This is a genomic window from Kribbella sp. NPDC056345 (genome assembly GCF_042262745.1).
In the GTDB taxonomy this organism is placed as follows: domain Bacteria; phylum Actinomycetota; class Actinomycetes; order Propionibacteriales; family Kribbellaceae; genus Kribbella.
Map to the genome: position 1 here is coordinate 168,060 of NZ_JBHJQQ010000010.1, position 93,113 is coordinate 261,172.

Annotated in this window: 87 protein-coding genes (1 of these 87 only partly in view); 49 read left to right on the top strand and 38 right to left on the bottom strand. The window is 68.4% G+C overall.

All coding sequences use genetic code 11. The annotated features are described in order from the left end of the window. Positions 1-837: the 5' portion of a LacI family DNA-binding transcriptional regulator gene (locus ACFCV3_RS31405; RefSeq protein ID WP_376035981.1), read on the bottom strand. The gene continues 171 nt to the left of window position 1, outside the view; the window shows 837 of its 1,008 coding nt (coding positions 1-837); the start codon lies at positions 835-837; its stop codon lies off the left edge, out of view. A gap of 122 nt (positions 838-959) precedes the next feature. On the opposite strand from ACFCV3_RS31405, the gene ACFCV3_RS31410 reads away from it, so the two are divergent. Next, the gene (locus ACFCV3_RS31410) at positions 960-1,961 is read left to right on the top strand and encodes a substrate-binding domain-containing protein (RefSeq protein ID WP_376035984.1); all 1,002 of its coding nucleotides are present in this window, start codon (positions 960-962) and stop codon (positions 1,959-1,961) included. Positions 1,962-2,021: 60 nt separating this feature from the next. Here ACFCV3_RS31410 and ACFCV3_RS31415 read toward each other — a convergent pair whose 3' ends face one another. Then, positions 2,022-2,375: a pentapeptide repeat-containing protein gene (locus ACFCV3_RS31415; protein ID WP_376035987.1), complete on the bottom strand. Its 354-nt coding sequence runs from the start codon at positions 2,373-2,375 to the stop codon at positions 2,022-2,024. Positions 2,376-2,513: 138 nt separating this feature from the next. Here ACFCV3_RS31415 and ACFCV3_RS31420 point away from each other — a divergent pair, with 138 nt between their 5' ends. The 3 genes from ACFCV3_RS31420 to ACFCV3_RS31430 are packed head-to-tail and all read left to right on the top strand — an operon-like array spanning position 2,514 to position 5,487. Beyond that, positions 2,514-3,404: an ABC transporter permease gene (locus ACFCV3_RS31420; protein WP_376035989.1), complete on the top strand. Its 891-nt coding sequence runs from the start codon at positions 2,514-2,516 to the stop codon at positions 3,402-3,404. Further along, positions 3,401-4,189, top strand: coding sequence for an ATP-binding cassette domain-containing protein (locus ACFCV3_RS31425; RefSeq protein WP_376035992.1), 789 nt, complete (start codon positions 3,401-3,403; stop codon positions 4,187-4,189). The genes ACFCV3_RS31420 and ACFCV3_RS31425 overlap by 4 nt, the downstream gene beginning before the upstream one ends. Beyond that, entirely contained in the window at positions 4,186-5,487 is a 1,302-nt protein-coding gene (locus tag ACFCV3_RS31430) for a glycoside hydrolase family 32 protein (RefSeq protein WP_376035995.1), read from the top strand. Before ACFCV3_RS31425 ends, ACFCV3_RS31430 begins: the two co-directional genes overlap by 4 nt. Here ACFCV3_RS31430 and ybaK read toward each other — a convergent pair. Together ybaK and ACFCV3_RS31440 are read right to left on the bottom strand one after the other, a co-directional pair. Further along, complete coding sequence (gene ybaK / locus ACFCV3_RS31435; RefSeq protein WP_376035998.1) at positions 5,474-5,962, bottom strand: Cys-tRNA(Pro) deacylase; 489 nt, start codon at positions 5,960-5,962, stop codon at positions 5,474-5,476. The genes ACFCV3_RS31430 and ybaK overlap by 14 nt on opposite strands. A gap of 99 nt (positions 5,963-6,061) precedes the next feature. Beyond that, positions 6,062-6,727: a helix-turn-helix transcriptional regulator gene (locus ACFCV3_RS31440; RefSeq protein WP_376036000.1), complete on the bottom strand. Its 666-nt coding sequence runs from the start codon at positions 6,725-6,727 to the stop codon at positions 6,062-6,064. A gap of 75 nt (positions 6,728-6,802) precedes the next feature. On the opposite strand from ACFCV3_RS31440, the gene folE reads away from it, so the two are divergent. Further along, positions 6,803-7,414: a GTP cyclohydrolase I FolE gene (gene folE / locus ACFCV3_RS31445; protein ID WP_376036003.1), complete on the top strand. Its 612-nt coding sequence runs from the start codon at positions 6,803-6,805 to the stop codon at positions 7,412-7,414. A gap of 27 nt (positions 7,415-7,441) precedes the next feature. On the opposite strand, the gene ACFCV3_RS31450 is transcribed toward folE, so the two are convergent. Next, complete coding sequence (locus ACFCV3_RS31450; RefSeq protein ID WP_376036006.1) at positions 7,442-7,753, bottom strand: hypothetical protein; 312 nt, start codon at positions 7,751-7,753, stop codon at positions 7,442-7,444. A gap of 208 nt (positions 7,754-7,961) precedes the next feature. On the opposite strand from ACFCV3_RS31450, the gene ACFCV3_RS31455 reads away from it, so the two are divergent. From ACFCV3_RS31455 to ACFCV3_RS31500, 10 genes are all read left to right on the top strand, one after another. Next, positions 7,962-9,368 carry a 3' terminal RNA ribose 2'-O-methyltransferase Hen1 gene (locus ACFCV3_RS31455; protein WP_376036008.1) on the top strand — a complete coding sequence of 469 codons (1,407 nt, stop codon included), beginning with the start codon at positions 7,962-7,964 and terminating at the stop codon, positions 9,366-9,368. After that, positions 9,365-11,884, top strand: coding sequence for a polynucleotide kinase-phosphatase (locus ACFCV3_RS31460; protein ID WP_376036011.1), 2,520 nt, complete (start codon positions 9,365-9,367; stop codon positions 11,882-11,884). Before ACFCV3_RS31455 ends, ACFCV3_RS31460 begins: the two co-directional genes overlap by 4 nt. Positions 11,885-12,642: 758 nt before the next feature. After that, positions 12,643-14,481: a glycoside hydrolase family 127 protein gene (locus ACFCV3_RS31465; protein WP_376036012.1), complete on the top strand. Its 1,839-nt coding sequence runs from the start codon at positions 12,643-12,645 to the stop codon at positions 14,479-14,481. Continuing rightward, positions 14,478-16,172: an ABC transporter substrate-binding protein gene (locus tag ACFCV3_RS31470; RefSeq protein ID WP_376036015.1), complete on the top strand. Its 1,695-nt coding sequence runs from the start codon at positions 14,478-14,480 to the stop codon at positions 16,170-16,172. Before ACFCV3_RS31465 ends, ACFCV3_RS31470 begins: the two co-directional genes overlap by 4 nt. A 6-nt stretch (positions 16,173-16,178) precedes the next feature. Next, positions 16,179-17,138 (top strand): ABC transporter permease, encoded by a 960-nt coding sequence (locus ACFCV3_RS31475; protein WP_376036017.1) that lies wholly within the window; start codon positions 16,179-16,181, stop codon positions 17,136-17,138. After that, positions 17,135-18,118 (top strand): ABC transporter permease, encoded by a 984-nt coding sequence (locus ACFCV3_RS31480; protein WP_376036019.1) that lies wholly within the window; start codon positions 17,135-17,137, stop codon positions 18,116-18,118. The genes ACFCV3_RS31475 and ACFCV3_RS31480 overlap by 4 nt, the downstream gene beginning before the upstream one ends. Continuing rightward, positions 18,115-18,918, top strand: coding sequence for an ABC transporter ATP-binding protein (locus ACFCV3_RS31485; protein WP_376036022.1), 804 nt, complete (start codon positions 18,115-18,117; stop codon positions 18,916-18,918). The genes ACFCV3_RS31480 and ACFCV3_RS31485 overlap by 4 nt, the downstream gene beginning before the upstream one ends. Beyond that, entirely contained in the window at positions 18,915-19,736 is an 822-nt protein-coding gene (locus ACFCV3_RS31490; protein ID WP_376036025.1) for an ATP-binding cassette domain-containing protein, read from the top strand. The genes ACFCV3_RS31485 and ACFCV3_RS31490 overlap by 4 nt, the downstream gene beginning before the upstream one ends. Next, the gene (locus tag ACFCV3_RS31495; RefSeq protein ID WP_376036027.1) at positions 19,733-21,010 is read left to right on the top strand and encodes an alpha/beta fold hydrolase; all 1,278 of its coding nucleotides are present in this window, start codon (positions 19,733-19,735) and stop codon (positions 21,008-21,010) included. The genes ACFCV3_RS31490 and ACFCV3_RS31495 overlap by 4 nt, the downstream gene beginning before the upstream one ends. 44 nt (positions 21,011-21,054) lie before the next feature. Continuing rightward, positions 21,055-21,759 (top strand): GntR family transcriptional regulator, encoded by a 705-nt coding sequence (locus tag ACFCV3_RS31500; RefSeq protein WP_376036030.1) that lies wholly within the window; start codon positions 21,055-21,057, stop codon positions 21,757-21,759. A gap of 1 nt (position 21,760) precedes the next feature. Here the strand turns inward: ACFCV3_RS31500 and ACFCV3_RS31505 are convergent, their stop codons facing one another. After that, positions 21,761-22,741 (bottom strand): carbohydrate kinase family protein, encoded by a 981-nt coding sequence (locus ACFCV3_RS31505; protein ID WP_376036032.1) that lies wholly within the window; start codon positions 22,739-22,741, stop codon positions 21,761-21,763. A gap of 91 nt (positions 22,742-22,832) precedes the next feature. Here ACFCV3_RS31505 and ACFCV3_RS31510 point away from each other — a divergent pair, with 91 nt between their 5' ends. From ACFCV3_RS31510 to ACFCV3_RS31530, 5 genes are read left to right on the top strand one after another with little or no spacing between them, the layout of a single operon-like run. Continuing rightward, entirely contained in the window at positions 22,833-23,468 is a 636-nt protein-coding gene (locus ACFCV3_RS31510) for an O-methyltransferase (RefSeq protein WP_376036034.1), read from the top strand. Beyond that, on the top strand, positions 23,465-24,106 hold the full coding sequence (locus ACFCV3_RS31515; RefSeq protein WP_376036037.1) for an ATP-binding cassette domain-containing protein: 642 nt from the start codon (positions 23,465-23,467) through the stop codon (positions 24,104-24,106). Before ACFCV3_RS31510 ends, ACFCV3_RS31515 begins: the two co-directional genes overlap by 4 nt. Beyond that, entirely contained in the window at positions 24,103-25,704 is a 1,602-nt protein-coding gene (locus tag ACFCV3_RS31520) for a DUF6297 family protein (protein WP_376036039.1), read from the top strand. The genes ACFCV3_RS31515 and ACFCV3_RS31520 overlap by 4 nt, the downstream gene beginning before the upstream one ends. Before the next feature lie 51 nt (positions 25,705-25,755). Then, positions 25,756-26,106, top strand: coding sequence for a PadR family transcriptional regulator (locus tag ACFCV3_RS31525; RefSeq protein ID WP_376036042.1), 351 nt, complete (start codon positions 25,756-25,758; stop codon positions 26,104-26,106). After that, entirely contained in the window at positions 26,103-26,657 is a 555-nt protein-coding gene (locus tag ACFCV3_RS31530) for a hypothetical protein (RefSeq protein WP_376036044.1), read from the top strand. The genes ACFCV3_RS31525 and ACFCV3_RS31530 overlap by 4 nt, the downstream gene beginning before the upstream one ends. Here the strand turns inward: ACFCV3_RS31530 and ACFCV3_RS31535 are convergent. The 4 genes from ACFCV3_RS31535 to glnA form a co-directional block, all read right to left on the bottom strand. Further along, positions 26,646-27,686, bottom strand: a complete 1,041-nt coding sequence (locus ACFCV3_RS31535; RefSeq protein WP_376036047.1) for an LLM class flavin-dependent oxidoreductase — start codon at positions 27,684-27,686, stop codon at positions 26,646-26,648. The genes ACFCV3_RS31530 and ACFCV3_RS31535 overlap by 12 nt on opposite strands. Positions 27,687-27,746: 60 nt before the next feature. Continuing rightward, positions 27,747-27,995 carry a hypothetical protein gene (locus tag ACFCV3_RS31540; RefSeq protein ID WP_376036049.1) on the bottom strand — a complete coding sequence of 83 codons (249 nt, stop codon included), beginning with the start codon at positions 27,993-27,995 and terminating at the stop codon, positions 27,747-27,749. 36 nt (positions 27,996-28,031) lie between these two features. Then, the gene (locus ACFCV3_RS31545; RefSeq protein WP_376036051.1) at positions 28,032-28,421 is read right to left on the bottom strand and encodes a cytidine deaminase; all 390 of its coding nucleotides are present in this window, start codon (positions 28,419-28,421) and stop codon (positions 28,032-28,034) included. Positions 28,422-28,818: 397 nt separating this feature from the next. Continuing rightward, a complete protein-coding gene (gene glnA, locus ACFCV3_RS31550) occupies positions 28,819-30,243 on the bottom strand; it encodes a type I glutamate--ammonia ligase (protein WP_376036053.1) in 1,425 nt (474 codons plus the stop codon). 191 nt (positions 30,244-30,434) lie between these two features. Between glnA and ACFCV3_RS31555 the strand changes: the two genes are divergently transcribed. Beyond that, positions 30,435-30,893, top strand: a complete 459-nt coding sequence (locus ACFCV3_RS31555; RefSeq protein ID WP_376036055.1) for an RDD family protein — start codon at positions 30,435-30,437, stop codon at positions 30,891-30,893. 59 nt (positions 30,894-30,952) lie between these two features. After that, complete coding sequence (locus ACFCV3_RS31560; RefSeq protein ID WP_376036057.1) at positions 30,953-31,486, top strand: hypothetical protein; 534 nt, start codon at positions 30,953-30,955, stop codon at positions 31,484-31,486. Here the strand turns inward: ACFCV3_RS31560 and ACFCV3_RS31565 are convergent. The 4 genes from ACFCV3_RS31565 to lipA form a co-directional block, all read right to left on the bottom strand. Continuing rightward, positions 31,483-32,208, bottom strand: coding sequence for a hypothetical protein (locus ACFCV3_RS31565; protein ID WP_376036058.1), 726 nt, complete (start codon positions 32,206-32,208; stop codon positions 31,483-31,485). The two genes, ACFCV3_RS31560 and ACFCV3_RS31565, sit on opposite strands and share 4 nt — an antisense overlap. A gap of 60 nt (positions 32,209-32,268) precedes the next feature. Then, a complete protein-coding gene (locus tag ACFCV3_RS31570) occupies positions 32,269-33,549 on the bottom strand; it encodes a class I SAM-dependent methyltransferase (RefSeq protein WP_376036060.1) in 1,281 nt (426 codons plus the stop codon). Positions 33,550-33,732: 183 nt separating this feature from the next. After that, positions 33,733-34,428 carry a DUF4191 domain-containing protein gene (locus ACFCV3_RS31575; RefSeq protein ID WP_376036062.1) on the bottom strand — a complete coding sequence of 232 codons (696 nt, stop codon included), beginning with the start codon at positions 34,426-34,428 and terminating at the stop codon, positions 33,733-33,735. 17 nt (positions 34,429-34,445) lie between these two features. Then, on the bottom strand, positions 34,446-35,384 hold the full coding sequence (lipA, locus tag ACFCV3_RS31580; protein WP_376036065.1) for a lipoyl synthase: 939 nt from the start codon (positions 35,382-35,384) through the stop codon (positions 34,446-34,448). A gap of 56 nt (positions 35,385-35,440) precedes the next feature. Between lipA and ACFCV3_RS31585 the strand changes: the two genes are divergently transcribed. Next, entirely contained in the window at positions 35,441-36,784 is a 1,344-nt protein-coding gene (locus ACFCV3_RS31585; RefSeq protein WP_376036068.1) for a sensor histidine kinase, read from the top strand. Continuing rightward, positions 36,781-37,443, top strand: coding sequence for a response regulator (locus tag ACFCV3_RS31590; RefSeq protein ID WP_376036070.1), 663 nt, complete (start codon positions 36,781-36,783; stop codon positions 37,441-37,443). The genes ACFCV3_RS31585 and ACFCV3_RS31590 overlap by 4 nt, the downstream gene beginning before the upstream one ends. Here the strand turns inward: ACFCV3_RS31590 and ACFCV3_RS31595 are convergent. Continuing rightward, positions 37,398-38,549, bottom strand: coding sequence for a low temperature requirement protein A (locus tag ACFCV3_RS31595; RefSeq protein WP_376036072.1), 1,152 nt, complete (start codon positions 38,547-38,549; stop codon positions 37,398-37,400). The genes ACFCV3_RS31590 and ACFCV3_RS31595 overlap by 46 nt on opposite strands. A gap of 118 nt (positions 38,550-38,667) precedes the next feature. Between ACFCV3_RS31595 and ACFCV3_RS31600 the strand changes: the two genes are divergently transcribed. Further along, positions 38,668-39,408 (top strand): SDR family oxidoreductase, encoded by a 741-nt coding sequence (locus tag ACFCV3_RS31600; protein ID WP_376036075.1) that lies wholly within the window; start codon positions 38,668-38,670, stop codon positions 39,406-39,408. Further along, positions 39,405-39,599: a hypothetical protein gene (locus ACFCV3_RS31605; RefSeq protein WP_376036078.1), complete on the top strand. Its 195-nt coding sequence runs from the start codon at positions 39,405-39,407 to the stop codon at positions 39,597-39,599. Before ACFCV3_RS31600 ends, ACFCV3_RS31605 begins: the two co-directional genes overlap by 4 nt. Before the next feature lie 37 nt (positions 39,600-39,636). Here ACFCV3_RS31605 and ACFCV3_RS31610 read toward each other — a convergent pair whose 3' ends face one another. Beyond that, positions 39,637-40,518, bottom strand: a complete 882-nt coding sequence (locus ACFCV3_RS31610; RefSeq protein ID WP_376036080.1) for an RNA polymerase sigma-70 factor — start codon at positions 40,516-40,518, stop codon at positions 39,637-39,639. A gap of 206 nt (positions 40,519-40,724) precedes the next feature. Here ACFCV3_RS31610 and ACFCV3_RS31615 point away from each other — a divergent pair, with 206 nt between their 5' ends. The 3 genes from ACFCV3_RS31615 (at position 40,725) to ACFCV3_RS31625 (ending at position 43,847) form a co-directional block, all read left to right on the top strand. Beyond that, positions 40,725-41,606 carry an ABC transporter ATP-binding protein gene (locus ACFCV3_RS31615; RefSeq protein WP_376036083.1) on the top strand — a complete coding sequence of 294 codons (882 nt, stop codon included), beginning with the start codon at positions 40,725-40,727 and terminating at the stop codon, positions 41,604-41,606. Then, complete coding sequence (locus ACFCV3_RS31620) at positions 41,603-42,775, top strand: ABC transporter permease (protein ID WP_376036085.1); 1,173 nt, start codon at positions 41,603-41,605, stop codon at positions 42,773-42,775. The genes ACFCV3_RS31615 and ACFCV3_RS31620 overlap by 4 nt, the downstream gene beginning before the upstream one ends. A gap of 109 nt (positions 42,776-42,884) precedes the next feature. Next, the gene (locus ACFCV3_RS31625; RefSeq protein WP_376036087.1) at positions 42,885-43,847 is read left to right on the top strand and encodes a LysR family transcriptional regulator; all 963 of its coding nucleotides are present in this window, start codon (positions 42,885-42,887) and stop codon (positions 43,845-43,847) included. A 33-nt stretch (positions 43,848-43,880) separates the two neighbouring features. Here the strand turns inward: ACFCV3_RS31625 and ACFCV3_RS31630 are convergent, their stop codons facing one another. Beyond that, positions 43,881-45,647, bottom strand: coding sequence for a hypothetical protein (locus ACFCV3_RS31630; protein ID WP_376036090.1), 1,767 nt, complete (start codon positions 45,645-45,647; stop codon positions 43,881-43,883). A gap of 143 nt (positions 45,648-45,790) precedes the next feature. Between ACFCV3_RS31630 and ACFCV3_RS31635 the strand changes: the two genes are divergently transcribed. Continuing rightward, positions 45,791-46,270 carry a DUF2975 domain-containing protein gene (locus tag ACFCV3_RS31635; RefSeq protein ID WP_376036092.1) on the top strand — a complete coding sequence of 160 codons (480 nt, stop codon included), beginning with the start codon at positions 45,791-45,793 and terminating at the stop codon, positions 46,268-46,270. Next, positions 46,270-46,491, top strand: a complete 222-nt coding sequence (locus tag ACFCV3_RS31640; RefSeq protein WP_376036095.1) for a helix-turn-helix domain-containing protein — start codon at positions 46,270-46,272, stop codon at positions 46,489-46,491. The genes ACFCV3_RS31635 and ACFCV3_RS31640 overlap by 1 nt, the downstream gene beginning before the upstream one ends. A gap of 174 nt (positions 46,492-46,665) precedes the next feature. Here ACFCV3_RS31640 and lipB read toward each other — a convergent pair whose 3' ends face one another. After that, positions 46,666-47,382, bottom strand: a complete 717-nt coding sequence (lipB, locus tag ACFCV3_RS31645) for a lipoyl(octanoyl) transferase LipB (RefSeq protein WP_376036098.1) — start codon at positions 47,380-47,382, stop codon at positions 46,666-46,668. Between the two features lie 72 nt (positions 47,383-47,454). On the opposite strand from lipB, the gene ACFCV3_RS31650 reads away from it, so the two are divergent. Next, on the top strand, positions 47,455-49,536 hold the full coding sequence (locus ACFCV3_RS31650) for a protein kinase (RefSeq protein WP_376036101.1): 2,082 nt from the start codon (positions 47,455-47,457) through the stop codon (positions 49,534-49,536). A gap of 539 nt (positions 49,537-50,075) precedes the next feature. On the opposite strand, the gene ACFCV3_RS31655 is transcribed toward ACFCV3_RS31650, so the two are convergent. The 3 genes from ACFCV3_RS31655 to lpdA form a co-directional block, all read right to left on the bottom strand. Continuing rightward, positions 50,076-50,966, bottom strand: a complete 891-nt coding sequence (locus ACFCV3_RS31655) for a TIGR01777 family oxidoreductase (protein WP_376036103.1) — start codon at positions 50,964-50,966, stop codon at positions 50,076-50,078. Positions 50,967-51,081: 115 nt separating this feature from the next. Then, on the bottom strand, positions 51,082-53,025 hold the full coding sequence (gene sucB / locus ACFCV3_RS31660; RefSeq protein WP_376036106.1) for a 2-oxoglutarate dehydrogenase, E2 component, dihydrolipoamide succinyltransferase: 1,944 nt from the start codon (positions 53,023-53,025) through the stop codon (positions 51,082-51,084). 139 nt (positions 53,026-53,164) lie between these two features. Further along, positions 53,165-54,556, bottom strand: coding sequence for a dihydrolipoyl dehydrogenase (gene lpdA / locus ACFCV3_RS31665; protein ID WP_376036109.1), 1,392 nt, complete (start codon positions 54,554-54,556; stop codon positions 53,165-53,167). Between the two features lie 161 nt (positions 54,557-54,717). Here lpdA and ACFCV3_RS31670 point away from each other — a divergent pair, with 161 nt between their 5' ends. Continuing rightward, the gene (locus ACFCV3_RS31670; RefSeq protein WP_376036112.1) at positions 54,718-55,035 is read left to right on the top strand and encodes a hypothetical protein; all 318 of its coding nucleotides are present in this window, start codon (positions 54,718-54,720) and stop codon (positions 55,033-55,035) included. Here ACFCV3_RS31670 and ACFCV3_RS31675 read toward each other — a convergent pair. Continuing rightward, a complete protein-coding gene (locus ACFCV3_RS31675; RefSeq protein WP_376036114.1) occupies positions 55,032-55,802 on the bottom strand; it encodes a carbon-nitrogen hydrolase family protein in 771 nt (256 codons plus the stop codon). The genes ACFCV3_RS31670 and ACFCV3_RS31675 overlap by 4 nt on opposite strands. Before the next feature lie 29 nt (positions 55,803-55,831). Between ACFCV3_RS31675 and ACFCV3_RS31680 the strand changes: the two genes are divergently transcribed. Beyond that, positions 55,832-56,470, top strand: a complete 639-nt coding sequence (locus ACFCV3_RS31680; RefSeq protein WP_376036117.1) for a GntR family transcriptional regulator — start codon at positions 55,832-55,834, stop codon at positions 56,468-56,470. On the opposite strand, the gene ACFCV3_RS31685 is transcribed toward ACFCV3_RS31680, so the two are convergent. Further along, positions 56,457-57,758 carry an MFS transporter gene (locus ACFCV3_RS31685; RefSeq protein WP_376036120.1) on the bottom strand — a complete coding sequence of 434 codons (1,302 nt, stop codon included), beginning with the start codon at positions 57,756-57,758 and terminating at the stop codon, positions 56,457-56,459. The genes ACFCV3_RS31680 and ACFCV3_RS31685 overlap by 14 nt on opposite strands. Before the next feature lie 94 nt (positions 57,759-57,852). Here ACFCV3_RS31685 and ACFCV3_RS31690 point away from each other — a divergent pair, with 94 nt between their 5' ends. Further along, a complete protein-coding gene (locus ACFCV3_RS31690; RefSeq protein ID WP_376036123.1) occupies positions 57,853-58,536 on the top strand; it encodes a DUF2848 domain-containing protein in 684 nt (227 codons plus the stop codon). Then, positions 58,533-58,859 (top strand): cupin domain-containing protein, encoded by a 327-nt coding sequence (locus ACFCV3_RS31695; RefSeq protein ID WP_376036125.1) that lies wholly within the window; start codon positions 58,533-58,535, stop codon positions 58,857-58,859. Before ACFCV3_RS31690 ends, ACFCV3_RS31695 begins: the two co-directional genes overlap by 4 nt. On the opposite strand, the gene ACFCV3_RS31700 is transcribed toward ACFCV3_RS31695, so the two are convergent. Further along, the gene (locus ACFCV3_RS31700) at positions 58,848-60,341 is read right to left on the bottom strand and encodes a leucyl aminopeptidase (RefSeq protein WP_376036128.1); all 1,494 of its coding nucleotides are present in this window, start codon (positions 60,339-60,341) and stop codon (positions 58,848-58,850) included. The two genes, ACFCV3_RS31695 and ACFCV3_RS31700, sit on opposite strands and share 12 nt — an antisense overlap. Positions 60,342-60,438: 97 nt before the next feature. Between ACFCV3_RS31700 and gcvT the strand changes: the two genes are divergently transcribed. The 9 genes from gcvT (at position 60,439) to ACFCV3_RS31745 (ending at position 76,802) form a co-directional block, all read left to right on the top strand. Continuing rightward, positions 60,439-61,545, top strand: a complete 1,107-nt coding sequence (gene gcvT / locus ACFCV3_RS31705) for a glycine cleavage system aminomethyltransferase GcvT (RefSeq protein WP_376036130.1) — start codon at positions 60,439-60,441, stop codon at positions 61,543-61,545. Between the two features lie 102 nt (positions 61,546-61,647). Continuing rightward, positions 61,648-64,506, top strand: a complete 2,859-nt coding sequence (locus ACFCV3_RS31710; protein ID WP_376036133.1) for a BTAD domain-containing putative transcriptional regulator — start codon at positions 61,648-61,650, stop codon at positions 64,504-64,506. A 29-nt stretch (positions 64,507-64,535) separates the two neighbouring features. Then, positions 64,536-67,397: a BTAD domain-containing putative transcriptional regulator gene (locus ACFCV3_RS31715; RefSeq protein WP_376036136.1), complete on the top strand. Its 2,862-nt coding sequence runs from the start codon at positions 64,536-64,538 to the stop codon at positions 67,395-67,397. 351 nt (positions 67,398-67,748) lie between these two features. Next, a complete protein-coding gene (locus ACFCV3_RS31720) occupies positions 67,749-68,756 on the top strand; it encodes an ABC transporter permease (RefSeq protein ID WP_376036137.1) in 1,008 nt (335 codons plus the stop codon). Between the two features lie 40 nt (positions 68,757-68,796). Then, positions 68,797-70,548 (top strand): ABC transporter substrate-binding protein, encoded by a 1,752-nt coding sequence (locus tag ACFCV3_RS31725; protein WP_376036140.1) that lies wholly within the window; start codon positions 68,797-68,799, stop codon positions 70,546-70,548. Positions 70,549-70,647: 99 nt separating this feature from the next. Then, positions 70,648-71,640, top strand: a complete 993-nt coding sequence (locus tag ACFCV3_RS31730; protein WP_376036143.1) for an ABC transporter permease — start codon at positions 70,648-70,650, stop codon at positions 71,638-71,640. Between the two features lie 122 nt (positions 71,641-71,762). Then, positions 71,763-72,800 carry an ABC transporter ATP-binding protein gene (locus tag ACFCV3_RS31735; RefSeq protein WP_376036200.1) on the top strand — a complete coding sequence of 346 codons (1,038 nt, stop codon included), beginning with the start codon at positions 71,763-71,765 and terminating at the stop codon, positions 72,798-72,800. Positions 72,801-72,820: 20 nt separating this feature from the next. Beyond that, a complete protein-coding gene (locus ACFCV3_RS31740) occupies positions 72,821-73,879 on the top strand; it encodes an ABC transporter ATP-binding protein (protein WP_376036146.1) in 1,059 nt (352 codons plus the stop codon). 79 nt (positions 73,880-73,958) lie between these two features. Then, on the top strand, positions 73,959-76,802 hold the full coding sequence (locus tag ACFCV3_RS31745) for a BTAD domain-containing putative transcriptional regulator (RefSeq protein WP_376036148.1): 2,844 nt from the start codon (positions 73,959-73,961) through the stop codon (positions 76,800-76,802). A 69-nt stretch (positions 76,803-76,871) separates the two neighbouring features. On the opposite strand, the gene ACFCV3_RS31750 is transcribed toward ACFCV3_RS31745, so the two are convergent. From ACFCV3_RS31750 to ACFCV3_RS31810, 13 genes are all read right to left on the bottom strand, one after another. Next, positions 76,872-78,179, bottom strand: coding sequence for a sugar ABC transporter permease (locus tag ACFCV3_RS31750; RefSeq protein ID WP_376036151.1), 1,308 nt, complete (start codon positions 78,177-78,179; stop codon positions 76,872-76,874). Further along, positions 78,176-78,991, bottom strand: coding sequence for an ATP-binding cassette domain-containing protein (locus ACFCV3_RS31755; RefSeq protein ID WP_202874929.1), 816 nt, complete (start codon positions 78,989-78,991; stop codon positions 78,176-78,178). The genes ACFCV3_RS31750 and ACFCV3_RS31755 overlap by 4 nt, the downstream gene beginning before the upstream one ends. Positions 78,992-79,128: 137 nt before the next feature. Beyond that, complete coding sequence (locus tag ACFCV3_RS31760; RefSeq protein ID WP_376036154.1) at positions 79,129-80,202, bottom strand: substrate-binding domain-containing protein; 1,074 nt, start codon at positions 80,200-80,202, stop codon at positions 79,129-79,131. Positions 80,203-80,316: 114 nt separating this feature from the next. Then, positions 80,317-81,501 carry an ROK family protein gene (locus ACFCV3_RS31765; RefSeq protein WP_376036157.1) on the bottom strand — a complete coding sequence of 395 codons (1,185 nt, stop codon included), beginning with the start codon at positions 81,499-81,501 and terminating at the stop codon, positions 80,317-80,319. A 106-nt stretch (positions 81,502-81,607) separates the two neighbouring features. Continuing rightward, positions 81,608-82,384 carry an adenosylcobinamide-GDP ribazoletransferase gene (cobS, locus tag ACFCV3_RS31770; protein WP_376036160.1) on the bottom strand — a complete coding sequence of 259 codons (777 nt, stop codon included), beginning with the start codon at positions 82,382-82,384 and terminating at the stop codon, positions 81,608-81,610. After that, positions 82,381-82,908: a bifunctional adenosylcobinamide kinase/adenosylcobinamide-phosphate guanylyltransferase gene (locus ACFCV3_RS31775; protein ID WP_376036162.1), complete on the bottom strand. Its 528-nt coding sequence runs from the start codon at positions 82,906-82,908 to the stop codon at positions 82,381-82,383. Before ACFCV3_RS31775 ends, cobS begins: the two co-directional genes overlap by 4 nt. Further along, complete coding sequence (locus tag ACFCV3_RS31780) at positions 82,901-83,710, bottom strand: ECF transporter S component (RefSeq protein ID WP_376036164.1); 810 nt, start codon at positions 83,708-83,710, stop codon at positions 82,901-82,903. The genes ACFCV3_RS31775 and ACFCV3_RS31780 overlap by 8 nt, the downstream gene beginning before the upstream one ends. Further along, positions 83,707-85,317 (bottom strand): ABC transporter ATP-binding protein, encoded by a 1,611-nt coding sequence (locus ACFCV3_RS31785; RefSeq protein ID WP_376036167.1) that lies wholly within the window; start codon positions 85,315-85,317, stop codon positions 83,707-83,709. Before ACFCV3_RS31785 ends, ACFCV3_RS31780 begins: the two co-directional genes overlap by 4 nt. Then, complete coding sequence (locus ACFCV3_RS31790) at positions 85,314-86,402, bottom strand: energy-coupling factor transporter transmembrane component T (protein WP_376036170.1); 1,089 nt, start codon at positions 86,400-86,402, stop codon at positions 85,314-85,316. Before ACFCV3_RS31790 ends, ACFCV3_RS31785 begins: the two co-directional genes overlap by 4 nt. After that, positions 86,402-87,097 (bottom strand): SCO2322 family protein, encoded by a 696-nt coding sequence (locus ACFCV3_RS31795; RefSeq protein ID WP_376036173.1) that lies wholly within the window; start codon positions 87,095-87,097, stop codon positions 86,402-86,404. Before ACFCV3_RS31795 ends, ACFCV3_RS31790 begins: the two co-directional genes overlap by 1 nt. 16 nt (positions 87,098-87,113) lie before the next feature. Beyond that, on the bottom strand, positions 87,114-87,323 hold the full coding sequence (locus ACFCV3_RS31800) for a hypothetical protein (protein WP_376036176.1): 210 nt from the start codon (positions 87,321-87,323) through the stop codon (positions 87,114-87,116). Further along, positions 87,320-88,330 (bottom strand): aldo/keto reductase family protein, encoded by a 1,011-nt coding sequence (locus ACFCV3_RS31805; protein ID WP_376036178.1) that lies wholly within the window; start codon positions 88,328-88,330, stop codon positions 87,320-87,322. Before ACFCV3_RS31805 ends, ACFCV3_RS31800 begins: the two co-directional genes overlap by 4 nt. A gap of 17 nt (positions 88,331-88,347) precedes the next feature. Then, on the bottom strand, positions 88,348-88,938 hold the full coding sequence (locus tag ACFCV3_RS31810) for a DUF3043 domain-containing protein (protein WP_376036180.1): 591 nt from the start codon (positions 88,936-88,938) through the stop codon (positions 88,348-88,350). A 165-nt stretch (positions 88,939-89,103) separates the two neighbouring features. On the opposite strand from ACFCV3_RS31810, the gene ACFCV3_RS31815 reads away from it, so the two are divergent. The 4 genes from ACFCV3_RS31815 (at position 89,104) to ACFCV3_RS31830 (ending at position 92,617) form a co-directional block, all read left to right on the top strand. Next, positions 89,104-89,916 carry a PspA/IM30 family protein gene (locus ACFCV3_RS31815; protein WP_376036182.1) on the top strand — a complete coding sequence of 271 codons (813 nt, stop codon included), beginning with the start codon at positions 89,104-89,106 and terminating at the stop codon, positions 89,914-89,916. Then, positions 89,913-90,188: a hypothetical protein gene (locus ACFCV3_RS31820; protein WP_376036185.1), complete on the top strand. Its 276-nt coding sequence runs from the start codon at positions 89,913-89,915 to the stop codon at positions 90,186-90,188. Before ACFCV3_RS31815 ends, ACFCV3_RS31820 begins: the two co-directional genes overlap by 4 nt. Before the next feature lie 277 nt (positions 90,189-90,465). Next, complete coding sequence (locus tag ACFCV3_RS31825; RefSeq protein ID WP_376036187.1) at positions 90,466-91,977, top strand: sugar transferase; 1,512 nt, start codon at positions 90,466-90,468, stop codon at positions 91,975-91,977. A 43-nt stretch (positions 91,978-92,020) separates the two neighbouring features. Then, positions 92,021-92,617 carry an RNA polymerase sigma factor gene (locus ACFCV3_RS31830; protein WP_376036189.1) on the top strand — a complete coding sequence of 199 codons (597 nt, stop codon included), beginning with the start codon at positions 92,021-92,023 and terminating at the stop codon, positions 92,615-92,617. A gap of 45 nt (positions 92,618-92,662) precedes the next feature. Here the strand turns inward: ACFCV3_RS31830 and ACFCV3_RS31835 are convergent, their stop codons facing one another. Then, positions 92,663-93,028, bottom strand: coding sequence for a hypothetical protein (locus tag ACFCV3_RS31835; RefSeq protein ID WP_376036191.1), 366 nt, complete (start codon positions 93,026-93,028; stop codon positions 92,663-92,665). Positions 93,029-93,113: the final 85 nt, after the last annotated feature.

Below are 93,113 nucleotides of genomic sequence, written 5' to 3' on the forward strand. Positions count from 1 at the left end.
GGCCCAGGTGAAGTCGTCGAAGGCCGCGAGCGCCATGTCCTTCGGTACGGCGACCTTCGCGGCGTTCAGCGCGGCCAGGGCACCAATCGTCATGCTGTTGTTCGCGGCGAACAGGGCGGTCGGACGATCCTCGAGCTGCAGCAGTTCCCAGGTCGCTCGGCGGCCGCCGTCACTCGACGACGAGCCGACCCGGACCAGTTCGGGATCCGCCGGCAGGTCGGCGCGGTGGTGGGCCTGTTGGTACCCGCGCAAACGCTCGGCGCTGGTCGACAGGCCCGGGATCCCGCTGAGCATGCCGATCCGGGTGTGGCCGAGCGAGATCAGGTGATCGATGATCGCGGTGGTGGCCGCCTCGTTCTCGACGCCGACCTGATCGACCCGCAGCTCCGGGGTGATCCGGTCGACCAGGACGTAGGGCAGGGCGTGGTCGCGCAGCATCGGCAGGGTCAGGTCGCGCCAGCCGTCGGCCGGCGCGATGATCAGGCCTTCGATGCGGTGGGCCAGGAGATTCGCGACCGCCACCGACTCGTGCCGCGCGTCGTCACGAGTGTCGACGATGATCGTGTTCAGTCCGGCCCGGGTCGCCTCGCGGTCGATCCCCTGGATGAGCTCGACCCAGTACGGATTGGTCGCGACCGTGATGGCCAGGCCGATGGTGCGATTCGTGCCTGCGGAGAGGGAGCGCGCGGTCGGCTGGTGCTTGTAGCCGAGCAGGTCCATCGCGTGCTGGACACGCTCGCGGGTCGCGGGCGCCACCAGCCGGGTCCCATTGACGACGTGGGAGACGGTGCTGACCGACACTCCGGCGGTCCGGGCGACCTCGGTCATGGTGACCATCCGTCGTATCGTCGTCGCTCCACGTGCCGTTGCGCAAGGCTTTGCGCAAAGCGGGCAACCAGTGTTCGGGGTGGTCTACCTTCGCGTCTCAGACCGACCCCATCGCTCGGGAGGGCCGACCCGTGAGAAGAACCGTCCCCGTCGTACTGCTGTCCGTCACTCTGCTGGCCACCGCGGCGTGCACGCAGACCAAGTCCGGTAGTGGTGACGGCGGTGAGAGCAGTGGCCCGGTCAAGATCGGGCTCGTCACCAAGACCGACACCAACCCGTACTTCGTGAAACTGCGCGAGTCGGCCAAGGCACACGCCGAGAAGTCGGGTGCGCAACTGATCGCGGTGGCCGGCAAGTTCGACGGCGACAACGAGGGTCAGGTCGCCGCGATCGAGAACCTCGTCCAGCAAGGTGTGAAGGGCATCCTGATCACGCCGAGCAACTCCACCGGCATCCTCGGAGCGCTGAAACAGGCCAAGGAGAAGGGCGTTCTGGTGATCGCCCTGGACACCGAGACCGATCCGAAGGACGCCGTCGACGCGACCTACGCGACGAACAACGTGACCGCGGGTGAGCTGGAAGGCAAGTACATCAAGGCGACCCTCGGGTCCACCCCGCCGCGGCTGCTGATGATGGACGGTACGCCGGGAGGCACGGTCGACGAGCAGCGGCACCGCGGGTTCCTGCAGGGCATGGGCCTGAAGGACGGTGACCCTGCGATCATCGGCGCCGCCCCGACCAACGGCGATCAGAACAAAGCCCAGGCCGCCATGGAGAACCTCCTCCAGCGCGACGCCACAGTGAACGCCGTCTACACCCTGAACGAGCCAGCAGCCCGAGGCGCCGTAGCCGCCCTCACCGCCAAGGGCCTGGCCGGCAAGGTCGCCGTCGGCTCGATCGACGGCGGCTGCCAAGGCGTGGCCGACGTGAAGGCCGGCAAGTACCTGGCCACCGTCATGCAGTTCCCGAAGAAGATGGCCGAACAAGGCGTCGACGCAGTAGTCACCTTCGCCAAGGACGGCACAAAGCCCACCGGCTTCCAGGACACCGGCGCCCAACTCATCACCGACAAACCCCTCCCAGGCCTGGAAAGCAAAGACACCACCTGGGGCACCCAGAACTGCTGGGGCTGACAGATGAGCGACAACCATTCGGACCGCCCACCCACCCCCGAAGACCCCACCCAGGGGAGTTCAGCCCAGGGAGGTTCCGCCCAGGGAGATTCCGCGCAGGGAAGTTCCGGCCAGGGAGATTCCGCGCAGGGAAGTTCCGGCCAGGGAGGTTCCGCGCAGGGAAGTTCCGGCCAGGGAGGTACTGGCCAGGGGAATTCCGCCCAGGGAGACTCCGGCCAGGGGAGTCCTTCCGAGGGGAGTTCCGTCTCGGGAGGTTCCGGCCAGGGGAGTCCTTCCGAGGGGAGTTCCGTCTCGGGAGATTCCGGCCAGGGGAGTTCGGCCCCGGGAGGTCCCGCCCAGGGGAGTCCCGCCCAGGGAGGGGCCTTCGCTGGGACTTCCACCTCCGCCCCGGGGGAGCGGGCTCAGGACTCCCATCCATCTGTTCAGGCCGCAGTGGGGGGTAGGCGCAGGGCAGGGTCGGCCGCGTCGTCGCCGAGCGTGTTGGGAGGACGAGCCGCTGAGGCTTTCCTGCACAACCCTGCCCTCGGACCACTCGCTGCGTTGATTCTGGCGATGGTTGTGTTCTCGGTGACGACTTCGACCTTCCTCACGGTCGACAACTTGAGCCTGGTGGTGCAGCAGTCGTTGGTGGTGGCGACGTTGGCGTTGGGGCAGACGTTGATTGTGCTGACCGGTGGGATCGACCTGGCGAATGCGGCGGTCATGGTGCTGGGGACGATGGTGCTGGCGCGGTTGGTGACCGAGGGCAGTGGCTCGGTGGTGGCGCTGGTGGCTGGGTTTGTGGTTTGCGGGGTGCTCGGGGCGATCTCGGGTGGGTTGGTCACGATGCTCAACCTGCCGCCGTTCATCGTGACGCTCGGCATGCTGACCGTCGTGCTCGCCGTCGGTCGCCTGTACTCCGAAGGCAACTCGTACCCGGTCACCGACAACCTGCTCGGTGTCCTCGGTGAGGGTGGTTACCTGTTCGGGCAGATCAAGGTGACGCACGGGATGACCCTGGCCGTGGTGATGTTCGCGGTCACCTGGTACGCGCTCACCCGGACCGCCTGGGGTCGCCATGTGTATGCCCTGGGCAACGATCCGGAGGCCGCCCGGCTGACCGGTATCCACGTCGGCCGGACCCGGTTCAGCGTCTACCTGGTGGCCGGCGTGATCTACGCCTTCGCCGCCTGGCAGGCCCTCGGCCGGATCCCGAACGCGGACCCGAACGCCTTCCAGACCGGCAACCTGGACAGCATCACCGCGGTCGTCATCGGCGGCACCAGCCTGTTCGGTGGGCGCGGCAGCGTGATGGGCACGGTGGTCGGCGCCCTGATCGTCGCGGTCCTGCGCAGCGGTCTGACCCAGGCCGGGATCGACAGCCTCTACCAGGATGTCGCGACCGGTGTCCTGGTGATCGCCGCGGTCGCCTTCGACCAGGTCGTCCGGAGGAGGTCACGATGACGGCTCTGCAAGCACGCGGTTTGGTGAAGCGCTACGGCCGGGTGACCGCGATCGACGGTGCCGACTTCGACCTGTACGCCGGTGAGGTGCTGGCCGTCGTCGGCGACAACGGTGCCGGCAAGTCCAGCCTGATCAAGGCCCTGTCCGGCGCACTCATCCCCGACGAGGGCACGATCCTCCTCGACGGTGCGGAGACGCACTTCCACTCGCCACTCGACGCTCGGCACGCCGGGATCGAGACCGTCCATCAAACGCTGGCCCTGGCGCCCGCGATGGACATCGCCACGAACCTCTTCCTCGGCCGTGAAGTACGCCGTACCGGGCCGTTGGGCAGTGTGTTCCGGCTGCTCGACCGGAGTGCGATGCGGGAACAGGCTCAGCAGCAACTCGATGCCTTGGGCATCGAAACCGTCCAGCACATCGGCCAGTTGGTCGAGACGCTGTCGGGCGGCCAGCGGCAGGCGGTCGCCGTCGCCCGGGCGGCGATGTTCGGCAGCAAGATGGTGATCATGGACGAGCCGACGGCCGCGCTCGGCGTGAAGGAGTCGCGGCAGGTCCTCGACCTGATCCGGCGGATCCGTGACCGCGGGCTGCCGGTGGTGCTGATCAGCCATGACATGCCGCAGGTGTTCGAGATCGCCGACCGGATCCACGTCCACCGCCTCGGTCGCCGCACCGCCGTCGTACGCCCGGCGGATGCGTCGATGAGCCAAGTGGTCTCCCTGATGACCGGAGCCCTGCGCCCCGGCGACCCGGACGCCCCGCCCAACCTGGTTGATTCATGAGCTATCAAGAGGACAACCGCGGGCAGTTCCATTTCAGCCCGCGGCGGGGGTGGATGAACGATCCGAATGCGCCGCTGTTCTATCGCGGTGTGTATCACCTCTACTTCCAGCACGCGCCGAATTCGTTGCAGTGGGACACGATGCACTGGGGACACGCGACCAGTACCGATCTCGTGCACTGGCAGCAGCAGCCGATCGCGCTCGATCCCACGATCCACCCGGGTGATCTGTGGTCCGGCGGTGGAGTCGTTGACTGCGGCAACGATAGTGGGCTGAAGACCGGCGACCACGACCCGATCCTCGTGTACTCCGGGACGCGGGGTGTGACCGTCTTCTACAGCCTGGACGGCGGCTACACGTTCGAGCCGTACGACGGTGGCCGGAAGGTCGTCGTACCGGACGGGGACAGTCGCGACCCGAAGGTGTTCTGGGATCCCGTCTCGCGGCGGTGGGGAATGGTCGTCTGGTCCGATGCCGGTGGCAACGGAGTGGACTTCTTCAGCTCGACCGATCTGCTGAACTGGACCTTCGCGTCGCGGTTCCAGGCCGAGTGGTTGTTCGAGTGCCCGAACATGATCCGGATGCCGCTCGATGGCAACTACCACTGGGTGCTGCACGCTGCCAGTGGCGAGTACTACGTCGGCGACTGGGACGGTACGGCGTTCCACAGCGACTGGACTGTTCCGCAGAAGATCAACCAGACCGCGACCTTCGCCGGCGCCGGGTACTACGCGGCCCTGAACTTCGAGAACCTGGAAGGCGATCGGGTCGTCTCGATCGCCTGGCAGGGGGAGAACCACGGCTCGGTCTGGACGGGGAACGCATCGTTCCCGGTGGACCTCAAGCTACGCCGGACAACTGACGGCATCCGCGTGGTCAGCACCCCGGTCCCGGAGATCGAGCTGCTGCGCGAGAACACCCGGACCTGGAAGGACCTGAGTCTCGATGCGAATGCCGCGCGGCAGTTGCTGTCCGAGGTATGGGTGAACACCTATGAGCTCGAGGCAACGGTCGACATTCGGGACGCGCAGCGGTTCGGCTTCCGGTTACCCCGTGAGATCGCGTACGACGCTCGCGCGGGTCAGCTGAACGGCGTACCGATGTCGCCGCAGGACGGCAAGGTCAAGGTCCGGCTGCTCGTCGACCGTGGTCAACTCGATGTCTTCGGCAACGATGGGGACGTCTACCAGAGCTACAACCTGAACTCCGGCAGCCCCGAACTGTTCACCGAGGGCCGGCTCACGCTCGACTCGCTGACGATCCACGAGCTGGCCTCGATCTGGGTCAGCGCGCGATAGCCGCCGTCCGAGCGTTCGTGATGGCGATCAGGTCGGCGGGGGAGAGGCCGATGTCGAGCCCGCGCCGGCCACCCGACACGTACACGGTGGCGTGGGCGGTCGCCGTACTGTCCACGACCGTCGGCAACGGCCGCTTCTGACCGATCGGGCTGATCCCACCGACGACGTAACCGGTGGTGCGTTCGGCGGCGACCGGGTCGGCCATCACCGCCTTCTTCCCGCCGGCAGCCGCCGCGATCGACTTCAGATCAAGCTGCTTGTCCACCGGCACCACGCCGACCGTCAGTTTGCCGTCGACCTCGACCAGCAGGGTCTTGAACACCTGCTCAGGCTCCAGCCCCAGCGCCTCGGCCGCCTCAAGCCCGTACGACTTCGCCGCCGGATCATGCTCGTACGCATGCGTGCTGAACTCGATCTTGGCCTTCGTCAACGCCACCGTCGCCGGCGTCCCCGCCGCCCGCTTCCCCTTACCCACCCCCCGACCCTATCCCCGCCGACCCCATTTGACTGGCTAGGCACCGTGGCTGGGGGTTAAGCACCGTGGTTGACGGTGTAGAACCCCCAATTTGAGTGCCTAGCCAGCGAAATTGGGGTCGGTGGGGGTGGCGACCAGGCGGACGCAGCAGTGGTTGGGGGTGGGGGTCAGGCGGGGTTCCAGGGGGGTGTTGGTGGTTTGCGTCAGGCCGGTCAGGAGGTTGAGGTTCATGTGGCAGACGAGTTGGGTGTGGGCGGTGGCCAGGCGGCGGAAGGGGCAGTTGGCCAGGGCTATGTCGTCGCCGTCGGGGTGAGGTTCGAAGCCGTTGCGTTCGAGGATCTCGAGGAGGGGCTGACCGGGTTCGCCCAGTGACTTGCCGTACTCGCGGGCCAGGTGGTCGAGGGCGGCTCGGGGGGAGGTGCCGGTGGCTTCGGCGTGCTCGATGGCGGCGGCGAGCAGTTGGCCGGCGACGGCGTACTGGCGTTCGGGGAGGCTGATCTCGATCTCGGTGTCGGAGCGGTGGTACAGCTTGGCGGGGCGGCCGGCGCCGGGGCCGGTCCGGCCGGTACGGCGCTCGAAGCAGGAGGCGAGCAGGCCCTCGTCGGTGAGGCGGTCGAGGTGGAAGGCCGCGGTGGTGCGCGGGATGCCGAGCGCGGCGGCCGCGTCGTCGCGGCTGACCGGGGCGGTCTGGGCGACGACGTACTCGTAGAGGCGGCGCCGGGTGGGCTCCTCGAGTACCGCGACGGCCTTCCAGTGGTTGTCCACGGGATGATTCTATCGACAACATCGGTTGGTAAAACAGTATGATGTCTCTTCGTTGAACTCTCAGGGAGTGTGCAGATGGCGATCTCCGCCGATCTTGAAGCCGTGCCCCTCCATATTGTGGCGAGTCGGGCCGACATCGACCTGCCCGCCGCCGAGCGTGCGGTGGCCGACCTGCTGAAGGCGCTCGGCCGTGACCCGCACAGCTCGCACCTGGCCGACACCCCGCGCCGGGTGGCGAACGCGTACGCCGAGATGCTGACACCGCGCGAGTTCGCGCTGACGACCTTCCCGAACGACGAAGGCTACGACGAGCTCGTGCTCGCCAAGGCCATCCCGGTGCAGTCGCTGTGTGAGCACCACCTGCTGCCGTTCCAGGGAGTCGCGCACGTCGGGTACCTGCCGGGCGACCGGATCCTCGGGCTGTCCAAGCTGGCCCGGGTGGTCGAGCTGTTCGCGCGCGATCTTCAGGTGCAGGAGCGGCTGACCAAGCAGGTCGCCGACTGGCTCCAGGACCATCTGGCACCGCAGGGTGTCGGGGTCGTGATCGAGGCCGAGCACCAGTGCATGTCGCTGCGTGGAGTGCGCGCGGTCGGTTCGCGGACCGTCACCTCGGCACTGCACGGCGTCCTGCGGGACAAGCCGAGCTCCCGGCAGGAGTTCTTCGCGCTGACCGGCCTCACCCCGTAGTCCGGCGGCCAGCCGAAGCCCTTCAGGTCAGGCGGAGACCGCCTTGTGAGTGTGCCGCCCGGTGGCGAGGATGTGCGCCACCTCGCCGGGCAGCAGGTCGGTGCCGGGAACCGGCTCCATCTCGGAGACGTCCAGCCAGCGCACGACGGTCGCGCCGCAGTGGCCGTGGACGGCGAGGATGGAGTCGAGATCCGGCCAGACGGCCGTGGACGGGTTGGCGCCGTGCCAGCGCAGCGCCACCGAACCGTCGGTGAAGACACAGCCTTCGGCGACGATGCCGGTCCCGGAGACCCCGCTGATGTCGGAATAGCGCAGGAGTTCGAAGGTCTGGGGTTTCATTGGTCCTTTCCCCGTGAGTGGTGGGCGCTCGCCACAAACCGGGGACAGATACCGAGTGTCAGCGGGGAAGAACGATCTGTAGCGACTCTGTTCTGCCAAACAAGCTAGAACCAAAACCCCCGACACGCCAGAGATCAGCAGGCGTGTCTCAAGCTCCGATCGATAAAAGAACAAGGGCTTGAACGCCCCACCATGATCGAATGGCGCAGTGCTCCTGACGCTGACCACCGACCTGACCGGATTCGACCTTCCCGCGAGCGACTTCGGGTTCCTGTTGCACAAGAACCCCGGACGACCGCAGCGGACCGATATCACCGGTGGGACAGCCCATGTCTTCTACCCGGAGGCCACCGACGAGCGCTGTACGGCGGCCGTGCTGCTCGAGATCGACCCGATCGCCCTGGTGCGGGCCGGCCGGGGGAAATCGTCCGAGGGATTCACCCTCGGCCAGTACGTGAACGACCGCCCGTACGCCGCCTCCAGCCTGCTCGCGGTCGCGCTCAGCAAGTTCTTCCGGACCGCGATGATCGGCCGCTGTGATGCCCGTCCCGAGCTCGCAGCCGCCTCGATCCCGCTGGAGATCCACGTGCCGGCGCTGCCGTGCCGTGGTGGGACCGAGCTCGCCGAGCGGATGTTCGCTCCACTCGGCTGGACGGTCGACGCGCGCCCGGTGCCGCTCGACCCAGAGATCCCGGCGTGGGGTGATTCCCGGTACGTCGATCTGCGGCTGACCGGCGTGGTCAGGCTGGCCGATGCACTCAATCACTTGTATGTGATGCTCCCGGTGCTGGATGACGCGAAGCACTATTGGGTCGGCTCCGACGAGGTCGACAAGCTGGTCCGGGCGGGCGCCGGATGGCTGGGCACGCACCCGGAGAAGGACCTGATCTCGCACCGCTACCTCGCGCACCGCCGCTACCTGTCCGATGACGCGCTGGAGCGGCTGGCCGAGGCCGACGGTGTCGAGCTGGCCGACGAGGCGCCCGAGGCCGAGGGACCCGTGTCGCTGGCGGTCGAGCGCCGTACGACGGTTGCCGCCGTACTGCGTGAGCTCGGTGCGCGGCGGATCGTGGATGTCGGGTGTGGTGAGGGCGCGCTCGTGGGGGAGCTGCTGAAGGACCCGATGATCGGCGAACTGATCGGGACCGATGTCTCGGCGCGCGCGTTGATCTCGGCGAAGCGGCGGCTGCACTACGACGACCTGCCCGACCGGCAGCGGGATCGGCTGCGGTTCCTGCAGTCCTCGGTGACGTACTCCGACGAGCGGCTGGCAGGTCTGGATGCGGCCGTGCTGATGGAGGTCATCGAGCACGTCGACCCACCGCGCCTGCCTGCGTTGTCGCACTCGGTCTTCAAGGCCGCGCGTCCGGCCGCGGTCGTCGTGACCACCCCGAACAGTGAGTACAACGTGCGCTTCGAATCCCTGCCGGCGGGCGAGTTCCGGCACCCGGACCACCGGTTCGAGTGGACGCGGTCCGAGTTCCAGACCTGGGCCGGTGAAGTGGCCGGTCGCTACGGCTATGCGGTCGAGTTCCGCCCGGTCGGTCCAGAGGACCCCGAGGTCGGTCCGCCGACACAGCTCGCACTCTTCCGCCGTACCGAGGTGGCCGCATGATCGACGTACCGGCACTTTCTCTGATTGTCCTGGTCGGCGTGAGCGGGTCAGGCAAGTCCACGTTTGCGCGGAAGCACTTCAAGGCGACCGAGGTGATCTCGAGCGACTTCTGTCGTGGGCTGGTCTCGGATGACGAGAACGATCAGGCGGCGACCAAGGACGCGTTCGAGGTGCTGCATTTCATTGCAGGTAAGCGACTTGCGGCCGGTCGGCTGACCGTCATCGACGCGACCAACGTGCAGCCGGAGGCGCGGCGGGAGCTTGTCGCGCTGGCTCGGGAGTACGACGTACTGCCGGTGGCGATCGTGCTCGACCCGCCGGAGCGGGTGGCGGTGGAGCGCAACGAGCAGCGTCCTGACCGGCAGTTCGGTGCGCAGGTCGTGACTCGGCAGCTTGGTCAGCTGAAGCGCGGGCTGCGGAGTCTCAAGCGCGAGGGCTTCCGGAAGGTCCACGTGCTCAGCAGTGTCGAGGAGATCGATGCCGTCAGCATCGAACGGACCCGGCTCTTCAACGACCTGACCGACCAGACTGGCCCGTTCGACATCATCGGCGACATCCACGGCTGCCGGCCGGAGCTCGAGCAGCTGCTGACTGACCTCGGCTACACGCTGACCCGAGATGCCCTGGGGCGCCCGGTGGATGCCGTGCATCCGACGCGGCGCGCGGTGTTCGTCGGCGACCTGGTCGACCGTGGTCCGGACAGCCCCGGCGTACTGCGGCTCGTCATGGGCATGGTTGCGCAGGGCAACGCCTACTGTGTGCCCGGGAACCACGAGGACAAGCTGCTGCGTGCTCTGCAAGGCCGCAACGTGAAGGTCAGCCACGGTCTGGAGACGACGCTGGCCCAGCTCGAAGACGAGTCGGCCGAGTTCCGGGCCGAGGTCGCGACGTTCATCGACGGGCTGATCTCGCACTACGTCTTCGACGGCGGCAAGCTGGTCGTGTCGCACGCCGGCCTGGTCGAGCGGATGCACGGTCGCGCCTCGGGCCGGGTCCGTTCCTTCTGCCTGTACGGCGAGACGACGGGGGAGACCGATGAGTTCGGTCTGCCGGTGCGGTATCCGTGGGCGAACGAGTACCGCGGTCGCGCGACGGTCGTTTATGGGCACACGCCGACCCCGGAGCCGGAGTGGATCAACAACACGATCTGCCTGGACACCGGGTGTGTGTTCGGTGGGTCGCTGACCGCGCTGCGATATCCGGAGCGCGAGCTGGTCCAGGTGCAGGCGGCCAAGGAGTACTACGCGCCGGCGAAACCGTTGCATGTGGCATCGGCTCCGGATCGCGAGCCCGACGTGCTGGAGCTGACCGATGTCACCGGGCGGCGCGTGATCGAAACGTCGTCGCACGGCCGGGTGAGCGTCCGTGCCGAGCAGGCTGGGGCGGCGCTGGAGGTGATGAGCCGGTTCGCGATCGATCCGCGGTTCCTGCTCTACCTGCCGCCGACGATGAGCCCGGTCGCGACCTCTCCGCTGCCGGGTCTGCTCGAGCACCCGCTGCAGGCGTTCGAGACTTATCGCGGGCAAGGCGTCACCGAGTTGGTGTGCGAGGAGAAGCACATGGGCTCGCGCGCGGTCGTCCTGCTGACGCGGGATGACGACGTGGCGTTCAAGCGGTTCGGGCTGGCCGGCCGCGGCGCGATCCACACGCGCACCGGCCGCTCGTTCTTCGACCCTTCGCTGACCGATGAGCTGCTGGCACGCTTGCGTGCTGTCGCTGTCGAGGCCGGGCTGTTCGAGGAGCTCGACACGTCCTGGCTGCTGCTCGATGCGGAGCTGCTGCCGTGGAGCGCGAAGGCCGAGGACCTGCTTCGCAACCAGTACGCCGCAGTCGGTGCCGCCGCCCGTACGTCGTTGCCCGCAGCAACCGCCGCGCTCTCGTCGGCGGTGGCTGCCGGTCTGGATGTCGGCGAACTGCTCGCCACGATGGAGCAGCGCGCGGTCAACGCGGCTCGTTTCACCGAAGCGTATCGGCGGTACTGCTGGCCGACCGCGGGGCTCGACGGCGTTCGGCTCGCCCCGTTCCAGGTGCTGGCCACGGAGGGAACGACGTACCAGGAACGACCGCATGCTTGGCACCTGGGGATCGCGGATCGGATGGTTGCTGCAGGCCCCGAGGTGGTCACGCCGACCCGACGGCTGTTTGTCGGCGCGGATGACTGGGCCGAGGGTGTGGCGTGGTGGGAGGAGCTGACCGGGGCGGGCGGTGAGGGCATGGTCGTGAAACCGGCCGCCAACCTCGTCCGGACCGCGAAGGGTCTCGCGCAGCCGGGCCTGAAGGTCCGTGGCCCGGAGTACCTGCGCCTGATCTACGGCCCCGACTACACCGAGCCCGCCAACTTCGCCCGCCTCCGCGACCGCAACCTCGGCCACAAACGCTCACTCGCCCTTCGCGAATACGCCCTCGGCATCGAGTCCCTCGAACGCGCCGCCCGCGGCGAGCCCCTCTGGCGAATCCACGAGTGCGTCTTCGCCGTACTGGCCTTGGAGTCGGAGCCCGTCGACCCGCGGTTGTGATGGTGGTCGTATCGCTCGGATGCGGCCGACAACGTACGGCAGTGGTTGCTCGCCGCTGCGGCCGATTTACAGAGGGAGTGTGGCCGGGGTCGACTATGGCTGACCTGGATGGCGAGGTCGGCAACCGAGGTGAACGTTGCCTGGGGCTGACGGGCTGTGGTCGCTGCCGGAAGTGAGGACGCCAGCCAGCTGACCCGCCGCGGTGGTGAACGATCCGACTCCGCCGGTCCCCATTTGCTGGGTCAACCCACCAGATGCGGTACGGCGGGGTCCGGGAGCACGGGAGCACGAGGTGCCGGCGGATGCGGTGGCTGGGCGGCCCGGGGTGTCGCTAACGACACGTAGTAGTGCGGGCTGGGGATGGCGTGCGGGTGGGCGGCCGCCTGAGGTCGGTGGGTCGGGTGGACTACTACGTGTTCTTGGCGACGCACTTCCTCGACAAGTAACCAAAGCCCGGCAACCCCAGGCAAGGTGTAGCCGCTCGCAGCCAGCGCCATCCACCTCAGCCACCGCGGCTGCGCTCTGGCCTGCGGCGATCTGGGGAGGATCCACCTCCCGAATACGTCCGTCATCCACCCCAAACCGGTTTGGGGAGGATCGGTTGTCACGTGGGTGAGGGCCGGGGAGTCCTACCACCCGATTCGGTGGGGTAGCGCTCCCCGGCGCCGCCGTGCAGGCACCGCCAACCCGGTGATGGGTAGGGAAAGGCTTTACGGAATCGCTTGGCAAGGTGTGACATTGCACCTAAGGTTTGTGCAATGTCACACCGTACTGAGCTGAGCGTGGAACTGACCGGTGGTCTGCTGTCTGCGTGGCAGCGGCGGAACCGGGAGGCGACGATCCCGCATGCGATCCGGGAGTTGCGGGCCGCCGGGAACCTCGACAACCTGCGCCGGCTCGCCGATCCGGCCGTCGGCCCGTATCGCGGCCGGTATCCGTTTCTCGACACGGATCTGTACAAGACGCTCGAAGGTCTCGCGTATGAGGTCGATCGGGCGTTGGGGGCGCGTGAGTTCTACGACGAGGTTGTCGGGCTGCTGCAGGAGGCCCAGGCGGACGACGGGTACCTGAACTCGTACTTCCAGGATCCGGACCAGCCGAAGCAGCCGTGGTCGGACCTGGCCTGGGGGCATGAGCTCTACAACCTGGGGCACCTCGTCCAGGCGGCGGTCGCGGCGAAGCGGCAGCTGGGGGACGATCGGCTGCTGATTGTCGCCCGCAGGTTCGCGGACCTCGTGGTCGAGAAGTTCGGCCCGCAGGGTGAGCCGGGGATCGACGGGCATCCCGAGGTCGAGATGGCGCTGGTCGAGCTTTATCGTGAAACCGGTGAGCTCGCCTACCTGACCCAGGCCGAGCTGTTCGTCGAGCGCCGCGGCCGCGGGAACCTCGTGCGAACGATCTTCCCGGGTGAGTACTTCCAGGACCACGTGCCGTTCCGGGAGCTGCCGTCGGTGATCGGGCACGCCGTCCGGATGGCCTATCTCGCGGCCGGAGCGACGGACGTTCACCTGGAGACCGGCGATCCGACGCTGCTGGCGGCGTTGGAACGACTGTGGGACGACATGGTCGCGACCAAGCTGTACCTGACCGGCGGGCTGGGGAGCCGGCACTCCGACGAGGCGATCGGTGACCGGTACGAGTTGCCGTCCGAACGCGCGTACGCCGAGACGTGTGCGGCGATCGCGCTCATGCAGTGGGCCTGGCGAATGTTCCTCGCGACGGGCAAGGCGTCGTACCTGGATGTCTACGAGACGGTCCTCTACAACGCTTACGCCGTTGGGCTTTCGGCAGATGGTACGGCGTTCTTCTACGACAACCCGTTGCAGCGGCGGCCGGATCACGAGCAGCGGTCCGGGGCGGAGAGCGGTGGTGAACCGCTGCGGCGCGCATGGTTCGGCTGCCCGTGCTGCCCGCCCAACATCATCCGCTGGATGTCGGAGCTGCAGGACCACCTCGCGACAGCTGGCGCGAACACCCTGACCATCGGTCTGTACGCGGACGCGCGGATCAGCACCGGGGAATTCACGGTCGCGGTTAGCACCGACTACCCGTGGGACGGCGAGATCGCGGTCACCGTGGTGGACGCGCCGGCCGCGGAGCAGACGCTCGTGCTCCGGATCCCGGCGTGGGCGCAGGACGCTCGGCTCGACGGCGAACCGGTGACACCGGGCTGGGCGACAGTCCGACGATCCTTCAAGCCCGGTGACAGCATCAGCATCTCGTTGCCGATGGCACCGAGAGCGCATGGATCACACCCGTACCTGGACGCAACCCGTGGAGCGATCGCGGTCGCGCGAGGTCCGCTCGTCTATTGCGTCGAGCAACAAGATTCCGAAACCCCGGTCGACGATCTGCTCCTGTCGGTCAGCGCGGTCCAGGCCGCGCCCGCCCGGCGGCAGGGCGACCACGTCGTACTGGATCTGACTGCGGCGGTCGCACCGGCTCCGCCGCGGGAGCTCTATCCCGTGCTGACCGGGCGGGCCGAGGAGTCCGTCGGCAGTCCGGTGCCGGTGACGTTCGTTCCGTACTTCCTGTGGGGCAACCGTGAGGCGTTGGCCATGCGCGTGTGGCTGCGAAGCGAAGGAGAAGGCAGATGAAGAGAACTTCCATGCTGGTGGGGATGGTGGCCTCGGCCGCCCTCGCGCTCACCGCGTGTGGTGGCAGTGGGACTGGGGCCAAGGGCGACTCGGCCGGGCCCGGTAGCAAAGCGGCCCAGGGCGGCACGGTGCAGGTGCTCGCGAATGCGGCGTTCTCGCATCTGGACCCGGCTCGCGGTTTCGACGGCGGCGTGAACAACTTCTACCGGTTGATCTATCGGACGCTGACCACTCAGGGCGCCGCACCAGGTGCCGAGGGCACCAAGATCGTTCCGGACCTGGCGACCGACACCGGCAAGGCGTCCGACGGTGGTAAGACCTGGACCTTCACCCTCAAGGACGGACTGTTCTTCGAGACCGGCGCCCCGATCACCAGCGCCGACGTGAAGTGGGGCGTTTCGCGCGCCTGGGATCCCGAGGTCGGCATCGGTTCGCCGTACGCGAAGCAGCTGATCGACGCACCCGCGTCGTACCAGGGACCGTACAAGTCGGGTGACCTGCCGACCATCACGACGCCGGACGCGAAGACGATCGTGTTCAAGCTGAAGAAGCCGTTCGCGGACTTCGGCAGTGTGGTCGCGCAGAACACCTTCACCCCGGTTCCGAAGGGCCAGGGCGCCGGGAACCAGCTGGACGGCAAGCCGATCGCGTCCGGCCCGTACAAGGTGTCCGAGTTCAAGCCGGGGGCCGCGCTGAAGCTTGTCCGCAACGACAAGTGGGACAAGCAGACCGACGCCGTCCGGAGCGCGAACCCGGATGGGTTCCAGTGGACCTTCGGCCTCGACCCCGCCACCATCGACGAGCGGATGATCGCCGGCCAGGGAACAGACGGTGACGCCATCGCCGGGACCGTAACGGCCGCGAGTGTGGCCCGGATCCAGACTCCGCAGCTCAAGCAGCGGACGATGACGGGGATCAACGGCTGTACGACGTACATGGGTCTGAACACCACCAAGAAGCCGTTCGACAACGTCAAGGTCCGGCAGGCGATCAACCTCGCGGTGAACAAGCAGACGGTCCGGGACGCGGTCGGCGGCTCGGCGCTCGCCGATATCGCCACCAGCATCCAGCCGTCGTCGGTGCCCGGCCGGGTCGACTACGACCCCTATCCGAGCCCCGACCACAAGGGTGATGTCGAGGCTGCGCGCAAGCTGCTCACCGAGGCCGGCTTCGCGGCGGGCTTCCCGCTCACGCTCGACATCCGCGCGCAACCGAAGATGCAGGCGATGGCGGTGGCGATCCAGCAGGCGCTCGAACCACTGAAGATCACCGTCAAGATCAACACCATCGACACCGCGACGTACTACGAAGTGATCGGTACGACGTCGCAGCAGCACGACGCGGCGATCACCGGCTGGTGCCCGGACTGGCCGTCCGGCGCGACCTTCCTGCCGCCGCTGTTCGACGGTCGCAACATCACCCCGAAGGGCAACTCGAACCTCGCCCAGCTGAACGACCCGGGCGTGAACGCGAAGATCACCGAGATCTCCGAGCTCACCGACGTACAGGCGGCCAACACGGCGTACGGCGAACTGGACAAGCAGATCATGGCGCTCGCACCGGTCGTCCCGCTGCTCTACGAGAAGGTGCTGATGCTTGTCGGCAGCAACATCGGCGGCGCCTATCTGCACGACGGGTACTCCGGTGGTATCGACCTGGTGTCGGTCGGTCTCCAGAACGCGGGGAAGTAGTAGCCGATGACAACGACCCCGACGTTGCTCGAGGTCGAGGAGGTGGGAACCCCGGTCGCGGCCGGTGGTTCCCCGGCCTCGGCCCGGCGGATCCTCAGGATCGTCACGCGGGACAAGGGTGCACTGGCGTGCGTGCTGTTCCTGGTGATCGTGGTCCTGATGGCGGTGGCCGCGCCGCTGATCACCAAGCTCAGCGGCTGGGGACCGTACGCGTTCGACTCGGCCGCGATCGACTCCTCCCTCGGTGGTGTCCCGCGGGGTGCGCTGGGTGGGATCAGCGGTGAGCACTGGTTCGGCGTCGAGCCGCAGAACGGCCGGGACCTGTTCGCCAGGATCGTGTACGGCGCTCGCGTGTCGATCACGATCTCGTTGTCGGCGACCGTGCTGACCGGGGTGCTCGGCGTCGTACTCGGCATGCTGGCCGGGTTCTACCGCGGCTGGGTCGACCAGGTGATCTCGCGGCTGATGGACTTCCTGATGGCGTTCCCGGCGCTGATCTTCATGATCGCCATCCTGTCGTCGCTGCCGGCCGGGAACCGCCCGGTGCTGCTGGTGGTGGTGATCAGCGCGTTCGGCTGGCCCTACCTTGCCCGGGTGATCCGGGGGCAGACGATGACGCTGGCCGGCCGCGAGTTCGTCGAGGCCGCCCGGGCGTCTGGTGCCAAGGACCTGCAGGTGGTGTTCCGCGAGATCCTGCCGAACCTGCGCGGTTCGATCGTGGTGATGACGACCCTGGCGATCCCCGGCTACATCGGGACCGAGGCCGGGCTCTCCTTCCTCGGCGTCGGCGTCTCGCCGCCGACCGCGTCCTGGGGCCAGATGATCTCGAGTTCGGTGAGCTGGTACTCGGTCGACCCGATGTTCTTCGCGATTCCGGGCGCCTTTCTGTTCCTGACCGTGCTCTCGCTGACCGTTCTCGGCGACAAGATCCGTACCGCGATCGATCAGGGCGAGGCGGCCTCATGACGCGTTATGTCCTCGCGCGGCTGGGCGGGGTCGTGGTGATCCTGCTGGCCGTCTGCCTGTTCACGTATCTGATCTTCTTCAAGCTCTCGCCGGATCCGGCGGTGATGATCTGTGGCAAGACCTGTACGCCGGAACGCATCGACTCGATTCGTTCGGTGCTCGGTCTGAACCAGCCGATCCTCACGCAGTTCGGGGAGTTCCTGCGCGGGATCGTCGCCGGCCGCGACTACGGGTCTGTGCACTGCCCGGCGCCGTGTCTGGGCTACAGCTTCCAGACCAACGAGTCGGTCTGGAGCATGCTGACCAGCCGGCTCCCCGTCAGTATCACGGTCGCCGTCGGCGCCGCCGTACTGTGGTTGCTGGCTGGTGTGATCGGCGGTCTGGTCAGCGCGGTCAAACAAGGCACGTGGTGGGACCGGACGGCGATGGCACTCGCGCTCGGTGGCGTGAGCGTGCCGAACTACGTGCTGGCGCTGGTGCTGCAGTACGTGCTGGTCGTGAAGCTCCAGGTGCTCCCGTTCCCGTCGGCTCCGGCATTCGGTGACGATCCCGTGCTGTGGTTCTCGTCGTACCTGATGCCCTGGGTTGTCCTGGCAGTCGGCTACGCCTGTCTGTACGCGCGGCTGACCCGGAGCAACGTCATCGACACCTTGTCCGAGAACTACTACCGGACCGCGCGGGCGAAGGGATTGGGTGGCGCGCTCATCATGCGGCGGCACGCTTTGCGGCCTGCGTTGACCCCGATCGCCACGATCTTCGGGATGGACTTCGCCGGGCTCCTCGGCGGTGCGCTGATCACCGAGACCGTGTTCGGGCTGAACGGGATCGGCAAGCTGGCCGCCGACTCGATCGCCAAGAACGATCAGCCGGTGATCATGGCGGTGACGCTGCTGGCCGCCTTCTTCGTTGTCATCGGCAACGTTGTGGTCGACCTCGTGTACACGGCCTTGGATCCGCGAGTCAGGGTGGTGCCGGCATGAGCGATGAACTGTTCGTGGTCGAGGACCTGACCGTCACGCTGCCGACCGGCCGCGGTCCGGTCGACGTGGTGAAGAACGTGTCGTTCACCGTCGGCCGCGACGAGACCCTCGGCATCGTCGGCGAGTCCGGGTCGGGCAAGTCGATGACGGCCTTGGCTGTACTCGGGTTGCTGCCCAGAGGAGCCCGTACGTCGGGCAGTGTGCGACTGGACGGGACCGAGCTGCTCGGCCGGTCGGACCGTGAGTTGCGGCCGATCCGCGGGAACGCGATCTCGATGGTGTTCCAGGATCCGCTCTCATCGCTGAACCCGTATTACACCGTGGGGCTGCAGATCGAGGAGATGTACCGGACGCATCGCGGGGGTTCACGGAAGGCGGCCCGGCAGGTGGTGATCGAGGCGCTCGAACAGGTCCGGATCCCCGATGCCGGCCGGCGGATCGACCAGTACCCGCACCAGTTCTCCGGGGGGATGCGGCAACGGGTGATGATCGCGATGGCGTTGTGCTGTTCGCCGTCGCTGCTGATCGCCGATGAGCCGACGACCGCACTGGATGTGACGGTCCAGGCGCAGATCCTGGAGTTGCTGGCCGAGCTGCAGGCGACCACCGGGACCGGGATGATCTTCATCACCCACGACCTGGCGGTGATCAGTTCGATCGCGCAGCGGGTGCTGGTGATGCGGTCCGGTGATCCGGTCGAGTACGGAACCGCCGAGCAGGTGTTCTCCGACCCGCAGCACGACTACACGCGGATGCTGCTGGACGCCGTACCGAGGATCGACGATGAGGTGGCGTCATGACGTTGCTACAGGTGCAGGGAGTGGTCAAGGAGTTCAGCACTCCGGGGGCACTGGGGCGCAGGTCGACGTTCACGGCGGTGGACGATGTGAGTTTCGACGTCGAGCTCGGCGAGACGCTGGCGGTCGTGGGGGAGTCGGGGAGCGGGAAGTCGACGACCGCTCGGATTGCGGCCCGGTTGCTGGAGCCGACCCGGGGGACCGTGCTCTTCGACGGCGAGGACGTGACGCGGGCCCGCGGCAAGGACCTCGCGCGGTTCCGCAACAACGTCCAGGTCGTGTTCCAGGATCCGTTCTCGTCGCTCAACCCGCGGTACACCGTGGAGCGGATCATCACCGCGCCGCTGAGTTACCAGGGCATCAAGCCGGCCGCGGGGTACCGGGCTGCCGCACAGGAGCTGATGGAACGAGTCGGCCTGGACCCGGACCACTGCCAGCGGTACCCGGCTCAGTTCTCGGGCGGCCAGGCGCAGCGGATCGGGATCGCCCGCGCGCTGGCGGTGAACCCGAAGCTGGTGATCTGCGACGAGGCGGTCTCGGCGCTCGACGTGTCGATCCAGGCGCAGGTTCTGGAGCTGCTGATGCGGCTCCAGGCCGAGAGCGGGTTCAGCTATATCTTCATCGCGCACGATCTGGCCGTGGTCCGGCAGATTTGCCACCGGGTGGCCGTGATGAACCAGGGCCGGATCGTCGAGCTCGGTACCCGCGAGCAGGTGTTCGGCGATCCGCAGGACGACTACACGCGGACGCTGCTGGCCGCCGTACCGCGGATCAATCCGGAGTGGGACGCCAAGCGTAGGCAGCGAAAGGTTGCGTCGTGATCAGCTACACGATTCCTGATCTGCACGTCCGTGAACACACGGTCGAGGTCCCGCTGGACTGGTCCGATCCGGGCTCGGAGTCGATCACCGTCTTCGCGCGCGAGCTCGTCGAGCCGGTGCGCAAGGACGAGGACCTGCCGTGCCTGCTGTACCTGCAGGGCGGACCGGGTGGGAAGGGGCCGCGGCCGGTCGGCTCGGTGCCGTGGATCCGGCAGGCTCTGAAGACGTTCCGGGTGATCTTGATGGATCAGCGCGGCACGGGGCGCAGTACGCCGGTCAGCGGCCGGCGGATGGCATCGATGCCGGCCGACCAGGGGGCCGACTATCTGGCGTGCTTCCGGGCCGACTCGATCGTGGCGGACGCCGAGCATCTGCGGAAGACGGTCTTCGGGGATCGCCCGTGGTCGACGCTGGGTCAGAGCTATGGCGGCTTTCTGACCCTGACCTATCTGTCTCAGGCACCCGAAGGGCTGGCCGCCTGCTACGTGACCGGCGGGCTGCCCGGGCTGGAGCCGTCTGCGGCAGAGGTGTACCGGCGGACCTATCCCCGGGTGGCCGCCAAGAACCGCGAGTACTACGCCCGCTTCCCGCATGACGCCGAGCAGATCGGCCGGATCGCGGACCGGCTGGCCACCGACGACGTCCGGTTGGCCGATGGAGACCGGTTGACGGTACGACGGTTCCAGTCGCTCGGCATCGACTTCGGGATGAAGCCGGGGTTCGAGCGGATCCACTGGCTGGTCGACGAGGCCTTCGTGGGCGACGAGTTGTCCGAGACGTTCCTGGAGCAGGTGCGCGGACTGTCGTCGTACCGGACCAACCCGCTGTTCGCGGCGCTGCAGGAGAGCATCTACGGATCCGGGGACGGTGCGACCGGCTGGGCGGCCGAGGCGGAGCGGGCGCGGCATCCGGAATTCGCCGAGGACGCCCGGCCGCTGGTGCTGACCGGCGAGATGATGTACCCCTGGATGTTCGCCGAGATTCGCGGCCTGCGCCCGTACCAGGGGGCGGTCGAGCGGCTGGCGCAGCGGCCACGCTGGCCCGAGCTGTACGACCTCGAGCGGCTGGCGGCGAACGACGTACCAGTTGCTGCCGCGGTGTACTTCGACGACATGTACGTCGATTCCGGGCTGCAACTGGACACCGCGCGGCGGGTCGGCAATGTGCAGGCGTGGGTGACGAACGAGTACGAGCACGACGGCCTCGGCTCCGACCGTGTGTTCGAGCGGCTGACCGAGCTCGTCCGGTCCGTCGGGGGTGGCGTCGCGGGGTGACGACCGTCGTGCAGGACAATGGGCGGCGACCCAAGGAGGTGGAGATGGCTTCCGATTCGATCGGGCCGCTGCCGAGTGTCCGGCGGCTGGACCAGCGGGAGAACCTGCGCGACAGCGTCGCGAACGCGCTGCGGGCAGCCGTCATCTCCGGTGAGCTGGAGCCGGGCGAGGTGTATTCCGCGCCGATGCTCGGGGCCCGCTTCGGGGTCTCCGCGACCCCGGTCCGGGAGGCGATGCTGGACCTCGTCCGGGAGGGCCTGGTCATCTCGCTGCGGAACAAGGGCTTCCGGGTCACCGAGGTGTCCGAGAAGGATCTGGACAATCTGGCGGCGCTGCGGCAGCTGATCGAGCCACCGACGGTGCGCGACGTCGTACCGGTGATTCCGGCCGCGGACTTTCCGGAGCTGCGGCGGCTGGCCGATGACATCGTGGTGGCGGCGGAGGCCGGCGACCTGATCGCCTACATCGAGGCGGACCGGGTCTTCCACGTCACGCTGCTCGCGTACTCCGGCAACCAGAAGCTCGTCGACGTCGTCTCCGACCTGCGGTCCCAGACCCGGTTGCTGGGACTTACCCCGCTCGTCGAGAGCGGACGCCTGGTCGCGTCGGCCGAGGAGCACCACGAGCTGGTCGGGCTGGTCGAGGCGCGTGACGGTGACGGCGCTGAGCAACTGATGCGCCGCCACATCGGGCACGTCCGCGGGCTCTGGGCCCGCTCGCCGGTCTCGCCGGCCTCGCCGGTTGACTGACTCAGCTCTGGCTGAGCGCCTGCTGCGCGGTGTCGGCCGCGTCGGCGCCGTACGCGCTGGACATCCGCTCGAGGAACTTGGCGCGGTTCAGGGTGTACTCCTGGGTGCCGACCGTCTCCAGGACGGTCGTGGCCAGGGTGCAGCCGATCTGCGCGGACACCTCGTGCTCGAGACCGGCCGCGCGACCGGTCAGGTAGCCGGCGCGGAAGGCGTCGCCGCCGCCGGTCGGGTCGACCAGACCCGGTGCCGGGACCGCGGGGACCTTGGTGATGATGCCGCCGGCGTTCTCGATCACCACGCCGTCGCCGCCGTGCGTGGTGACGCGGACTCCCACCTTGCTCAGGATCTCGTCGTGGCTCCAGCCGGTCTTCTGCACCATCAGGCCGGCTTCGTACTCGTTGCTGAACAGGTACGTCGCCCCGTCGATCAGGCGCTGGATGTCCGAGCCGTCCATCCGGGCCAGCTGCTGCGACGGGTCCGCGGCGAGCGCGATCCCGTGCTGGCGGGCCAGCTCGGTGTGCTTGAGCATGCCCTCAGGGTCGTCGGCGCCGACCAGGACCAGGTCGATCCCGCCCGCGGCCGCGTGGATCGCACCCAGGTCGAGTTCGCGGGACTCGGCCATCGCGCCGGTGTAGAAGGAGGCGATCTGGTTCGCGTCCAGGTCCGTCGTACAGGTGAACCGGGCGGTGTGTACGTTCGCACAGACGCGCACGTGGGACACGTCGACACCGGCCTCGGTGAGCGCCGCGCCGTACTCGGCGAAGTCCGCGCCGACCGAGCCCAGGAGCAGCGACGGACACCCGAGCTGGGCCATCCCGTAACAGATGTTCGCCGCGACGCCACCGCGGTGCACCACCAGCTCGTCGACCAGGAACGACAAGGAGACCTTGTGCATCTGCTCCTCGAGGAACTGGTCCTTGAAGCGACCGGGGAACGTCATCAGGATGTCGGTCGCAATCGAACCGGCGACGGCGATCTGCATACGGGGGTGCTCCTCGGGTGGGGTGCTTGTGCGGCTGTTGGACAACCCATAGAGACTACAGCCGACCGTTCTAATACATGGAGGGGTACTTATGGGGTCACAAGTTCAGGTGACGGACGAGCTGCACGACTACATGGTGGCGCACGGCACACCGCTGGACGAGATCGCGACGTCGCTGGTCGAGGAGACCCAGGCGCTCGGCGACGTCTCCGAGATGCTGACGACGGCCGACCAGGCGGGGCTGCTGACCACGCTGACCCGGATCGCGTCGGCCCGGCGGGCGGTCGAGATCGGGACCTTCACGGGTTTCTCCGCGCTGGCGATCGCGCGCGGCCTGCCGGACGACGGCCAGCTGATCTGCCTGGACGCCAGCGAGGAGTGGACCGCGATCGGCCGGAAGTACTGGGACCGGGCCGGGGTGGGCGGCAAGGTCGAGCTGCGGATCGGTGACGGGCACGCGCTCGCGGCCGAGCTGGACGGCTCCTTCGACCTGGCCTTCGTGGACGCCGACAAACCCGGCTACATCGACTACTTCGAGAAGCTGGTCCCGCTGATCCGGCCGAACGGGATCCTGCTGTTCGACAACACGCTGGCCGGCGGCCGCGTGGTGGACGCGGACGGCCCTGCCGACCGCAAGGAGTTCAACGCCCACATCGCGGCCGACCAGCGCGTCGACGTGACGATCCTCGGGATCGGCGACGGGCTGACCCTGGTCCGCAAGAAGTGAGCGCGGCGACGCCGCGGCTGGCGATCGAGGACCTGCAGCACAAGTACGGCGACCGGCCGGTGATCGAGGGGCTCACCTTCACCCTGGACGCCGGCCAGGCGATCGCGCTCGTCGGGCCGAACGGCGCCGGCAAGACCACCGTGCTCAAGTGCATCGTGGGCGCGGCCGAACCGGCGGCAGGCACCATCCTGCTCGACGGTCAGCCGATCGACGAACGCTCCGAGGCCGTCCGCCGCGACGTCGCCACCCTGCTCGACGACCTCGACTTCTTCCCCGACCTGACCGCCGCCGAGCACCTCGACCTGCTGGCCCGCGCCCACGGCAACGCGACCCCCGAGGACCTCGTCGACACGTTGCTGGACGACATCGGGCTGCTGCCGGCCGCCGACCAGTTGCCGGGTTCGCTGTCGTCCGGCCAGCGCCGCCGGCTCGCGCTGGCCACCGCTCTGGTGCGCCCACGGAAGCTGATGGTCCTCGACGAGCCCGAGGCGCGGTTGGACGTCGACGGCGTGCGCTGGTTGTCCGAGCGGCTGATCGAGGAGAAGAAGTCCGGTACGTCGATCCTGTTCGCGAGCCACGATCCTGCCTTGGTCGAGGCGGTCGCGGACTCCGTCGTGACCCTCACGCCGCTGCCATGAGTGAACCAGTTGTGTACGACCCAGCGGACTTCGGTGCGATTCCTACTCCTCGCGCGCTCCGGAAGTGGATGCGGGAGACGCGGCGCAAGCACGCTGATCGTTCGTTCGGGCAGTTGTTCGAAGACGTCTACCTCGTCATCTTCACGCTCGCCATGCTCGGGGCGACCGGCGGTAACGTCGTCAAACACCTGAACGCCGACATGACGACGTGCGACTCCCTGCACTGCCTGCGGTTGTGGGACGTGATCCCGTACATCCTCATCCCGTTGCTGGTGGCAACCACCTTGCGGGTGCTGGTGAGCATCGGTCCGGTATCGGGTTCCCAGGCAACCGGTTTCTGGCTACTCGGTACGCCGGTCAACCGCAGCGCGCTGCTGCGGCCGACGTACTGGAAGGCGATTGCCGGTACGGCGGTGCTCGGCGCCGTGCTGTCGACGGTCGCGTGGGCGGTGCTCGGACCGCCGTTCACCTCGTTGGCCGAGGCATCGATCGTGACGACGGCGCTGATGCTGTGTGCCGCGTGTGTGACGGTGTGGGCGCAGCAGGCGGAACGGCGTACGTGGTGGACGCTGCGAGTTGCCGACCTACTCCTGGTGGTGGCCGCGATCCCGGCCATCTGGCTGGCCGTCCAGCGCTTCAGGGACCCGGCGAACATCCAGTTCGCCAACGTCATCCTGGGCCGTGGCTACGGCGAACGTGTCAGCAGCTTCCCGATCGTGGGTCCGAACTCGGCGCACTGGTCTATGGGTAAGGAGCCGGCGGCGCTCAGCCCCGAGGACGTGCGGCTGCTGGTGGTCGCGTCGGTGGCGCTCGTTGTCGTGGTCGTGCTGGTGGTGCTCACGGCGCGGACGTTGGGCCGGTTGAGTCGGACGAGCGTGATTGCGGGCGGCGAGTTGCTGGCCGGGCTGGCTGGTGCGGCCAGCAGCTTGGACCCGAGCATGCTGGCTGATGTGGTGTCCGGGCGGCACTGGCGGTTGCGGGGGCGGGCGAAGAGCCGGCGGGGTCGGGGGTCTGAGGGCGGCGCGCTGATCCATCGGGAGTTCGTGCGGATCCTGCGGTGGCCGCGGCGGTTGGTGATGGCGTTCGCGTTGCTGGTGGTGCCTTATGCGGTGGCCGGGGCCGGGTTCGATCCGCTGGTTCCGATCGCGGCCGGGTTCGCCGGGTTCGCGGCGATCCGGCCGTTGATGGACGGGTTGCGGTCGGTGTGCCGGTCGAAGGGGCTGGTGCGGGCGCTCGGGTACGACCTGCGCGAACTCCGCGTGCTGATGGCGATCGCGCCGGGGCTCATCACAGTCGTGTGGGCACTGGCGGCGTACCCGATCCTCGGTAGTGGCGCCGCCACGTTCGCAGTCGGCGCGGGCGCGCTCGCGGGTGCGGTCCGGCAGGCGTCGGCGCGACCCCCGTCGTACGCCGGACCGCTGGTCGCCTCGCCGATGGGCGCGATCCCGCCGGGGCTGTTCTCACAGCCGATGCGCGGGTTCGACGTACTGCTGATCTGTCTGGCGCCGGTGCTGCTCGGGCTCAACTCGACGTGGGTACTGGTGATTCCCGGGTTCATCCTGGCCGTGATGTTCTCCCTCCGGCCGAAGACCGACTGACGGGTCCCCCCGGGCTGGCTTGTCTTGGTGTGGACAGGTACCTTGTATCGCATGGTAGCCGAGAAGGTCTTCACCCAGCTGCGGCGCGGGACGCTGGAGTACTGCGTGCTGGCGCTGCTGCAGGGGGAGGAGCGGTACGGGTTCGACCTGGTGAAGGAGCTCGGGGAGATCGACGGGATGGTCACCACGGAGGGCACGATCTACCCACTGCTGGCGCGGTTGCGGCGGGAGGGGCTGGTGGAGACCAGCTGGCGCGAGTCCGAGTCGGGGCCACCGCGGCGGTACTACCGGTCGACGGCCTCGGGAGGTCAGGCGCTCGCCGACTTCACCACGGACTGGGAGCGGTTTCGGACATCGGTCGACGCGATCCTGCGGCGCGGCAACGAGGGGAGACAGAAATGAGCGGGGAACGACTGGTCGCGGCGTACCTGAGTGACCTGGTCCTGGCAGCCGAGCCGCTGCCGGAGGAACGGCGTACCGATCTGATCGTGGACGTCACGTCACACATCGCCGAAGCGCGCGCCGCGGGTGCGACCTCGGACGACGAGATCCGGCAGATGCTCAAGCAGCTGGGCGATCCGCGCGACATCGTCGCCGCCGCGACCGACGGCCTCGTCCTCGTCGAGCGCCCCTCGGCACAGCCGCGGCTGCGTGGGCGCGACATCGGCACGCTCATCCTGCTGCCGGTCGGCGCCTACATCTTCCTCGTCGGCTGGGTGGCCGGGGTGCTCCTGCTCTGGACGTCGGATCGGTGGACGACCCGCGAGAAACTCCTGGGCACGCTGGTCACGCCGTTCGGCTTTGCATCGGCTCAGATGTTCGCGACCGTCGACCTGGGCGACACGCTGCCGAAGCTCGTCGGTATTCCGTTGGCCGTCCTGCTGCTCCTGGCGCCGCTGTTCACCTTCATCGTGCTGGTGAAGAACGGGCGGCCCGGTCGGTCAGCGGAGTAGCGGCAGGAGCTGGTCGCCGATGCGAACGGTCTCCTCGCGGTACGGCGTATCGGACAGGATGAAGTGCGTGACGCCGAGGTCCTGGTACTTCTTCAGCGACTTCGCGACGTCTTCGGCCGAGCCGACGAGCCACGTCGTACCGGCGCCGCCACCGCCGTACTTGCCGGGCGCCGTGTAGAGGTTGTCGTCGAGCACGTCACCGCGCGCCGCGAGGTCGATCAGCCGCTGCTGGCCAACCGCCTTGAACCAGCGATGGTCACGGTCGCCCGCGTTCTCCGCCATCGTCGCCACCTTCGCCTCGGCGTCCGCCCACGCCTGCTCGGTCGTGTCGCGGACGAGCGTGGTGATCCGCAGCCCGAACTCGAGCGGCTTGTGCTCACGCCCGAGCTCCTCCTGCAGTTGGTTCAGCCGGCTGATCCGAGCCTCGATCCCGTCCAGCGGCTCACCCCAGAACAGCTGCACATCCGCATCAGTTGCTGCGACCCGTTGAGCCGCCTCCGACGCACCACCGAAGTACAACTTGGGCGGGACGACGGGCCGCGTGGCCACCGTGGAATCGCTCACCTGGAAGTACTCGCCGGCGAACGTGACACTCTCCTCGGTCCACAACCTGCGCACTAGCTGAAGGAACTCCTTCGTGCGCGCGTACCGCTGAGCCTGATCGCCCTCGGAATCCCCGTACGCCTGCAGGTTGTCCTGACCAGACACGATGTTGACCAGCAGCCGCCCCCCACTCAGCTGATCCAACGTCCCCGCCGCCGACGCAAACTGCGCCGGCCGCCAATACCCCGGCCGAATCGCCACCAACGGCCGGAAGCTCGTCGTACGGGCCGCCAACGCAGCCGCCACCGTAAACGTGTCCGGCCGCCCCCAGCCGGTCCCGAGTAGTGCGCCGCTCCAGCCGTGTTGCTCGGTGAGCAACGCCAACTCAGTAAGCCGATCCAGACTGTTATGCCCACTAGTAGCGTCGTCACCACGATGCCCGGGCTCGACCTGATTCGGGATGTACCACAAGAATTCGGCGGTCATAAGTACGAGAGTATGTCGACTGACTTACTCCATATAGGCCGTCTCAGGCCGTGGATAAGTTCAGTCGAACCAGTTGAACAGGATCTGGCCGAGCGTCTGCGGCTGGTGATACTGCACGTCCGCCAGGTCGGCCACCGGAGCGTTCAGCTCCTGCGGCGTGCCCACCACGAACCCCGCCGCCTCGAAACTCGCAGCTCCGGGCACCTCGCAGTACGGCGCATCAACCCGCCCGGCCTCCCGTACCGCCCCCACCACCCGCATCGGCACATTCAGTCGCAGCTCGACAACATCCTCCCCGCGCAACTCCAAGGCGGCGCCGTACACCCCGCCACCAACGGCAGCACCTCACACCGGCCAATCCGACTCAGGCAACAGCTCGCGCAGGGGCATGATCCGGTCCGGCCCGAGAATCACCTCGGTCCAGAGGTTCGCCTCGTCGATCTGCCGGATGAACTCCCGGCACCGCCCACACGGCGGTACGACGACCACCCCGTCCACGCCCTGCGTAACCGCCACGGTCCGCGCGATCCGGTACTCCCGCGCAGTCACCATCGCCGCGATAGCCGCATGCTCAGCACAAAACCCCGTGCCGGAACTCGTGTCGATACACACCCCGACGTACACAGTCCCTTTGTCAGTCACCAGAGCCGACGCCACATCCCCGAACACCCGATCCCCCACCCGATGCGGGTACAACACCGCGGCCGCCGCCTCGATCAGACCCTCGTTCCTCATGGTCGCGAACCTAGCAACCGGATCCGACAGCTGCGAGGGGATTCCGGTGACGCTAAGAACAGGTAGTAGTCGCCGAATCGTGGCAATGAGAGCCGGCTCCAGGCGTGCGATCGAGTATGCGTACACGACTACGTCCCGTCGTTCGCGTCACAGCGCCAACGCCGGGAACAGCCGAAGCGCCTCACGAACGAGGGGAGAGAACCCCTGTACGTCAGCCGCCGTGGCGAGCGCGATCCAGCGGAATCCCGCTCGACGCGGAACTCGAAGTAGTCCGATGAGGGCAGCGAGTACCTGCCTGCGGAACCCTTGAATCCGGCAGCGCGGAGAGCCGGGGGCGGGGACGACGAAGCCCACCCGGCGGGACACCGGGTGGGCTTCGGGGTGACGGCTACGAACTTTAAACGTCGTAATAGAGCTCGAACTCGTGCGGGTGCGGGCGGAGCTGGATGGGGGCGATTTCCTGGGTGCGCTTGAGGTCGATCCAGGTCTCGATGAGGTCCGAGGTGAAGACGTCGCCTTCGAGGAGGAACTCGTGGTCGGCCTCGAGGGCGTCGATGACGGCCGGGAGGGAGGTGGGGACCTGGGCGATGCCCTCGTGCTCCTCCGGGGGGAGCTCGTAGAGGTCCTTGTCGACCGGGTCGGCGGGCTCGATCTTGTTGCGGATGCCGTCGAGGCCGGCCAGCAGCTGGGCGGCGAAGGCCAGGTACGGGTTGGCCGACGGGTCGGGGCAGCGGAACTCGATGCGCTTGGCCTTGGGGTTGGAGCCGGTGATCGGGATCCGGATGCAGGCCGAGCGGTTGCGCGAGGAGTAGACCAGGTTGACCGGAGCCTCGAAGCCCGGGACCAGGCGGTGGTAGGAGTTCACCGTCGGGTTGGTGAAGGCCAGCAGCGACGGGGCGTGCTTGAGCAGGCCGCCGATGTACCAGCGGGCGGTGTCGGACAGGCCGCCGTACCCGGACTCGTCGTAGAACAGCGGGTCGCCCTTGCTCCACAGCGACTGGTGGCAGTGCATCCCGGAGCCGTTGTCGCCGAAGATCGGCTTCGGCATGAAGGTCGCGGTCTTGCCGGCCTGCCAGGCGGTGTTCTTGACGATGTACTTGAACTTCATCACGTTGTCGGCCGACGCCAGCAGCTCGTCGAAGCGGAAGTTGATCTCGGCCTGGCCCGCGGTGCCGACCTCGTGGTGGGCGCGCTCGACGATCAGGCCGGACCGCTCCAGGGCCAGCGTGATGTCGTCGCGGAGCTCACCGAAGTGGTCGGTCGGCGCGACCGGGAAGTAGCCACCCTTGTAGCGGACCTTGTAGCCGCGGTTGCCGCCGTCCTCGACGCGGCCCGTGTTCCAGGCGCCGGCGACCGAGTCGATGGAGTAGTGCGAGGAGTTCGCCTTGGTCTCGAAGCGGACGTCGTCGAAGACGTAGAACTCGGCCTCGGGGGCGAAGAAGGCGGTGTCCGCGATCCCGGTCGACTTCAGGTACTCCTGCGCCTTGCGGGCGATGTTGCGCGGGTCGCGCGAGTACGCCTCGCCGGTCAGCGGGTCGTGCACGAAGAAGTTGACCACCAGCGTCTTGGCGCTGCGGAACTCGTCGATGAAGGCGCTGGTCGGGTCCGGCAGCAGCTTCATGTCGGACTCGTGGATCTGCTGGAAACCGCGAACCGACGAGCCGTCGAACGCCAGGCCCTCTTCGAAGACCTCCGGTCCGAACGACGACACCGGGACGGTGAAGTGCTGCATGATGCCCGGCAGGTCGCAGAACCGGACGTCGACGATCTCGACGCCCTCGTCCTTGACGTAGGCGAGCAGCTCCTCAGCGCTGGAAAACATACGTACTCCTCGGGGTGGCTCAGAGATTGCAACTGAACGTAGGGCCTGCCGATTACTCGGCGGTGACCCCGATGTTTCGCGGATGTTACGCCCAGCGTGTCCGCGCTGACCCACTGGTATAAGCCGGTCACACCCTGAGATGTCACAGTCCGCCGTACGGCGGCTCCGGGCGCTTCCGTAGGCTAGCCATCATGGCATCATCGGCCCAGCCGGGCACAGGACCCTCCGATGAGTTTCGATTTCCGGGCAATCGGCTCGGCCTGCCCGCCGACGGTCCGGGCTCGGCGGCCGGCTGGGGCCGCCGGATCGTGGCGCTGCTGCTGGACTGGTTCCTGGCCGGCCTGATCGCGTCCGCGATCACCGGGAAGCCCATCTGGGCCGGTGGCAACGACTTCGGTACGGCGCAACTGGTCACCTTCTTCGCGATGACCGCGATCCTGGCCGGGCTGGCGGGCGGCACGATCGGCCACCGCGTCCTCGGCCTCCGCGTCCTCAGCCTGAAGGAGGGCCCGACCGGCGCTCAGGTCGGACTCCTCGGCGGTGTCATCCGCGCCGTACTGCTGTGTCTGGTCCTGCCCGCCGTCGTCTACGACCGCGACCGCCGCGGCCTGCACGACCGCGCGGCGAACACCATCGTCGTCCGCCGCTGATCTGGCAGCTCCCTGCCACCACATCCCCGCCGAGCTCCCGCCGTACCAGGATCGGCAGGGTGAACCTCGCCGTGACCCGAACCGCCGTACTCGCCGTAGCTGTGCTGATGCTCGCTGCATGCGGCTCATCGGGGGATCAGGTCACGACCCCCAGCGCGAGCGTTCCCACGGCGTCGGCGACGCCACCCCCCAAGTCGTCGCCGACGCCGACACCCACACCGACCGCCAAGCCGACCCCGAAGCCGACGCCGACCCCGAAGCCCGTACCGAAGGCCAAGGACGGGTCGAACTACGCGGCCTGCAGTGACAGCAACTGCGAGGTCCTGCTCAGGCCGTCGACCACGCTCCGCTTCCGTGGCGGCACCCTGAAGATCGGCAAGATCGGCAAGTTCGTGCCCTTCACGATCACCGGCCGGTACGGCGGGGGCAGCGGGCAACTGGCCCCCGGCTGTGTGCTCAACTTCCGGCCGGGCGGCTCCGGCGTCTCCTGCGGTACCGGATCCTTACCGCGCTCCCTGGACAAGCCCGGACTCAACCTCCGCCTCCCGTACATCGGCGGCGGCCGCGCGATCCTGAACCTGCGCGCGCTCTAGCCGGCCGCGATCGCCTGCACGATGAGCTCGTTGCGGGCGTCCTGGCCGAGCGGCACGGTGGTGTGCACACCGTCGCGCAGGTACATCGTGAGGCGATCGATCTTCGCTGCGAGGAACTCGGCCCAGTGCACGACGCGCAGATTCGGGTACCGGCGGTTGGCCTCGGCCAGCTGCAGGTTGACCCAGCCGGTGTTGCGCTGGTCGGCGATCTGCGTCTCGAGCGAGTACTTCGTTCGGGAGACCTGCACGTTCACCCAGTACACCGTCCGCGTCGTCCCCACGAGGCTCATGGTGCGGTTGATCTGAGCCGCGAAGGCCGGCGGGGTGAAGATGTCGTTCGACCCGAGCGCCATCAGGATCCGCGTCGGCAGCCCGTACGTCGCTGCCCACGCCGCCAACGCGTCGACCCCGTGCTCGGTCGGCCGGCCGGTCCAGTTGTTGACCGCCAGCACGTCCTGCGTCCGGCTGCCCAACCGCTCGGCCAGCGACTTCGCATCCTGCAAGGCGATGCTGTCGCCGAACATGAACAGCCCGCTCTGGGCCAGCACCATCCGGATCTGCTCGTCGCTCGAGATCACCCGGGACGAGTTCAGGTACGGCCCGAGCGGGCCCGACCCGTAGCCGTCCGCGAACGCCTGCTCGGCCGTCAGCACCGAGGACCCGGCCACCACCGCCCCCGCCATCAGCAAGCGCCGCCGTGTTGTCTTTCCCTGCTCAGCCATTCGGTCAGTCTGCGGGCGCGGACTCGCGCCCGCCCAGCGTTCTGCACGTTGTTGCAACCGCTAGCGGCGGGTGAACCGGAGCTGGACGTCGTCCAGGTAGTTGGTGCGGAAGCCGGCCTCGGAGTAGGCGAGGTAGAACTCCCACATCCGGCGGAAGGTGCCGTCGAAGCCGAGGTCGGCGATGGCCGGCCACTGATCGGTGAAGCGGTTGCGCCAGATCCGCAGCGTCCGGGCGTAGTCCGCGCCGAGGTGGCGCAGGACCTCGGTCTGGAGGCCGGTGTGCTCGCGGGTGACGTCCTCGATCACCTTCACCGAGGGGATCAGGCCGCCGGGGAAGATGTACTTCTGCACCCAGGTGAAGGTGTTGCGGGTGGCCAGCATCCGCTCGTGCGGCATCACGATCGCCTGGACGACGGCGACACCGCCGGGGGCGAGCCGCCGTTCGATCGCGTCGAAGTAGACCGGCCAGTACCGCTCGCCGACCGCCTCGATCATCTCCACACTCAGTACGGCGTCGAACTCGCCGATCTGATCGCGGTAGTCGCGCAGCGCGACCTGCACGCGGTCGCTCACGCCGGCATCGGCGATCCGGCGCTGCGCCAGGAGGGCCTGCTGGGAGGCGATGGTGATCGCGGTGACCCAGGCGCCGCGCTGGGCGGCGCGGATGGCCAGGCTGGCCCAGCCGCAACCGATGTCGAGCACCCGGGAGCCGGACTGGACGCCGGCCGCGTCGAGGATCGCGTCGAGCTTGTTCAGCTGGGCCTGGTTCAGTTCGTCGTACGACGCCTCGCCGAGCCCGGCCGTGGGATCGGGGGAGCCGAAGTACGCCGCGGAGTAGGTCAGGGTCGGATCGAGGAACTCCGAGAACATGGCGTTGCTCAGGTCGTAGTGCCGGCTGACGTTCTCGCGGGCGCCGGCCCGGTCGTTCTCCTGGTCGCCGGGCTGGGTACGGGTCACCAGCCAGCGCAGCGACTGCGCCCACTTCGGCAGCAGGTGCCGGGTCTCCTCGTTGCTGAACCGCTCGGCGAACGGCACCAGCAGATCGGCCAGATCGGTGCCGGGCTCGGGGTCCCAGTCACCGGCCAGGTAGGCCTCGCCGAATCCGGAGCCGGCGTCCTGCCCGAGCCGGTCCAGGAACGCGGCGCTGCGGTGCACCCGCATCGCCGGGCCACCGAGACCGTACGACTTGTTGTCGAGATTGATGGTCGCGGGCAGGTCCTTGGCGATCAGACGGATCGCGGCCAGAGCGCCGACCCGGCGTACCGGGTTCGATCGCGGTCTGGCCAGCGTCGGCCATGTCTCGGCCACCGGCTGGTGCACCGCCGGCATCAGATCCGTCATGACTTTCTACCTCACCCCTTGAACCGTCCTGGCCGCACTCTAAGGCCGATTGCCGTCAGGCCGCTGCGACACGAGGCACAGGAAACCCCACGCCTACTCAAACGCGGCTGAAGCCGATCGGTTACCCAGCACGTTTTCCGGTTCAGACCAGTGACCCTGGGTAAGTGCGGACGGTCCTTGGGGTCAGCGGCCCTTCATGGCCTGGCGGGCGCCCTTCATGCTGGTCGGCACCGGGCCCTTCGGCATCGGGACCTGCGGGCGGACGGCGTCCAGCGCCTTCAGCCGCTGCAGCAGGTCGGTGATCTCCGACGGCTGCAGGGCGGCCGGGAGCTTCATCACGTGCTTGGTCAGCTTGCGGATGTCGATCTCGTCCTCGCCCTGACCGGCGACCAGCTGGATGACCGGTGCGCCGCCGGCGACCCGGGTGTGCTTCTTGCCCTCGGCGGCCAGCAGGTTCTTCACGCGGCTCGGTGCGCCCTCGCCGACCAGGACGATGCCCGGCCGGCCGACGACGCGGTGCACGATGTCGGCGTTCTTGGTGACCGCGACCGCGGGCGTCACGTTCCACCCGCGGCGCAGCGTCTGCAGGGCGGAGGCGGCCGCGCCGGTCTGGCCCTCGATCTGGCTGTACGCCGCCTTCTCGACCTTGCGGCCGAAGATGATCGTGGCAGCGAGGAAGCCGAGCGCGACACCGAGCGGGATCCAGACCAGCAGCGGGCCGATGAAGAACCCGCCCGCGACGAACACCGCGACGATGCCGAGGAAGATCCCGGCGAGCACCAGCCCGACCTTCGGGTCGGACTTCTTGGTCAGCGTGTACGCCGACCGGATCTGCTTGAGCCGGCTGGTCTTCTCGGCGGGCGCGTCGTTCTTGGCCATCTCTACCTTGTCCTGGTCTAAGCCTGCGGGGCGTTCATACGTGACTCGACGGCCTGACGGTACAACCGTCCGGCGCGGTACGACGACCGTACCAGCGGACCGGACAGCGCACCGGCGAAACCGATCTCCTCGGCCTCGGCCTGCATCTCCACGAACTCCTCCGGCCGGACCCAGCGCTCGACCGGGTGGTGCCGCACGGAGGGCCGCAGGTACTGGGTGATGGTGATGATCTCGCAGCCGGCCGCGTGCAGGTCCTTGAGTGCCTGGCTGACCTCGTCGCGGGTCTCGCCCATGCCGAGGATCAGGTTGGACTTGGTCACCAGGCCGTAGTCACGGGCCTGGGTGATGACGTCCAGCGAGCGCTCGTAGCGGAAGCCGGGCCGGATCCGGCGGAAGATCCGCGGCACCGTCTCGACGTTGTGCGCGAACACCTCGGGCCGCGAGGAGAACACCTCGGCCAGCTGCTCCGGTACGGCGTTGAAGTCCGGCGCGAGCATTTCGACCCCGGTGCCCGGGTTGAGTTCGTGAATCTGGCGGATGGTCTCGGCGTACAGCCAGGCGCCGCCGTCGGGGAGGTCGTCGCGGGCGACACCGGTCACGGTCGCGTAGCGCAGGCCCATGGTCCGGACCGATTCGGCGACCCGGCGCGGTTCGTCACGGTCCAGATCCTCCGGCTTACCGGTGTCGATCTGGCAGAAGTCGCAGCGCCGCGTGCACTGGTCGCCACCGATGAGGAACGTGGCCTCCCGGTCCTCCCAGCACTCGAAGATGTTCGGGCAGCCGGCTTCCTGACAGACTGTGTGCAGCTGTTCGGATTTCACCAGCTTCTGCAGGGCCTGATACTCCGGGCCCATCTTGGCGCGAGTCTTGATCCACTCGGGTTTGCGCTCGATCGGGGTCTCCGCGTTGCGCACTTCGAGCCTGAGTAGCTTCCGTCCTTCAGGGGCGATCGTCACAGCTCCCAGGGTACGCGCCGCCGTTCAGGGGCCAATCACCCGTACGCTGATGAGCTATGGCAACGCTTGAACTGGGGAGTACGCCGGAGGCCGGCGTGCCGCCCGCGACCGCTGTCGGCGGCTGGACCCGGCCCGGGCCGACCCGCGAGGAGCAGCGCATGGATCTGCTGCTCGGCCTGGGGATGGCGGTGGCCGGCGTGGTCGGCACCGAGCTCGCCCGCGGTGGTGCGCCCATGGTGGTCGATCTCGGGATCGGCGGCGTCGAGCCCTACGTGCTGAGCGCCGCGGTCGCGCTGCCGCTGTGCTTCCGCCGGCGCTGGCCGATCCCGGTGCTGCTCGCGGTCGCGGTGTTGTTCGTGGTGGTCGGTCAACGGGCGACCTGGGCCTATGTGTCCAACCTGGTCACCCAGGCGTCGATGTTCATGGCGATCTACGCGGCGGCGGCCTGGGCCCGGGACCGGCGGCTGATGAAGGCGGCGTGTGCGCTGGTCTTCATCGCGATGTTCGGCTGGCTCGCGCTGAACTTCTTCAAGGCGATCCGCAACAACGAGATCCAGGGCCCGAACGACGCGCTGCTGGGACCGTACGTGTCCAGCATCCTGCTCGCACTCGCGCTCAACGCGCTGTACTTCTTCGGTGCCTACCACTGGGGCTGGACAGCCTGGCGGATCGCCCGGCAGCGTGCCGAGCTCGAGCGGCAGGCCTCCGAGCTCGCCACCCAGCAACGGGAGAACGCGCGCCGGGCGGTGATCGACGAGCGGCTGCGGATCTCCCGCGAGCTGCACGACGTGGTCGCGCACCACATCAGCAGTATCGGTGTTCAGGCCGGGGGAGCGCGCCGGGTGATGGAGAAGGACCCGGAGGCGGCCAAGAACGCGCTCGGGGTGATCGAGGAGTCCAGCCGGACCGCGGTCAACGAGATGCGCCAACTGCTCGGCATGCTGCGCGCCGCCGACCCCGATCTGGATGTCGACGCACCGGACGAGAAGGCGCCGCAGGCCGGTGCGGACCGGCTGCCGGCCCTGATCGCCGAGATCAACGGTCAGGGGCTGGAGGTCGGGTTCCACCAGATCGGTCCGCTGCAGGAGCTCCCGAAGACGGTGTCGGTCTCGGTCTACCGGATCGCTCAGGAGGCGCTGACCAACGTTCGCAAGCACTCGACCGCGCGCAGCGCGCACATCACTCTGCGGTATCTGGGGGACGCGGTCGAGCTCGAAGTGATCGACGACGGCCGTCCCAAGCACGCCTCCGTCGGCAGCCGGCTCGGGCATGTCGGGATTCGTGAGAGGGTCGGGCTGCTCGGTGGTGAGAGCGAGATCGGTCCCCGGCCGGTCGGTGGGTTCCGGGTCCGGGTGCGGATCCCGGTACGGCGTGGGCTCGACGGAGGAGTAGACGAATGATGCGCGTCCTGCTGGTCGACGACCAGGACCTGGTCCGGGCCGGTTTCCGGATGATCCTCTCGGTCGAGGCCGAGATCGAGGTGGTCGGTGAGGCGGCCGACGGCGAGAAGGCGGTCGAGCTCGCCCTGCAGCTGCGGCCGGACGTCGTACTGATGGATGTCCAGATGCCCGGGATGGACGGCATCACCGCGACCCAGAAGATCGTCGCGGCGGACGCCGGCAAGGTGATCATCCTGACCACGTTCGACCGGGACGACTACCTGTTCGAGTCGCTCGGTGCGGGGGCCAGCGGGTTCCTGCTGAAGAACACCGCGCCGGAGGACCTGGTCGAGGCAATCGAGGTCGTGCACTCGGGCCACGCGCTGCTCGCGCCCGAGGTGACGCGGCGGGTGATCAAGCGGTTCACCGGTGGTGGCGAGCGGGTCTACCGCCCGGATCTGATCGCCGACCTGACCGAGCGTGAGCGTGAGGTTCTCGGGCTGATCGCGCGCGGCCTCACCAACACCGAGATCGCCAACCAGCTCTATGTCGGCGAGGCCACAGTCAAGACGCATGTCTCCCGAGTGCTGCTCAAGCTCGGGCTACGCGACCGCGTCCAGGCAGTTGTCTTCGCCTACGAGTGCGGACTGGTCACCCCCGGCGACGACCTGGCCGGCTGACGCGCCAGCACCGCACCAACCAGCAGTACGACGACCGCCGCGCATCCGACGACCACGCCGACCGCGGACAGCACCAGCGGGAGCACCAGTACGACGGCAACGCTGATCAGCACGAAGATCAGCGGTGTGACCGGTGGACTGACGATCGGCGCGTGGACCAGCCAGAGCATGGTCAGAAAGACCGCCACTGGCAGGGCAACGGCGTACCCGACTGATTGTGGTGCGTGGGTGGTCTCCTCGACCGCCACCTCCAGTCCACTGCCTAGTGCGGCCAGTGCGGCGAACAGGAAGTAGTGACCGTAGCCCCAACGGTAAGAGTGCTGGCGGCGTTCGCTGAGGCCGGCACCGGACGGGTGCAGGAAGTAGAGCCACCAGAGCGCGAACAGCAAGACCAGTCCGGCTCCGGCAACCAGCAGGAACGACGCGCTGACGTGGTCGCTCGCCACTGCTGCTTCGACACCCCGGCTGGCCGCCAGCACGCTCTCGCCGAGCAGGATGATCGCGAACAGCCCATAGCGCTCGGCAATGTGGTGCGGGTGCCAGGTCGTCTGCGGTCCGCGCTCGGCCCACCACGGTACGGCGAGCTCGACGACGACCAGCAGCACGAACCAGGGGAGTGCCAGGTCCGCGAGTACCAGAGCCAGTAGCCAGCCGACTTGAGCTGCTGCGATCCCCGCGGCGTACTTGAGCGCCGTACTGCGCCCTGCGGGGTTCTCGTACGCCGCGCGCAGCCACTGGAGGACCAGTCCGGCCCGCATGATCAGGTAGCCGATGAGCACGGTCCGGTAGTCGCCCGAGGCCGCAGCCGCCGGTACGCCGGCCGCCAGCACGAGCACTCCGGCCATCTGCACCATGGTGAGCAGCCGGTACGGCACGTCGTCGGTGTCGTACGACGAGGCGAACCAGGTGAAGTTCATCCAGGCCCACCAGATCGCGAAGAACACCTGGAGGAAGCCGAGTACCTCGGCGTGGCCGTCGGCGATGCTGTGCGCGAGCTCCGCGGTCACTGCGGCGACCGCCACCACGAAGGTGAGGTCGAAGAGCAGCTCCAGCGGGCTCGACGTCCGGTGCGGCTCGTCGATGGAGCGGGCGGTCATCCTGGTCATGTCAGGCAAGACAGCCGACCGGACGCCGATGTGACAGGTGATGTCACAACCTTGCGCAGTCGTCTGTCTTGACTGGTGAGTGGCGCCAGCCGGGCGCCTGGCAGGCAGGAGCGGGGTTGTGAAGATCGTCGTGATTGGCGGCACCGGGCTGATCGGCTCGAAGGTCGTGCGGCGGCTGGAGGCACACGGGCACAAAGCAGTCGCGGCGTCGCCCGACACGGGCGTGAACTCGCTCACCGGTGAGGGCCTGGACGAGGTGATGACCGGTGCGTCGGTGGTCATCGACCTGTCGAACTCACCGTCGTTCGAGGACCAGGCGGTGCTGGACTTCTTCCGCACGGCCACCAGCAACGTGCTGGCCGCGGAGAAGCGGGCCGGCGTCGGTCACCACGTCGCACTGTCGATTGTCGGCACCGAGCGTTCACCGCAGATCGGCTACTTCCGCGCCAAGGTCGCCCAGGAGGAGCTGATCGAGTCCTCCGGTGTGCCGTTCTCGCTGGTGCACGCGACGCAGTTCTTCGAGTTCGTGAAGGCGATCGCCGCGACCTCCGAGGTCGACGGCGTGGTCCGGATCCAGCCGGTGAACTTCCAGCCGATCGCCGGTGACGACGTCGCCGACGAGGTCGCCAAGGTCGCGGTGGGCGAGCCGCTGAACGGACGGGTCGAGATCGCCGGACCGGACAAGGAGCGGATGGACGAGTTCTTCCGCAAGGCTCTCGCTGAGCTGGGCGACCCCCGCGAGGTCGTCACCGACCCGGAGGCGACGTACTACGGCGCTGTGGTCAGCGAGGACGCTCTGGTACCGGTCGGCGAGGCAGTGCTCGGCCGGATCCACTACGCCGATTGGGAGAAGAAATGACCAGCGACGACTTCCTGCACGAACTCGAGGCCGAGACCAAGGCGGAGCTCGGTGCGCTGGAGGCCGCCGTACCGGACGTTGAGTTGCCGGTGGAGCAGTGGCTGGTAGACCCGGCCGAGGAGGCGATGGAGCAAGCCAGTCTCCGTAGCCTGCTCGGTGCGGTGGAGGCCCTGGAGGATCCGGGTCAGTGAGACCGGCTCCGGGTGTGTGGCAGCACATCCGGAGCCTTCAGTCGACCTGGATTCGCTCCAGCTTGTCGGGGTTCATCTGGACGTTGATCCGGTAGATGCCGTCAGCGGAGGTGCTGACCGTGAGGACGGTGCGGACCTGACCGTCGACGGTGAGGACCGCGGCCGGTGCGCCGTTCATCTGCGTCCAGACGATCTCCACGCCGACCCAGAAGCGGGTGTGGAAGGAACGGAAGAACTTCGCCACCCGCTCGGACCCGACCACCGGGAACTTCGACGCCCGCGCCTTGCCGTTGCCGTCCGACACACTCGTCACGTCGGCCGCGAACAAGTCCTCGAGCTCCACCAAGTCTCCGGACTTGGCGGCATTCACGAAGGCGGTGAGGAGCCGCTGCTGCTCGGCCGCGTCCACCTCTACCCGCCGCTCACCGTCGACGTGCTTGCGGGCCCGGCTGACCAGCTGCCGCACGGCAGGCTCATTCAGCTGCAGGATGTCGGCGATCTGGCTGTACGGGTAGTCGAACGCCTCCCGCAGTACGTACGCTGCCCGCTCGTTGGGGGACAGGCGCTCCATCAGCAGCAGTACGGCGAACGCCAGCGCCTCACCGCGTTCCGCGCCGAGGTACGGGTCCGCGCTCGTGTCGACCGGCTCCGGCAACCACGGCCCGATGTACGACTCCCGCCGTACCCGGGCTGACTGGGTCGCGTTGATCGCGAGGCGGGTGGTCGCAGTGGCCAGGTAGGCGGCCGGGTTGAGCACGACACTGCGGTCGGCCAGCTGCCAGCGCAGCCACACGTCCTGCACGATGTCCTCGGCCTCGCTCGCGCTGCCGAGCATCCGGTAGGCGATCCCGAAAAGCCTCGGTCGCACCTCGCCGAAGATCGCCGCCGCCTGGTCGAGGTCCTCGCTCACGGTAGTCATCATCCTCCCTGATCGCGCTGTCACCAGTCCCGACCACCGGGACACGCCGGATGTGACATCAGCGCACCGTGGCGTAGCCCACTCTCCACCGTGCGGATGACACCGGCGATCACCCTGGCGGCCGACGTACGGCGGGGGCCCGACTGGCTAACTTTGAGCTACTTCCGGTGTGGAAGTGGGGGCCGATGTGACAGGAACGGTGACGGATGCTGAGGGTGGCTGGACTCACTCGGCGGTTCGGTGAACAGCTGGCGCTGGACGACGTGACATTCGACGTCGTGCCAGGGCGGATGACCGGGTTCGTCGGGGCCAACGGGGCCGGGAAGACGACGACGATGCGGATCATCCTCGGCGTCCTGGCCGCCAACGCCGGGGAGGTGCGCTGGCACGGTGAACTGCTGACGCAGAAGGCACGACGGGAATTCGGCTACATGCCGGAGGAGCGCGGGCTGTACCCGAAGATGAAGATCCGCGACCAGCTGGTCTTCTTCGGCCGGCTGCACGGTCTCTCGGTGGACAAGGCAACCGAGCGGACCGACAAGCTGCTCAGCCGGCTCGGCCTGGCCGAGCGGGCGACCGACGTACTCGAGACGCTCTCACTGGGCAACCAGCAGCGGGTGCAGATCGCGGTGGCACTGATCCACGAGCCGATCGCGCTGGTGCTGGACGAGCCGTTCAGCGGACTCGACCCGCTGGCCGTCGATGCGATGGTGGACCTGCTGCGCGAGGAGGTCACGCCGGAGGTTCCGGTGCTTTTCTCCAGCCACCAGCTCGATCTGGTCGAGCGGCTCTGCGACGACCTGGTGGTGCTGTCCCGTGGCAAGGTCGTTGCCGCGGGCCCCGTTGCGGAACTCGCCGCGAGCCAGACACCGACGTACCGGCTGGTGGTCGACGGCGACGCCGGCTGGCTGCGGGACCTGCCCGGTCTGCACGTCCGCGACGTGGCCGGCGGTACGGCGCTCTTCGACGCCGAGGACGACGGCGCGGCACAACAGATTCTTCAGCAAGCGATCAGCCGTGGACCGGTCCTGGAATTCGGGCCGGAGCGGGTGGCTTTGAGCGACGTCTTCCGGGAGGCGACCCGATGAACGACCGGACCCTGGATCGGCCCTGGATGCTGATCGCCGAGCGCGAGATCACCACCAAGCTACGGGACAAGACCTTCATCGGCTCGACGCTGGTGATGCTGATCATCGTCATGGCCGCGGTGATCCTGCCGGCGATACTGGCCGGAGGCAACGACTCCGACAAGATCGCGGTGATCGACGACGGCGGAGCGGCCGTCGTCCAGCGGGCTTCGGAGACGCAAGGCGGTAACGCCTACGAGCCCCTGCGGGTTGCGGATCAGGCCGCTGCGGAGCAGGCGGTGACGAAGGCTGATGCCACCGCCGCGTTGCTGCCGGGACCTGATGGGTACGTCGTTGTCGGCAAGGAGAAGGTGGGCTCCGGGGTCGGTGGCGCGCTGCGTGCTGCCGTGGCCTCGGTCGGGATGGAGAAGAACGCGGCCGGTGCGAAGCTGACGCCGGAGCAGTTGCGGGCCGGTACGCAGGTGACCGAGAAGATCCTGGAGCCTGGACTGCTGCCGGGGTACGTATCGGACTTCGTGAACATCGGGTTGGCGCTGGTGTTCTACATGACGGCGCTCGGCTTCGGCATGATGATCGCGCAGAGCGTCGTACAGGAGAAGGAGAGCCGGGTCGTCGAGATCCTCGCTGCCTCGGTACCGATCCGGTCGCTGCTGTGGGGCAAGGTGCTCGGCAATACTGTGCTCGCGCTCACACAGATCCTGGTGATCGCGATCGCCTCGCTGATCGGACTGACCGTGACCGACCAGCTCGACATCCTGTCCGTCGTGGCCCCAGTGGCCGGGTGGTTCGTGATCTTCTTCGTGCTCGGGTTCGTCGCCCTGGCCGGACTGTGGGCGGTCGCCGGCTCGCTGGCGACCCGGCAGGAGGACCTCGGCTCCACCACGCTGCCCGGGCAGATGATCCTGATGATCCCGTTCTTCTTCGCGGTGTTCGCCGGATCGGAGGCCCGGGAGATCGCCTCGTTCGTCCCGATCGCGTCCTCGATGTCGATGCCCGGGCGGATGCTGACCGAGGACGTGCCGCTCTGGCAGCCGCTGGCGGCGATCGGGATCCTGCTCCTGGCCACGGTGCTGATCATCCGGATCGGCGCCCGGCTGTACGAGCGCACCCTGCTCAAGACCGGCCGCCGGCTCGGTTACCGCGAGGCTCTGTCGCTCGAAGCTGGGTGACCTATCGTTACAGCCCGGGTGAGCGTTACAGGGTTTACCCGGGCTGTGACGAAACCGCAATCTTGATTACCTGTGTCCTGTGTAGCGACTTGGACTACGGTCTCAACGCATGAACGTGGAGCTGCGCCATCTCCGTGTGGTCGTCCTGGTTGCCGAGGCCGGATCCGTCGGCCGGGCTGCCCGGTGGCTCAAGGTCAGCCAGCCCAGCCTCACGGCGCAGCTCAAACGGATCGAGGCCGCCTTCGGCGGTGAACTCTTCGAGCGCTCCCGCACCGGTGTCACCCCGACCGCACTAGGCCGGTACGCCGTGGACCGGGCCCGCGCCATCCTCGTCGACGTCGACCACCTCGCGGCGACCGTGTCCGCGATGACCGCGAGCGAGTCCAGCGCCGTACGGCTCGGTGGTTTCCCGACCGCACCGATGTCCGGGATCGCGCACCGGCTACGGGACCACGGCCAGATCGAGCAGGTCAGCATCGAGGTCGAGTGGTCCACGAGCGTGCTGCTCCAGCAGCTGGAGAGCGGGCGGCTGGATTTCGCTCTGCTGCGTGAGTTCCCGGGGTTCGAGCTGCGGCTCCCCACGGGGGTCGAGGCGTGCACGGTCGTCGAGTCGGAATCGGCGTACGTCGTCATGTCCGCCGACCACCCCGCTGCGTCCGTCGGCCACACCGAGATCGACCTGGCCACGCTCTCCGGCGAGGAATGGATCGGCGAACCGCCGGATGACAGCGGCTTCCACGTCCTGTTCCGCGCCGCCTGCGAACAGGCCGGCTTCCAGCCGAAGGTCGAGCACCACTCCGTCGACACCTCGGTCCTGATGGGGTTCGTCACCAGCGGTCAGGGGGTCGCGCTCATCTCGCCGACGTCGTACCGGCTGCTCTCCCGCGACGTCATCACCCGCCCACTCACCGGCGACCCCATCCACCGCCGCCTGCTGCTGGCCTGGAGCACCGACTCCCCCCGAGCCCAGATGGCCCCCGACGTCCTCGCCATGGCCACCGCCGCGTACGACGAGGCCCTGGCCGAACACGCCCGCCGCGACCAGCCCCACCACCACATGCACGTGGCGTGAGCCTGGTTCGGCTCACGCCACTCCGGGGTCTTCTCAGGCGCCCGCCGGCCGCATCCCCGGCGAGTTGAACGGCCCCTCGAACGCACTCACATGGAACTCACCCGTGTCCTCCGGGTCCTCCATCCGCTCCCGATACTGCTGTCCCACCCGCTCCGGCTCCCCAACCGAACCCTGCCACCCAACCCCACCACTCCGCGGAGCGTCCGGCTTGTCCCCACCAGCCGGCGCGGACGGCGGAGGCACAGCCTGAAACCCACCCGGCCCCCCACCCGTCGACCCACCACCTGCCGCGCCACCGACCGCCCCGCCACCTGACGCGCCACCGGCCGACCCACCACTGGCCGCGCCGCCACCGGCAGACCCGCCACCTGACGCGCCACCGGTCGCCCCACCACTGGCCGCCGCACCACTGGCCGCGCCGCCACCGGCAGACCCGCCACCCGCAGGTCCATCCGACCTGTCGTCCTCGGAGCCGCCACCCGCAGGCGCGGCGTCAGGAGCATGCTGTGCCACATCCCTGGTCTCGTCCTCGGCCGCCGCGGGCTCAGCCACCGTGGTCGGCTCGGCCGCAGGGGCAGCCGGGGGAGCAGTAGGCGCACTAGCAACCGGCTCCTCAGCCGCCGGTGCGGGAGCGACAGACGCTCCAGCTACTGGTGCAGCGGCAGCAGGTGCCTCCGCCTCCGGCGCGGCAGCCACAGGCTCGGCTTCAGGAGCTTGCTGTGCGACATCCCTGGTCTCGTCCTCGGCCGCCGCGGGCTCAGCCACCGTGGTCGGCTCGGCCGCAGGGGCAGCCGGGGGAGCGGTAGGCGCACTAGCAACCGGCGCCTCAGCCTCGGGTGCGGGACCAGCAGGTGCAGCAGCTACCGGCGTGCCAACCCTGGGATCCGCAGCTACGGGCGCTCCACCCTCGGCACGACCGTCTGCGTCATCCCCGTTCTCTGCGTCGGTCGCCGCGGGCTCAGCCACCGCGGTCTGCTCGGCCGCAGGAGCAACGGCCGTGGCGTCTGCGTCGTGGTCCGACGCGATCACGGTGACCTCGTCGGCATCGGGCATCGGGGCGACGACGGTCTCGTCGCGATCGCTCGGCACCAGCACCGTGTCATCGTTGCTGTAGGCAACCTCATTGCCGACGACCGGGAACGCGGCCGTGCGCTCGGGTGCCGGCTCCGCGACCGGGAACTGCGCCGTCTGCTCATCCGCCTGGTTCCGCGGACGCTCCGGCTCGTCGAACAGATCGTCGTACCGATTCGACGGCTCGTACGACGGCGCGGCGTACCCAGCACCGCCGTACGACTCAGCCGGATAGTTGCTAGCAGCAACCGGATAAACAGCCGCAGTGGCCGCCTCCTGCTGCGCCTGCGCGGCTTCCTGCTCACGCTGCAGCCGCTCGGCCTCGGCCCGCGCGAGCCGCCGGCGCTGCACGCTCCGGACGATGAGCTGGATCGCGTACACCAGTGAGATCACCGTCAGGATCGGTACGACGCCGTTCAGCGTGTACTGCCGCGTGCCCTCGACCATGCCCGCGGTCACCCCGGGCACATCGTTGAGGAAGTTCGTGGTCCGGTTCGGAATCCACAGCCAGCAGTACACCAGCGTGCCGAACGCAAGGAACGCGCCGATCGCGCCCGCACCGGAGAAGTACGACACGACGGCCCAGAAGACGAGCGCACCCACAGCGTAGGCGAGCGTCATCCCCTTGGTGTTCAGCTGAATCCCACCCGGTGCGCTGAGTACCCCGAACACCGCCGGCCCGGCCAGTGCGACCGCAACCCCGAGCAAAAAGCCAAGAAATTTGGACACACCTCCACCGTAGCGACGTTTGACCGTCACGCCCGGCAGACACTTCGCAGGTGCGCACAAGGGTGACTACTTTCAGTGCGCACCGCGCCCCACAGACGAGAACGCCTATTGACAATCGATAGATTACCAGCGACTCTCGATGCATGCTGAGTGAGAATCGAGCGGTCGCCGCACTCCGGGTGTTCCTGGTGGTGCTGTTCGCGATCCTGGTCGTGTTCCAGACCCTGTCGCTGCCCGGGCAGTTCCGGCATCAGGCCCAGGTGAATCCGGAGGATGCGGCCCTGCGCTGGCCGGCCACCTTCATCGCCGCGTTCGTGGTGCTCTGCGTCCAGGTCGTGGTGGTGTCGACCTGGCAGTTGCTGACCATGGTCAAGCGCGACCGCATCTTCACCACCGCGGCCGTCTTCTGGGTCAACCTGATCATCGGCGCGATCGCCGGCGTCTGGCTCGTCGTCGGCGCGATCTTCGTCTGGGTCGTCCTCCAGGCCGACGATCCAGGCGTACCGATGGTGCTGCTCCTGCTGGAGGTCGTGATCACCGTGATCGGTCTGCTGATGGTCGTCCTGCGCGCACTGCTGCAGCGGGCGACCACCCTGCGCACCGATATGGAAGCGGTGATCTGATGCCGATCGTCGTCCGCATCGACGTCGAACTGGCCCGCCGCAAACTCAGCGTCGGCGAGTTCGCCGAACGCGTCGGACTGACCCCCGCCAACGTCGCCGTACTGAAGAACGGCCGCGCCAAAGCAGTCCGCTTCAGCACCCTCGAAGCCATGTGCCGAGTCCTCGAATGCCAACCCGGCGACCTCCTCGAATGGATCGACGACGATCCCTCCGGCACCTGATCCCAGGCGTCGGGAAGAACACGGAGTAGTCGGCGGCGGCTTCCACGCTCAGGCTCAGGAGCTCCACCGATAGGCCCGGAGCAGACACCACTACGTGTCCTTACCGACGCTCGGGGCGAAGTGCGCGACCCTCACCTGTTGCTCAGCCCAGCGATAAGTGGAGCGGCCGAGTGGTCAGACGGTGAGGCCGTAGGTGATGCCGGTGGCGGGTGCCTCGGGGTGGGCGATGTCCGGGCTGCGGTCGTAGGGCTCCCAGGCGAGGAAGTGATCGAGGTGCCGCCGGACCGACTCGAGCACCTCGGTGACCGGGACGTCGCGGCCGAGCTCCTTCGACAGCGTGGTCACGTCGGCATCGGAGATCCCGCAAGGGACGATCCGGTCGAACCAGGTGAGGTCGTTGTCGCAGTTCAGTGCGAACCCGTGCATCGTGACACCACGGGTGACGCGGATCCCGATCGCGGCGATCTTCCGCTCCCGCCCGCGTTCGTCGGCCGCGACCCAGACCCCGCTGCGTCCCTTGACCCGCCCGGTCGTGACACCGAGCTCGGCGCAGACCGCGATCAGGGCTTCCTCGAGCCGGCGGACGTAGTCGACGACGTACACGTGGGAGGCCAGCTTGACGATCGGGTACCCGACGAGCTGCCCGGGGCCGTGCCAGGTGATCTTGCCGCCCCGGTCGACGTCCACCACCGGCGTCCCGTCCAGGGGCCGCTCGTGCGGCTCGGTCCGCTTGCCGGCGGTGTAGACCGGCGGGTGCTCGAGCAGGATGACAGTGTCCGAACCGGTGCCTTCGGCAACCGCCGCATGCAGTCGCCGCTGCTCGTCCCATGCGGTCTGGTAGTCCACTGCGCCGGCACCGAACCCGGCCTCGACGTACTCGATAGCCCTCACGCCACCGAGTGTAGGCCGGTTGCCTGTGGATAACTTCCGCGGGGCTTGCGGCGATCGGTGCATCCTCTTGGCATGGAACCCGAAGACCTCGCCGGCTACAGCCTGCGCCGGAGGCTCGGGTCCGGATCGGCCGGCACCCTCTGGCAGGTCCGCGACCTCGCCACCGGCCGCCATGCCGTGCTCAGACGTATCCCAGTCACCACGATCCAGCGAGAGGAGCAGCTCCGTGACGAGCTCCTGGTTCTCCGACGGATCAACCACCCGCACATCACCCGCGTCCTGGAGGTCCGCGAGACGGCCGGCGAGTGGCTCGTCTTCAGTCAGCACGTCGTCGCCCTCAACCTGACCGAGGTCCTGCGGCGCCGGGGGAGTATGTCGTCCGGCGAGATCGTCACGCTCCTCAGCCCACTGGCCGACGCCCTGCACTACCTCCACCACTGCGGCCTGATCCACGGCCATCTGACACCCCCCAACATCCTGATCGACGTCGAGGGCCGCCCACTCCTGACCGACGCAACCTTCCACTCACTGAACCTCCACGCCCCGACCAGCCCACCACCATCACACAGCGCCGACCTGCTGGCCCTGTCGACCATCGCCACTCACGCCGGCGGCCCCGCCACCCTGTTCGCCTCCGCCGTCTTCACCAAGACCCCAGCACCCCGCCTGGCCAGCCACCTGCTAACCCTCACCACCCCAGAGCCCATCAACCTCGGCGACCCCGACGACCCACCCCCCGACCCGCCCACGGACGACGACGACCCCATCGAACACTCCCGTACGCCGCCAGCCCCGCCTCCACCCAAGCCCTCCGCCCCGACCTCCCCACCACCCCCCGAACCGCCTACGGCAAATCTCATCCCCACCCACCCCAAACCCCGCCGCCCCCTCCTACCCAAACTCACCCGCCGAACCCCCGCCCCCACTCCCATCCCCCTGTCCCGCCTAACCTCCAAACCCCTCACCCGAACCCACGTCATCCACCCGACCCAAACCCACCTCATCGGCACCACCCACGTAGAACCAGCCATCACCTGGTCCACCCCACCCGAGCGGCTCGCCGATAGTGGCCCCGCACCCGCCTCCCCGTTCCCTCTTCCCGAGCGCCCGCCCACCAGCTGGCCAGCCCCATCCGAGCCCCTCGCCGATAGACGCCCCGCAGCCGCCACCCCCTTCGGCACGCCCCGGCGACCATCCAGGAGCTCGAATGCCGATACCGAGGGGCTGTCCGATGTTTCCGCGCATGGGCCAGCGTTCATGCGAGGCCACATTCGCCGTCGAGTCTGGCGGCGACGACACACCTGGTGGGGTCGCCTTGACCTGTCGCGCCTGCTGACCGAGCTGCGCTACCGATTCAGCCATCCCGCGTACGGCGTCGGGGTCGCAGTCGGCCTAGGGGTGGCAGTGGTCCTAGGCCTGGGCCTCGCAGCCCGGGCAGTCCTCGGCGAATCCGACACCCCCGCAGCCACCGCAGTCGAGACATCCAACCCGGCATCCAACCCGGCATCCAACCCGGCATCCAACCCGGCATCCAACCCGGCATCAGCCCCGGCACCCACCGCGGCATCCGGCTCAGTTTCCCCCTCAGCATCCGGCCAGGCATCGACCCCGGCGACCATCCCGAGCACGGGCATCACAGCCCCCACCAGCCCGCCAACGCAGACCGACTCCAAAGGCCCAACGACTCCGCCACCCACAGCTCCCACACCCCCGGGTAAGGAGAACCCCACGACCCCACCGCCACCTCGGCGCACCGCCCCCAGCCGATCCGTGGCCGGGTGGCTCGCCACCTTGCGTGCGCTGGACGCTCAGCGTGCACAAGCGTTCCGGACCCTCGACACCGCAGCCCTCGACAAGATCTACGTCCCCGGCAGCCCACCCTGGCGATCGGACCGAGCCCTCCTGGCCGACTACCGCAAGCAGCGCATCCACATCCAGGGCCTACGAATCCAGATCGACAAAACCACCATCACCCACCAATCCCCGACCGCGGTCACCCTCCGCACCACAGACCACCTGACCGCCGGCCAAGCAGTCCACGAATCCGGCACCCGAATCCCCCTCCCACCCGGCACCCCCACCACCCGCCTGATCACCCTCACGCAGTCCGCCTCAACCCTCACATGGCGCATCAGCACAATCACCCAAGCCTGAGCCCATACCGCCCAACCGCTGGTGATGAGTGGCAGGGTCGCTCGGACGCGCCCGGGTTCCTACGGCGGTGGTTGCTCGCCGCTGCGGCCGGGTTCCTACGGCGGTGGTTGCGCGCCGCTGCGGCTGGCCTGCAGAGGAGGTGCGGCTGGGCGGGTCTACGGCTGCGCCGCTTGGCGAGGTCGGCGGCCTCGGCCGTGCCAACAATCGTGGGCTTGAACAAGAAACGGTGGGGTTGAACATGTCATTCCTTGTTCAAGCCCACCGCACTGTGTCCAGACCCCGCGAGCTGTCCGGGCACGCACGCTCACCTCCACGTTGGGCAACAAACCGCCGTACATGCAGTGTCTGAAGGATCCGCGGACGGGGTCTCCGCATCGTCGGACGTTGTGGCGGGCATGCCTTTGGAGGCACGCCCCGTCGTCGTGTGCGATGTGGGGTCTGAGTTGTCGGCTGCGCTCGGGCCGTCGGGAGGGCGTGAGGGACGGGAGGTGTCGGGGCGTGGGGCTCGAGTGCGGGGGTATCTCCTGTCCTGCGGGTTGTTAGGGGGTGAAGGCGGCGGTTACTGCGTCGGGGGGGGTGGGGTGGGTGAAGGTGAAGGAGGCGGATTCGAGGCGGGTGGGGAGGGCTCGGTTGCTGCCCAGGAGTTCCCAGGCGAACTCGCCCAGGGCCAGGCGCATCAGGGCGGCGGGGACGGGGACGAGGGCTGGGCGGTGTAGGGCGGTGCCGATGGCTTGGGCTACTTCGGCGTTGGTGGCGGGGGTGGGGAGGGTGACGTTGACCGGGCCGGTGAGGGTTTCGTGGTCGGCGACGAAGCGGACGGCTCGGAGCCAGTCGGTGAGGGAGACGATGGGGAAGTACTGCTTGCCGGAGCCGAAGCGGCCGCCGACGCCCAGGCGGAAGGGGAGCGTCAGGAGCTGGAAGGCGGGAGCTTTGCGGGCCAGGACCACGCCGGTGCGGAGGGCGGCTACGCGGCAGCCTGCTGCGCGGGCTGGTTCCAGGGCGCCTTCCCAGAGGCGGACCACGTCGGCGAGGAAGCCGTCGCCGAGCGGGGAGTCCTCGGTGAGGATCTCGTTGCCGCAGTCGAGGCCGTAGCCGCCGACGCCGCTCTGGGTGAGGAGGGCGGGGCGGCGTTCGAGTTGGGCGGCCGCGTTGGCGAGGGTGGCGGTGGTGGTGACGCGGCTTTCGCGGATGGTCTTGCGGTACATCGGGGTCCAGGGGCGGCCGATGTTCGCGCCGGCCAGGTTGATCAGGGCGTCGGCGTCGGCGATCGCGGTGAGGTCGAGTTCACCGCGGGCCGGGTCCCATTGGAGTTCGCCGGGGCCGGACGGCGTCCGTCGTACCAGGCGGATGACGTCGTGGCCGTCGGCGGCGAGATCGCGGGCCAGGGACCGGCCGAGGAAGCCGGAGGCGCCGGCGAGCACGTACTTCATCCAGTTCGCTCCTTGCAGACAGTTCGCTCAGTGCAGAAACCCAGGGCCGGAAAGAGGACCGGCGCCGGTCCGTCGGAACGGAACCGGCGCCGGGTCGCGCAGTACTGCGGATGGATCAGACGTCGAACTGGGCCTCTTCGAGGCGCTGCTTGACGGCCGTCAGGTAGCGGGCCGCGTCGGCGCCGTCGACCAGGCGGTGGTCGTAGGTGAGGGCCAGGTAGACCATCTGGCGGATGGCGATGGTCTCGCCGAGCTCGGGGTGGGTGATGACGACCGGGCGCTTGACCACGGCGCCGGTACCGAGCATGCCGACCTGCGGCTGGTTCAGGATCGGGGTGTCGAACAGGGCACCCCGGCTGCCGGTGTTGGTGATGGTGAAGGTGCCGCCCGCCATCTCGTCCGGCGTCACCTTGTTGTTGCGGGTGCGGTCGGCGAGGTCGGCGATCTTCTTCGCCAGACCGGCGATGTTCAGGTCACCGGCGTTGTGGACGACCGGGACCATCAGGCCGCGCTCGACATCCACCGCGATGCCCAGGTGCTCGGCAGCGTGGTAGGTGATCTCGCCCTTCTCCTCGTCGATCGACGCGTTCAGCTTCGGGTACTGCTTGAGCGCGTCGATGGCGGCGAGGGCGAAGAACGGGAGGAAGGAGAGCTTGGTGCCCTCGCGGGCCTCGAACTCGGCCTTCTTCGCGTTGCGCAGCTTGGCGATCTCGGTGACGTCGACCTCGACCACGGTGGTCAGCTGCGCCGAGACCTTCAGGCTGTTGACCATGTGTGAGGCGATGGCCTTGCGGATCCGGCTCATCTTCTCGGTGGTGCCACGCAGCGGGCTGACCGACGCGGCCTTCGCGGCCGGCGCTGCTCCAGCCGGGGCGGCGGCCGGTGCTGCTGCGGCAGCGGCCTTCTTGGCCTCGGCGGCGGAGATCACGTCCTGCTTGCGGATGCGGCCACCGACGCCGGTGCCCTGGACGGCGTTGAGGTCGACCTGGTGCTCGGCCGCCAGCTTGCGGACGAGGGGGGTCACGTAGTTCGGGCCCTCGGCGGAGGAACCGTTCGACGATGCGGCCGGAGCCTGTACGGCGGGTGCCTGCGCAGCCGGGGCTTGCGCGGGCGGAGCCGCCTGCGGGGCCGGCGCCTGAGCCGGGGGAGCGGCGGCCGGAGCGGGAGCAGCAGCCGGAGCCTGCGGTGCCGGTGCCTGGGCGGCCGGTGCCTGGGCGGCCGGAGCCTGTGCGGGAGCCTGGGCCGGTGCGGCTGCGGGGGCCGGAGCCTCGGCGGGCTTCTCGGCCGGGGCCGGGGAAGCGGCCGGGGCCTGGGCGGCGGGGGCTGCGTCGCCGGAGCCGACGATCGCGAGCTCGGCGCCGACCTCGACGGTCTCGTCCTCGGCGACCTTGATCTCGAGGAGCTTGCCGGCGACGGGCGACGGGATCTCGGTGTCGACCTTGTCGGTGGAGACCTCGAGGAGGGGTTCGTCGACGGCTACGTCGTCGCCGACCTGCTTGAGCCAGCGGGTGACCGTTCCTTCGGTCACGCTCTCGCCCAGTGCGGGGAGGGTGACGGAGGTGCCCGATGCGGCCGAGGAGGCCGCGGGGGCTGAGGCTGCGTCGGCCGAAGAGTTGGAGGAGGAGTCAGCCTGAGCAGCTGGGGCCGGGGCTTCGGCGGGCGCGGCGGCGGCCGGAGCCTGCTCGGCGGCCTGGGCTTGCGGCTGCTCGGCGGGTGCCGGGGCGGCCTCGGCCTGCGGCTGCTCGGCGGGGGCCTCGGCCGGAGCGGCCTGGGCCTGCTCGGCGGGGGCCTCGGCGGCAGGAGCGGAGCCGGTGGACTCGCCGGCGTCACCGATGACGGCCAGTTCGGCGCCGACCTCGACGGTCTCGTCCTCGGCGGCCTTGATCTCGAGGAGGGTGCCCGCGACGGGCGACGGGATCTCGGTGTCGACCTTGTCGGTCGAGACCTCCAGCAGGGGCTCGTCGACGGCAACCGTGTCGCCGACCTGCTTGAGCCAGCGGGTGACGGTTCCTTCGGTGACGCTCTCCCCGAGGGCCGGCAGGGATACAGAGGTCGGCATGACGGTCGTTGCTCCTTCGTCTGATCGGTCGAGTGTCAGCCTACGGTGCCGCTGGCGCGGGCGGGACGCGGGTCACGCGAACCCGGATTACCCGCCAGTCACAAACCTACTAGGGCGCGCCAGCGGCCCCGGCTGAAGCTCAGTCGTGGAAATGCAGCGGTTTGCCGGCGAGCGCCAGGTGGGCCTCGCCGAGGGCTTCGTTCTGGGTCGGGTGCGCGTGCACGAGCGGTGCGACGTCGGCGGGGTAGGCCTCCCAGTTGTAGATCAGCTGGGCTTCGCCGATCAGTTCGCCGACCCGGGAGCCGACCATGTGCAGGCCGACGACGGCGCCGTCCTTGGCCCGGACCAGCTTCACGAAGCCGGCGGTCTTCAGGATCTGGCTCTTGCCGTTGCCGCCGAGGTTGTAGTTGAGGATCTCGACCTCGCCGTACTTCGCGCGGGCCTGCTCCTCGGTCAGCCCGACCGACGCCACCTCGGGCTCGGAGTAGGTGACCCGGGGGATACCGGCCTCGTCGATCGGCGTCGGCGCGAGCCCGGCCAGGTGCTCGGCGACGAAGATGCCCTGCTGGAACCCGCGGTGCGCGAGCTGCAGGCCGGGCACGATGTCACCGACGGCGTACACGCCCGGCACGCTGGTCTGCAGGGTGGCGTCGACGGTGACGAAACCGCGGTCGAGGGCGACCCCGACCTCCTCGAACCCGAGGCCGGCCGTGTTCGGGCCGCGGCCGACCGCGACGAGCAGGACCTCGGCCTCGATCACCTCACCACCGGCCACGGTCACCTGGACACCGTTGCCGACGACCTTGACCGACTCGAACGGCGTACCCGTCTTGAAGGCGATCTTGCGCTTGCGGAAGGCTCGCTCGAGCGTCTTCGAGCAGTCGGCGTCCTCGGCCGGCACCAGCCGCGGCAGCGCCTCGACGATGGTGACCTTGGTCCCGAACGACGTCCACGCGGAGGCGAACTCGACACCGATCACGCCGCCGCCCAGGACGACCGCGGACTCCGGCACGCGGTCGAGCGTCAAAGCGTGCTCGCTGGCGATCACATACTGGCCGTCGAGCTCGAGACCGGGCAGCGACCGGGAGTGCGAGCCGGAGGCCAGTATCACGTTACGGCCCGTGTACGTCGTGCCACCGACCTCGACCGTGGTCGGGGAGGTGAGTCGTCCCTCGCCCTCGATCACGGTGATTCCGCGGGCCTTGAGCTGGCCCTGCAGACCCTTGAACAGCCGGTCGACGACACCGTCCTTGTACTTGTTCACGCCGCCCATGTCGACACCCTCGAGTGTCGTCCGGACGCCGAACTGCTCACCGTCGCGGGCGGAATCGGCCACCTCGGCGGCATGCAGCAGCGCCTTGGTGGGGATACAGCCGCGGTGCAGGCAGGTGCCGCCGACCTTGTCCTTCTCGACCAGGGCGACGGACTTCCCCAAGGTCGCGGCGCGCAGAGCCGCGGCGTATCCGCCGCTGCCGCCGCCGAGGATCACCAAGTCGTACGTCGTACCGCTGCTGTCTGCCGGGTTCGTCACAGGTTCCTCCGTGGGCGTGTGGTCGGCGGGCCGGCTCCGGATCGCGGCGCGGGGCCCGGCGTCATCTTCGCATGAGCGATCTGGGCAGATTGCCGCTTTCGGCAGAAACCGTTACCGCGACTTTCTGCCGATGAGTTGCGCTGATGAGGGAGACTTGCTCCATGAAGTGGTTCGGTCGCCGGCAGAAGGCCGGCACGATGCGCAAGTCGGACAACCCCGACCAGGCGCACCTGCGCGAGTTCGCCCTCAGCCGTCAGGGAGTCGAGGGCTTCGTCGAGCCACGCACCGCAGTGACGGACTACACGCTGCTGCTGGTCGCGATCGACGGTGAGTGGACCCGTCGCCGGGTCCCCTCGGTGCAATGGGCGCACAACTTCGCGAACAAGCTGGGCATCCCGTCGTACGACGCCGCGGTGGTCGGCGTCCCGCCGCGGATGCGCGAGTACAACGCCCGGAAGAAGAAGCAGGGCCTGATCTAAAGAATCGGGACTCGGGAGCGCACACCTTCGACGACTGCGGTGTCGACAGTGCCCTGCAGGATTCCCGCGCTGTGATCGAGTCGCGCCGCGGTGTGGCCCAGGGGAGTGGTCAGGCTGCTGCGGCCGATCCCCAGCGGGTCGGTGCCCTGCGGAGCCGTGTAGGCCTGGCCGCACGCCAGCAGCCACGCCTGTGCGTCCGCGGCCCGCGCCCGGGTCAGCAGGTCCCACTGCTCTTCCTTGCCCGGTCCGGCACCCCACGACGCCGGTACGACGATCAGCTCGGCACCGAGTCGTCCGAGCGCGCTGAACTGGTCGGCGAACCGCAGGTCGTAGCAGGTCGCCAGCCCAACAGTCACATCCCGGTACGAGAAGCTCACCAGTTCGTTGCCAGGAGCAACTGTGTCCGACTCGCGTGACCCGAACGCGTCGTACAGGTGGATCTTCCGGTACGACGCCTCGACGCCCGGCCCGGTCGCCAGCAGCGTGTTGTGGACGCGGCCGTCGCCGGACGGCTCGAAGAGTCCGGCCACCACGACGATCCCGAGATCGGCCGCCACCTTGCGCAGACCAGTCGCGAACGGGCCATCCAGCGGCTGGGCGACGGCGAGCAGGTCGGTACCGAAGCAGGCCAGTGTCGCCTCCGGCAGGGCGACGAGTTCGGCTCCGCCGTCGGCAGCCCGCCGTACGGCGTCGGTCGCGGCTGCGAGGTTGGACACCGGGTCGGAGCCGGTGGTGAGCTGGGCCGCAGCCACGCGTAGATCTGTCATCAGGACCTCCGTGCCTGTATACATTGAGTATGCAATTGAGTGGGGATTCCGGCCGTGACCGTGCCTACCAGTACCTGCGCGGCACGGTCCTCAGTGATCCGGCGGTCTCGGGGACGTTCATCAACGAGCAGGCGGTCGCGACCGAGGTCGGCATCTCGCGGACCCCGGTGCGCGAGGCGCTGCTGATGCTTGCGGCCGAGGACCTGGTGCAGCTCGTCCCGCATCGCGGGGCGTTCGTTGCGCCGGTTCCGGGCCGGGAGATCGCCGAGATGATGCAGGCCCGCGGCGTGATCGAGACCTGGGCCGCGACCACGTCGCTCGCGGCCGGCAACGCGCCGGTGCAGGCGATGGCCGCCGTACTCGACCAGCAGCGCGCGATCGTCGACCAGGGCGACGCGAAGGAGTTCATCGAGCTGGACAGCCAGTTCCACGCGTTGCTGGTCGCCGCGGCCGGCAACTCGGTGCTCGGCCGGCTCTACGAGAACCTGCGGGCCAAGCACGTGCTGCTCGGCATCGTCGCGTTGCAGCGCAGCGAGACGCGTCGGCAGGATGTCCTGGTGGAGCACCAGGCCATCGTCGACGGTCTGGCCACCGGCGAGGCCGAGGCGGCCGAGAAGGCGATCCTCGGCCACCTGGGCACCACCGGCTCGATCCTTATGCAGGGTTGAGCGCGAGGTCATCGTCCACCACCGCGCGGCCGAGGCGCAGGCCGACCATGGTGACCGCACAAGCCACCACGATGTACGCCGCGATGACGTACCCGGTCCCGGTCTTCGCCAGGAAGTAGGTGAAGGCCAGCGGAGCCAGTGCGCCACCGATCACGCCAGCGAACGTGTAGGCCAGTGAGCTGCCGGTGTACCGCAGTCGCGCAGTGAACTGCTCGGACACGAACGCTGCCTGCGGTCCGTACATCAGCGAGTGGAACACGAGCCCGACGACCACTCCGAGCACCAGAGTCCCCAGTGACGACGCGATAGCGAAGAACACCACACTCCACACCGCTCCGCCGAGCGCACCGATGGCATAGATCAGCCGACGCCCGTAGCGATCGGACAGGTAGCCGGAGAACGGGATCAACGCGACCTGACAAGCAGAGCCGATCAGTACGGCGGTCACCGCCTGGCCGCGGCTCAGATCGAGCTCCTTCGTCGCATACGTCAGTACGAAGACCGCGAACATCGCGTAGAGCACATCCGGACCGACCCGCGCCAGGATGGCCGCGATCAGGGGCCGACGCTGCGTCCGCAGTACCTCGGTCACCGGAGCAGTCGGCCGGTCCCCACGGGCCTCCAGCTCCTTGAACACCGGCGTCTCCTCCAGCTTCGACCGGATGAGCAGACCGAACGCGACCAGTACGGCGGACAGCAGGAAGGCGAGTCGCCAGCCCCAGCTGAGGAACTGAGCCTCCGTCAGCAGCCCGGCGAGTAAGGCCAGCACGCCGTTCGCCATCAGGGTGCCGAGCGGCGGACCGACCTGTGCGGCGGAGGCCCAGAAGCCTCGCTGTCCCGCCTGACTGAACTCACTGCTCAGCAGGACCGCACCGCCCCATTCGCCACCCACGCCGACGCCCTGCGCGAAGCGCAGCACCACCAACAGTGTCGGGGCCAGTGCGCCGGCCTGGGCGTGGGTCGGCAGTAGACCGATGAAGAACGTGGCGATGCCGATCAGGAGCAGCGTCGCGACCAGGACGCGTTTGCGGCCGATCACGTCACCGAGTCGCCCGAAGAAGATGCCACCGAGCGGTCGCGCGATGTAGCCGACGGCGTACGTGCCGAAGGCTTGCAGGGTGCCGGTCAGTGGATCGCTGCCAGGGAAGAAGAGGTCGCCGAAGACGAGTGCGGCCGCGGAGCTGTAGACGGCGAAGTCGTACCACTCCAGCGAGGTGCCGGACAGGCTGGCGGCGAACGCCTTGTAGAGGCCGCGGCGCTCCGTGGTGTCAGGTGTGGGACTGGACATCGAGGTGGACCTCCTTGGGGGATTGCTCCATACTCGTTGTATACGACGTGTTCACGCAAGCTCCCGGAACAGAAAATTCGGAGGATTTCCGGTCATGAGTCAGACACTGCGGTTCGCCCTGTCCACCGGCGGTGAGCGGGAGATTACCGTCCGCTACGCCCTGAATGCCGGGTACGCCGGTCGCGACACCGAGCAGGTCCAGCACCACGTCGACGAGTTGGCCGAGCTCGGAGTCCCGGCGCCGACCCGGATCCCGACGCTCTACCCGCTGTCGGCGTCCCTGGTGGGCCGGCCGGAGATCGTCCAGGTCGCGCACGCCAAGACGTCCGGCGAGGCGGAGTGGGCGCTGGTCGTCGGCGAGACGCCGGAGGACCTGCTGCTGACGGTCGCCTGCGACCACACCGACCGAGCGCTCGAGGTGCACGGCGTTGCCTGGAGCAAGCAGTCCGCGCCGGATGTGCTCGGCGACGTCGCGTGGCCCCTCAAGGACATCGAGCACGAGCTCGACCAATTCACACTCAAAGCCTGGGTCCGGCACGGCGACACCGAGCAGCTCATCCAGGACGGAACGCTCGCGCAGTTGCTGCCCCCGTCGTACTGGATCAAGGAGCTGGGCGACCGCCTGGTGCCGGGCACAGTGCTGCTCAGCGGCACGATCCCGATGATCGCCGGCGTCGACCAGTTCGCCGACGCGTGGCGGGTGGAGCTGACCGACCCGCGCGGCGTCACCAGCCGCATCGTCTACACCGTCGAGCAGCTCGCCGAAGCCTGGTCGTGAAAGACGAGCGCGAGTTCTTCCCCACTGGCGACCTCGCCTGGACGCCGGTCGACGGGATCGAGCAGCGGGTGCTGAGCACCGCACCCGACGGCACGCTGACCCGGCTGGCTCGCTGGCCGGCCGGTACGACGTCAGGTGCCGACGTGATCCGGCACGAGTACGTCGAGGAGGTGTACCTGCTCGAGGGATCGCTGACCGATCTCACCCTCGAGCAGACCTTCCACCCCGGCGACTACGCCTGCCGGCCGCCGGGGATGCCGCACGGCCCGTACACGACGACCGACGGCTGTCTGATGCTGGAGATCCGCTACTCAGCTGGCTGAGGCGGCAAGCTCGATGAGAGTCCGTACGGCGTAACCGGTGCCGCCGGAGGGCGTGTAACCCGAGGCGGAGCCGTCGTTGAAGGCCGGGCCGGCCACGTCCAGGTGGACCCAGTCGATGCCGTCGGCAACGAAGTCGCCGAGGAAGGCCGCGGCCGCGAGGGCGCCGCCCCAGGGCTCGCCGGTGATGTTGGCCAGGTCGGCGACCTTCGAGTGCGACTTGAGCTTGTCGAGCATCTCGCTCGGGATCGGCAGCGGCCACATCGGCTCACCGGCCGCGACCGCGGCGTCCACGACCCGGTCCCGGGCGGTGTCGGTGTTCGCGAAGGCGCCGGCCACCTTGGTGCCCAGGGCGACGACACAGGCACCGGTCAGGGTGGCCACGTCGACGATCAGGTCGGGCTGGTCCTCGGACGCACGCACAAGGGCGTCCCCGAGCACCAACCGGCCCTCGGCGTCGGTGTTCAGCACCTCGACGGTCTTGCCGCCGTACATGGTCAGGACGTCGGACGGCCGCGCGGCCGAACCGGACGGCATGTTCTCCGCCATCGCGGCGTACGTCGTCACCTGGACCGGCAGACCGAGCCTGGCGATCGCCATCGTGGCCCCGATCACGGCGGCGGCGCCGGCCATGTCGGACTTCATGCTGATCATGCCGTTGGCCGTCTTCAGCGAGAGGCCGCCGGAGTCGAAGGTGATGCCCTTGCCCACGAACGACAGGTGCGTCACCGGCTTCTTCGGCGTGTAGCTCAGCCGGACCAGCCGCGGCGGGTTGCTGGATCCCTGGCCGACGCCGAGGATGCCGCCGTACCCGCCCTTGATCAGCGCCTTCTCGTCGAGCACCTCGACCTTGACGCCGTAGTCCTTGCCCAGCTTCACCGCGTGCGCGGCGAACTCGACCGGGTGCAGATCCGATGGGGGCGTGTTCACCCAGTCGCGGACCAGCCGGATCGCCTCGGCGGTGACCTCGGCGCGCTCCAGCGCTGCCTTGGCCTCCTTGGTGCGGGCCAGGTCGGTCAGCACGGTCAGCGCTCCGGCCTCGTCCGTCGAGCTCTCCGACTTGTACGTCGTGAACGCGTACCGGCCGAGCAGTGCGCCCTCGGCGACCGCACGGACGCACTCGGCGTCCGGCGTCGGCAGGGCGAACGCGACCGTCTGGGTCAGCTTGGCGGCCCGGACGCCGGTCCCGGCGGCGATCCGCAGGTCCTCGGTCTTCAGCGTGCCGTCGGGGGCCTCACCCAGGCCGACGGCGATCAGGTTCGCCGACTTGCCCGGCTTCGGGCCCGGCACCTTGGTCACCTCACCGGTCTTGCCGGTGGCGCCCAGTCCGGACAGCACCTCCACCAGTTGCCCGCCGTACGCGGCGTTGAGCGACTCGGTGCCGGCCGGCAGGGTCACCGCGCCGCCGAGTTTGACGACGCCGACGACGACCGCGTCGGTTCTGACACCGGCCGCATCGGACTTGCTCAGGGTGATGGTGCTCACGAAATTCTCAGTCCTCCTTGACCGGTTGGCACAGAGCCGGTCGTGACGGTACGTGAATACTGCCTTCGCATGCTAGCCGTCCGGTAGTTTCGCCTCCATGACCGGATCGCCTGAACTGAAGAAGTCCCCGTTGCACGAGCGCCATGTCGCCCTCGGTGCCAAGTTCGCCGAGTTCGGCGGCTGGGAGATGCCGCTGGAGTACTCCGGTGTGGTCGCGGAGCACACCGCGGTCCGCACGTCGGTCGGTGTCTTCGACGTGAGCCACCTGGGCAAGGCGACGGTCACCGGCCCCGGCGCGGCGGTGTACGTGAACGCATGCCTGAGCAACGACCTCGGGAAGATCACCCCGGGCCAGGCGCAGTACACGCTGTGCTGCAACGAGCGCGGGGGAGTGGTCGACGACCTGATCGCCTACCTGCACGCCGACGACAACGTCTTCCTGATCCCGAACGCCGCCAACACTGCCGAGGTGGTGCGCCTGCTGCAGGCCGATGCGCCGGACGGCGTTGTGGTGAAGAACACCCACGACGACTACGCGATCCTCGCCGTACAGGGCACCAACAGCGACGACGTGGTCGCAGCCATCGGCCTACCGACCGGCCACGACTACATGTCCTTCGCAGTGGCCGACTTCGCCGGTACGCCGGTAGTGGTGTGCCGGACCGGTTACACGGGCGAGCGGGGCTACGAGCTCGTCGTACCGAATGCTGCCGCGGTGGCTGTGTTCGACGCGCTGCTGGCGGCCGGCTCGCAGTACGGCATCGTCCCGGCCGGTCTGGGGGCGCGGGATACGCTGCGGACCGAGATGGGCTACCCGCTGCACGGTCAGGACATCACGCCGGACATCACGCCGGTGCAGGCGCGGTCCGGTTGGGCCGTGGGCTGGAAGAAGGAGCACTTCTGGGGCGACACCGCCCTGCGTGCCGAGAAAGAGGCGGGCCCCGCGCGCGTCCTCCGCGGCCTGCTGGCCGTCGGCCGGGGGATCCCGCGTCCGCACATGTCGGTGCTGGACGCGGCCGGGACCGCACTGGGTGAGGTGACGTCCGGCACGTTCTCGCCATCGCTGAAGAAGGGCATCGCGCTGGCGCTGCTGGACGCGACAGTGAAGGAGGGTGACCAGGTGACCGTCGACATCAGAGGCCGTCAGGAGCCCTTCGATGTGGTCAAGCCACCCTTCGTCACCGTCAACGTCCGGGAGGGCTGATTCAGCCCCAGTCCCAAGCTCGCATCATGACCATGCCTTTCCGTTCGGGGCGGTAAGGCAGATCTTTGGGCAGGGCTGTTACCACGCGCTTACCATGAGCCAGTGGAATTCCGCCTGCTCGGTCCGGTCCAGATCTGGTCGGGTGGCGACCAGGTCTCCCTGAAGCGCCGCCAGGAGCGGCTGCTGCTCGCCGTACTGCTCTTGGAGCCCGGCAAGGCGGTGGCCGCGCAGCGGCTGATAGAGCTGCTCTGGCCGGACGCGATGCCCACCAACCCGCGGCGCGCGCTGCAGGTCTACATCTCCCGGCTGCGCACTGTGCTCGATGTCGAGCTGACCAGTGGGCGCGAGGGCTACGCGCTTATGGCCCCGTCGGGTAGCACCGACATAGAGCAGTACCGGAGTCTCGTCGCGCACGCGCGGCAGCAGGAAGATCTGGAGCAGCGCAGCAAGCTTCTGACCGACGCCCTGGGCCTCTGGCGTGGACCTGCGCTGGCGGACGTAACTACAGAGGACATCCGCCAGCGGCTCTGCGGGGGCCTAGAAGAAGAGCACTGGGCCGCCGAAGAGCTCCTCCTCACCACAGAACTAGCTCTCGGCCACCACCAGGAGCTCCTGCCACGCCTAGCCGACCTCACTGCCGCTCAGCCGACCCGTGAGACGTTCGCAGCCGCCTCCATGCTGGCCCTCTACCGCTCTGGCCGTCAGGCCGACGCCCTGGCTGTCTATACCTCTCTAGTACGGCGTCTGGACGAAGAGCTCGGTCTTGAGCCTGGAACCGAGGTGCGCGATCTCCAGGTCGCGATCCTGCGCCAGGATCCGTCCCTCGACCTCACTGTCCCCTCTACGGCACCCCGTGAGCTCCCGGCCGACGTAGGCCTGCTGATCGGCAGGGACGACGTACTGGACGAGCTGTCGGCCGCACTCCTCGGTCCCGCGCGTACCGGCGTACCGGCGGTTGTCTGTCTGTATGGCGCGGCCGGCACCGGTAAGTCAGCAGCGGCGGTCCGACTGGGGCACCGGCTGGCAGATTCGTTCCCCGACGGGCAGCTGTTCGCGCGGCTCCAGGACGTGAACGGGCAGAGTCTGCCGCCCCGAACGATCCTCGGACAGCTCCTGCGTTCGCTCGGAGTCGATGGCTCAGAGCTCCCCGAGTCCCTAGAAGAGAGGTCTGCCCTCCTCCGCAGCCTCCTGGCCGACAAAGCAGCGCTGCTCGTCTTCGACGACGCCATGGACGCCGGCCAACTCAGACCACTACTCCCCGCCGGTGGCGCAGTCATCATCACCTCGCGGCGCCCAATGCTCGGCCTGGAAGACGCCACCCACCGAGAGCTCCTCCCGCTCTCCGACGAGACCAGCGCCGAGCTCCTCGGCGCAGTCTCCGGCCTGGGATCTGCGCGGGTGGCCGAAGTCGTCCCGCACTGCGCCGGCCTCCCACTGGCCCTTCGCATCGTCGGTGCCCGCCTGGCCTTGATCCACGAAGACGTGGCCGAGGTGGTCCAGACGCTGGCCGACGAGTCTCAACGCCTCGACTACCTGATAGCCGGTGACCGCGCCGTCCGCGCCAGCCTCGACCTGACCCTCAGTACGGCGACGCCCGAAGCCCGCAGCCTTTTCGCTCGCCTGGCCCTGGTAGGTGCCGACGAGTTCGCTCCGTGGGTTGCCGCGCCGCTGCTCAACACCGATGAGGCGACCGCGGCCGCCGTACTCGAGAACCTGGCAGCACTGGGCCTCGTCCAGCTCCGCCGCCTCACCCCACCTCGCTACGGCCTCCACGGCCTGGTTCGCGCCCGTTCAGCTGAGCTCCTCGGCGAAGAGCCGGGCCGGGGCGAGATCGAACAGCGCTACCTCGAAACCGTCCTCCGCCTGGTCGCTACCGCCGACGAGCACTCCGGCCACGGCATCGCATCTCTCGTGCCGATCGCCGTTGAAGGCGGGCTGCACCTGCCGGCGACCGCAGCCGAGGCCGCGACGGGGGCGCTCTGGCTCGATCGAGAACTTCCGGTTGCCCGCGCCGCACTGGACCTCGCTGCGGAGTCCCTGCCACACCTTGCGGGCCTGCTGGCCGTGAAACTTACCGGCTACCTGACCGTCCGCGACGAGCGTGACGCGCGCGAGGCGATCGCGACCCGCGGTCGGGACGCCGTGGCGCACGGCCGCGATGCGGTCGTCGAGGCCGAGCTGGACCAGGCGCTGTTCGCGGCCGTGGCACAGTCGGCGTCGCCGAGCGCGGAGCGTCTCGCACCGCTGGGGAAGCGGGCGCTCGACTCGGCCGAGCGCGCCGGCTCGCCGGAGTTGCTCATCGCGGCGCTGGCTCAGTTGAAATACCTCGCCGCGGTGCAGTCCGATCTCGACGAGGGCCTCCGGCTCGACGAGCGGATGCTGGCGATCGTCGAGTCCAACCCGGTGTCCGAGATCTATCGGGCCCGGGCTCACGACGGCTTCGCCGGGTCCCTCCAGTTGCGCGACCGGATTCCCGAGGCCCTCGTGCAGCGCCGGCTCGCTTGTGCCTGCAGCCCGCAGGGCAGCCGCGTTCACGCGATCCGTCTGATCCTGTTGGCGGAGACCGCCATTCTCGGGAGCGACCTCGGTGCGGGGCAGCTCGATGAGCTCCTGGCGGCCGTTGGAGAGGCTCGTCCGATCGTCGAGGGGATCGGTGACGAGCTGGGCGGGGCCCACGTCGACAACCTGGACGCGATCACCCAGATCCTGCTCGGTGATCTGGAAGCCGCGACATACCTCCTCGATCGCGCGGCGGAGATCTTCGAACGCCGTCCGGACGAGACAGGCGAGGGGATCAACGCCGTGGGCCGGGCCAGGCTGGAGCTCGCGCACGGCCGGGCTGCTCAGGCGCGCGAGATCCTCCGCGCCGCGATCGCGAACATCCACGACACCGGCTACACGGTGTGGGAACTCAAGCAGCACTGGCGGCTGCTCGGATTCGGAACCGACTCGCCGGTCTGACGGGTGTCCGCCACGCCTACGATGTGTGCGTGGAGTTCCGCTTGCTCGGCACGGTCCAGATCTGGTCGGGTCTTGAGCAGATGGCTGTTCAGCGACGACAAGAGCGGCTACTGCTCGCCGTACTGCTGCTGGAACCTGGCAAGGCAGTGTCTACCGAGCGGCTGATGGAGTTGCTCTGGCCGGATGCGATGCCCACCAACCCGCGGCGTGCACTGCAGGTGTACGTCTCCCGCCTGCGCACGATGCTCGACGTCGAGCTCACCGGCGGCCTGGACGGCTATGCCATCCAGGCGCCTCCCGGCAGTACTGACATCGAGCAGTTCCGAACCCTGGTCGCACAGGCTCGGCGGCAGGACGATCTGGAGCAGCGAAGCAAACTGCTGACGGACGCGCTCGCTCTCTGGCGTGGACCCGCACTGGCCGACGTCACGACCGAGGACGTCCGCGAGCGGCTGTGCGCCGGTCTCGAAGAGGAACGGTGGGCGGCCGAGGAGCTCCGGGTGAGCACTGAGCTCTCCTTGAGCCACCACCAGGAGCTCTTGCCACGTTTGGCCGACCTCACTGCCGCTCAGCCGACCCGTGAGACGTTCGCAGCCGCCTCCATGCTGGCCCTCTACCGCTCTGGCCGTCAGGCCGACGCCCTGGCTGTCTATACCTCTCTAGTACGGCGTCTGGACGAAGAGCTCGGTCTTGAGCCTGGAACCGAGGTGCGCGACCTGCATGTCGCGATCCTGCGCCAGGACTCGTCTCTCGATCTCGTCCTCGGGCCGGACGTGCCGCGAGAGCTCCCTGCGGATGTAGGCCTGCTGATCGGACGCGACGACGTACTGGGGGAGCTGTCCGCGGTCTTGGCCGGTCCCGCGCGTCCCGGCGTACCGGCGGTTGTCTGTCTGTATGGGGCGGCCGGGACAGGTAAGTCAGCGGCGGCGGTCCGGCTGGGGCACCGGCTGGCGGATTCGTTCCCGGACGGGCAGCTGTTCGCGCGGTTGCAGGACGTGAACGGGCAGAGTCTTCCGTCCCGAACGATCCTCGGACAGCTCCTGCGTTCGCTCGGAGTGGACAGCTCAGAGCTCCCAGAGTCCGTCGAGGAACGTTCGGCCCTGCTCCGCGGCCGTCTGGCCGGCAAGTCGGTGTTGCTGGTCTTCGACGATGCGATCGACGCCGGCCAGCTCCATCCGCTGCTCCCGGCCGGTGGCGCGGTCATCGTCACCTCCCGGCGCCGGATGCTCGGCCTGGAGGATGCCATCCACCGGGAGCTGCTCCCGCTCTCCGACGAGACGAGCGCGGAGCTTCTCGGCGCAGTCTCCGGCCTGGGTGCCATCCGCGTGGCCGAAGTCGTCCCGCACTGCGCCGGCCTCCCGCTAGCCCTTCGCATCGTCGGTGCCCGCCTGGCCTTGATCCGCGAAGACGTGGCCGAGGTGGTCCAGACGCTGGCCGACGAGTCCCGACGCCTCGACTACCTGGTAGCCGGTGACCGAGCCGTCCGCGCCAGCCTGGACCTGACCCTCAGTACGGCGACGCCGGCGGCCCGTCGTCTCTTCGCCTGCCTGGCGCTGGTAGGTGCCGACGAGTTCGCTCCGTGGGTTGCCGCGCCGCTGCTCAACACCGATGAGGCGACCGCGGCCGCCGTACTCGAGAACCTGGCAGCACTGGGCCTCGTCCAGCTCCGCCGCCTCACCCCACCCCGCTACGGCCTCCACGGCCTCGTCCGTGCCCGCGCCGTGGAACTTCTCGCCGCTGTGTCAGACCCGAACGAGGTTGAGCAGCGTTACCTGGAGACAGTGCTCCACCTGGTCACCATCGCGGACGAACACATCGACCACGGAATGCTTCCCTTGATTCCGCTTGCCGCCGACGGAGGGGTTGATCTCCCGACGGTCGAGGCCGCCGCGGCGACCGGGGCGCCGTGGCTCGACGTGGAACTCCCTGTCGCCCGAGCGGCCGTCGAGCTGGCCGGCCGGAGCGCACCACGGCTCGCGGGTCTGGTGGCCTTTCGGCTGATCGGGTATCTCGCAGTTCGCGACGAGCGGGACTCACGCGAGACGATCCTGCTGCTCGGCCGGGACGCCGCCGTGCGGGCCGGAGCCGTGGAGCTGGAGGCAGAGCTCGATCGCGCGCTGTTCGCGGCAGTTGCCCAGGCGGCGGGCTCAGCGGACGCGGAGCGCTTGGCGCTGCTGTCGCAGCGGTCCGTCGCGTCGGCTGAACGCTCGGGTGTGCCGCAGTTGGTGATCGCCGCGCTGGGACAGGCCGGCTACCTGGCCGGCATGACCGGCGACTATCACGAGTCCATCCGGCTGGCCACCCGCATCCTCGAACTCATAGAGCAGCATCCGGAGGCCGAGGCGACCCGAGCGAAGGCCTACGACCATCGTGGCGCTGCACTCCAGCATCTGGGCCGCATCCCGGAGGCCATCGCGATGCGAAGGGCGTCGTGCCGGCACAGCACTCCGGGGACCCGCCTGTACGCGATCAGGCTGGTGCTCTTGGTCGAGACGTTGCAGGCCGACGCGGATCTCGGCGCGGCGTACCAGGAAGAGATCGAGACGGCGCTCGCTGAGGCCCGCGAGATCGTCGAGTCGATCGGTGACGAGCTCGGCAGCGCCCATGTCGACAACATGGAGGCCTGTGCGCTGATCCTGCGCGGCGACCTGGCGAGTGCAGGCCACCGGATTCGCCGGGCGGCAGAGATCTTCGAGCGCCGCCCGGACGATTGGGGTGAGGCGATGAACGCCGTTGCCCGGGCCCGGTTGGAGCTTGCCGTGGGGAACCGCGGCGAGGCCCGGCGGGCGCTCGCGGACGTGCTGCGGGGTGCGCCCGTCACCGGCTCCACGCGTGATGACCTGATGCACCAGTGGCGGCTGCTGGGGCTGGGATCCGAACCTGTCCGGTAACGGTCGCCGGTCGGCTCGGAATTGTTACATTCTGTTATTTTGTGGCACAAATTGGACACTGTCGGTGCTGTGCCGACGCGTTTCGCGAAGGATTGATTGCGGATAGTCACCGTTGGGGGCAAATGTTCCGGTCCAGTACCCGTTCCGGTAACGATTTGTGCACTGCTGCCGAGCACCGCTGGTTTGGTGTCACAGTGTCAGGCAGGCTAGCGCGCGGCTGGGGGGTTTGCCGGTGTCAAGGGGATTTGACGCAGGGCCTCCAGGCCAGCGAATGTTCGGCACGATCTACAGACCGGCGCCGGACTTCTGGACCACTACAACCATCCGGCTGACAGAGCTGACGGAGCGCGAATGAGCATTGGGTCACCAGACTCGACCGTTGGGATCGAGGACCACCCGGCCTCTGCGGAGCCCGAGCGGGCCAGAGGTGTCGCGCACGGCAAGTCGCCGACCCGGATCGCGATGGACCGGCTCCGCAAGGACAAGGTTGCCGTCGTCTGTGCCGCCGTGGTGCTGTTCTTCATCCTGATCGCGATTTTCGCGCCGCTGCTGGCCAAGCTCGAGGGTGGCGACATCGGTACGTTCAACACCGATCTGGTGGACGAGTACGGTTTCCCGACCTTCGTCGCCAATGCCCACCACTGGTTCGGCGTCGAGCCGAAGACCGGCCGGGACAACTTCGCGCGCTGGGTGTACGGTGCGCGCCCCTCGCTGATCGTGGCCGGCGTGGCAACCCTGGTGGGTACCGTTGTCGGGGTTGTGCTCGGCCTGATGGCGGGCTTCCTCGGCGGCTGGGTCGACCGGGTGATCTCCTGGTTCATCGACTTCGTCCTGAGCCTGCCCTACCTGCTGTTCGCGATCGCGATGGTGCCGATCGTCGAGAGCATGCGCGGTGGGTCGTTCAACCTCACACCGGACGAGCAGGCATCGACACGATTCTTCGTGCTGATCTTCGTTCTCTCGTTCTTCGGCTGGGCCGGACTGGCCCGGATCATCCGGGGCGAGGTGTTGTCCCTGCGCGAGCGTGAGTTCGTGCTCGCTGCGAAGGCCATCGGGGTGCCGACCCGGCAGGTGCTGTTCAAGGAGCTCCTGCCGAACCTGGTCGCACCGATCGTCATCTCGGCATCGTTGTCGTTGCCGGCCTATGTAACTGCGGAAGCAGGGCTGTCGTTCCTCGGCGTGGGGCTGATCGAGCCGATCCCGTCGTGGGGACAGACCATCGCGGTCGCGACGAACTGGTTCAAGGCGGATCCCATCTATCTCTGGCTCCCGGTCCTGGGTATCACGATCCTCGTGCTTGCCCTCGCCCTGCTCGGCGATGCCGTCCGGGACGCCTTCGACCCCAAGACTCGCCGGTAGTCCGGCGTTGCCCCAGCGGCAGAAAAGGAGAAACACGATCATGCAGTGGAAACGGATCACCGCTGTTGCGGCGGTGGTGATGCTGGCTGTCGCAGCCTGCGGCACCCCATCGTCGAACAACAACAGTGGCTCGAACAAGGGCGACGCTGGCAAGGCGCAGGAGAAGGCGACCGATGTCACGGCCAAGGGGCCGGCGAAGCCGATCGAAGGCGCGAAGAACGGCGGCACGGTCACCGTCCTGTCCGACGTCAACCCGGACACCTTTGACCCGACGAACATCTACTTCACCGACGGAAACCAGATCGGCAAGCTGATGTACCGCGCGCTGACGCAGTACAAGCTTGACGAGAACCTGAAGCCGATCCTGGTTCCGGACCTCGCCGAGGACCTGGGCACCCGGTCGGAAGACGGCCTGACCTGGACGTTCAAGCTGAAGCAGGGCATCAAGTACATGGACGGCAGCCCGGTCAAGGCCGCCGACTACGCCTACGCCATCAAGCGGTCGTTCGCCCATGACCTGTACGACGCCGGACCGACGTACCAGACCCAGTTCTTCAAGGACGGCGGCAAGTACAAGGGCCCGTACGCCAGCGGCGACAACTACGCGGGTGTCGAGACGCCGGACGAGAGCACGCTGGTCATCAAGCTGGACAAGAAGTTCGACGACCTGCCGTTCTACGCGGCCTTCCCGATGTTCACGCCGATCCCGAAGGCGAAGGACACCAAGAAGAACTACGACCTGAACCCGATGGCCACCGGGCCGTACCAGGTCGACTCCTACACCCCGGGTACCGAGCTGAAGCTCGTCAAGAACCCCAACTGGGACCCGAACAGCGACCCGGTGCGTTACCAGTACCCGGACGCCTTCCACTTCAAGTTCGGTCAGGACGCCCTCAAGGTCCAGCGTCAGGTCCTGGAGAGCGCCGGTCCGGACGCCAGCGCGCTGAACTACACCGACCTGGACTCCAGCCTCGTTCCCGAGGTCAAGGACAAGAGCCAGATCGTCACCGGCCCGCAGCCGTGCACGATCATGTGGGGTCTGGACACCCGCAAGATTCCGTTCGAGGTCCGGCAGCTGATCGCCAAGGCCTACCCGTACGAGGACTGGCGCAAGGTCGCCGGTCTGACTCCGGACAGCGCGATTCCGGCGTCCACGATCCTTCCGCCGGCGGTTCCGGGCTACGAGAAGTTCGAGCTGCCTGGCCTCAACGGCACCGGCAAGGGCGCCAAGGACCCGTCGGTCGCGGCGGAGGTGAAGGCGAAGCTGAAGGAGCTCGGCAAGGAGAACTTCGAACTCAGCTGGTACTTCGCGAACGACGACAAGATCGCCACGACGGTCAACCAGCTCCGGACCGAGGTCTTCCAGAGCGCGGGCTTCAAGGTCAAGGCCATCGGTGTTCCGAAGGCCAAGCTCCGCGGGCTGCGTAACGACCCGTCGGCGCCGGTGAACATTGCTCAGGGCCCGTCCGGTTGGTGCTCCGACTGGCCGGCCGGCACCAGCTGGTTCCCGGTTCTGTTCAAGTCCGACGCCGTCGACCTGAGCAACAGTGTCGGCATGCTGCAGGACAAGGCAGTGGACGCCGAGATCGACCGCGTCGCGGCGCTGTCCCCGGACGACCAGGTCAAGGAGTGGGCGAAGGTCGACAAGATGCTCCTGGAGAAGTACCTGCCGGCGCTCCCGCTCTACTACAGCGCGAGCTACTACCCGATCGGCAAGAACCTCGGGCACGTCGTCAACGACCCGACCCAGGGTCTGCCCGAGTTCACCTCGATCTACCTGAAGCAGCCCTGATCCGGACTGCGGTAGTTCCTGCATCTCGATGAACTGATGGGTGGGGTGGTGGCCGGACCTCGGTTCGGCCACCACCCCGATCGGTGAGGAGTATTCCTAGTGCTCTACTTCGTGGCGCGCCGGCTGGTCAGCGCGCTCAGCGTCGTGCTGGTCACCTTGATCGTGACCTTCGCGCTGTTCTTCGTCGCGCCGACAGACCCGGCGGCGGCGATCTGTGGCGATCGCAACTGCACGACAGAGCGATACAACGAGATCAAGGAGAACCTGCATCTCGACAGACCCAAGGTGCAGCAGTTCGCCGAGTACACGGCGGGCATCTTCGCCGGCCGGACCTTCGAGACGGCCGGAGTCAAGCAGGAATGCGAAGTTCCTTGCCTGGGCTTCTCCTTCAAGAGTGACCGGCCTGTCACCGAGATGCTGGCATCCCGGTTGCCGGTGACGGTGTCCCTGGTCGCCGGATACGCCGTACTCGTCCTCACCATCGGGGTCTTCGTCGGTGCCCTGGCCGCGAAGCGCCGGGGAACGCTCGGGGACCGCGCGCTGATGAGCAGCACGCTGATCCTCAGCTCCGTCCCCTACTACATCGTCGCGTTGATGGTCTCCCTCTACCTGACGATCCTCTACCCGATCCTGCCGCGCGGTGGCTACACGCCGTTCAGCCAGAATCCGGGGGCGTGGTTCGCCGGCCTCCTGACGCCCTGGCTCGTGCTCGGCATCTACAACTGCACGCAGTACGCGCGGTACTCGCGCGGCTCGATGGTCGAGACGCTGAGCGAGGACTACATCCGGACCGCACGGGCCAAGGGCCTGTCGGACCGCAAGGTGACCTACAAGCACGCGCTGCGTTCCGGGTTGATCCCGGTCATCACCATCTTCGGTCTGGACATCGCCGGCAGCCTTGCGGGCGCGATCTTCACCGAGCGGATCTTCGACCTCCCCGGTCTGGGCAACCTCGTGCTCGAGAGCCTGACCAACTACGACCTGCCGGTGATCATGGGAACCGTGCTGGTCTCCTCTGTCATCCTGGTCGCAATGAACTTCATCGTCGACATCGTCTACAGCCTGATCGACCCCCGAGTGAGGCTCTCGTGACCACACCAGCCAACGAGGGGAAGAACACCGTGTCCGGAGTTGAGCCCGAAGGGGTCGCCGCGGCGGCTCCGGTCGCGAAGCGTGGCCCGTCGGTCGCGACTCGCGAGAAGCGCTCCGGGCTGATGAACCCCAGCGGTGAGACGCCGTACCTGGTGGTCGAGGACCTGACGGTCAAGTTCCCGACGGCCGACGGAATCGTCAGCGCGGTGAACGGGCTGAGCTATTCGGTACCGCTCGGCCGCACGCTGTCGATCGTCGGTGAGTCCGGGTCCGGCAAGTCGGTCTCCAGCATGGCCGTGATGGGCCTGCACGACCGCAAGCGGACCCAGATCACCGGGTCGATCCGGCTCGGCGGTGACGAGCTGATCGGCCTGTCCGAGAACGATCTGATGAAGGTCCGCGGGGACGCGGTCGCGATGGTCTTCCAGGACCCGCAGTCCTCGCTGCACCCGCTCTACACGGTCGGCAACCAGATCTCCGAGGCCTACCGGGTGCACCACAAGGTCTCCAAGGACGTCGCCAAGAAGCGTGCCCTGGAGATGCTCGACCTGGTCGGCATCCCGAACCCGGTACGCCGCTTCGGCCAGTACCCGCACGAGTTCTCCGGCGGTATGCGGCAGCGCGCGATGATCGCGATGGGTCTGGTCAACGACCCGAAGCTGATCATCGCCGACGAGCCGACCACCGCGCTGGACGTCACCGTCCAGGCCCAGATCCTGGACCTGCTGAACAACCTGCAGAAGGAGTTCGGTTCGGCGATCGTGCTGATCACCCACGACCTGGGTGTGGTGGCCGAGATGGCGGACGACGTACTGGTCATGTACGCCGGTCGCTGCGTCGAGTACGGCACCGCCGAGGACGTGCTGGCGAACCCGCGGATGCCCTACACCTGGGGTCTGCTCGAGTCGATCCCGACGGTGTCGGCGGCGAGTGAGAAGCTGCGCCCGATCAAGGGTCTGCCGCCGAGCCTGCTGAACCTGCCGAGCGGATGCTCGTTCAACCCGCGCTGCCCGTACAAGGAGCGCGTCAAGGGTGAACGCTGCACCACCGACCTGCCCGAGCTGCTGCCGGTCGACGGCGCCGGTGCCCACACGTCCCGTTGTCATCTGCACGACAAGGCCTCGATCTACGAGACCGAAGTCCTGCCGAGACTGAGCTGACGAGCGGACTGAGGAGACAGATGAGCGACACAGTACGTCCGATCGACCAGCCGGCCGCTCAGGGCGAGACGCTGCTACGGGTCCGCGACCTGAAGATGCACTTCCCGATCAAGGAAGCCGCGGGTCTGGGCCGCACGAAGAAGGTCGTCCAGGCCGTCGACGGGGTCAGCTTCGACCTGAAGGCGGGGCAGAGCCTCGGCCTGGTCGGCGAGTCCGGGTGTGGCAAGTCCACCACCGGCCGGATGATCACCCGGCTGCTCACCCCGACGGCGGGCGAGATCAACTTCAAGGGCACCGACATCGCGCAGCTGAAGGAGCGGGACCTGCGCCCGTTCCGCCGGCAGCTGCAGATCGTCTTCCAGGACCCCTACAGTTCGCTGAACCCGCGCCAGACAGTCAGCAACATCATCAGTACGCCGTTGCGCGTGCACAAGCTGGTGAAGAAGGGCGAGGAGCTCGGCCGGGTCCAGGAGTTGCTGGAGCGGGTCGGCCTGAACCCCGAGCACCACAACCGCTACCCGAACGAGTTCTCCGGTGGTCAGCGGCAGCGCATCGGTATCGCCCGGGCGCTGGCGGTCGAGCCCGAGGTGATCATCGCCGACGAGCCGGTCTCCGCGCTGGACGTGTCCATCCAGGCCCAGGTGATGAACCTGCTGGAGGACCTGCGGCGTGACCTCGGGATCGCGTTCGTGTTCATCGCGCACGACCTCGGCGTGGTCCGGCACTTCTGTGACGAGGTCGCGGTGATGTACCTCGGCAAGATCGTCGAGCAGGGCCCGCGGGAGCAGATCTACGGCGCCCCGCAGCACCCGTACACCCAGGCGCTGCTGTCTGCGGCCCCGGACCTCGGCACGATCCGCGGCGTCCCGCCGAAGGAGCGGATCCGGCTGGTCGGCGACGTACCCTCGCCGATCGACCCGCCGAGCGGCTGCCGTTTCCGCACCCGCTGCTGGAAGGCCGAGGACATCTGCGCAACGCAGGAGCCGAAGCTCGAAGGCAAGCCCCAGTCGGCCCCGGGCCACACCGCCGCGTGCCACTTCGCGGAACCGAAGGTCGACCTCGTCGCCGAGATCGCCTGAAAAGTCAGCTTCACCTGAGCCGCCCCGGCCACTTCGGTCGGGGCGGCTCTCGTTGTGCTGCGGCGGATATCATGCGCGGATGGAGTTCCGCCTGCTGGGAGCGCTCGAGGTTCAGGACAGCACCACCGAGATCAAGCTGGTCCGTCGGCAGGAGCGGCTGCTGCTGGCCGTTTTGTTGCTGAGGGCAAATGAAGTGCTGTCGCCGGAGCAGTTGATCGACCTGCTGTGGCCCGACGATCCACCTGATAACGCGCGCGGGGCGCTGCAGGTCTACATCTCCCGGTTGCGGAAGGCCGGGATCACCATCGACGGCGGTCGCGACGGGTACGCCGTTCGCGTGCCGGCCGGAGCTGCCGACCTCGACCGGTTCCGGACGATGGTCGCCGAAGCGCGAGCGTTGCCGGACCCGGCCGACCGGGGGAGTCTGCTCAGGGCGGCGCTGGAGCTCTGGCGTGGCGAGCTACTTCCCGAGCTGACCGATCGGGCGACCCGTGACCGGCTCTGCGCACCGGTCGAGGAGGAGCGTCGCAGTGCGCTCGACGAGCGGATCCAGGCCGACCTGGCCGCCGGGGCGCACCTGCAGTTGCTCGACGAGCTTCCCGCTCTGGTCGCACAGGATCCGACGCGCGAGGTCACCGTGGCGGCCTGGATGACTGCCCTCCACCGCGTGGGCCGACGGCAGGAAGCACTCGAGGTGTACGCCGACGTCACCGCAACGCTCTCCGACCAGTTCGGCCTCGAGCCTGCGTCGGCGCTGCGTCGCTTGTACTCGGCGATCCTGCGAGACGACCCGGAACTGACAGCTGAGGGCCATGCCTCGACCGACACCGTGCCGCGGGAGCTGCCGGTCGACATCTCGGTGCTGGCCGGCCGTGACGATCTGGTGGCCGAGGCGGTCGAGGTGCTGTCCCGGCCCGATCGGGACCAAGCGGCCGTCTATCACCTGTGGGGCGGCGCAGGTGTCGGCAAGTCGGCGACCGGAGTGCGGATCGCACATCGGGCGGCCGCGGCCTTCCCCGATGGCCAATTGTTCGCGCGGTTGCAGGATGTCTCCGGAGAACCGGTTCCGGCGCGGACACTGCTGGGGCGGATGTTGCGATCGCTGGGGCTCACCTCCGGCGAGATCCCTGAGGGGCTCTCCGAACGTCGCGACCTACTGCGCGAGCGGACGGCGGATCTGGCCCTGCTGGTGGTGCTGGACGACGCACTCGATGCGGAGACCGTCGAGCACCTGCTACCGCGAGGGCCGCGCAGCGCAGTGATCGTCACCTCCCGTGCGCCGCTGCCGGAATTGCAGGGGGCGGAGCATCGACGAGTCGTACCGCTCGAACCGAACATCAGCCGCGATCTGCTGCTGCGCTTGATCGGCCGGCCGGTTCGCGACGAGGTCTCGATCAAAGTGGTGATCGAGCACTCCGCCGGGCTTCCGCTGGCGCTGCGGATCGTGGGTTCGCGGCTCGCGCTGTCCGGCGACGAACTGCTGCCGGCGCTGGCCGGATCACTCGGTGTCGAGGATGAGCGGCTCGACTCGATGGTGGCCGGCGACCTCGCCGTACGGACAAGTCTGGATCGCACTCTGGTCCTGGTGGACACCGAGGCGCGCCAGTTGCTGGAGCGGCTCTCGCTGGTCGGCGTCACGGAGTTTCCGGCCTGGGTGGCAGCGCCACTGCTGGACACCGACGAGCTGCGTGGCGAGGCCGCCTTCGCGCGCCTGGTCGACCTGGGCCTGGTCGAGCTCGTCAACCGGGGACGGTACAAGATGCACGCCTTGGTCCGCTCCTACGCCGCTGAGCGGCTCCAGGCGCCGGAAGAGCCCTTGAGCCGCCATCTGCAGGCCTGCTTGCGATTGCTGGTGGTTGCCGACGACGGGCTCGGGCACGGTTTCACCACGGCACAGTCCGTGCAGCTGCCCGCCGAGGTCGGCCTGGATCAGGCCGAACGCGACTTGGCCGGCCAGGAACGACGCTGGCTGGGCGAAACCTGGCCGTTGCTGCAGGCCGCCGCGATGACGGCCATCGCGGCGGGAAGGCTCGAGGTCGCCGCGGGGCTCGGGCTCCGGCTGAACAGTTTCTACATCATCACCGACTCGCGTGAACCGCGGATCGAGCTGCTCCGGGCGCTGCAAACGGCATTGCGCGAGGCCGGTGAGCTGGAGTTGCTGGTCCGGGTGGAGATCTGTCTGGTCGCCGCGCTCGACTCGGCCAATCCGGGCACCTGGCCGGTGGCGGAAGCGAGCTGGAAGAACGCGCAACGAACCGGGCTGGTCGAGCTCAAGGTGCGAACGCTGATCAACCTGGCGAACTGTGCCCGCCGTCAGTGCGACTTCGACCGGGACAAGGAAGTCAGTGAGCTCGCGCTCGACCTGATCGACCACCACGACGGACCGACCATCGTCCGGCACGTCATCCTGCGCAACCTGGGTCAGAACAGCGTTGTACGGCGTGACTACCCGGCCGCTCGCGGTTGGTTCCGGCAACTGCTCGCCCAGTGCCCCCCAGGAACCGTGCAGGAGTTCTACGGGCAGAACGCCCTCAGCGAGGTCCTGGTCAAGGAAGGACGATTCGACGAAGCGGAGCAGGCGTTGCTGCGGAGCCGGGAGATCTGTGCCCCGATGCACAGTCCGTACTTCGAAGCCCAGGTTGACTGTCTGACGTCGTACCTGGAGATTCGTCGCGGCAACCTGGCCGAGGCACGGCGGCTGCTCGATCAGGCGGAAGAACGGTTCGAGTCGGTGCCGATGGATATCGGCATGTACCTGAGTGAGTACCGCTCGGAGCTCGCGATGGCGCTCGGCGACGTGGCCACCGGTCGCCGGATCCGTTACGAGATGTTGGAGACGATGGAGCAGCGCGGTGATCTCCTGGGCGCCTACCAGGTGCGCTACGAGCTGGAACACGACCCGCGCGACCCGGCGAACGCCTGAGATTGGAACCGGTGGGCCCCCGCCGCGCAGGGGGTCAGGAGGGGGCCCACCGGGCCTGGGGGGTGCCGGTCAGGCTCGGCCGTGCGCCTGGCGGCTGCGGCGGCTGAGGGAGTCGATCGTGACGGCGATCAGCAGTACGCCGGCGGTGACGACGTACCGGACGCTGGAGTCGAGGCTGAGCAGGGCGAGGCCGTTCTGGATCGACATGATCACGAAGGCACCGAGCAGGGCCGAGTACGCCGAGCCGCGGCCACCGAAGAGGCTGGTACCACCGATGACGGCGGCAGCGATCGCGTTCAGGTTGGTGTCGGTGCCACCGCTGCTCTGGCCGACGGCGACCAGGCGGGCCGCGGCCAGGATGCCGCCGACGGCTGCGAACGTCGAGCAGGCCGCGAAGACCGACAGGTAGATCATCCGCACGTTGATACCGGCGCGGCGGGCGCCTTCGACGTTACCGCCGACCGCGACGACCGAGCGGCCCCAGCGGGTCCGGCGGATGGCGAAGTCGGTGACGACGACCAGGGCCAGGAACAGCAGGAACATCGACGAGACCCCGCGGTCGCCGTTCAGGACGATCGCCGGGATCGCCAGCACGGCGGCCAGAGCCACTGCCTTGATGGCGATCATCGAGTGCGGAGCGGCCGACAGGCCGGCGGCGAGCCGGGCACCGCGGGCGCGCAGACGGGTGAGCACGTAGGCCACGACGACGACGGCGATCAGGCCGTACGACAACGCCGGCGACAGGAAGCTGCGTGCGGCGAAGCCGACCAGCGCCGAGTCGAACGGGAAGTTCAGCGTGCCTTCCTTGCCGAGCACCAGCAGCTGCAGGCCGAGGAAGCCGAGCAGACCGGCCAGCGTGATCACGAAGCTCGGTACGCCGAACCTGGTGAAGAGCGCGCCGTAGAACAACCCGATCACCAGCCCGAGGACGACGGCGATGATCAGGGAGATCACCAACGGCCAGCCCTGGTTGACGAAAGTGACGCCGAGGACGGCCGCGGCCAGACCGCTCACCGAACCGACGGACAGGTCGATCTCGCCGAGCAGCAGGACCAGGACGATGCCGAGGGCAATGACCCCGATCGAGGTGGTCTGCAGGGTCAGGTTGACCAGGTTGCGGCTGGACAGGAACGAGCCGTTGGCGATCTGGAAGACCGCCCAGATGATGATCAGGCCGATCACCACCGGGACCGAACCCAGGTCGCCGGAGCGCAGCCGGCTGGTGAAGGCGGAGATCGCGCCGCTGACGCCCCGGCTGGCGATCAGGCGCTCGTCCTGCAGGTCGGCGGGCAGCTGGTCGGCCGTTGTCACGCCGCCGTCGCCGTTCCCGTTCCCGGTGGAGTCCTGCGGCCGCGCCTCAGATCCGTGCACGGTCATGATGCCGAGCCCTCCTCCCGCGTCCGGCGCGCCGCGCGCTCGGAGACGGCATTGTCGGTCGCGCCGGTGATGGCGGCGATGATGTCCTGGCTCTTGGTCTCGCTGACCTGGAAGACGCCGTTGTTGCGGCCCAGACGCAGTACGGCGACCCGGTCGGCCACCGCCATCACGTCGGCCATGTTGTGGCTGATCAGGATGACCGCGAGACCGCGTTCGCGCAGCCGCTCGACGAGGTTCAGCACCTCGGCGGTCTGCGCGACACCCAGGGCCGCGGTCGGCTCGTCGAGCATCACGACCTTCGGGTCGCCGAGCAGGCTGCGGGCGATCGCGACGGTCTGCCGCTGGCCGCCGGACAGGCTGGCCACCGGGATCCGGACCGAGGGGATCTTGGCCGACAGCTGGCGGAGCAGCTCCCAGGAGGAACGCTCCATCTCGATCTCGTCCAGCACCCGGCCCCGGCGCAGTTCGCGGCCGAGGTACAGGTTCGCGACGACGTCCAGGTTGTCGCACAGTGCGAGGTCCTGGAAGACGGTGGCGATGCCGAGCTGCTGGGCCTCCGCCGGGCTCCCGACCCGCACCTCCTTGCCGTCGAACACCATGGTGCCGTCGTCGGCGGTGTAGACCCCGGCGATCGTCTTCACCAGCGTCGACTTACCGGCGCCGTTGTCGCCGACCAGGGCGAGTACCTCACCGGCCCGCACGTCGAGCTCGATGTTCTTCAGGGCCTGCACGGCCCCGAAGCGCTTGGAGATGCCCCGCAGCGCCAGCACCGTCGAGGTACCGGGTGGAGCGGGGGTGGGAATGACAGTCACTCGATCAGCCTCCTGAGGCTTCGTTCTGCCCATGATCCCGGCGCAGGCGCCGTCGGGGTAGGGCGACAAGGCAACAAAAACACACATCCGCGCCGGTTCCGCCCCGACCTCACTCGGGGCGGAACCGGCGACGGGGGTCAGCTCAGGCCGGCAGCGGTGCAGGCGGCCTGGAACGACGCGGTGCAGATGTCGGTCACCTTGTAGATGCCGTCCTTGATGACGGTGTCCTTGATGTTCGCCTTGGTCACGGCGACCGGGTCGAGGATCGTCGAGGGGACGCTCTTGAAGTCACCGGTCGACTCGGGCTTGCCACCGCCGGCCAGGGCGACGGCAGCCTTCGCGGCGGCCTCGGCCTGCGGCTTGACGGCCTTGTAGATGGTCATCGCCTGGTCGCCGGAGACGATCCGCTGGATGGCGGCAAGCTCCGAGTCCTGACCGGTGACCGGCGGCAGCGGGGTGACGCCACCACCCTTGAGCGCCGCGATCGCGCCGCCCGCCGTACCGTCGTTGGCCGCGTACACGCCGACCAGGCCGTTCTTGATGGCGCTCAGCTGGCCTTCCATCCAGGCCTGGGCCTTGTCCGGGCTCCAGTCCGGGGTGTCGAACTCGGCGGCGATCTTGAAACCGCTGGCGTCGAGCACGCTGTGCGCGCCCTTCTTGAAGTCGGCGGCGTTCGGGTCGGTCGGCGAACCGTTGATCATGGCCAGGTTGCCGGAGGTCTTGCCGGCCGCCTTCAGGGTGTCGACCAGGGTCTGCGCCTGCAGCTTGCCGACGGCCTCGTTCTCGAACGAGACGTAGTAGTTGGCGCCCTCGATGAACCGGTCGTAGGCGATCACCGGGACGCTCTGGCCCTTGGCCGAGGCGACGACCGCGGCGGCGGCCTTGCCGTCGACCGGGTCCAGCACGAGCACGTTCGCGCCCTGGGTGAGCGCGGCCTCGGCCTGCTGCTGCTGCTTGGCCGGGTCCTGGTCGGCGTTGCTGTAGATCAGCTCGCAGTCCGCACAGGCCGCCTTCAGGGCCTCGGTGAACAGCGGCCGGTCCAGGGCCTCGTACCGGGTCGTCTTGGACTCGGGGAGCAGCAGGGCGATCTTCTTGCCGCCCGTCGAACCGCTACCGGAGCCGCCGTCGTCGGAGCCACAGGCAACCAGCGAGACGGCGAGGGCCGAGACGGCGAGGCCGAGGCCGACGAGACGAGGTACTGACACGGACATATGCGACTCCTTGACGTGAAGGCCCGAGTAGGCCTGACCGAAGTCAAGACCCTTCCCGGCTTTGACGTCAAGACTTGAATTCAAGAAATAGACATATCGTTGTTACACGATCGTCTAATTCGTCAGTGACTCCGTGGCGTGACGGTGGCTGAGCAGTGAGGCGAGATGAATGGCGCCGAGGACGTCGGCATCGTCACCCAGCGCAGCCGGCCGGAGCTCGACGGTAGCGGCCGCGCTCGGGATCGCGCACCGGTCCAGGGCTTCCCGAAGGGGGAGCAGGACCAGATCGCCGGCCTCCGCGAGGAGACCGCCGACCACGATCACCTCGGGATTCAGCAGGTTGACCAGACCGGCCACGGCCACCCCGACCCGGCGGCCGGCATCCTCGATCACCCGGCGGCAGCCGAGGTCGCCGGCCAGCGCCCGCTGCACGATGTCCTTGAGCCGGAGCGGCCCGTGCGATGCGGCCAGACTGCTGATCAGCGCTCGCGATCCGACGAACGTGTCCAGGCAACCGCGATTACCGCACCGGCAGATCGGCCCGTTCTCGTCGATCGTCACGTGCCCGATCTCGCCCGCCGTACCGGCCGAGCCGCGGAACACGTCGCCGTTCAGGACGATGCCCGCGCCGACGCCGTACGAGAATTTCAGGTAGCAACCGTTCCGGACCCCTTGCAGCGCGCCACTGCGCAGCTCACCGAGGGCGGCCAGATTCGCCGTGTTGTCGAGGGCGACCGGTGCCCGCAGATAACCGGTCATCTCCTCGGCGACGTTCACTCCACGCCATCCCGGCAGTACGGCGTCCGACCCGGCCTGATGACTGACCGAGTCGACCGGCGTCGGCAGCCCGAACCCGATCGCGGCAATCTCCTCGACGCCCGAACTGACCGTCTCGGCCAGGTCGGCAAGCAGTCGCGCGACCCGCTCCATACCGTCATCGGCCGCGTGATCAGCCTGCAGCGGCATCAACTGCTGCGCGAGGATCTCGCGGGACTCGTTCGCGATCGCAACCCGCACGTCCCGCTCCCCGAACGCGACCCCGGCCAGCAGCCCACCCCCGGACGCCAACGACACCAGTACGGCGCGCCGCCCGTTCCGGATGCTCCGGGACAGCCCGACCATGCCCGCCTGGTCCAGCTCCCGCACCATGTTCGACACGGTCGCGGCCGACAGTCCGGAAGCGGCCGCGATCTCGACCTGCGTCAACGGCCCGTGCTGCCGGACCACCCCCAGAACGCGCGCACGATTGGCTTCGCGCAGCGAAGTCTGCGAGCCAGGCGCGGAGCGGCTTGCGTTCATTACATAAACATAACGGATCGCGGCGTGGTTGCACCCACACACCGCCCGACAACCGCCGACATGATCCTCCGCCTCACCTCGGTCCCCCAACTCCCCGCCCCAGACCCTAATGCACCGTCAGCGCCAGGACGGTGAGGGTGAGGGGGAGGGCTAGCTCGATTGCTGCGCCTAGGACGTCGCCGGTGGTGCCGCCTAGGGCGGATCGGGCTCGGCGGGTGGTGGCCAGGGCGGTTAGGACGGCTAGCAGTACGGCGAGGGCTGTGGCGGCGGTGGCGGCGATCGAGAGGGTGAGCCAGGACAGGGCTGCGGTGCAGGCCAGTACGGCGAAGGTGGTGAGGAGGGCGGTTCGGGGGCGGACTGTGGCGGCTACTAGCACGCCCAGGCCGTCGGGGCGGGCTGAGGGGACGGTGGTGCGGCAGGTCCAGGGGAGGGTCAGGCGGCTGGCGGTGGTGGCGATGAGGATGGCTTGCCAGCCGACGTCGGCTTGGAGGCAGGCGGTGAGGGCGGCGACGTCGATCAGGAGGACGGCGACGATGCTGACTACGCCGAAGGGGCCGATGTCGCTCTGCTTCATGATGCGGAGCATGGTCTCGCGGTCGCGGCGGCTGCCGAGGGCGTCGGCGAAGTCGGCCAGGCCGTCGAGGTGCAGGCCGCCGGACAGACCGGCCACGACCAGTACGCCGAGTACGGCGGCGAGCAGGTCCGCGTCTGGGCGTAGTAGCTGGGCGAGGGTGACCACGCCGGCGGCGACTCCGCCGAGAACTGCGCCGACCAGCGGGGCGAGGATCATCGCTCGGCGGCCTACAGTTCGGTCGACCTGGGAAGGCATTCCGGCGGGGAGCACGCTGAGCAGGCCGAAGGCGAGCCGGACCGAATCGATCATGTGAGCGGGAGCGTTCGGCCGGCGATGGTGTAGAGGGCCTGGTCGGAGGCCAGCGAGATGCTGGTGTTCAGGCGGCCCATCAAGTCGCGGAAGAGCCGAGTGCCGGGATCGGCGGGGACCACGCCGGAGCCGATGTCGTTGCTGACGGCAACTACGATGCGTGGGGTCGCCGCCCAGGCCGCGGTCAGGGTGGCGATCCGGTCCTCGACCAGGGCGGCGCGGGTCAGGTCGGGCCAGATCTCGAGCGCATCCATGGTCCGGGACAGCCAGAGCGTCAGGCAGTCGATGAGCAGCGGTTGCCCGGGTTCCGAGAGCAGCGGGACGAGGTCGATCGTCTCGATCAGACCCCACGAAGCGGGCCGCCGGGCTTGGTGCTTGGCGACCCGCTCAGCCCACTCCGCGCTGCCGGAGTCGTCTCCGCCGGTGGCGACGTACAGGACGTTCGGTACGTCGGCCAGCAGCCGCTCGGCCGCCACGGACTTGCCGGAGCGGGCGCCGCCGAGGATGAGAGTGCGATCAGGCATGCGGACTCCTTGGTTCGAACAGCACCGGCGTGTCGAAGGCAGCCTTCCGGGCGGTACGGCGGAACGCATTCAGCACCGGCCGACCGAGCACGAGCACCAGTACGGCGCAGAGAATTCCGCGCGGGATGTCCCAGCCGAGCGACGTCGCCACGACGAACAGCAGGTACCGGTGCAGGTTGTCGGCCAGCGCGTCACCCGGGATGAACGAGAAGTCGCTGCCGAAGGTCGCGTACGGCCAGAACCACAGGTTCATCACCACGCCGTACAAGACACCAGCAACGAGCGAGTACGTCGCCAGCAGCAGCACCTCGAGGCGCCCGCCCACCCGCGGCAGCAGGCCGGCCAGACAGCCCACCCATGCACAGGCGAACATCTGGAACGGCATCCACGGCCCGACGCCACCACTGATCAGCGCCCCACCCAACAGCGACACCGAACCCAGTACGAACCCGAAGCCTGCCCCGAACGCCCGCCCGGCCAGCACCAGCAGGAAGAACCCAGGCTCCAGACCAGCCGTCCCCGGACCCAGCGCACGCAGGGCAGCTCCAACCGCCGCCAGCATCCCCAGCAGGGCGATGACCTTCGCATCGATCCCGGACTCGGACAGCTCAGCCAGTACGACGGCCACCAGCAACGGCAGCAGCAACACGAACAACCAGGGCGCATCGGTGGTGTGGCCGATCGCAGACTGCCCTGCCTGGTCGGTCTGCCAGAGCAGTGGCCAGGCGAACGCAGCCACTCCGACCAGCGATGCCAGCAACAGCGTGCCGGTACTGCGCGGCCGCAGCCGGATCAGGTTCACGATGCGCGCTCCAGAGCCGTGGCGACCTCGCCCACGGTCAGGAACGGGAGTGGCGCCAGAATCTTCGCCACCTGCGGTGCGAACGCGGGGGAGTCCGCCACAACTGTCGCAGTCTCGCCTTCACTGACCAGCTCGCCGTCTGCGAGCACCATGACTCGAGTGGCGACCTCCGCCACCATCTCGACATCGTGCGTCGACAGCACGACCGCATGTCCGGCCGCAGCCAGCTCGCGCAGGATCTCGACCAGCCGCCGCTTGGCGCCGTAGTCCAGACCGCGAGTGGGCTCGTCGAGCAGCAACAGCGGCGGTGCACCGCACAGTACGACGGCCAGCGCCAGACACAGCCGTTGTCCCTCAGATAGGTCTCGCGGATGCAGCTGATCGTCCACACCCGGTGCCAGTCGCTCGAGTACCGCCCGACAGGTCCCTGCAGGCACCCGGAAGTCGGAGTCTGCGCCAGCGCACTCGTCCACAACTGTTGCCGCATACAACAGGTCGGCCGGCTCCTGCGGTACGAGTCCGACCGCCTTGACCAGCTTGGCTGGTCGGGTACGGCGTGGGTCGGCACCGGCCGCAGTCACCGTGCCGGAGCGCGGCGGGACGATGCCCACCAGCGCATTGAGCAGCGTGGACTTCCCGGCGCCGTTGCGTCCCATCAGAGCGACGATCTCGCCGGCCCGGATGCTGACGGACACACCACGCAAGGCAGTCACAGCCCCGTAGCCAACGATCAGGTTCTTGCAGCCGGCCAGCTCGGCCCCAGTCACGGCAGTCCGCCGCAGCGGCTTCACATCAGCCAACTGACTCCGCAACGCCACCGCAGCTCGCCGCGCGTCCCGCACCGACAGTGGTAGTGGAGACCACCCAGCCAACCGACCGAGCTCCACCACCGGCGGTGCGACCGGTGCGGTCACCATCTGGTCGGCCGGTAGCCCGGTCGACACCAGTCCGATGCCACCGGGCACCTCGATCACGCGGTCGGCGTACTGCACGACTCGCTCGAGCCGGTGCTCAGCCATCACCACAGTGACGCCCAGGTCATGTACGAGCCGCTGCAACGCGGCCAGCACCTCCTCGGCTGCCTGTGGGTCCAGTGCGGAGGTCGGCTCGTCCAGCACGAGGACAGCGGGATGCGACGTAAGCGCCGCGCCGATGGCGGTTCGTTGCCGTTGGCCACCGGACAGCGAAGTCAGTGCCCGGTCGCGGACGTCCGCCAGCCCCAGCAGATCCAGTGTCTCCTCGACTCGGCGCCTCATCACGTCCGGCGCCGTACCGAGCGACTCCATGCTGTACGCGAGCTCGTCCTCCACGGTGTCCGTCACGAACCCGGTCATCGGGTCCTGCCCGACGAACCCGACCACATCGGCCAGATCACGCGGCCGGTACTCCCGGGTGTCCCGCCCGTTCACCAGCACCCGCCCAGCCAGCGTGCCGCCGGTGAAGTGCGGCACCAGCCCGTTGATCGCCCGCAACAAGGTCGACTTGCCGGACCCGGTCCGCCCGATCACCAGCGCCAGCTCACCCTCAGGCACGGTGAAGCTCACATCCCGTACAGCGGGCACCGCAGCGCCGTCGTACGTGACTGTCACGTGGTCGAACTCGATCATGCGGCCGCCCCCTGCCTAACAGGAGGTGCAGCTAGTGCTGGTGCCAGGCCGATCAGTACGCCGAGCACCGGCAGCACGGGGATCGGCGGTACGACGAGTGGTCCGGCCAGGAGTAGTCCGTGGACCCCACGGACCGCAGCGCCCACCATGACGGCTGCAGCGGCAGCACCGGCCGCAGTCACCAGCCACTCGGGCAGTGCCCACGGATCGGGCCGGTAGCGCGTGCGCGTCACCCGCTGCCGACCGATGCCGAGTGCGCCGACCGCAAGCAGCAGTCCGATCGCCAGCGCGGTCAGGGCGAACGGAAGGGCTAGTGAGTCCGTCAGGAGCGCGTAGACGCCCAACAGAATGCCCAGCAAACCCAGGAGCACGCACAACCCGGTGATCCGGCGCTGACGACGTGGCACCTGAGCAGTCCGGCCGTAGCCACGCGAATCCATCGCAGCAGCCAGCTCCACCGACCTGTCCAAGGCGCCTTCCAGCACCGGCATGGCCGTGGTCCGGAACGACCCCCGGGTCCGGCCGCGGAGCCGGCGGGCGGCTCGGATCCGGCGTGCATCAGTCACCAGTTGCGGTGCGAACGTCAGAGCGACCACGCAGGCAACGCCCATCTCATAGAGGGCCCCGGGCAACGACTTGAGCAGTCGCCGGGGGCTGGCCAGTGCATTGGCCGCGCCGATACAGCACAGCATCACCGCCAGCTGCCCACCGTCGTACAGAGCGGTGACGACCGCCTCGGCGGTCACCTGTCCGCCGAGCTTGACCCCGGCAGCCCAGTCCGGCAAGGGGATCTGCGGCAGCGTGAACAGTACGACGTTGCCCTGCGAGCGCGTCGACAGCAGCGCCTGCAGGACGATCCGGATCCCGATCACCATCAGACCGAGCTTGAGGAACGCGGTGAAGCTGTGCGCCCAGGGAGCATCAGTCCGGCGCGCAGCCACCACAAATCCGGTCACCGCGAGGATGAGGATCAGCAGCACCGGGTTGCGGGTCCGGCTGGCGGCGACCGCCATCCCGAGGGCCCAAAGCCACCAGGCCCCCGGATGCAGCGCCCGGGGGAGCGTCAGGCGGTGGACGGCACGCACTACGCTCTCGTACGCCGGAGGCGCATGAGGACCACGCCACCTGCGATCAAGGCGGCGAGAATCACCCCGACCACGACGTACGGCCACCACGCGGTTTCGCCCTGGACGTCGACGTCGGTCGATCCCTGGGACGAGCCGACCGGGCTCATGACCTGCAACTGCACCGGCTGATCGGTCGCCGGGACCTTGATGTCCTTCACCGGCTCACCACAACCCTTGGCCGGATAGCCGGAGATCCCGCACGTGAGGCCCTTCTCGATCCGCGTCGGCCCGACAGCGGCCAGCACCTGCGCGCCGTTCGACTTCGGATCCGTCACCACGCACGTCCCGCTGGGGGTGCCGGCCTGCTCACCGGCCGGCTGGTCCTCCGCCGTCCCGGGGTCGACAACCACCGCGACACGCTTCTTCCCAGCCTCGGCCGGGGCGTCCTTGCAGATCGCCTCGAAGTCACCGGCGGCCCGCGGTACCCGCGGCTTGGCGCCACCGACGGCGTACCGCCAGCCCTCGACCGACCCATCGGCCGGTACGACGGCGTCCGGGCCCTTCTGCGCGAACGACCACTGTGACGACGACCACTGGTAGTAGCCCCAGAAGCGGAAGCCGTCCTCGGCGTGCGCTTGGGTGGTGGCGGTCCCTGCGAGCAGGAGTCCCGCCACCAGGCTCAGTACCAGTCTTACAGTCCGCTTGGCAGTCACCGCAGAAGCGTAACGCCTACTCCTGCGCCTCCAGGCTCATCGGTCCGTAGACCTCACGCCCGTCCTCGAGCAGGAACACCTGGGCGACACCCTTCTCGGCGAGCTCGCGCCAGATCTCGCCCAGCCAGCTCTCGGCGTCACCCTGGGCGGAGAACTCGGTCCCGCCGACCTCGCCCGGGTCGACGACGGCGCCGGTCGCGGTCTCGAACCGCCAGACCCAGCTCATGAGCCCGGCCGCGTCTGCGGGGAGTTCTGGGCGGTCTTGGCCGGGTCGCGCTCGACGATGCTGCCGAGCACCTCGTCGATCCGCTTCAGCACGGTCTCCTCGAGCTTCACCCCGGAGGCCTTGACGTTCTCCACGACCTGCTCCGGCCGGGAGGCGCCGACGATCGCGGAGGCGACGTTCGGGTTCTGCAGCACCCAGGCGACGGCCAGCTGGCCGAGCGAGAGGCCGGCCTCGCCGGCGATCGGCTTCAGCTCCTGGACGCGGGTCAGGACGTCGTCGTTCAGGAACCGCTTGATCATGTTCGCGCCGTTGGCGTCGGTGGCCCGCGAGCCCTCCGGCACCGGCTGACCCGGCAGGTACTTGCCGGTCAGCACACCCTGCGCGATCGGGGAGAACACGATCTGGCTGATGCCGAGCTCCTCCGACGCCGGGACCACGTCGGCCTCGATCGTGCGCCAGAGCATGCTGTACTGCGGCTGGTTCGAGACGAACGGGATGCGCAGCTCGCGGGCCAGCCGGTGGCCCTCCTGCAGCTGCTCGGCCGTCCACTCGGAGACCCCGATATAGAGCGCCTTGCCCTGGCGGACCACGTCGGCGAACGCCTCCATGGTCTCCTCGAGCGGCGTCTCGGTGTCGAACCGGTGCGCCTGGTAGAGGTCGACGTAGTCGGTCTGCAGCCGCTTCAGCGACCCGTTGATCGACTCGTGGATGTGCTTGCGGGACAGACCGACGTCGTTCGGTCCGCCCGGTCCGGTCGGCCAGTAGACCTTGGTGAAGATCTCCAGCGACTCACGCCGCTCACCCGCGAGCGCCTCGCCGAGGACCACCTCGGCCTTGGTGTTCGCGTAGGTGTCGGCGGTGTCGAACGTGGTGATGCCGGCCTCCAGGGCCGCCCGCACACACGCCTTCGCCTGATCGTTCTCCACCTGGGAACCGTGCGTCAGCCAGTTCCCGTACGAGATCTCGCTGACCTTCAAACCACTGTTGCCGAGATAGCGGAAGTCCATACCCAGACCCTACTTGGTCAGGCCGGCTTCTCGCCGCGCTTGACCATCGGCTTGGGCAGCCGCCAGCGGCGCATCTGCATGGTCCGCCGGACCGCGTAGAACCCGATGCCCTTGACCGGCTCACCCGGGAACTTCACCCCGACCGCCTTCTTCAGGCCCGCCGAGAGCAGGAACCAGTCACCGGCGATGACCATGATCATCACCAGGAAGAAGATGTTCACCAGCCCGGCCAGCCAGGGGAACTGCCGCGAGAACACCACCCCGATCAGCGACACCACCAGCAGGATCGGCAGCGCGAACTCCATCACCGAGTAGCGGGCGTCCACGTAGTCGCGGGCGAAGCGCCGTACCGGGCCCTTGTCGGCGGCCGGCAGGTAGCGGTCGTCACCGGTCTGCAGGGCCGACTGCATCTTGGCCCGCTCGGTCCGCATCTTCTCCCGGCGCAGCGCCGACGCCTCCTTGCGGTTGCGTGGCTTCTTGTACGCCGCCTTCCGGGCCGCCTCGGCCTCTTTGCGCGAGGGGGTCGGCCGTCCCTTGCCGCCCGGCTTGGCCTGGGGCTCGGCGGGTACGGTGGGTGTTGTTGTATCGGACTTGGTACGACGGAACACGGGGTCTGAACCTCATTCGGCAGGACATCGCGACTCGGGGTGGTCCCCGGATGTGAACACCACTTTATCCGGGCCTGTCCCGATGGTGTGGTGACCCGTAGGGACATAGGGTGGTTGACACGCACGCCGGGTCGACGCTCCGGCACAGAAGGGGTACGGATATCGATGAGCATCTTCAAGCGGATGTCGACGATCTTCAAGGCCAAGGCGAACACCGCCCTGGACAAGGCCGAGGATCCTCGCGAAACCCTTGACTACTCGTACCAGAAGCAGCTCGAGCTGCTCCAGAAGGTACGCCGGGGAGTGGCCGATGTGGCCACCAGCCGGAAGCGGGTGGAGCTGCAGGCATCGCAGCTGCAGGCGCAGTCGGCCAAGCTCCAGGACCAGGCGCAGAAGGCGCTGTCGATGGGCCGCGAGGACCTGGCCCGCGAAGCCCTGACCCGCAAGTCCGGGCTGCAGGGCCAGATCGACGACCTGACCACCCAGCACGCCCAGCTGCAGGGTGAGGAGGAGAAGCTGACGCTGGCCTCCCAGCGCCTGCAGGCCAAGGTCGAGTCCTTCCGGACCCGCAAGGAGACCATCAAGGCCACCTACACCGCGGCCGAGGCGCAGACCCGGATCAACGAGGCCTTCTCCGGGATTTCCGAGGAGATGAGCGACGTCGGTCTGGCCGTGCAGCGGGCCGAGGACAAGACCCAGCAGATGCAGGCCCGGGCCGGTGCGATCGACGAGCTGCTGGCCTCCGGCGCGCTCGACGACGCCAGCGGCACGCAGAAGGACAGCCTGACCCTGGAGCTGGAGCGGATGTCGTCCACCTCCGGTGTCGACGACGAGCTGGCCGCCATGAAGGCTCAGCTGGCCGGTAGCAGCGCCCCCAAGGAGCTGTCCGGTGAGGCCCCGGGGGCAGCGAAACCCGCCCAGCCAGTGCAGCAGCCGGTAGCGGAGCCGGCGCGACCACAAGACGGAGACGTTCGATGATCGTTCGCATTATGGGCGAGGGCCAGTGGCAGCTCGCCGACGACAAGCTCGACCAGCTGAACGCGGTCGACGGCGACCTGGAGAAGGCCGTCTCGGCCGGTGACGAGGAAGGCTTCCGGACTGCCTTCGCCGCTCTGCTGGACTTCGTCCGCGCCGGTGAGAAGGTGCCGGACGAGGTCCTGCACGACTCCGACGCGATCCTGCCGCCGAGCGACAGCTCGCTGAGCGAGATGCGTGAGCTGATCAGCGGTGACGGCCTGATCGCCGGCTGACACACCCCCTCCGTCGCAGTAGCGTCGGCAAGAACCCCGAGGTCCGATAACGGTCCTCGGGGTTCTTCATTTGCCCGGGGGTGTGTCCGCTGAGGCAGGCTTGATTGCGCAGGGGTAAACACTCGCTGTCAATACTGTTCGGCGCCGGTCGGACGTAGTACTGTCTGGACACGTCGTTGTGGGGGCGGCGTTGGACGACTGTCCGTGACGGGGTGTGGGTTGGTCACGGGGGTCGCTGTTCACCTGTGGGGGGTGACTGTGCGTGACTGAGTTCGTCATGTCTGAAGGGTTGGCCGAATCGGCTGATCTTCGGCCGGCGCCTTCGGGGGAACGTCGTCGGCCGGTGTGGGTGGTTCCGGACGAGGTCCAGGCGACTGTGCCGCGGTCGGCTCGTTTCACCGAGGCGCGCTGGGTGGCCAAGTACCGGTGGGCTGCGCTCGCCGGGGACCTGTCCGCGGCGCTGATCGGGGTGTCGCTGGCGCTGCTCGGCCGGTTCGGGGCCCAGATCAATCTCGCGTATCTGGTGATCGGGGCAGTGATCCCGGTTGCCTGGCTGGTCTGTGTGGCGTTGGCCCGTGGCTACGAGAGCCGGTACTTCGGCACCGGGCCGGAGGAGTTCCGGTCCATCATCCGGGCCGCGGTGGCGCTGACCGCCGCGGTCGCGATCACGTCGTACGCGACCAAGAGCGAGGTCGCTCGTGGTTTCGTGCTGCTCGCGGTGCCGATGACGTGCCTGGCGGCCATGATCGGCCGTTGGATGCTGCACCGGCAGATCTCCTGGCGCCGGTTCGCCGGCCGGTGCATGCGCCGGGTGCTGGTGGTCGGCCGCAACGATCAGGTGATCACGCTGCACCGGCACCTGGAGGAGCGGCCGGCCGACGGGTACGTCGTCGTGGCCAGCTGCCTGCCGCGCGGTGACGTGTTCGAGGAGCCGGTCTCGGACCGGCTCGGCCGGACCGAGATGGACATCCTGGCGGCTGTCGACCAGTACGACGTCGATGTCGTCGCGGTGGCCTCGGATCCGGAGCTGGCCGGGCACTCACTGCGCAAGCTGTCGTGGGCGCTCGAACAGCGCGGGGTCGATCTGATCGTCTCGCCGGGAATCGTCGAGGTCGCCGGTCCGCGGATCTCGATCCGGCCGGTGGCCGGGTTGTCGCTGCTGCACCTGGAGCGGCCGTCGGTGAGTGGTGGTCCGCACCTGATGAAGGCGGTCTTCGACCGTGTCGTCGGGGTGCTGATGCTGCTCATGGTGTCGCCGGTGCTGCTGGTCGCGGCCGCGCTGGTGAAGCTGACCAGCAAGGGCCCGGTGTTCTTCCGGCAGGTCCGGGTCGGCCGGGGCGGCGAGCAGTTCTCGATGTTCAAGTTCCGCACGATGGTCGTCGACGCGGAACAGCGCAAGGCCGAGCTGGTCGCCCTGAACGAGGGCAACGGGGTGCTGTTCAAACTCCGCGACGACCCCCGGGTGACCCGGGTCGGCAAGTTCTTGCGGCGGTTCTCGATCGACGAGCTGCCGCAGCTGGTGAACGTTCTCCGGGGGGAGATGTCACTGGTCGGCCCACGGCCACCGTTACCGGCCGAGGTCGCGCAGTACGCGGTCGACGATTCGCGCCGGATGCTGGTCAAGCCCGGGCTGACCGGGTTGTGGCAAGTGAGCGGACGCAGCGATCTGACCTGGGAAGAGTCGATGCGGCTCGACCTGCGGTATGCCGACAACTGGTCGATCGCGCTCGATCTGCTGATTCTCTGGAAGACCGCCCGCGCCGTCCTGGGGAGCGACGGCGCCTACTGATCGCACGACAACAAAGAGCGGTGCATTCCCGAGGGGGGAATTCATGGTGCAACAACTCAGTGCCGAATCCGGTACTGATTCCGCAACGACCGAGGTGACCGTCCGGTCCGAGGCCGCGACCCTGGTGATCCAGGCCGCGTCCGGGGACCAGGGTTCGTGGAGCCGGCTGGTCGATCACTATGCGCGGCTCGTCTGGGCCGTCACCCGCAGTTTCCGGCTCAGTGACAGCGATGCCGCAGATGTCTCGCAGATGGTGTGGCTGCGGTTGCTCGAGCACATTCACCGCGTCGACCCGGAGCGGGTCGGCGCCTGGCTGGTCGTCACCACCCGCCGCGAATGCCTGCGTGTGCTGGCGTTTCGCAAGCGGGTGCTGCTGACCTACGAGTCGACGACCTTCGAGGAGCAGCCGGGGGACCAGCCCGAGCTGGACGCCGACCTGATCGCGTTGGAGCGGGCCGCCGATGTCCGCGAGGCGCTGGAGACCCTGCCGGACCGGTGGCAGCAGCTGCTCGGCATGTTGATGGCCGACCCGCCGGCGCCGTACGCGGAGATCTCGCAGAAGATCGGGATCCCGATCGGCAGTATCGGTCCCATCCGGGGTCGGTGCCTGGACAAACTCAGACTGCTGCTTGCCTCCTGAAGCAGCAGTACCGAGTGAGCAGCAGCGCCCGGTCGACTGCGTGGATCAGAGCATGATCCACGCGGTGCGGACCGGGCGCTGAGTGCTGTTCGGCCACTGCAGCAGGAAGCTCACCAACCGGGTCTCGCCCGGGCCGTCGGCGCCGCGGGACTCGACCTGGACCGGTCCGTGCGGCGACACCCGCAGCTCGACGGTCAGGTCCGCCTGACCCTGTACGTCGACGTCCAGGGTGATGCCGTGCCCGGCGAACCGCAGCCGCCGGCAGCCCTCGTTGCCCGGTGCATCGACCAGGCTGTCGAAGATCACGTCGAGGACGTCGAGATCCCGCTCGTGCCGCCCGAACGCGGCATAGCCCACCGACCGCGTCATCGCGATCTGGGTGCCGGCACGCTCGGGGGGCGGGCCGGTCATGGGGCGCCCTGACCTGGACTGAGGAGCGTAGGGAGCGAAGCGACTGGAGCGACGAGGGAAGGGCAGGGATTAGAGCCCCATGACC

Coding starts and splice junctions, on each gene's coding strand:
- sucB (WP_376036106.1), bottom strand. CDS start 53,025: ATGCCGACCTCTGTATCCCTGCCGGCCCTCGGGGAGAGCGTCACCGAA.
- ACFCV3_RS31620 (WP_376036085.1), top strand. CDS start 41,603: ATGAACGACCGGACCCTGGATCGGCCCTGGATGCTGATCGCCGAGCGC.
- ACFCV3_RS31760 (WP_376036154.1), bottom strand. CDS start 80,202: ATGTCCGTGTCAGTACCTCGTCTCGTCGGCCTCGGCCTCGCCGTCTCG.
- glnA (WP_376036053.1), bottom strand. CDS start 30,243: ATGTTTTCCAGCGCTGAGGAGCTGCTCGCCTACGTCAAGGACGAGGGC.
- ACFCV3_RS31740 (WP_376036146.1), top strand. CDS start 72,821: ATGAGCGACACAGTACGTCCGATCGACCAGCCGGCCGCTCAGGGCGAG.
- ACFCV3_RS31425 (WP_376035992.1), top strand. CDS start 3,401: ATGACGGCTCTGCAAGCACGCGGTTTGGTGAAGCGCTACGGCCGGGTG.
- cobS (WP_376036160.1), bottom strand. CDS start 82,384: ATGATCGATTCGGTCCGGCTCGCCTTCGGCCTGCTCAGCGTGCTCCCC.
- ACFCV3_RS31450 (WP_376036006.1), bottom strand. CDS start 7,753: ATGAAACCCCAGACCTTCGAACTCCTGCGCTATTCCGACATCAGCGGG.
- ACFCV3_RS31510 (WP_376036034.1), top strand. CDS start 22,833: ATGGGGTCACAAGTTCAGGTGACGGACGAGCTGCACGACTACATGGTG.
- ACFCV3_RS31590 (WP_376036070.1), top strand. CDS start 36,781: ATGATGCGCGTCCTGCTGGTCGACGACCAGGACCTGGTCCGGGCCGGT.
- ACFCV3_RS31680 (WP_376036117.1), top strand. CDS start 55,832: ATGCAATTGAGTGGGGATTCCGGCCGTGACCGTGCCTACCAGTACCTG.
- ACFCV3_RS31725 (WP_376036140.1), top strand. CDS start 68,797: ATGCAGTGGAAACGGATCACCGCTGTTGCGGCGGTGGTGATGCTGGCT.
- ACFCV3_RS31745 (WP_376036148.1), top strand. CDS start 73,959: ATGGAGTTCCGCCTGCTGGGAGCGCTCGAGGTTCAGGACAGCACCACC.
- ACFCV3_RS31825 (WP_376036187.1), top strand. CDS start 90,466: ATGTCTGAAGGGTTGGCCGAATCGGCTGATCTTCGGCCGGCGCCTTCG.
- folE (WP_376036003.1), top strand. CDS start 6,803: ATGGCGATCTCCGCCGATCTTGAAGCCGTGCCCCTCCATATTGTGGCG.
- ACFCV3_RS31610 (WP_376036080.1), bottom strand. CDS start 40,518: ATGACTACCGTGAGCGAGGACCTCGACCAGGCGGCGGCGATCTTCGGC.
- ACFCV3_RS31525 (WP_376036042.1), top strand. CDS start 25,756: ATGGTAGCCGAGAAGGTCTTCACCCAGCTGCGGCGCGGGACGCTGGAG.
- ACFCV3_RS31490 (WP_376036025.1), top strand. CDS start 18,915: ATGACGTTGCTACAGGTGCAGGGAGTGGTCAAGGAGTTCAGCACTCCG.
- ACFCV3_RS31480 (WP_376036019.1), top strand. CDS start 17,135: ATGACGCGTTATGTCCTCGCGCGGCTGGGCGGGGTCGTGGTGATCCTG.
- ACFCV3_RS31570 (WP_376036060.1), bottom strand. CDS start 33,549: ATGACGGATCTGATGCCGGCGGTGCACCAGCCGGTGGCCGAGACATGG.
- ACFCV3_RS31690 (WP_376036123.1), top strand. CDS start 57,853: ATGAGTCAGACACTGCGGTTCGCCCTGTCCACCGGCGGTGAGCGGGAG.
- ACFCV3_RS31415 (WP_376035987.1), bottom strand. CDS start 2,375: ATGGGAGTCCTGAGCCCGCTCCCCCGGGGCGGAGGTGGAAGTCCCAGC.
- ACFCV3_RS31670 (WP_376036112.1), top strand. CDS start 54,718: ATGAAGTGGTTCGGTCGCCGGCAGAAGGCCGGCACGATGCGCAAGTCG.
- ACFCV3_RS31675 (WP_376036114.1), bottom strand. CDS start 55,802: ATGACAGATCTACGCGTGGCTGCGGCCCAGCTCACCACCGGCTCCGAC.
- ACFCV3_RS31615 (WP_376036083.1), top strand. CDS start 40,725: ATGCTGAGGGTGGCTGGACTCACTCGGCGGTTCGGTGAACAGCTGGCG.
- ACFCV3_RS31460 (WP_376036011.1), top strand. CDS start 9,365: ATGATCGACGTACCGGCACTTTCTCTGATTGTCCTGGTCGGCGTGAGC.
- ACFCV3_RS31475 (WP_376036017.1), top strand. CDS start 16,179: ATGACAACGACCCCGACGTTGCTCGAGGTCGAGGAGGTGGGAACCCCG.
- ACFCV3_RS31635 (WP_376036092.1), top strand. CDS start 45,791: ATGCTGAGTGAGAATCGAGCGGTCGCCGCACTCCGGGTGTTCCTGGTG.
- ACFCV3_RS31625 (WP_376036087.1), top strand. CDS start 42,885: ATGAACGTGGAGCTGCGCCATCTCCGTGTGGTCGTCCTGGTTGCCGAG.
- ACFCV3_RS31820 (WP_376036185.1), top strand. CDS start 89,913: ATGATCGTTCGCATTATGGGCGAGGGCCAGTGGCAGCTCGCCGACGAC.
- ACFCV3_RS31815 (WP_376036182.1), top strand. CDS start 89,104: ATGAGCATCTTCAAGCGGATGTCGACGATCTTCAAGGCCAAGGCGAAC.
- ACFCV3_RS31555 (WP_376036055.1), top strand. CDS start 30,435: ATGGCATCATCGGCCCAGCCGGGCACAGGACCCTCCGATGAGTTTCGA.
- ACFCV3_RS31585 (WP_376036068.1), top strand. CDS start 35,441: ATGGCAACGCTTGAACTGGGGAGTACGCCGGAGGCCGGCGTGCCGCCC.
- ACFCV3_RS31485 (WP_376036022.1), top strand. CDS start 18,115: ATGAGCGATGAACTGTTCGTGGTCGAGGACCTGACCGTCACGCTGCCG.
- ACFCV3_RS31775 (WP_376036162.1), bottom strand. CDS start 82,908: ATGCCTGATCGCACTCTCATCCTCGGCGGCGCCCGCTCCGGCAAGTCC.
- ACFCV3_RS31575 (WP_376036062.1), bottom strand. CDS start 34,428: ATGGCCAAGAACGACGCGCCCGCCGAGAAGACCAGCCGGCTCAAGCAG.
- ACFCV3_RS31505 (WP_376036032.1), bottom strand. CDS start 22,741: ATGCAGATCGCCGTCGCCGGTTCGATTGCGACCGACATCCTGATGACG.
- gcvT (WP_376036130.1), top strand. CDS start 60,439: ATGACCGGATCGCCTGAACTGAAGAAGTCCCCGTTGCACGAGCGCCAT.
- ACFCV3_RS31605 (WP_376036078.1), top strand. CDS start 39,405: ATGACCAGCGACGACTTCCTGCACGAACTCGAGGCCGAGACCAAGGCG.
- ACFCV3_RS31735 (WP_376036200.1), top strand. CDS start 71,763: ATGAACCCCAGCGGTGAGACGCCGTACCTGGTGGTCGAGGACCTGACG.
- ACFCV3_RS31830 (WP_376036189.1), top strand. CDS start 92,021: ATGGTGCAACAACTCAGTGCCGAATCCGGTACTGATTCCGCAACGACC.
- ACFCV3_RS31420 (WP_376035989.1), top strand. CDS start 2,514: ATGGTTGTGTTCTCGGTGACGACTTCGACCTTCCTCACGGTCGACAAC.
- ACFCV3_RS31465 (WP_376036012.1), top strand. CDS start 12,643: ATGTCACACCGTACTGAGCTGAGCGTGGAACTGACCGGTGGTCTGCTG.
- ACFCV3_RS31535 (WP_376036047.1), bottom strand. CDS start 27,686: ATGACCGCCGAATTCTTGTGGTACATCCCGAATCAGGTCGAGCCCGGG.
- ACFCV3_RS31520 (WP_376036039.1), top strand. CDS start 24,103: ATGAGTGAACCAGTTGTGTACGACCCAGCGGACTTCGGTGCGATTCCT.
- ACFCV3_RS31800 (WP_376036176.1), bottom strand. CDS start 87,323: ATGAGCTGGGTCTGGCGGTTCGAGACCGCGACCGGCGCCGTCGTCGAC.
- ACFCV3_RS31650 (WP_376036101.1), top strand. CDS start 47,455: ATGGAACCCGAAGACCTCGCCGGCTACAGCCTGCGCCGGAGGCTCGGG.
- ACFCV3_RS31655 (WP_376036103.1), bottom strand. CDS start 50,966: ATGAAGTACGTGCTCGCCGGCGCCTCCGGCTTCCTCGGCCGGTCCCTG.
- ACFCV3_RS31640 (WP_376036095.1), top strand. CDS start 46,270: ATGCCGATCGTCGTCCGCATCGACGTCGAACTGGCCCGCCGCAAACTC.
- ACFCV3_RS31805 (WP_376036178.1), bottom strand. CDS start 88,330: ATGGACTTCCGCTATCTCGGCAACAGTGGTTTGAAGGTCAGCGAGATC.
- ACFCV3_RS31685 (WP_376036120.1), bottom strand. CDS start 57,758: ATGTCCAGTCCCACACCTGACACCACGGAGCGCCGCGGCCTCTACAAG.
- ACFCV3_RS31430 (WP_376035995.1), top strand. CDS start 4,186: ATGAGCTATCAAGAGGACAACCGCGGGCAGTTCCATTTCAGCCCGCGG.
- ACFCV3_RS31720 (WP_376036137.1), top strand. CDS start 67,749: ATGAGCATTGGGTCACCAGACTCGACCGTTGGGATCGAGGACCACCCG.
- ACFCV3_RS31545 (WP_376036051.1), bottom strand. CDS start 28,421: ATGAGGAACGAGGGTCTGATCGAGGCGGCGGCCGCGGTGTTGTACCCG.
- ACFCV3_RS31835 (WP_376036191.1), bottom strand. CDS start 93,028: ATGACCGGCCCGCCCCCCGAGCGTGCCGGCACCCAGATCGCGATGACG.
- ACFCV3_RS31750 (WP_376036151.1), bottom strand. CDS start 78,179: ATGACCGTGCACGGATCTGAGGCGCGGCCGCAGGACTCCACCGGGAAC.
- ACFCV3_RS31565 (WP_376036058.1), bottom strand. CDS start 32,208: ATGGCTGAGCAGGGAAAGACAACACGGCGGCGCTTGCTGATGGCGGGG.
- ACFCV3_RS31785 (WP_376036167.1), bottom strand. CDS start 85,317: ATGATCGAGTTCGACCACGTGACAGTCACGTACGACGGCGCTGCGGTG.
- ACFCV3_RS31530 (WP_376036044.1), top strand. CDS start 26,103: ATGAGCGGGGAACGACTGGTCGCGGCGTACCTGAGTGACCTGGTCCTG.
- ACFCV3_RS31765 (WP_376036157.1), bottom strand. CDS start 81,501: ATGAACGCAAGCCGCTCCGCGCCTGGCTCGCAGACTTCGCTGCGCGAA.
- ACFCV3_RS31595 (WP_376036072.1), bottom strand. CDS start 38,549: ATGACCAGGATGACCGCCCGCTCCATCGACGAGCCGCACCGGACGTCG.
- ACFCV3_RS31500 (WP_376036030.1), top strand. CDS start 21,055: ATGGCTTCCGATTCGATCGGGCCGCTGCCGAGTGTCCGGCGGCTGGAC.
- ACFCV3_RS31470 (WP_376036015.1), top strand. CDS start 14,478: ATGAAGAGAACTTCCATGCTGGTGGGGATGGTGGCCTCGGCCGCCCTC.